The organism is Vibrio aquaticus (genome assembly GCF_003970385.1).
In the GTDB taxonomy this organism is placed as follows: Bacteria; Pseudomonadota; Gammaproteobacteria; order Enterobacterales; family Vibrionaceae; genus Vibrio; species Vibrio aquaticus.
Genome location: NZ_RXZH01000005.1, coordinates 57,672 through 173,014, shown reverse-complemented (window position 1 = coordinate 173,014; position 115,343 = coordinate 57,672). Strand labels below are relative to the sequence as shown.

The window sequence follows — 115,343 nt, the reverse complement described above, 5'->3', positions numbered from 1 at the left end:
TCGCCATCGTCCACAAGCTCTGGAAGTGCGTTAGAGATACCACCCGCGCCCACATCGTGGATGAATGCGATTGGGTTCTCTTCACCAAGCTGCCAACAACGGTCGATCACTTCCTGACAGCGACGCTCCATTTCTGGGTTTTCACGCTGTACAGATGCGAAATCTAGATCTTCTGCTGATTGACCAGACGCCATAGAAGATGCCGCGCCGCCGCCAAGACCGATGTTCATCGCCGGACCACCAAGCACAATTAGGCTTGCACCCACTGGGATCTCTTTCTTCTGAACGTGCTCATCACGGATGTTACCCATACCACCCGCAATCATGATTGGCTTGTGGTAACCACGAACCTCTTCACCAGCGTGAGAATTTACTTTTTCTTCGTAAGTACGGAAGTAACCAAGTAGGTTTGGACGACCGAATTCGTTGTTAAACGCCGCGCCACCTAATGGGCCTTCAAGCATGATATCGAGTGCGTTAACAATGCGACCTGGCTTACCGAAGTCTGTTTCCCATGGCTGTTCAAAACCAGGAATACGTAGGTTAGATGTCGTGAAACCAACCAGACCTGCTTTTGGCTTACCACCAATACCGGTTGCGCCTTCATCACGGATTTCACCACCAGAGCCTGTCGATGCGCCCGGCCAAGGAGAGATAGCTGTTGGGTGGTTGTGCGTTTCCACCTTCATTAGGATGTGCGCTTTCTCTTGGTTGTAACCGTATTGGCGAGTTTCTGGGTTCGGGAAGAAACGACCGACATCTGAACCCACCATGACTGCTGCATTATCTTTGTATGCAGACAGCACATTTTCTGGTGTGGTTTCGAATGTGTTTTTGATCATCTTGAACAGAGACTTCTCTTGCTTCACGCCGTCGATAGTCCAGTCTGCGTTGAAGATCTTGTGGCGACAGTGCTCTGAGTTCGCCTGAGCAAACATCATCAGCTCGATGTCTGTTGGGTTACGATCTAGCTTGTTTACGAACGCATCGTAAAGGTATTCAATTTCGTCATCAGCAAGCGCAAGACCTAGGGTAACGTTTGCGTTTTCAAGCGCAGCACGACCGCCTTTGAGTAGGTCAACGTCAGCTACTGGTGCTGGCTCTGCCACTTGGAAAAGTGCCGCTGCTGATTCGAAATCAGTGAAGATCACTTCCATCATGCGATCGTGCAGGATAGCTTTTAGCTCAACCAGTTGAAGCTCTGAAAGTTCAGCCGATGATTCGATGTAGTAAGCGGTACCGCGCTCAAGACGAGCGACTTTGTCTAGACCACAGTTATTTGCGATGTCTGTAGACTTTGAAGACCATGGCGAGATAGTGCCTGGGCGAGGAGTCGCAAGTAGAAGAAGACCTTTAGGCTTGTGCTTTTCACCATTCTCGTCAAAAGAAAGTGTCGGACCGTAAGTCAGTAGTTTTTCTAGTTTCTCAACTTCAGACGCATCTAGGTCTGTCGTTAGATCTGCAAAGTGTGCAAACTCAGCGTAAATACCTGTTACAGGTAGGCCTAGTTCACGACAAAGCTCTAGAAGCTTGTTAACACGAAATTCAGATAGAGCTGGGGAGCCACGAAAAATTCTCATGTACTTAGGTCTCTTATGCAATTGATTAAGGTGATATTGGAATAAATTCAGTGGGTTAAAATGCAATACAACATTAAATTGTTCTATACATTTCACTGTTTTCTTCGAAGCTATTCCGAAGGTTTTTCAAACCTATGCCGATTCCACCTCTTCGTTGCGAGCGCATTATATAGCAATTATTTTTGTGATGTAACACCAAAAGCAACCGTTTGCGTCATTTTTTTCGTCAATTTTGAATTTCGACAGAAATCGCTCTCGATACGCACTCAACACGAAGAGTTACAGGGATTATCTTGCCTTGTTATGACACTTTGATATAAATGCCCTACTGGATGTATGAGATTGCCTTGAATGAAGAATCATTACCTTACCCATTTTAAATCTTTGTGCTTATTACTGATGGGCGCATTTGCGCTGACCGGCTGTCAGATCGAATCTGAACCGAAAAGTGAACTCGACTTAATCAAAGAGCGTGGCGTGCTCCGTGTTGGCACACTTAACAATCAACTCTCTTACTATATTGGCCCAGATGGCCCAGCCGGTCTCGACTACGAACTGGCAAGAGAATTCGCTAATGAGTTAGGTGTGCAATTAGAGATGAAGCCTGCCTACCGTATTTCAAGCCTTTACCCTGCATTGGATAAGGGAGAGATCGATATCATCGCAGCGGGGCTCAGTCAGTCTCCTGAGCGGTTGAAGCGATTTCGACCTGGCCCTGCTTATTATTACGTTAGCCAGCAAGTGATTTATAAGAAAGGGAATTGGCGTCCAAGGAACCTTGAACAGTTACTTGATAGACAACCCAAGTTGATCGAAGAAAATGACGGTAAAGACGTGTTGAGTATCGTCAGTGACTCTCACTTCAACCAAACACTGATGGCGATCAAAGCAAAGCACCCTGAATTTTCCTACCACATTGACCCTAATGCCGATGTGAATGATCTGCTTAAACAAGTGTCAGAGGGAGACTTACGTTTTACTCTTGCAGATTCCGTTGAACTCTCACTTTCTCAGCGAATTTATCCCGATGTCGCTTTAGCGTTCGAGTTGACCGAGGATCAACCTATCTCATGGTTCTTACGCCGATCTCAAGATGAAAGCCTATACGGGCTCTTAATCGAGTTTTTTGGCAATATCCAACAATCAGGCCACCTCGCCTCTTTGGAAGAGAAATATATTGGTCACATCGACAGCTTTGATTATGTCGACACCCGTGCATTTATTCGAGCGCTCGATTCAAAGCTTCCGAAATGGGCACCGCTATTCAAGAAATATTCCGATGAGTTTGATTGGCGACTCGTTGCTGCATTGGGCTACCAAGAGTCTCACTGGAACCCTAAAGCTAAATCCCCGACTGGGGTACGCGGCATGATGATGTTAACGCTACCGACAGCGAAGAGCGTTGGGGTGACAAACCGTCTTGACCCAGAACAGTCTGTCCGTGGGGGAGTTGAATACTTACGTCGAATGGTGTCACGCATTCCTGATTCGATAGAAGAGCATGAGAAGATCTGGTTTGCCCTTGCCTCTTATAACGTTGGCTATGGCCACATGATGGATGCTCGTCGCCTCACAAAAAGGCAAGGTGGCAACCCTGACGCATGGTCTGACGTTAAAGAGCGTTTACCGCTACTGCGTCAAAAGAAATACTATAGCCAAACACGTTATGGTTTTGCACGAGGTGATGAAGCGAGAAATTACGTCGAGAATATTCGCCGCTACTACCAGAGCATCATCGGCCATGTCGAGCAACAAACACCGGATACGTCAGATATCAACATCGATGACCTAAAAGTCATTGATGTACCTGAAAGTGCTTTGTCAGATTCGACGGCAACCTCTTCAGCGGAGCCTGCCCAACCCACCGAGTAAGACTCACAATTCTAAGTGCACAGGTATCGAACAAAATCTGTGCACTTGAATTTCATCACCGATGCCCAAATATAATACTGTGATCTAGAATACTTGCGAAGTTTCTTAAAAACGTAACAATTGCAGGGTATAAGTCACTTAATGTCGATATATCAACTACCTTAGTGATAATTGGCTCATGACTTTATTTTAACCATAATAGGAGGTTGTTTTATGCTTAGACGTAAAATGCAGTCAAAACGCCTTAATAAAACGGTTACAGCAAACCGCCGTAAGCGTATGCTAAGCAACAACAAAAAGAAGGTGATTGCACGTCACCGCGCCTTTATGCAGCTCATCACTGAGGCATAAACCAGAGAGCAAACATCTTACAACAAGGTGTTTGCTTAAAACCTTTACGACTCCCCTGAATCCAGATTTTCAGCCCCATCAAGACTCATCAGTTGAGCGGCCTTACGTTGTTTCTTTTTCTCTTTGCGTCGACGCTTGAAGAAAGATTGAAGCTGCTCGCGACACTCATCTTCCAGTAAGCCTTGTTCAATGTCAGCATAGTGGTACGCCGCTTGATGCTCGAACAGATTCAATACTGTTCCTGCCGCCCCTGCTTTTAGATCGGGTGCGCCAAATACAATGCGTTTAACCCGGCTATGGAGCAAAGCACCAGCGCACATCGGACACGGCTCTAGCGTGACGTACAGCGTGGTGTCCAACAGACGGTAATTCTCTAATACTTGGCCGGCTTTACGCAATGTCTGCATCTCAGCATGAGCTGTAGCGTCATGTTGACCAATAGATTCATTCCACCCTTCTGCGACAATTTCTCCATCCTTTACCAAGACAGCGCCAACAGGCACTTCACCTTGTGATTCAGCTTGCTCTGCGAGCTCCATTGCACGGCGCATGAAATATTCATCTTGAGGGGAAAATTGAGAATCAGACAAAAGAAATACCTAGGTTTTGCATATAAGCCTAGATCCTAGTGGCTAGTACTAAAAATAGGAAGCAGAAAATAAAAAGCGCCAGTCTTTCGACCAGCGCTTTCAAATTTCAAATACCTAAATAGTTGGTGTAGTAGCTAGGCTGCTACAGCGCCAACTATGCGGTATTTACATTGTGTACGTGTAAGGCGCTTGGATACCTAGAGGAATACCCAATGTCCAGTAAGCCACTAGGAAGATAGACCAACCGATTAGCATTGCAATCGAGAATGGCATCATTAGTGACGCAAGTGTACCGATACCTGTCGACTTCACGTAACGCTGACAGTAAACAACCACTAGAGGGAAGAATACCATTAGAGGTGAAATGATGTTCGACACAGAGTCACCTACACGGTAAGCCGCTTGAGATAGCTCTGGAGAAATACCAACAGCCATTAGCATTGGCACTAGGATTGGACCAATCAGAGCCCACTTCGCAGATGCTGAACCGATCAGAAGGTTTACCGCAGCTGTCAGTAGAATCATACCGATGATGGTTGCTTCACCTGGCAGGTTCATCGCTTTCAGACCTTCAGCACCGTATAGCGCAAGCATAGTACCGATGTTTGACTGAGCGAATGCAGATAGGAACTGAGCACAGAAGAACGACATTACGATGTAAGCACCCATTGTCGACATAGTGTCAGACATTGCTTTGATAATGTCGTTACTTGTTTTGAACGTGCCTGAAACTTTACCGTAAACGTAACCAGGGATAATGAATAGAATGAAGATCAATGGAACGATCGACTTCATTAGCGGTGCAGAGAACGCTGTAATTTCACCATCAGGAGAGCGAAGCGCTGAGTTCTCAGGAATGATTGCAGCAATAAGAACCGCAATACCCGCCATCATTGCCCAACCCGCGTAACGGAACGCTTTTGACTCAAGCTCAGTGAAAGAACCAAGATCTGGTGCTTTTTCTGCGTCTTCGTCAATTGGCGTGTTCGCTAGACGTGGTTCAATGATTTTCTCAGTTACGTACCAACCAATCGCTACGATGATCACTGAAGAAAGACCAGTAAAGAAGATGTTAGCTAGTGGGTTAACCACGTATTCTGGGTCAAGAACCTGAGCTGCTGTCTGTGTAAAGCCAGCTAGTAGAGGGTCGATACCTGAAGGGATGAAGTTTGCAGAGAAACCACCTGATACACCCGCAAATGCAGCTGCGATACCCGCTAGAGGGTGACGGCCTGCCGCGTGGAAGATGATACCACCTAGAGGAATAACCAGTACGTAACCGGCATCGGCTGCTGTGTGAGACACGATAGCAACCAAAATTAGCATCGGCGTTAGTAGCTTCGCTGGAGTGAAGTTAAGCATCTTCTTAAGGCCGGTTGTAATAAAGCCAGAAGAATCAGCCACACCAACACCTAACATCGCTACAAGAACGATACCAAGAGGCGCAAAGCCTGTGAATGTAGTGACCATGTTCGCAAGGAAGCTTGCTAGAGATTCGCCAGTCAAAAGGTTGTTGATTGCAAGCGCTTCACCCGAACGTGGGTTAATAAGATCAAACGAAATGTTTGAAAGTAGAGCAGATGCTGCCCAAGTAATGACCAATGCCCAGAAGAACAAAATTGCAGGATCTGGGATCTTGTTGCCTACTCGTTCAATAAAGTTTAAGAAGCGATCCATCCCACTCGGCTTATCGGATGGTGCTTTGTTTACTGCTTGGTTACTCATGGTAACTCCATAATTGATGTTGTTGCCCTAGACCTTTATGCATTTATTATCTCGGTCTATTTTCCACCAAGTATTCTATTAAATCCGCCCAAGGAAAGCACAAGATTCTAATGGTTTTTCCATAATTGGAGACATATTTTGCAAAAACGCCATCACCGTGCAACAAAAGATCCACACAAAACACACCATCGCAGCAACAATATTTAAACTTATTTACAATATATAGCACGTCATTTTAAAACAAAAAAAGCCATTAGATTACAATTGCACCTAGTTACATATCGAACTCGGCGTAACTTGATACCATTGATTGGAGAGTGACCGAATGTGTTTCCCCAACTCGGTCATTCCACTCGACAGAGACGGAAAGGCTTTTTAAAGAAGATGACAGTGAGGCAGCAGGGGCTGAGACTGCCCAGCGCACTGTATAGGGTGAGTGAGTAGCCGTATCAGTGCCACTTGTGATAGAAGAGAAAGAAGCCACGCTCATTGTCGATTGAGCAGCCGAAGCCCCCCGTGTTCGAAACCATTCTAACTTGTGTTCAGCAATATTGAGTGCTTGGTGGCTATTTACAGCAAAGTCTGAGCGCTGCTCTACATAAGACTGCATTTTCACTAAGCCTAACGAGGCGATGCCAATCAACAAAAAGGCAATTAATACTTCTAGTAAGCTGAATCCTTGTTGTCTAATCAACATACCAACTCCCTGCTATCCAACTCAGTTCTTTCGGTGCGTTATTGAGGCTATTTGAAGATGAGTAGTCCAAATTGTATGAACCATTAAGCACCACTTCGGCACCTTCAGAATCAAAGATCATCCCACCTTTTGGGTGAAAAGCACCGTTATCAAAGTAGACCGTTTTCGAACCAAGAAAAGACTGTATGACCCCTTTGAAAGAGACGTCATTCCAATAATTGGCAATATTGGCCGTTGAAAACGCTGGCAGGGCCATATCGACCATGTGGTACATAGAGCCTTCAAAAACTGTAGAACCATTCACGGCAAAGATGCCATTTTCAACCACCAAGGAGTGAGGGCCATAAACAGTCACCGGCATATCGATAATGCAGTGACCTTCAATCCAGAGCTTTCTATTGGTGGCGGTAAATCGAGTATTGATGATGTCTGAACAATCGTGTCCATCAGTAATGGTAGGAAGAGCAACAACCTCATAATCGGCTTTAATAGCGGCAATGTTGGCGGAAGTTTTCTCTTTATTAAAATAATTTTTGAACGGATCTAAACTCGCGTCTTTTTGATAGTCCTCTTTAAAATTGGTCGGATTATTGGTGGTATCGCTGCTCGTGGCATTACTCGTTTTATGACTCTCTGAACAACTTCCTGAAAATCCAACAAAAGGCCCATCGGCCATAGGGTCGGTCGTTTGAAGTACATCCGAAGCTGTACTGGTCTCAAAGGTCACTAACCCTTTGTATCGCACGGCTACACATTCATACTCGCTACCCGAACTTGGTGTTCTTGGTGCATCGGGCGCAATATCGGCACTGCCTCGGATTCGCAAATCAGCGGTAGTTTGTATAGCACCGAAGCCTGTTTTAGAGGCATAAAGCACCTGTTTACTGAGATCATGGGTAGCGCTTTTTGAACGAATGGTATATCTATCCCCGCTCGCTGCTTGTGTGTAGAGCTCGGTAAGGTTGAGATCATCTTTACACAAAGTATTGAGCACCGTATTAGATGCTGAAGAGAGCGTTGCCATGCGATCAGGGTCAGCAGACACATAGGCATACAAGCATTCAATGCCACCTTCCGTTTCCCAGTGAGCTTGACGATCTCTGAGCTCATTCTGTGAACGTTTAATTTGATAAAAAACCGATTTGTACGAGCTCAAGGTCAACATAAGGGCCGAAGCCAACAACACTGAAACCACCAGCAATGTAATCACGCCTTGTTGCTGCCCTTTCCTCATTGCCAGTTCCTTTGCATAAGATCGATGCTTGTTTGATATTCAACACTGGTGTCAGACACCAATTGTCCTGTCACCGACAATGACACCCACTGACTGACTGCACTAGGGCCTTTAACCCGTTTGCTGTCGAGAGAGAATTGAGAGATAGAGATTTGTTTCGGGTCAAAGAGATTGAAGCAATTTCCTCCTGAGCCCGAGTCGCTTGCTGCAGATATGGTTAGAAGCGTTGAAGAGTGCTTTTCGCAAATCTTTAGTGCGTCACCTAATGTCGACACTGAAGAAGGCTCTCGCTTGTAGACAACACTGCGATAAGTGTGACTGCCCGATGAAGCAGTGCGATAGACATAGGCTAAAAGATCGGGGCCAGTCTGAGTATAAAGCGAGCTACTGGCTCCAGATAACATCAGGGAAGATGAGTCAACACCATCATAGCCGGCGCGCTGGCTGTCTTCCTTAAGTTGCTGCAGCGTACTGGATATATTTTGAGTCAACATCAGCATTTTGGCGCGCTCAAGTGCCGTTTTTTGCCCACTGACATACACGCTTCCAACCACACCTAATGCCATCAACCCAATCAATGAAGAGACAAGAAGTTCTACCAATGAACCACCGCCTTGAAAACGACGTTTAACAGCTTGGATAGCCATACAAAGAGCCTCCTTCACCACAAATCATAATACGGCTAGATGAGTAAGCACTTTTCAGTCGAAGTACGTTGTTGGTTTGGCTATCAATATAGAATCTTAAATGGCCGTCTTTCACTTTTCCGCGGGTACCATCGAATTTGATTTGATCCGATGAATAGTTTGATTCCAGTACAATGTCTTTGTATGCACGGCTTGAAAGCTCTAAGAGCTTGGTTCCTGCATTGTTAACATCAGAAGTCGTTAAGGTGAACGTCCATTCCCCTGCCGGGCTCGGATTGGTAGATAAAGAGATATGAGACCAGAGATTCTGGTTTCTCCACACCGCTTCAGATTTGGATTGAACCAGGTAGTTGTGCAGCTCATCGGCGAACCTGCGCATCTGAGTTTCTTGGTTCATTGAAGAGAAATTAGGAGCCGCAATAGCTAAAACAACGCCAAGTACCACTAAGGTGATCACCAATTCAAAGAATGTAAACCCGCGAGACATTTCCCATTTTCCTATGTAAAGCCATGTGAGGCCCTCTTCGACCTTGAATAGATGCTAACACCTGAGAAAAATAGTCGTAAAATCATAAGGAAGCGTTCGAAATGATTCGAGAAAATAACTGCAATAAACGCAAAGAAAGAGTAAAAGGGATGACACTGATCGAATTAATGATTGTTGTTGCGGTGATTGCGATACTCGCGACTATCGCCTATCCCAGTTATACCTCCCATCTTTTGAAAGCTCACCGAGTTAGTGCAATCGCCGATCTCGCCAAAATACAAATTGAACTGGAGCGCGCTTACCAAGGCAACTATGCCTCTGCGGCTCAAAGTGTCCTCTCTGGAGGTAACTGCAGTTTCTGCGAGGTTGATAGCGCTCAGTTTGCTATTGCCGTCTCTTCCTCCATTTCTAGCTACACCATCAAGGCGACAGCCCAAGGTGCTCAATTGACTGATGAGTGCTCTGGCAATACTTATACAGAGATCACTCTCAATAACATCGGGCAGAGTACGCCTACGGCTTGTTGGTAAAGATAAAAACTGACATTAGCCAAACGAAAAAGGTCTAGCACAATGGCTAGACCTTTCGATAAATTCGCGGTTTTTTCTAAGCAGCTCGATTAGCTGATTTCCACACCTTGCGCTTGTAAATCTGCATGGTACGAAGAGCGAACAAATGGACCACAAGCCGCATGCGTGAAGCCTAGCTCCAATGCGATCTCTTTTAGTTCATCAAACTCTGAAGGTGGTACGTAACGCTCAACAGGTAGGTGGTGACGACTTGGCGCTAGGTATTGGCCTAGAGTAAGCATTGTTACACCATGCTCACGCAGATCCTTAAGTACCTGAACGATCTCTTCTTTCGTTTCACCAAGGCCCATCATAATCCCTGATTTAGTCGGGATATCAGGGTGCTGCTCTTTGAATTTCTTAAGCAGTTGTAGTGACCACTTGTAGTTCGCACCTGGGCGAGCCTTGCGGTACAAGCGAGGAGCAGTTTCTAAGTTGTGGTTGAAAACATCTGGCGGATTGTCTTTCATCAGATCCAAAGCAACGTCCATACGACCACGGAAGTCAGGAACCAGTGTTTCAATCTTAATGTTTGGGTTTAGCGCGCGGATTTCACGGTTACAATCAGCAAAGTGTTGAGCACCGCCATCACGTAGATCATCACGGTCTACTGAAGTGATCACAACATACTTCAGTTTCATATCTTGAATCGTTTTCGCCAGTTTTTGTGGCTCACCAGTTTCTGGCGCAAGTGGACGACCGTGGGCAACATCACAGAACGGACAGCGACGAGTACAGATAGCACCAAGGATCATGAACGTAGCAGTACCGTGGTTAAAACATTCCGCTAAGTTAGGACATGAAGCCTCTTCACAAACAGAGTGCAGGTTGTTTTTGCGCATTGCTGATTTAATATCCTGAATACGCTGGCTATCCGCTGGAAGTTTAATCTTCATCCATTCCGGCTTACGAAGAACTTCTTTCTGCTCTGTTGGCATATTCTTTACAGGAATCAGTGCCATTTTGTCAGCGTCGCGGTATTTAACGCCTTTTTCCATTTGGATTGGTTTACTCATGCTTCTCTTACTTCTCGTTACTGTTTTTCTTATTGGCCTGCTTGTGTCGTCAACTCAACGTGATCATAACCCAGTAGCGAAACCAGTTCTTTAACAAGCTGATCTTCTACTGTAGCAATGTCACTAGGTCCACCAAGTTGACTCACTTGCACCATTTCCATTCCAGCGTAACCACATGGGTTTATACGTAAGAATGGCGAAAGGTCCATATTCACGTTTAGCGCCAAACCATGGAACGAACACCCTTTACGGATGCGCAATCCTAATGAACAGATCTTTTTTCCGTCTACATACACGCCCGGTGCATCAGGTCGCGCAGCAGAATCGATATTGTATGCCTTTAGCGTGCTTATTACGAGGTTCTCAATGTGCGTGACGAGATCTCGTACACCTATTTTTTTACGACGAAGGTTGATCAAAAAGTACGCCACGAGTTGACCAGGACCATGGTATGTCACCTGCCCACCTCGATCACTTTGTACTACGGGAATGTCACCAGTGTTGATCAAATGCTCAGCTTTGCCAGCCTGACCTTGAGTGAAAACAGGATTGTGTTCGACGAGCCAAACTTCATCGGCGGTCTCATCCGTTCGGTTATCTGTGAAGTCGTGCATTGCGCGCCAAATGGGCTCGTAATCTTGTCTTCCTAGATGTTTCACTACAAGCTGGTTTTGCATTCCGCTTTCCATCATCGATTCATAAAGTGGAAGGATTATAAACTGCTTCTGACGATCGAACTATATGCCAGTAACACATTTTTAACCCTAGAGATTTTGCAGGATTTTTATCTATCTGATATCTAAAAAGAAAGCAGCTTACGCTGCTTTCAAAATAATTTGATAGATTCAAATTAAATTACAGAACCATGCGTACGATGTCGATCTCACCCAGTTCTTTATATAGGGTCTCAACCTGCTCGATTGAAGTAGCAGTGATGTTCACTGATACCGAGTGGTAATTACCCTTAGCACTTGGCTTAACTGTTGGGCTGTAATCACCTGGTGCATGGCGTTGGATCACTTCTAGGACCTTCTCTGGCAGCTCAGGCTTTGCATAGCCCATAACCTTGTATGTAAAAGAACAAGGGAACTCAAGCAGGTCTTTCAGTTTAGCGTCTGAGTTAATGTTCAGCATGTTGGAACTCCAAGTTGAAAGTCGTTATTTTCTGCGCGGAATAGTACTGTCTATCGACAAGGATCTCAAGAAGCAGCCATTCACACTCAATTGTTCAAAAAATAAAAAAGCCGCACTAGGCGGCTTTTTTGAAAAGCGTTATGCAGTTATTACAAGAAGCTCTTAAATAGCATCACGATGTAATCCCATAGACGGCTGAATAAGCTGCCTTGTTCTACGTCTTCAAGCGCCAGAAGTGGGTACTCTGCAATATCTTCACCCTCTAGTTGATAGTATAGCTTACCAACTACGTCACCCTTCATAATTGGGGCTTCTAGCTCTTTTTCAAGGATAAAGCTTGCTTTAAGGCTCTTCGCTTGGCCGCGAGGGAGCGTCACGTAAGTATCTTGGTCTAGACCCAGTGCAACCGTATCTTTACTGCCCATCCAGATTTTTTCTTCTACGAACGTTTCACCCGCTTTATGTGGTGCGACTGTTTCAAAGAAACGGAAACCGTAGCTCAGTAGCTTTTTGCTTTCAGACTTACGAGCGTTCGCATTCTTAGTGCCCATCACTACCGCTACTAGGCGCATTTTACCTTCAGTCGCTGAGCTTACTAAGCTGTAACCCGCATTACTTGTATGACCTGTTTTAATGCCATCAACGTTCATGCTCTTATCCCATAACAGACCGTTACGGTTGTACTGCGTGATACCGTTGTAAGTAAATTTCTTCTCAGAGTAGATGCGGTACTCATCAGGCACGTCACGGATCAATGCGCTACCAAGCAGAGCCATATCGTAAGGTGTTGAGTACAGTTCTGAATTATCTAGACCATGCACGTTAGCAAAGTGCGTGTCTTTCATACCAATCGTATCAGCCCATGCATTCATTAGGTCAACGAACGCATCTTCAGAGCCCGCAATGTGCTCAGCCATTGCCACACAAGCATCGTTGCCTGATTGAATGATAATGCCTCGGTTTAGCTCTTCCACTTTCACGGTCGTGCCAACTTCGATAAACATCTTAGAAGAATCTGGGAAGTTCTTCGCCCAAGCGTTTTTGCTGATCGTTACGTCATCTTGAAGTGAGATGTTGCCACGCTCTAGCTCTTGACCGATAACATAGCTGGTCATCATTTTGGTCAAGCTCGCAGGAGAAAGCTTCGTGTTCATCTCTTTCTCTGCTAGAACTTTACCAGAATGGAAGTCCATCAAAACGTAACCTTTTGCGGCGATTTGAGGCGCATCAGGAACAACAATAGGTGAAGCGAAAGCAGACGATGCGAAAGTTGCAGAAAGCGCAATTGATGACGCAAACACTGATTTTATTAGTGATGTTTTTTTCATAGTGACTACAGGTTTATCTTTAACTGTCCATATCTTAACAGAATCAATCACTCAAGCCAGTGCAGCAAGCTAACGACACTGGATTGAGGACTAGTGGGATTTAATAAAAGCGCTGGTGTATCCCAACTCTTTCACTTGTTCTAAGGCTTTTTGGCTCAACATGTAATCGTTGAACGGGCCTAAAAATACACGGTGGATGCTCTCACCCGAGTTAACGTAACTCTTCACCGATAGCTTTTGACTCAAGTCTTGCGCTAAAGTTTCAACGCGATCTTGATGTTTTGAAGAGGCCACTTGCACCACAAACTTGGGCAACGCTTCTTGCTTGTGCGCTTGGGTTGGTCGATCAACGGTGATGACTTCAATGGCCACATTCGCCGTCCCGGTACGAATCACATCCAGCTTTAACGCCGCAGCGTAACTCAAATCGATAATGCGACCTTCATGGAAAGGTCCACGGTCATTAACGCGTACAATCGTTGTTTTGCCATTATCTTTGTTGGTCACTTTGACATAACTCGGAATCGGTAACTCTTTATGTGCTGCCGTCATTGAGTACATGTCGTAGATTTCGCCATTCGACGTCAAATGACCATGAAACTTTTTCCCATACCAAGACGCTTTGCCTTCTTGCTTAAAGCCGTTTGGTTCTTTGATGATGGTATAACTTTCTCCGCGCAGGGTGTAATTGCTGTTACCCCCTAAGCTGTATGGTTCATATTGTGGTGTCGCATCTTCAATATGGTCAACACTGATCGGCGCATCCGGTGCAACATCATCATCAATAGAATAACGCTTCGATGGAGATGAAGAACACCCTGCTAATACCAGACTTGCTAATACCGTTGAGAGCAGTAACTGCTTGTTTATCATTTATATTGCCTTAGAAAATGCTTTTCTATGTGTGTGGATCGACATCAAAATGCCAAAGCCCGCCATCAGGGTGACCATAGACGTACCACCATAACTCACCAAAGGAAGAGGTACACCAACGACCGGTAAGATACCACTCACCATGCCGATATTTACGAATACGTAAACAAAGAAACTTAATACGATACTGCCTGCCATCATTCGTCCAAAGGCCGTTTGTGCTTTGCTCGCTAATACCAGACCGCGACCAATGATGAACAGATAAAGGCTGAGAAGCATAAGAATGCCAATTAAACCCCACTCTTCTGCAATTACCGCAAAAATGAAGTCCGTATGACGCTCAGGAAGAAACTCAAGTTGAGATTGAGTACCTTGCAGCCAACCTTTACCCGACATCCCTCCAGAACCAATGGCGATCTTACTTTGGATAATGTGATAACCGGCGCCAAGTGGATCCGACTCAGGGTTGAATAAGGTTCTTACCCTAACTTTTTGGTACTCTCGCATCAAAAAGAACCACAGAATCGGTAAGAAAGCACCTAAGCCACAAGCGGCAGCAAAGATGATCTTCCAGCTGATACCGGCAAGGAAGATTACAAAAATACCCGATGCTGCGATCAAGATAGATGTACCAAGGTCCGGCTGCTTAGCGATCAAAATGGTTGGTACAAACACCATCACCAAAGACATCACCAAGGTTTGGAAGGTCGGTGGTAGTGGGCGCTTACCAATATAACGTGCAATCATCAAAGGCACGGCCAGTTTCAGTAGCTCAGATGGCTGGAAACGGACAAAACCTAAGTTCAACCAACGCTGGGCACCTTTCGATGCTTCACCGAAAAAGAGAACACCAAGTAAGAGCACGACCCCGCCCACAAACATTAACGGCGCTAACGCTTCATACGTTCGCGGAGGAATTTGCGCCAGTATCAACATAACGCCCAGTGACAACGCCATGCGCATTGCTTGGCGATCCATCATCGCTAAGCTTTGACCACTGGCGCTGTACATGACCACTAAGCCAAATCCCATCAGTACTAAAATACCGAGCAACAAAGGCAAATCGAGGTGAAAACGTTCGAAGAAAGCGCGGTTTTCACCGGTTGCTGGATTCAGATCCATATCATTTCGCCTCTTTCTTATCTAATACAACATGATCAAAGATTCTTCGCACCACAGGGCCGCCTTGTGACGAGCCACCACCCGCATTTTCAAGTACGATCGTGACGATCAACTCTGGGTCATCAATTGGCGCAAAACCGGTAAATAATGCGTGGTCACGTAGGTGTTCTGCAATTTCATCAGCGTTGTATTTTTCATCTTCGCCTAAGCCAAACACCTGCGCCGTTCCCGACTTACCTGCCGTCATGTAATCCATCTTGGTGAAAGATCGGCGTGCGGTGCCTTTCTTACCGTGGTTAACTAAACGCATACCTTCGATCGCCAAATCCCAATAGCGTTCTTTTACGCCTTCAACAGGTGGATAGGTATAAGTTTCTAAACCTGACAGTTCATGTTTTTCAAACTTCTGCCCATTGACGATGGTTGCTCTGAGCAAGTGAGGCGCTACACGCTGTCCTCGATTAACCAATACTGATGTCGCTTTAGCGATCTGCATTGGTGTTGCAGTCCAGTAACCCTGACCAATCCCGACTGGAATCGTATCACCTTGATACCAAGGCACACGATGACGGGCCATTTTCCATTCACGTGTCGGCATGTTCGCCTTGCTCTCTTCATGAATATCAATACCGGTGTAATCACCGAAACCAAACATCATCATCCAGCGAGAGATACGGTCAATGCCCATGTCATAAGCGATTTGATAGTAAAAGGTATCAACGGATTCTTCGATTGACTTCACTACATCGACTTTGCCATGTCCCCACGCTAACCAATCTCGGAAAGGTCGAGTCTTAGAGTTCGGAATCTTCCAATAACCGGGATCATTTCGAGTTGTGTACGGAGTGATCACCCCTTCTTGCAACGCCGCGACCGCCATGAACGGTTTAATCGTTGAAGCAGGAGGATAAATACCTAAGGTGGCACGGTTGACCAGCGGGCGATCTTTATCGTTCAACAGTGCTCGATAGGCTTTACCGGAAATACCATGGACAAACGCATTCGGGTCGTAACTTGGGCTCGACACCATAGCCAATACACCGTTGTCATGAGGATCAAGTACCACGGCACTACCACGACGACCATCAAGCAACTTGTGAATATAGAGTTGAAGATCAATATCGAGGTTAAGAACAATGTCTTTGCCCGGCACTGGCGGCACATACTTCAATGTGCGAATAACACGCCCGCGACTGTTTACTTCTACCTCTTGGTATCCGGCAGTACCATGCAGCATATCTTCATAGTAACGCTCAATACCCAGTTTGCCGATATCTCGAGTAGCTTGGTAGTTGGCATCTTTATCTTCTCGAATCAGGCGCTGTATGTCTTTGTCATTGATGCGCGAAACATAACCAATTACGTGAGTTAGCACCTCACCGTATGGATAGTGGCGCTTTAACGCGGCATTGATAGAAACACCAGGAAAGTTGTGCTGTTGAACCGCAAACTTGGCCGATTGCTCTTGAGTCAGCTGGTTTAAGATCGGTACAGATTTAAAACGGCGAGTCTGACGACGCTCTCGTTTAAAGCGTTCAACTTGCTCTGGGGTGATGGTAAGGATTTGCTGAAGACGTAGGATAGTATCATCCATGTCTTTCACTTTTTCAGGCGTGATTTCCAAGCTGAAAACAGGACGGTTTTCCGCCAGCAACTTGCCATTACGATCGTAGATAAGGCCACGGTTGGGCGCGATCGGAACGACTTTAATTCGGTTATCGTTAGAGCGTGTCTTGTAATCTTGGTATTGATTAACTTGGATGTTGTAGAGGTTGGTGACCAAAAGCCCCATCATAACCACAATACCAAGGAAAGCGACAATCGCACGACTACTAAACAGCCGTGCTTCCTCTTGGTAATCCCTTATCTGGGTACGCTTTCGCAACATCTATCGTTATTCTCGGTGGTATGGGTGGTTAGCTGTAATGCTCCACGCTCGGTATAAACTTTCTGCCATAACAATCCGCACTAATGGGTGTGGTAATGTTAATGCAGATAAAGACCAGCTTTGGTCAGCGGCTGCTTTACACGCAGGCGCAAGACCTTCTGGACCACCGATAAGGATCGACACATCGCGACCATCAAGCTTCCAGCTTTCAAGCTGTTCTGCCAGTTGTGGGGTATCCCACTTCTTACCAGGGATGTCGAGAGTAACAATTCGATTGCCTTTTGGCACTGCAGCAAGCATCGCTTCGCCTTCTTTTTGCAAAATCCTTGCAATATCGGCATTTTTTCCGCGTTTTCCGGCTGCAATTTCAACAAGTTCTAATGGCATGTCATGTGGAAAGCGGCGTTTGTATTCCTGAAACCCCTCTTCAACCCACTTTGGCATTTTTGTCCCAACAGCAATCAATTGAATCTTCATTGCTTAGCCCCAAAGCTTCTCAAGTTGATAAAGCTCGCGGTGTTCTTCTTGCATTACGTGAACAATCGTTGTGCCCATATCGACAACAACCCACTCACCTTCAGCTTCACCATCCATGCCTAATGGCTCTAAACCTGCTAGCTTAGATTCTTTTGCAACGTGTTCCGCGATAGAAACAACATGGCGCTTCGATGTTCCAGTACAAACGATCATGAAATCAGTAATACTTGATTTGCCTTGAACATCGATGGTTTTGATGTCTTGTGCTTTCATATCATCTGCTTTATCAGCAAGAAAATGATTTAACTCTTCAAGTTGCAAGGTGTTGTCCTCGTTGATTGGTGGTATTCCACAGGTTTCATTTTATGCGGCGGCGAAGTATATCACGCTTTTTATAGCTTCACTTCTGGCAAGCAAATCTCGGCACTTAACTGATGCAATAGTGGCCAGCTAGACTGCTCGTATTGAGTTTTCACTAACAATTCCGCTTTGGCGAGTAACTGAAGTAAGTGGATCAGTTTTCTCGGCGATAAGCGATTCATGGCCGAAGAGTAAAGTGGTCGTTTAGATTGCCAAATGCGATAGCTCTCAAACACCTGGCCAATTGGCTTAACCTGAATTTGGTTGGCCATGTTCAGTAACTGTGTCAGCTCTTTCTGGATAGTGCGAATCAAAATAACGCTTTCGACCCCTTCCGCCTCTAACTGGCGGAGGATTCGTTGCGAACGCTTGGCTTTACCTGCCAATAACGCGTCAACCCAGTGAAAAGCCGTAAAGTGATTGTGTCTGCTCAAAGACTCTTCTAGACGAACTAAGTTCAACACACCGTCAGGGTAAAGCAGAGCTAATTTCTCTAAGCTCTGCGTTAACGCAAATAGGTTCCCCTCATGCCATTGGGCAAGCATCTGCACGGCTTCTTGATCAGGCTTGAGACTTAATGCGCGACAGCGGGCCTGAACAAATTGAGGCAAGCGCTGAATATCTGGCGATAAACAATTCACCCAACAGCCAGAAGACGATAAACCTTTAAACCACTTGGCATTCTCTTGCGCTTTAGTCAGCTTGCTACCAATCAATACTAGAATAAGATCGCTGTGCAGCATCTCTGAAACGGCCACCAACTCTTTAGCAATCGCAGCGTTAACGCCCGCCTCTGGCAATTCGAGTTCAATGATTTGTCTGGCAGAGAATAGACTCATCGCTTGGCAGCAGTCATAGACTGAGTTCCAATCAAGCGAGTTGTCGATAGCAAAACGGTGGCGCTCTTCAAAGCCTTGGGCGAAAGCCGCTTTTTGAATGGCTTGGCGAGACTCTTGAATCAGGAGTGGTTCATTGCCAAAGATAAGATAAGTTGGGTGGAGCTGCTTATTGAGCTGCTCCACTAAACGGTCGGCGAAAATTCGCATAATCGTGATTAATTCGTTGCTGCGTCAGTAGAGACTGGTTCTTGAGTTTCTTCGGTGTAGAAGGTTTTTACTCGGTACTGTTCTTCATCCGCTTTTAGCGAGGCTTCTTGCTCAAGTTCTTCTTCTAGCTCCATTGAACCCGCTTCAATATTCGCTTTTAAACGCGCCATCTGACGAATGATTTGAGACGCGGCCAGTTTGCGCATTTCATCTTCGATCATGTCACGTTCAACCGACTTCGCTAGAGCCGTTAACGGGTTATCTAGGTAGCTACGAGTTACGCTGGTTGAGAAGGTTTTTGAGCCAAGTTCAGGAATCGTCACACGGTAAGAAGTGCGGAACGTCAGTTCTTTTTCCGCTGCACGCGTGTTTTGGTACAGAGAAAGAGTACGCTCACCCACACCTTCGCTCACTAGGTGCAAGTTCGGTACATTCGCCGCTGGCGCAACCACATTGATTTCACTTTGACGTAATTGGCCTTTCATCATGCGAGTGAAAGTGCTGTATTGGTCATAACTGGTTAATGACATGGTTTCTAACTCATCAGGGATTGAGTAATCACCACGTAGATGGAAACCACAAGCCGATAGAAGGCTTGCCATTAGAACAACACTAGTAAGCTTGATTGATGATTTGGAAATCAGGCGTGATGCGCTATGAAACATGGGTATAGGGCTCTCGATTATTGGAATACTTATCTTACGATTCTATGGCTCATAGTTTGAGGCTAAAACCTTAAGATAAATAAAGCAGGGCGACTCTTTAGTTCTCTAGACTAGAGCTACCCTGCTTATGACTTATTTATCGGCGATTAGTTCGCACTTTTCGTTACAGCCGTGCTTAGTTAGCAACGATGTTTAGAAGTTTACCCGGTACGTAGATAACTTTACGTACTGTTTTACCTTCTGTGAACTTAGTAACGTTCTCATCGTTTAGACCTAGCGCTTCGATATCATCTTTAGAGATATCTGCAGGTACTGTTAGCTTCGCACGTAGCTTGCCGTTAACCTGAACGATGATGAGCTTCTCGTCTTCAACTAGCGCTTTCTCGTCAAATGTAGGCCATGCTGCGTTGTCGATATCAACTAAGTCTTCAGAACCTTGACCAAGACCCGCCCACATTTCGTAAGAGATGTGCGGAGTGATTGGGTAAAGCATTGCAACGACCGCTTTTAGTGCTTCATCAAGAATTGCACGATCTTGCGCTGATTCTTGAGGCGCTTTCGCTAGCTTGTTCATCAGTTCCATGATCGCAGCGATGGCTGTGTTGAACGTTTGACGACGAGCAACATCATCCGTCACTTTCGCGATAGTCTTGTGAACGTCACGACGTAGTGCTTTTTGGTCGCTAGACAGTGCTGATGTATCAACGGCTTCCGCTGCGCCTTTTGATGCATGCTCGTTAACCAGTTTCCAAACACGTTTCAGGAAGCGGTTAGCCCCTTCTACACCAGATTCTTGCCACTCAAGCGTCATGTCTGCTGGAGATGCAAACATCATGAATAGACGTACTGTGTCAGCACCGTACTTGTCTACCATCTCTTGTGGGTCGATACCGTTGTTCTTCGACTTAGACATCTTGATCATGCCTGAGTGCGATACGTCACGACCTTCGTTATCTTTTGCAGAAGTGATGCGGCCTTTACCGTCACGCTCTACTGCAACGTCAGTAGGTGCAACCCACTCTTTACCGCCCTTGTCGTTCTCGAAGTAGAACGCATCCGCTAGAACCATACCTTGACATAGAAGCTGCTTGAACGGCTCGTCAGAGGTTACGTAACCTGCGTCACGTAGTAGTTTGTGGAAGAAGCGAGAGTACAGAAGGTGCATACAAGCGTGCTCGATACCACCGATGTACTGGTCTACTGGTAGCCAGTAGTTTGCTTTTTCTGGATCTAGGATGTCATCAGCTTGTGGTGAACAGTAACGTGCGTAGTACCAAGAAGATTCCATGAACGTATCGAACGTGTCTGTCTCACGTAGAGCAGGTTCGCCGTTGAACGTTGTCTTCGCCCACTCTTTGTCAGCTTTGATTGGGCTAGTTACGCCGTCCATTACCACGTCTTCAGGAAGAATCACTGGGAGTTGGTCAGCAGGTACTGGGTGAACTTCACCATCTTCAGTGGTTACCATTGGGATTGGAGCACCCCAGTAACGTTGACGAGATACACCCCAGTCACGTAGACGGAAGTTAACTGTCTTAGTACCTTTTCCTTCAGCTTCTAGTTTCGCTGCGATTGCATCGAATGCCGCTTGGAATTCAAGACCGTCGAACTCACCAGAATCGAACAGTACACCTTTCTCAGTGTACGCTTCTTCAGCGATGTTTAGCTCGCTGTCATCAGCAGGCTTGATCACAGGGATGATGTCTAGACCGTACTTAGTCGCGAACTCGTAGTCACGTTGGTCGTGTGCAGGCACTGCCATTACAGCGCCTGTACCGTAGTCCATCAGTACGAAGTTAGCGACGTAAACTGGTACTTCACGACCGTTCAATGGGTGAATAGCAGTAAGGCCAGTCGCCATACCTTTCTTCTCCATTGTCGCAAGTTCCGCTTCCGCTACTTTGTTGTTCTTACACTCGTCGATGAACGCTGCAAGCTCTGGGTTGTTCTCTGCTGCTACTGCTGCAAGAGGGTGACCTGCTGCGATACCCACATAAGTCACACCCATTAGTGTGTCTGGACGTGTTGTGTAAACTTCTAGGTCTTGTTGACCCTTAACTTCAAACTTAAGTTCAACACCTTCAGAGCGACCGATCCAGTTGCGCTGCATGGTCTTAACCATTTCAGGCCAGCCATCTAGGTTGTCTAGATCGTCTAGTAGCTCTTGAGCGTATTCAGTGATCTTAATGAACCACTGTGGAATTTCTTTTTGCTCAACAGGTGTGTCACAACGCCAGCAGCAACCGTCTTCAACCTGCTCGTTAGCCAGTACAGTTTGGTCGTTTGGACACCAGTTAACTGATGAAGTTTTCTTGTAAACTAGGCCTTTGTTGTAAAGCTTAGTGAAGAACTCTTGCTCCCAACGGTAGTACTCAGGGGTACATGTTGCGAACTCACGGTTCCAGTCGTAACCAAAGCCTAGAAGCTTAAGTTGGTTCTTCATGTACTCAATGTTTTCGTAAGTCCATGGTGCAGGTGCCGTGTTGTTTTTCACTGCTGCGTTTTCTGCTGGTAGACCGAACGCATCCCAACCGATTGGTTGCATTACGTTTTTCCCTTGCAGGCGTTGGAAACGAGAGACTACATCACCGATAGTGTAGTTACGCACGTGACCCATGTGCAGTCGGCCACTTGGGTACGGGAACATAGATAAACAGTAGAATTTTTCTTTATTTGGGTCTTCACTTACAACAAAGGTCTTGTTGTTGTCCCAGTGCTGTTGAACTTTCTGTTCAATATCTTGCGGGTTGTATTGTTCTTGCATCGATGATGTCCAGTTATCTTGGAATTTGTGAGTTCGGTTAGAACAGACTTAAATAGATCGTCATAGAATACCTAAAGGAGCGAGGTACAACAATAGCTATCCCCGTCATACTTGTATTTAGGGGAACACATGGATTCGAATCTTGAGGAGGTGCGCTATGCCAAAACGTAAAGCGGGTTATGAAGAGATGCTAGATGACGTGGTAGAGACGCTCAAACATAGCCCTGATGAAGTGAACCACGTCATCGAAACATCAGGGAAAGTGGCTCAAGCCGCCAATGACCTAACCAAAGATGAAATGGCACTGGTTTCTGCGTATGTGAAATCCGATTTAAAAGAGTTCGCAGACAACTATGAAGATTCTAAAGGCGGCCCATTTTATCTGATGGTTGCAGACTCTATTTGGCAAGGCTTACTGGATATTACGGACCGAACGAAAGTCGAATGGGTAGAGCTATTTCAAGACTTGGAGCATCAAGGGCTCTATCAGGCAGGGGAAGTGATTGGCTTAGGTAATTTGGTCTGTGATGACTGCGGGCATAAGACTCAATACAACCACCCAACCGTCATCATTCCGTGTACAAAATGTGGCTGCAAAGGGTTTAGTCGCCAACCACTCAAACCATAAAAAGAAGGGAGGACATGAATATGGCCTCCCTACTGTTTAATTTTGCTTTCTAAGTGGGTTCTTTTTCCCACCTGTGACTGGGTCTGCTGCGCCCGACTCTTTTGCTTGCTCGGCGCGTTTACGGCGAATCTCTTTTGGATCGGCCAGTAGTGGTCGATAAATCTCAATGCGGTCTTTATCTTGTACCGTCGCATTGAGTTTTACATTACGACTGAATACCCCGACCTTATTCTCTTTCAAGTCAATTTCTGGGTAGAGCTCTAGTACACCTGACTGTGCAATGATCTCTTCAACCGTCATTTCTTTATTTACGACCAACGTAAACACACGCTGTTCTTGAGGCAGTGCAAATACCACCTCAACATGAATCATGTCAGACTCAATACTCATAAGCTGGGTACACCTGTTTTGCACGCTGAGTAAATGCATTAACCATATTACTGGTCAACTCATTAAAGACCTTACCAAAAGCCATTTCGATCATTTTGCTGGAAAACTCAAACTCTAACTTGAGCTCGACCTTACACGCTTGTTCATCAAGAGGGGTAAAAAACCAGCCTCCTTTCAAGCTTTTAAATGGCCCATCAACCAAATTCATCAAGATAGCTTCGCCACCGACTAACTCGTTGGATGTGGTAAATGTTTTGCTAATCCCTGCTTTTGCAACGTCAACGGAAGCCACCATCGCATCTGAGCTTGATTCAATCACACGCGAGCCTGAGCACCCCGGTAAGAACTCTGGGTAACTCGCCACGTCATTCACGAGATTGAACATCTGCTCGGCACTAAATGACACCAATGCAGAACGGCTGACTTGCTTCATATTGATTCCTCTTAACCTCTGCTTGAACCTCAAGCATGATGCAATTTTACTTTTATTTGCACTCAGCGCAAATAAAGGGATTTCCTAACTCACATCCTAACCGTATAATGCAGCTATTATGGCAAAGAAAAAATCTAAACAAAAAGCGGGTAGCAATACCATCGCTCTAAATAAGAAAGCTCGCCACGAATATTTTATCGACGATGAAATTGAAGCCGGCATGGAGCTACAAGGCTGGGAAGTTAAGGCACTTCGTGAAGGCAAAGCCAATATCGCAGAAAGCTACGTCTTTATGCGTGACGGTGAAGCTTTTGTCAGTGGCATGACTATTACTCCACTTCAACAAGCATCGACTCACGTTGTCGCTAACCCGACTCGTGTTCGTAAACTACTAATGAGCCGCCGCGAACTGGACAACCTGTTAGGTCGTATCAACCGCGAAGGCATGACACTTGCTGCTCTCTCACTGTACTGGTCTCGCTCTTGGGTGAAGATAAAAATCGGTGTCGCGAAAGGTAAGAAGCTGCACGATAAACGTACTGATCTTAAAGAAAAAGATTGGGCTCGCGAAAAAGCGCGCGTAATGAAGAGTTCATTGCGCTAATATTGAGCACTTAAACGCACAAGGCTAGACAGGTTACACTTTTCTGGTACTATGCGAGTAACACTTCGGGGCTGATTTAGGATTCGACAGGAATTTTGAAGTCTGAGGTGCATGCCGTGGGGCGGTTGGCCACGTAAAAAGCCGCAAAAAAATAGTCGCAAACGACGAAAACTACGCACTAGCAGCTTAATAACCTGCTCAGAGCTCTCTCGCCCTAGCTTCCGCACGTAAGACGGGGACCAACGAGAGATCAAACCCAAACGCGCTAGCCCGGATTCTCCCGCCTGAGAGATGAACGGCGAATTTTAATTCAGGATAGCCATTTACTAGCGTGTCGGTTCGCAGGTGGGTGGTGAAATTAAAGATCGACTAAGCATGTAGTACCAATGATGAATGGTTTTTGGACGCGGGTTCAACTCCCGCCAGCTCCACCAAACGTTTGGAAAGGCGCTAACTCTTTGAGTTAGCGCCTTTTTTTATTTTAACAATCAATATCTGAGCTGTTTGTACTAATAATTGGTACTAAACATGCGATATTTGACCTTATCAACATCAGGTAACTAGTGTTTCCGATATCAGCTTCCTCGCCAACAACGTCCTCTATTTGAAAACAGATCTGAAATAAAAAGATCGCTTAAGACATCTTGTAAGCACGAGGCTAAGCTTTTAGCCCTTGAGTTAGAGCTATCCATTAGAAAGAAAGTGATGGGCTAGCTCTCACGGAATGAACTTTGGTCAGTGTCAAAGCCACCAGCCATAGAAAAGAAAGCGACAAAGCCCGATTTTAGTTGACCACTACAACCAGCTACCAAGCTAAAGTTGCGACTAAATCGAAACGAGATAAGCAAAGTACGTTATCAAAACGTAAAATTGCTTTTAGTGGTACTAGGCTAAAGTCAATTGCGTCAGATAGGGCATGAGGTACAGAGAGCCTATGTTATAAGCTATGGTCAATTTGGGCTAGTTGAATGAAGAACTAAATGACTACTAACGTTGCACCACCATGAAACGCTATATTAGAACACTCAGCAAGAGCTACAGGTCAAAGGCTAGTTTAAAAGAGGCTTATTAATTACTTGATTCCTATACCCTTCTTTATTTACTTAACTGGTGCTAAAACTGCCGCCTTGGACGCTAGCTTACATATTGATAACATATCCACATATCCACATATCCACATATCCACATATCCACATATCCACATATCCACATATCACTAAACCAAGAAAGCTTGTTATCAACAACTTATATTAGGTAGCTGTAATAACCACTTAATCCATTGATTAGAAAACAAAACAAGTAAACAGCCACATACTCCAATGTTCTAAATGCAGATGAAGTTTTGAGTGGTGGGACAACGAAAGAATACCGAATATTCAGTATTCTTACCTCACAATCCCCCCAACAACCATTTGTAGGAAGACTACTTAATGAATGATCTTGTCGACTTAATTAAGTTTTTTTGCGGTACATTCGCAGCTGTAGATGAAGTGGTTATTCCTCAAGTAACTGGTCACTACAAGTTTTTAAGTAATGATGAAGAGGTCTCATCACCATACAGAGTTGCCATTGTCGTAGACATTCAACACATGATGTACCACATGGTAATTGCAGCTCAAGAAATAGATGACAACTTTTATAGTGAGTACCACCAAATCAAACCCATTATCGATACAATTGCAGCAGATTACAGTCGTAGCAGACTACATGACGAGCCACTGGCATTTACCAATATAGTTTTTACTATTGCTGACAAAATTCATGGGGATAGAAATAGACTTGCAGAGTCTTTCTCAAGCGTGCATAACGTAAAGTTCAGAGGCTACCTAAGTGAAACAAAAACACTAAACTTGGTTTCTCCGAAGATAAAGTATGTGCCCGCAGAAACCTATGATGAAAGCTTGGCTAGTGGTGATCGAAAACTTGTTGTTAACTCAGCAAATTATCAGATATATCTCAGCTCAAAAGGCAAGATCTCAACATGTTATCATGCTATGAATTCAAGTATTAATCACAATCTAGATGCACATAAAGACTTAGAGCAGCTACAATCCCTGAGAGATGAGCTTGAAACTTATACCCACTCTGATAAAGAAAGAAATGAATATTCAGACATAGTCGTTAATGCAGTGGTAGATGCCTTTAAAGGAGATGTAGAGCAAGCTAAAGGTAGACTAAAAGGACAAATTGCCCACCAAATTGAAAAGAAAGAATCCCGAAACCTGATCTTGACTATTGTATTGTTTTCAATAGCCATACTCGCTACATTCATCACATCAATCAATCCAAACTCAGAAGATTATCAATTTGTATTGCGTGTGATTTGTAGCTCTACTCTAGGCGGTTTATTCTTTTCTCTCATAGACAAACAACTTGTAAAGCAGTGTGCTCACCTAAAAATTACACATTTTCTATCTGAGGTCTCCGTAAAGCTAATTGTTAGCATTATTTGTGGTTTCATTTTGACAGTGCTGACACAAGCTAACTTGGTGATGGGAAAGTTTGCCGATGATCTATGGATCATGCTTGGACTCAGCTTTGTGGCAGGCTGGAGCCAAACTCTTGTCCCAAATCTACTTAGTCGAGTTGAAAAAAGTACTGAAAAGTAGATACATGACTAAAGAGCTAGCTCAATTACAGATACCGTTTACACTTAGTATTCCCAAAAAAACAAACCAAAGAAAAGGTTTAAAAATCAATAAAATAGACTTTGGATTCAACTTACGCCAGCACGTTTGGAAAGACGCTAACTCTTTGAGTTAGCGTCTTTTTGTTTACAATAGATAATGCGTTGGCTGTTTATACCTATCGAGATGAATAGGTGATCAGCTAGAGCCTCCCCTAGTCTACTAGATTAAGTAACTTGCTCATCTAGTTCTCTTTTTTACGTCTACAGGGGAATTCTGAAGTCATCACTCAACTTGCCCCAGTGTTTCTTTAGCGCGCCTTTTTGCCCTTCCTCCATGGGAAGCTCTTGCAGCAAATCAGGCCAGTTTTTTCGAGCCAGGTTCATCACATCAATCAGATGTGGCTTAATCGCAACCCACGGTGCTCCAGATTTCTCAGCCCACACTTCAAAGTGTTTCATGGTGATTTCAAACCATTGCTTGGTTCCTACCATGTTCAGTGCAAGGCTGTCATTTTCTATATACGGAGAGGTGAACACCACGTCATAAAGAGGCGATAAGCGCGGGGAGTAAGCATCACTATAAATCAACGTCCAGTTTTTAAGGTGTGCATCGCCGTTTCCTAGCAAGATGTTAATCAATAACCTTCTTGCCATCTGCTGAATGTCTTTCAATCGTTCAGAGCTAGATTGATAGAGCACGTTGCCTAGTTGTTCATAGTTAACCCGTTGATATTTGTCCGAAGGGTAAAGGCCAAATACTTGAGCAAAATCTTCAGTATGGATACGCCCTTCGCCACTACGATCGAATCGCTTGATGCCATAGGCATATTTCTCATCCGGTAATTTAATACTGGGTAACCCCTCAAGCTCTTCCAGTTCAATTAGTCGTATTTCAGGTATCTCTGCCCCCGCCGTCTCAGCCAGCTTCATACAGGTATATTCATTGACAGGTACACCTTTGTGAACAGTGGATGGGGTTTTAATAATCCACATATCCTCAGAAATCTCTTGATCGATATGGTATCGGCCATCTAGATGTGACGAGGAAAACTTCATTTGTACGCCTGCCAATGAAAACTTGGTATCAGCATGTTTAACATTGATTTGTTGAGGCTCTGTCGATAATCGCTGCTCTAACGCCCAATCGGGCACATCACCCGCTTTTATCGGCTTAGCGATTAGTGCTCCTGGCAAGTTAGAGCCTAAATAGGCAAGGATTGAAAATTCGTTGTTTACGTGGCATTGGAGCGCTTTGGCTGTCAGCTCTCTCAATGCTCCCTCTGGTAACAGATTGGATAATACAGGTGGGATCTTATCGGTCCGAATCTGAGGTTTACTTAAATAGCCTGGATCGCGCAGTTGCCTCAAGGTAAAAACAGGCCGTTTATCAGCTGGCAGCGCAACAAATTCGGGATTGAAGGTCAGTATGTTTTTCCCACCAGCATAATGCGCAATGACAGCAACATCGCTACCGTGTAGTTGGATGTTTAAGCCTTCAACTTTCTCAAACTGCTTACTCATGAGTTATCCTCTGAGTCAAACCAAAACCCAAGGTCATCAGAGTCATCTTCTAGCCTACCTTTACTTTTGCCAAGTTCACTTTGGCTATCTAGTACCCTCTCGACTAGGGAAGGAGACGCTTTATCTCCCTTTGGAACAATAGAAAGCTCTAAATCCAGCCCTTCCAGCACTCTGAGCAAGGTAGATAGTTTTACGTCATTACCCGCTTCAATACGTTGATACTGTTGCTGCTTCATGCCGATTCGCATGTACATGTCTTTTTGCTCGATACCCTGCTTTTTACGTTGCTCGGTAAGCAGCACTGCAATTTCATCAATATTCTTCACTACACACCTCAAACAACTCTATTGTTGTACCAGTCACCATAAACAACATATTAGTTGTAAATACCCCCTCTAACAACTTTAAAATTGTATTTTGTATCATGAACAACTCAGGAGTTGTTCCGTTGAGATAGATGAGAGATTTAGATTCTGAGGAAGTGCACCCTATTTGGGGGAAAATGGTGGTAACCGGAAAGAATAGGTACACCGAAAGATACACCAGTAAAAATCAAATCAATACAAATTAATGAAAAACAGATAGTTAGAGATCAAGTTCAACTCCCGCCAGCTCCACCAAACGTTTGGAAAGGCGCTAACTCTTTGAGTTAGCGCCTTTTTGTTTTCTATCACCAATGAAATCCACTCGTTGTACTAAACATTAGTACTAACCTAATACGCTTTCACTGTCTTATAAGCACATATCGCTCGCGCTTTCTCAGCACCTTGCGTTTTGTTTTGCTGGTAGCACGCTCGGTATGAGTCGATGTAACGGTTGAACAGTTTCGTCGCTTCTGGCTTAGGTTTGGAGACTAATTGATTGACGAACTTCCTTGAGCCAACTTCGAAATGCTGAGTATCGATAGGTGTGTTCCAATCCCCGCCCCAAATAAGAAATCCGTGATGAGCAAATAGATCGACGACTTCTTCAGCCATACCTGTTCGGCTTAACTCTGAGCGAGCACGAAACTGCGTTCGGTTGATGTACTGAGTTGCAGATTGAGTCGGCTTCACTTTTATAGTGCCATTATCTCCAAACTCTAAGAATGGGTTCTGCACTGGGTTGATATCTACCGCTACGCCATAAGCATGCTTAGACCAACTGCTGCCACCCGTTATCGCCCTAGCATTAAATGCGCTGCTATTGTTGGCGTCCATCGAGGCATTATCGTCCCCTTTAAACTCACGCATTAATCGCGCAGAGTGGAGCGGAAATTTACGCTGATATAACTCGGCAAAAATACGCTCGACTGACGGGGCAACCACATCGAGAACAATCATACTGCCCTGCTCTGTTTTACCTGCGAAGTTAACGTAATCGAAATCAACCTTCATTAATCGGTCGCACCCAACAGGCGCGCCTTGAGCCAAGACACCTGTTTTATACATCATGTCACATTGCCATTCAGACACCTGCGCACTGCCTGCATAACTGCTGGCACTAAAAAGAGCGAGTAATGCACCTAACGTTATAGTCTTCATTATTATTTCCTCTGCCTCATGCAGTAGGTCTTATACTGTATGTAATCAAATTTAATGGGATACCAACGATGACTCGCCAAAGCCCTATCCAAATACTGGCTATCGACCACATCGTGTTAAGAACTTCTAACCTACAGAAAATGCTCGCCTTTTATCAAGACATTCTTGCTTGCCCAATAGAAAGAGAGCTACCCGAATTGGGCCTAACCCAACTCAGAGCAGGTAATGCACTGATCGACATCGTGACAGTAGAGAGTGAGTTGGGAAAACTAGGAGGGAAAGCACCCGAACAAAACGGGCGCAACGTTGATCATTTCTGCCTGCAAACAAGCGAGTTTGATGAGCAACAGCTACGTAACTACCTTGAGTCACACAGTATTACTACCAATGACTTTGTAGAAAGATACGGCGCGCAAGGCTTTGGCCGATCTATCTATATAGAAGATCCTGAAGGGAATGTGGTTGAGCTAAAACCGCAGTTATAGATTTTGCTTGTCTGCAATCTTATCGCAAATATAACCACCGATCGGGATAGCAGAGGTTGCCGCTGGTGAGGGTGCATTACAAACATGCAAAGAGCGCGGGCTTTCAGCAAACAAAAAGTCATGCACTAAGCTGCCATCTTTGAGCACGGCTTGTGCCCTTATACCAGCAGGATACGGCTGCAAGTCTTCAACCTCTATCTGTGGGCAGTATTTATTAACCAGCTTTAGATAGCCCGCTTTCGACCAAGAGTTTTTAAACTCCACCAGCCCGGTTTTAAAATGCTTGGCCGTCACCTTCCAAAATCCGGTAAAGCTCAGCATCTCTAGGGTATCTTTGAAATCAAAGTTAAAACGCCCATACCCTTCTCGCTTGAAGCCTTGCACTGCGTTCGGCCCAACGGTCACACTGCCATCAATCATCCGAGTTAAATGCACACCTAAGAACGGCAAGTCAGGATCTGGAATTGGGTAGATGAGGTGTTTCACCACTTGGTTATGCTTTGCGGGTAATTGGTAATATTCACCGCGATAAGGAATGATTTGAAAGTCGGTTTCGAGCCCCATCATTCTAGTGATTCTATCGGCCATTAACCCAGAACATGACACCAAGAAGCGTCCGCTTAAAATGGAAGATTGAGATTGGCTGTGAACCTTAACCTCGACGCAGTCTGCATATTCACTAATACCAATCACTTCGCTACTTAGCTGTATCTCGCCGCCCGCTTGTTGGAACTCCTGCGCCATGGCTTGGGTCACTTTACGATAGTCGACAATACTGGTTGCAGAGACGGCTATCGCACCGAGTCCAGTGATGTTCGGTTCTCTGCGCTTTAGCTCTTGCTGATCAATCAGTTCAACGTCGATTTGGTTGTCTTGGCAGCGTTTGAATAATGTGTTCATACGCTCGACTTCTTGGGGGGTAGTTGCAACTAATAGCTTGCCGCAATTCTCAACCGCAATAGAATGCTTGCGACAAAACTCGGTGGTCGCCGCGACGCCCGCTTTACAAAACTCGGCTTTTAGACTGCCAGGTGCGTAATACACCCCAGCGTGAATCACACCACTGTTATGCCCTGTTTGGTGAGACGATAAGCGTTGCTCTTTCTCAAGCAGCAAAATCGAGCTATTTGGATGACGTTGCTGTAACTGCCAAGCCGTCGACACGCCAACAATCCCGCCGCCAACAACAATGTAATCGTAAGTTTGCTTCAATTTCTTGTCCCTTTTGGCTCAATTAAGCACATTGGTTAGCAAGCTTTCACACGTAGAGAAACTTTCTTAGCCGCTAAACAGTTGAAAGTAGTCGTTATATAGCGAAATATTATCAATCGATACAATTCATGTTCAATTAAACATCGAAACTTTGTGAAACATGGTTAAAATAGCCGGCTCAGATTTTTATCCATCGGTTCTTTGAGGAAGAGACATTGAAGACGCAACACCTTGCATCAAGCAATAGTAAAGATATTGAACAAGCCAAAGAGATTCTCGCTTCTGGCGAACTTGTTGCGATTCCGACCGAGACCGTTTATGGCCTTGCTGCCGATGCTTCAAACCCTGAAGCAGTGAAAAAAATCTTTGCTGCCAAAGGTCGCCCAGCAAACCACCCACTGATCGTTCACATCGGCAGTGTGGAGCAATTGACTGACTGGGCAACGGACATTCCTCAAGAAGCTTATACTATTGCCAGCGCTTACTGGCCGGGTCCTGTAACGCTACTACTCAACAAAGCAGAGCAAGCGACGCCAGTAGTAACCGGTGGTTTAGACACGATTGGTATTCGCATGCCAGCGCACGATGTTTTTGCTTCACTGCTATCTTCAGGTATGGCAGTGGCGGCTCCATCAGCAAACCCATACAAAAAGCTAAGCCCAACTTCCGCAGAGCATGTGATGAACTCGCTAGGTGGCAAAATTGCTGCGGTACTTGATGGTGGTGATTGTGTTCACGGCCTAGAGTCGACCATTATCGACCTGACTCAAAAGCCATTTCGAGTGCTTCGCACAGGCCCAGTGACCGCGACACAACTAGCAGAGACTTTAGATGAAGAAGTTCTCGCGCCTAAAGCTCACGCGGTTGCAGTACCTGGTAATGTCACTAGCCACTATCAGCCAAATACTAAAGTACGCTTGGTTGATCTTAGCGATATTGAATCAGCAAACGGCAACAACATCGCTTGTTTACACTACTCTGCAATTGAAGCTTCACTAGGCTTTAAATCTAAGCTGATGCCACAAGATGTCGCGCAGTACTCGCATGACCTTTACCGCGCGCTTGATGAAGCTGATAAATGGGGCTGTGATGAGATCTGGGTTGAGCGCCCACCAGTGAGCGAAGAGTGGTTTGCGGTTCATGACCGATTGAATCGAGCTCAATCTAAGCTGTAATCATTCTAAGCCCAGTTCACGCTGGGCTTTTTATTTTTTCATCACTAACAGACTCCCCCTCAGCTAAGACTCAGCGAACAAGTGTTCACCTTTTTTCCTTTTAAAATAATGAGTTAAATAAGATATCTGGCTATTTTTCGATCCCACTTCACACCTTTTCATCGTCTAACTAAACCTCCCACCAAAAATGTTGCAATTTAGTTAACTAGACCTAAAACTCTAAATTCACCGATAGGTTTAATCGAGGAGTGTGTTGTGCTGACTATTATTCGTCTTATCTTGGCTGGGATCTTTGTGGTGTTTACCACCTTATTTGCGTTGCTCTATTGCCTGTTTAGCCCAAGAAATCCCAAGCACGTCTACTTCTTCTGTCGCTGGTTTAACCAACTGCATAAACTGGTCGGAATTGAGCTTATCCAGCGTGGATTGGAGCATGCACCGACGCCAAACAACAGCGTGTATATCTCTAATCACCAAAGCGTTTATGACTTTGTCACCTCACCGGGGATGTTACGACCGCGCACGGTTTCTTTAGGCAAAAAGGAACTGATTTGGGTGCCATTTTTCGGTCAACTGTATTGGATTACAGGCAACATCTTGATTGATCGTCAAGATAAGTCCAAAGCGCGCGACACGATTAAACAGGTCGCCGAAGCGATCCACCAGCGTGATTTGTCTGTTTGGGCTTACCCTGAAGGCACGCGCAGTAAAGGGCGTGGACTATTGCCATTTAAGACGGGCGCTTTTCGTATGGCGATTGAAGCAGGTGTGCCAATTACGCCAATGGTGGTCAGCACCACCCACAATAAGATCAACTTAAATCGCCGTAATAATGGCGTGGTGATTACTGAAATGCTTGAGCCTATTGACGTCACTGGCTATACCATCAATGATGCACGCGCTTTGGCCGATCATTGCCATCAGCTAATGGAACAAAAGATCGCTGAGCTTGATGCGGAGGTCACTCTGCTTGAAACGCAAAAACAGCCAACTCAAGCGCCTCAGTAGACAATTCTGCTCCCAGTAGGTAATTCAGCTCTCACTAGGAAAGCAATAGGGAATCACTCGCAGATAACCTACTGAGAAGTCGATAAATTACTTTAAAAACTGCTAAGCCCTCGCATTTCTCGCCTAGCGACTTGTCGTAAAATAGCTTTGTCGGCACTGTCGTAGCGAAGTTTTGCGAGGGGGTTACATGGAAATCATTCATCATGGTGGCAAGCACACCATCACCGGCTCTTGCCATGAGTTAAGAGATACACATCAAGCGATTCTCATCGATTGTGGATTATTCCAAGGTGCCGATACTCGCCCGCTTGAGGTTGAATTTGACACCTCGCACATCAACGCCTTAGTCATTACCCACGCGCATATTGACCATATTGGTCGCCTGCCTTGGTTACTCGCGACCGGATTTAATCAGCCCATCTACTGCAGTGATGCCACAGCAGAACTTATTCCATTAATGCTCGAAGATAGCTTAAAGCTTCAACTCGGGTTAAAGCCCAAACAGTCGCAACGGGTACTCAATAAGATCCGTAAGTTGCTTAAGCCGCAGCCCTATAATCAGTGGATTGAGCTAGAGCCCGTATTAGCAGATTCAATGGCGATCCGTTTCCAGCCTGCAGGGCACATACTCGGCTCTGCCTACATCGAAGTGCGTTTAGCCAATCAAGAGGTGGTGGTGTTTTCTGGTGATTTAGGCCCGAGTAACACGCCTTTATTACCTGACCCATTACCGCCTGAGCGAGCGGATTACCTGCTGATTGAAACCACCTATGGTGATAAACCGCATGATGACATTGCGACTCGCTCTGAGCGACTTAAGGCAATCATTGATCGCTCACTGGAAGATGGTGGCACTATCTTAATCCCCGCCTTTAGCGTCGGCCGAACTCAAGAACTGCTGTTTGATATTGAACAGCTGATTCATGATCACCAAATCGACATTTCAATTCCGATCATTTTGGACTCGCCGATGGCGCAGCGCGTGACTCGTTCTTATCGACGCTTCAAACAGCTTTGGGGGCAAGAAGCCAAGCAGCGCCTTAAGATGCATCGCCACCCGCTGGCCTTTGAGCAGTGTATTACGGTCGAAGATTACCGCACTCACCAAAGGTTGGTTAATCGACTGCAATCCACAAGGGAAGCGGCGATCGTGGTTGCCGCATCTGGTATGTGCCAAGGTGGCCGAATCATGGATTACCTTAAAGCTCTCTTACCCGATGAGCGCACCGATGTCTTGTTAGCGGGTTATCAAGCCGAAGGAACGCTAGGAAGAGCCATTCAGTCTGGCGCAATGGCGATAGAGATTGATCAACAAGAAGTCGAAGTGAAGGCGCAGATTCATACCATGTCTGGTTACTCTGCCCATGCAGACAAAGACGATTTACTTCGCTTTGTTCAGGGGATTGCTCCCACACCAAAAGAGGTGCATTTGATTCATGGTGAGCCCTCGACAAAAGCAAAGTTTGCGACTCAACTACACAGCCTATCTTGCCAAATTTTCACCTAATGAATATCAACTTCTAAACGTTGTCGACAAGGCAAAAATTATTCGCCAAACATCCGCACATACTGACTATCTTTTGCGCTATGCTTTCGAGGTGTTTATAACTGGACCAATTAATGGACATTTTCATACTGGTGGGGCTTATCACCCTAAACGGCATTTTTGCCATGTCAGAACTTGCGCTTGTCGCAGCAAAATCGAGCCGTCTTAAAAAGCTCGCAGAAACCCAATCTTCCGCAAGGCTTGCTCTTGAGCTAAAAAACAACCCAACACGCTTCTTATCTACTATCCAAATCGGCATCACCGCTATTGGTATCCTTAGCGGTATTTTCGGTGAAGCGACACTGTCCGGCCCATTGGCACAATGGCTAATCCATAACGGCTTAGAACCAGAACTGGCTTCGATTGTCGCGACCGCGAGTGTCGTCGTGATCATCACCTACTTTGCGATTGTAGTCGGTGAGCTTGTACCTAAACGCTTTGCTCAACGAAATGCAGAACGTATTGCCGTCATCGTTGCCTACCCGATTCACTGGCTCGCGATGCTAACGTCACCTTTTGTGATGCTACTCAGTGGCTCTACTGACGCGCTGCTTAAACTGTTTCGTCAACATGGCAACGACAACGAGCAAGTCACCGAAGAAGACATCTTTGCGGTTGTCAATGAAGGTTCAGAGTCCGGTGCTATCGAGCCCCAAGAGCAAGAGATGATTCGCAATATTCTCTATCTCAATGACCGATTGGTGACGTCACTGATGACCCCGCGCTGTGATATTGATTACCTCGATGTGGAATTGCCTATCGAGCAACTGCTGGTACTAATACGCCAAACTCAGCACTCCGTTTGGCCAGTCTGTCATGGCGGATTGGATAACATCATTGGCACAATTTCATCGAAAGTGTTGCTTGATCAATATGAAGAATTGTCGATTGAGAAAGTGGTTCGCTTAGCAAGAAAACCAAAATACTACCCAGAATCGATGAAAGGCTTACCGTTGTTAAATCAAATGCAGCAAAACAATGGTGAGATGGCGTTTATTGTCGATGAATATGGCGATATTCAAGGCATAGTGACCCACTACGATATTCTTGAGTCTGTTGCGGGTGAGTTAGGTCAAGCGCCTCAGCACAAGTGGGCAAGACAACATCAAGATGGCAGTTGGAGGATGGACGCTCTTATTCCACTCAATGAACTGAAAAGGCGTTTAGCGCTCGGTGCGTTGGATGGCGAATCCATCGAAGGTTTCCAAACCCTGAATGGTTACTTGACTTGGAAAGCAGGAAAAGTACCGCAAAAAGGTGAAATCATCGAATGTGAAGAATGGCTATTTGAGATTCTGGCAGCGACATCCAGCCGTATCATTGAGGTCAAAGTTTGGTCAAAACTGGTCTAGCCTATCTGGATAGACCATTTAAGCACTTGGGTTCATGTATACTGCGCGGCAGTTATGGCCACATGAATAAAAGTATGTTTCTTACACCGTATTTTTCACAAGATAATCAGCAGTTCCAGTTCACTCGTCAGCAAGCAAGCCACTTTGCGAAAAAAGTAGCGGGTGACTTTAACCCAATCCACAACGAAGACAATAAGCGCTTCTGTGTACCGGGCGATCTGCTTTTCGCTGTTCTACTGAGCAAAGAAGGCATCAGTCAAAAGATGCGCTTCAATTTCTCTGGCATGGTGAACGATGGCGTCTCGCTGTCGATTGAAAATAAGTGTGAGAAAGAAAGTGCGCTCGTTGATGCAAATGGCAAAGAGTATTTGCACATGACTCGTGAAGGCGAAGTCAGCAGCAACCCAGAGTTCATTGAGCACGTTGTGACAAGCTATGTTCAGTTCTCTGGTATGAACTTCCCACACATCATGGTTCCATTAATGGAAGAGCAGCAGATGATGATCAACTGCCAACGTCCATTGGTTATCTATGAAAGCATGGAAGTGGAATTTGACCACCTAGATTTGACCCACCCAGAAGTTGAATTTGCAGGTGCAACATTCGATGTTGAAGGGAAACGCGGCATTGTAACGCTCAATTTTGACTTCAAAGAGAATGGCGAAATCGTCGGTAAAGGCATCAAGCGTATGGTGGCTAGTGGCCTAAAAGCCTATGACCAAGCCGCAATTGATGATCTCGTTGAACGCTTCAACTCATTAAAAGAAGCGTTCCTCGCCGAATTTGCTAACGCTGCATAAACGATTCAAGGCTATTCAGTGACCACTGAGTAGCCTTTTTCTTTTCTAGACTCACAGATACCGCTACTCAATTCAAAATATCCCACACTCACTCTAGTGCTTTTGACTATTCTTAGTTAGCCTCTGCGTTATTCCGTTTTTACATGATATCCCATCGCAGTGAACTACCTATACGCAGATTCCATCCTTTCTTTTGTTGAAACTGACACCCCGACCCTGTTATCTACTTTCCCAGGCTCTGAACACAAGCACTGGAAGCAGGCGATTGACCTACTTAAAAACCAATTCCATCAGCTGCCACACCTTGCTGGTGATCTTGTTCTCGGCTTAAACAATCAAACGCCTGAACTGCGCATTCCTGTGACCATTTTGTACCGAGGTCTCATCTTTACCATCGACATCGGCTTTAACAATACTGACTACCAAGCTGACACACTCGACACGCTTCATCAACAAGCAAGAACTTTGAAGCATCATCATGTCGCTAGCCAATCGAAATTCATTATTCCTGTTACGTTAGAGACTCAAGCAACGCCTAAAGGTGGTGCGATTGTCGTTTCAGAAGATCTGGTCGCTGACCCCATGTGCGATACGGGAGAGCACCTTGCAGCCTTGATCGAACACTTTGCCAATCAGTACAAAGATGACCAAATTATCCTCGCTGATTGGCTAAGCAGTGACTGCGCCGAACACTGTTAGATAACAACGGCGTCAACGAGTCATCTTCTTCACAAACACGACAACAAAAAGCGCCATAGTAAAGCTGCCTAAGAACGCCTCACAGGCAGCGATGAACCTCGCCACGCCTACCGGTGAGATATCACCATACCCTAAGGTCGTGAACGTCACGACGCTGAAGTAGAGCGAATTAAAGAACTCTAGTGCGTAGAATTTCCAACCCGTCACTCCCTCATAAATAGGGTGAGCGCCCGTGGTATCCAAAAAGAAGTAAGCCAACGCACAGACCAATATCAAGAAGATGGAGAAACCGACCACGCGAATGGGATCTTCGCCATAGCCACAAAAGACATCCACCAGCTTAGAGATCGCCCTCTTAAAACTGAACAGTGGCATCTGATAGCGCCTAAATCGCATTTCTCGCTTAAAAAAATCCCCGGCCATTTCAAATAGCCCCTGTTTCTCACATTGCTTGCGAATATTACGGCACACCTCTTCTGCTTCTTGGCAAAACATCAAGGCTTCTTTCGTTTGCCTGGTCTTAAAGCATTGTTTCGCCGCTTGCTCTTGTTTTAAGTCCCCCCCCCATTTGATGTTCTCTAGCTTGGCGCGTGAAAGAGAAGCCCCAAGAAGGTTGCAATTCTCCAGCTTGGCGCAATGCAAATTCGCCCCAATCAGCTTCGTTTTCATCAACGATGAGCCGCGTAAGTCTAAGCCAAAAAAATGTGCGTCAGTTAAGTTTGCCCGGTAAAAATCGGCATCTCGGCATGAATACCCCTCTTTGCAGCCCCGATTCACTAAATCGATATCTTCTAAATTTGTTTTTGCCAACTGAAATCCGTCTAAAGGTTTACCTGCTGCGGCCCATTGCTCAACCTGATCTTTTATATCGTCTTTACTTTTATCGATCTTTGGATCGTGCCAGTAACAGAGTCCTGACTCGCCACACGGTTGATCGCAGCACCAGCCATCAGGGTTTTGATAGCTGCATCGGCCCTGGTGAGATTCCATAATGCGCTGCCCCTATATTCTTGATTGTTGTCTACCCAATCAAGTTCACTACTAAGTGTAGTGGGTGCATATCAACGCGTCATCGCTATTTACAAATTAATCATTAGTCTTAGCCAGTTTTTAAAGAGTCGCGTATAAGGTGAGTCGGTATTGGTAAGAATGAAATAACCCGCATGAGCAGAGATAGGAGGAAACGGGGCGACTAAACTGCCCTTTTCTAACTCATTGCTGAGTAGCGCTGAACGAGCGAGTGCAATACCAACGCCCGCTTCCGCAGCAGACATAGCCATGTCCGTTCGGTTAAAGAAGTGTCCTTGATTAGTGTTGAACGTTAGACCATGGTGCTCAGCCCAAAAGCGCCACTCATGATCTTTCACCGCACCTTCCCAGGGCATCACATCATGCAATAAGGACACGTTAGCCCAGCTAGCATCGCCTTGATCCACTAAGTGGGCTTGATAATAATCCGGGCTCATTACCGCTATCAGCGACTCTTCCATAAGCAGCTCTGCCGAGGTGTGCTTGTAAGGCAAAGGTCCGTAATCAATCGCGATATCAAAATTTCGTTTGTCACTGTCGACCAATGCACCTTCGGCAAAGGTATGGATTTGCACATCTGGATACTGTTTATGGAACTTTTCAAGCTTAGGGACTAACCACTTAAAGGCAAACGATGGGGTGAGCTTCAAGCGGATTTGCTTACGTTCAGAGACATGAGTGAGCTGAAAAACATTCTCTTCAATTGCACTTAAATGATGGCCGGTCGATTCAACCAACTTCGCGCCTATTTCAGTCAATCGAATTCCACGAGCATGGCGCTCAAAAACGGCAAAACCAAGCTTATCTTCGATCTGTTGTAACTGCTGACTGACTGCGCCAACGGTAAGATTGAGCTCTTTTGCAGCGCTGGTCAAACTGTGATGACGAGCGACGATGCAGACGAGATTCACCCCATGAAGAATGGTTGACTTCATACCTACCCTTTAGAAAATCTAAAACCTAATATCAATTCTTATTGATTGTTAACCGAATGTAAATTAACCATGCTAGGCAAAAATTCATAGTGTGAGATGCAAACGTGAAAGTAGCGGTTTTAGGCAGCGGCGTGATAGGGCTAACCAGTGCTTGGTATCTAAACCAAGCCGGATTCGATGTCACCGTCATCGATAGACAATCAAAAGCAGCAGAAGAGACTAGCTTCGCTAATGCAGGGCAGATCTCTTATGGTTACTCTTCACCGTGGGCAGCGCCGGGTATTCCTTTAAAGGCGATGAAGTGGCTGTTTGAACAACACGCGCCCCTAAAAGTCAGCCCAAACCTGACACCTGAATTGGTCTCTTGGGCTGGAAAGATGTTGGCGAATTGCCAGTTAGACAAGTATCGCATCAATAAATCTCGCATGCTAACTATCGCTAACCGCAGCCGTGAATGTTTAGCTAAATTAAACCAACAATATCGCTTGGAGTACCAAGGGCGCAGTAAAGGGACACTGCAAATCTTCCGTACCCACGCTCAATTAGATGCAGTACAAAAAGACATAACTCTGCTCACGGAGAGTGGGACGCGTTGCCAACTGCTTACTCCGAAACAATGTCTGATTCAGGAACCGGGGCTGGCGAACATGCAAGGCAGTTTAACCGGCGGGCTCTATTTACCAGACGATCAAACTGGGGATTGTTATCTCTTCTGCCAGCAATTACAGGCGATGGCAGAGCAAGCTGGCGTGACTTTTCTATTCAACACCAACATTGAAAGTATACAGGTTGAAAAGAACCAGGTGAGCGCGATTAAAACCTCACAAGGCGAAATTCAAGCGAATTATGTGGTTGTTGCGATGGGCAGTTATTCAAAACAACTGCTAAGCCCTCTGGGTATTAACCTTCCCGTTTATCCCGTGAAAGGCTATTCACTCACCCTACCCGTCCTTAATGATGCAGACGCGCCCACTTCGACCATCATGGATGAGACTTACAAAGTCGCAGTCACTCGCTTTGATAAACGGATTCGAGTCGCCGGCACGGCAGAGCTCGCCGGATTTGATGCGCAGTTACCTGACAAGCGACTAGCGACCCTAAACCATGTCGTCCAGCAGCTGTTCCCAAAAGGTGTCGATTTTGATCAAGCCGATTACTGGACAGGATTTCGACCAATGACACCGGATGGAACGCCAATCATTGGTCAAACACCGATTTCCAACCTCTATACCAATACTGGCCACGGAACATTGGGTTGGACGATGGCATGTGGTTCGGCTGATATTCTAACCGAGAGCATCTCTTCTCAAGGTCAGCATTCAATACAAGAACTGAGTATGGCGAGATACCAAGCCTAGCCACCACACCACAATACATTCATCTAATTTATGGCTTATCTGCAAAGTAATTCTAGGTAAGCCATCTTGCGCATAATCTTTGAAAACGTTTACCAAGCGAACCTAAACAGCCACATCAGCAGACAATTAGCCTTTACTAAATAACCAAAACCTACAATTTAACAATTTATTAGCATTTTGTGTTTCAGATCACGACACAAAAGACCCAAAGATAAATAAATTAACAAACCGGTTACAAAAAGGGTAATATCCTGCTCATAAAACAACCATTAGAAACAACAAACAGGGAAACTAACTATGCAGTCAATTGTTGATTTTTTGAATGGAATCATCTGGAGCCCAATACTGATCTATCTGTGCTTGGGCGCTGGTTTGTTCTATTCAATCATGACTCGATTTGTTCAAATTCGTCATTTCAGTGAAATGTGGCGCTTGCTTCTATCGGGTAAGAGCTCAGACAAAGGGATCTCCTCTTTCCAAGCTCTCGCGGTATCACTTTCTGGCCGTGTAGGTACAGGTAACATTGCGGGTGTTGCAGCGGCGATCGGTTTCGGTGGTCCTGGTGCGGTATTTTGGATGTGGGTCGTGGCGTTCTTTGGCGCAGCAACGGCTTACGCAGAATCAACGCTGGCGCAGATTTACAAAGAGGAAGATAACGGCGAGTTCCGTGGTGGCCCTGCTTACTACATTGAAAAAGCAATGGGTCAGAAGTGGTATGCATGGATCTTTGCTATCGCGACTATCTTTGCTTGTGGTTTCTTACTACCGGGCGTTCAATCAAACAGTATCGGTAACGCAGTAGAAGCGGCATTCGGTTCTGGTGCGATGATTGAAACTGCCATTGGGACGTTCAGCTTCGCGAAAATCCTAACAGGTACTATCATTGCCGTGATTCTTGCGTTCATCATCTTCGGTGGCGTTAAACGTATCGCAAACTTCACGCAGATTGTTGTTCCTTTCATGGCGCTTGCTTACATCGTAACAGCGTTCATCATCATCCTACTTAACATCGGCGAAGTGCCACGCGTATTCGCAATGATCGTTGGCGACGCATTCACTCCGATGGCGGGCGTTGGTGCTGCGATTGGTTGGGGTGTTAAACGTGGTGTTTACTCTAACGAAGCAGGCCAAGGTACAGGTCCTCACGCAGCGGCAGCAGCAAGTGTTGATCACCCTGCTCAGCAAGGTCTGGTTCAGTCGTTCTCTATCTACATTGATACGCTACTCGTCTGTTCAGCAACCGCATTTATGATCATCATTACTGGTGCATACAACGTACACGGTGCTGAAGGCTTCCTAGTTCAGAACGTAGCAGCCGATATTGCCGCAAACGGTCCTGTATTTACTCAGATGGCCATCGAAAGTGCACTACCAGGTATCGGTAAACCGTTCATCGCGATTGCACTGTTCTTCTTTGCATTCACAACCATTCTTGCGTACTACTACATCGCAGAGACAAATATTGCGTATATCCGCCGTACCTTCAAAGTTAACGGCTTAATGTTCCTACTAAAAGTCGCATTAATCGCCGTTGTGTTCTACGGTACAGTTAAGACCGCAAACCTTGCATGGGCAATGGGTGATGTAGGTGTAGGCCTAATGGCATGGCTAAACATCGTCGGTATTCTGATTATCTTCTTCATGTCTAAGCCAGCACTAAAAGCGCTGCATGACTATGAAGAACAGCAAAGACAAGGTGTCACTGAGTACACATTTAACCCAGTGAAACTTGGCATTAAAGGCGCAGACTACTGGGAAGACAAGTACCGCCGTAAGACGGGCAAAGAACCTTCATCAGAGGTGGAGTCTAAACCGGTAGAGCAGCCTTCTACCTAATAGCGAAAGCTATACATTAAGAAAAGCAGTGGTAAAAAAAGGGGTTAGCATCAGCTAACCCCTTTCGTATTAGGTTCCCAACGTTTGACTGCTCGTGATTCAGGCGTCACGGCAATCAAATCTTTTATATTTATGCAGCGACTTGTTGCAGCTCTACTTCCGCCGCTTTCTTTTCGCCGATAGGCAGAATAGTGCGACCATATTCGTTGTTCAGTACTTGCGCCATAGCGAAGTAAATTGCACTTGCACCACAGAAGATACCTTCAAAACCAGCGATTGTGCCGATCAGCTCGCTACCTGTGAAGTCACGTGCAGCAAGTAGGAAGAATAGGATCGTTAGTGAACCAAAGACTACTTGCTTCGCGACTGGGTAGCACAGTGAACCAATAAACATGAAGCCTGTGAACACGCCCCATAGAAGTAAGTACCAACCCATGAAGCTTGCAGGGCTAGCTGGTAAGCCCATGTAAGGCATTACGATCAAACCAACCAGTGTCAGCCAGAACAGACCGTATGAGGTAAACGCCGTTGTACCGAAAGTATCACCACGCTTGAAGCACATCATGCCAACAAGAACTTGGCTAAGACCACCATAGAAAATACCCATTGCTAGGATCATAGAATCAATAGGGAAGAAACCTGCGTTATGGATGTTAAGCAGGATGGTTGTCATACCGAAACCCATCAGGCCTAGTGGAGCTGGGTTTGCCAGTTTTGTTGACATTATGCGCACCTTTAAAAAAAGTTAATAAAAATTACGCGCGAAGTTTAATCCTGTTCAACAAAAAAGATAAACATTGAATTTGCAATCTAAGATTACTCAAATCCTTTCATAGCGTATTTCTAAAACGGCACCTTGTGTAACACGTTAAATTTGTGGCGCATTTTACTGGCGACAAACAAAAAAAGAGCCTCAAGGAAAAACCTGAGGCTCTATGTCTAGAAGCTATACCGCTAGGTTAAAGACTTACTGGCAAGAGATCTCATCCCAGAACCAGTTAGATTGAGTTGGGCTTTCCCATACGCCTGGGCCATTTTTCGCAATAAAGCACTTACCGAGATAAGTCACTTTTTCACCATTGGCCACTTGCGTCACTCCTGGCTCCCATTGAATGAACGTATCCGGAACTGGCGTTGGTTCAGGTGTCGGCTCTGGGTCTGGCGTCGGTGTTGGCTCTGGAGTCGGCTCAGGATCTGGTGTTGGTGTCGGATCTGGCGTAGGAGTCGGTTCGGTCACCGTACCAGCAATCTGCTCCCATGGTCCACCAAGCGTCGGGTCATCACCTTGTGTCCACCATTTCGCTTTATAAGTCACGCCTTTATACGTTACCTCTTCTCCGCCGGTGTAGACCTTATTTGAATCCCAGTCAGTGCCCGTTACCGGACCTGTCCCTGGATCAACCGGATCGAGTTTCTCGACAACACGGACCTCAGGCCAGCTTGAATGTGAACCATAAGAGTTGGTGACACACTTTTCGTAGTCACCCGGAACTAACGCTGAGTAAGCCGTTTGGAAACCAACTAGCTCACACTCAAATGAGTAACCACCAGGACGATCTGCATAGTATTTCCAGTTACCATCCCAGTTGGTGTAAAGCACATCCGTTGCGCCGTTTAGATTCAAGCTACCGTAAGGCGTTTGCTGCCAACAGGTATTCTTTTCGTTCGCTTCGATTGGAATTTGGTAATGTGCTGATAAACCTTCCCAGTAACGAATACGGTTAACTGGCTGGCCTTTGTTTTTGTTTTGCTCGCCACACTCGATACCACCGTTGATGATATTGATTGTGGTACCAAAGCCGTAGCCAATACCGGCATCTATTTCGCGCAGTGACGGTGTCCAAGTTTTGTCAATCACATGCAACATCGCTGGTTTAGGTGCTTGTGGCGTTAAGAAGAACCAGATTGCCGAAGCCAAGTTTAGCCATGAATCTGCAACTAACCCTGGGTTATTCAGTAGAACCGAAGCATCACCATCGAACATCACTTCAGAAAAGGCACCATAGTTAAAGTGGTAAGAAAGTTGTTTAGCGCCTCGCCCGAAATACCCCTGCCCTGCTGCACAAGGCCACTTTTTGTTCTGCCAATCGTTTTGACCACAACCAGTGGTGTATCCTTCTTGGCCTTCAGACCAGCCCATTTCACGCACGTGAACTAAGGCTTGCTGCCACTCTTCTAAAGCCAATGGGTTATCAGAGGTATTATCAATGGCGATATGACCACCCGTTTCTTGAGCGAAATGAGCAAAAGCCGTCACAATGGAACGTTTACAAATTGCATCAGAGTCACGACCGTCTGTGTATTCCGCACAGAACGCAGGAAACTTACCGATAGCGCGTAAGAATCGAGTATAGGTGTACTCAGGAGCCGCCATTCCTGTAAGAAAGTCCCACTCATTACGAGGGAATACTCGCTCCACTCGTTTTACGTTTTCTGGGTTAGACGCCAAGCCTGAATCAATCGCTTCAACAACGCTGTTTGGTGCTGTGCGCAAAGCTTGCGACCAAATCTGATACATTGGATCAGCCGTCTTTTGGCTTTCAACCGCTTGGATATCAGCACGCGAAACGACATAACCTGTCGGATTTTGAGGATCGGGCTGAATATTCATGGTCGCCCAACTGGATGAGACTACGGCAAGTGAAAGTGCTGCCGTCAAATAGCTTACCTTGTTCATGGTACATTTCCTTGTGTTTAAAGCTGCTCAAAAGATTAGGAAATGACGAAAAAATAAGCACCATGAATAAGTGTTTGCTCAGTCAAGTTGCGAGTCAACAAAGGCTTACAACAAAAGAGGTAACAATCTCGTAACCAGAGTTGTGCGGTAGATCATAGCGGCAGGCAGAAAAAAGCCAGCTCGAAAGCTGGCTCTAAAGACTTAATCAACAGTGAGGATTATTCCCACTCGATAGTTGCAGGTGGCTTACCTGAAATATCGTAAACAACACGTGAAATGCCGTTAACTTCGTTGATAATACGGTTAGAAACCTTACCTAGGAAGTCGTATGGTAGATGTGCCCAGTGAGCAGTCATGAAGTCGATCGTTTCTACAGCACGTAGAGAGACAACCCAATCGTACTTGCGGCCATCGCCCATTACGCCAACTGAACGTACTGGTAGGAATACCGTGAATGCTTGAGATACCTTGTGGTAAAGGTCAGCAGCGTGAAGTTCTTCAATGAAGATAGCATCTGCGCGACGTAGCAAGTCACAGTACTCTTTCTTGATTTCGCCAAGAACACGAACGCCTAGACCAGGACCTGGGAATGGGTGGCGGTAAAGCATGTTGTATGGAAGACCAAGCTCTAGACCGATCTTACGTACTTCATCTTTAAACAGCTCACGTAGAGGCTCAACAAGGCCCATTTCCATATCATCAGGAAGACCACCAACATTATGGTGAGATTTGATGACGTGTGCTTTACCCGTCTTAGATGCCGCTGACTCAATTACGTCTGGGTAGATTGTACCCTGAGCTAGCCATTTAGCATTAGACAGTTTCTTAGACTCTTCATCGAAGATATCTACGAATACGTGACCGATGATCTTACGCTTAGCTTCAGGTTCAGCTTCGCCTTCAAGCGCTTTAAGGAAACGATCTTCAGCATCAACCTTGATGATGTTTAGGCCGAACTTGTTGCCAAACATCTCCATAACTTGCTCAGCTTCGTTGAGACGAAGAAGGCCGTTATCTACAAATACACATGTTAGTTTGTCGCCAATTGCACGGTGTGCAAGCATCGCAACAACTGATGAATCCACACCACCAGAAAGACCAAGGATAACTTCGTCGTCACCTACTTGCTCTTTAATACGAGCAACCGCGTCTTCAATGATAGAAGCAGAAGTCCATAGACCTTCACAACCACACACGTTCAGTACGAAGTTTTCTAGCATTTTCATGCCGTTCTTAGTGTGCGTTACTTCTGGGTGGAATTGAACACCGAAGTATTTCTTCTCTTCGTTTGCCATTGCTGCGTATGGGCAAGTGTCTGTTTCAGCGATCTTGGTGAAATCAGCAGGGATCTCAACCACTTTGTCACCGTGGCTCATCCAAACATCTTGAGTAGACTCAAGGTCAGCGAAAAGTGCTGATTCGCCAGTCACTTGAACAGCAGCGTAGCCGAACTCACGCTCAGTAGACGTTGCTACTTTACCGCCAAGTTGCTCAGCCATTGTTTGCATGCCGTAACAGATACCAAATACTGGTACACCTGAATCGAACACGTACTGAGGTGCACGTGGAGAGTTTTCTTCTGTTACGCTTTCAGGGCCACCAGACAGGATGATACCGTCAGGGTTGAATTCACGAATATCCGCTTCTTCTACATCCCAGCTCCATAGCTCACAGTAAACACCGATTTCACGAATACGGCGTGCTACTAGCTGAGTGTACTGAGAACCGAAGTCCAAGATCAGAATACGTTGGTCATGAATATTTTTAGTCATTTTGAGCAGTCTTATAAGCTAAGTGATTAAAACGGAGGCGAGTGTACTCGCCTCTTCTTAATGCTTCAAGGAAAAAAGCAAACGTTTACGTCATATTTAAGGTAATCAAATTTCTTGATTGGTATTTTGCTCAGTAACGCCTCAACATAAGACCATTTACTCAGCACTCACCGAAGAAATTAACCTAGACGGTAGTTTGGCGCTTCCTTAGTAATTTGAACGTCATGAACATGAGACTCTTTCATGCCAGCGCCAGAAATACGAACGAATTCAGCTTTCGTACGCATATCTTCAATTGTTGCGCTGCCTGTTAGACCCATGCTTGAGCGAAGACCACCCATTTGCTGGTGAACGATCTCTTTTAGGCGACCTTTGTATGCGATACGACCTTCAATACCTTCTGGTACCAGCTTGTCTGCCGCGTTGTCAGATTGGAAGTAACGGTCAGAAGAACCTTGAGACATCGCGCCAAGAGAACCCATACCACGGTAAGACTTGTAAGAACGACCGTTGTAAAGAATCACTTCACCCGGTGCTTCTTCAGTACCCGCGAACATTGAACCAACCATCACACAAGATGCGCCAGCAACGATCGCTTTACAGATATCACCAGAGAAACGGATACCGCCATCTGCGATAACTGGAATGCCGTATTCGTTTGCAACTTCTGCTGCGTCTGCGATTGCTGTTACTTGAGGTACACCAACGCCCGTTACGATACGAGTTGTACAGATAGAACCAGGGCCGATACCTACTTTCACTGCGCTTACGCCCGCTTCGATAAGTGCACGAGCACCTGCACCCGTTGCAACGTTACCACCAATGATCTCTAGATCTGGGTATGCAGCGCGAGTTTCACGAATACGGTTGAGTACACCTTCAGAGTGACCGTGAGAAGAGTCGATAAGTAGAACGTCGACACCCGCTTCAACAAGAGCAGCAACACGTTCTTCGTTGCCAGCGCCAGCACCAACTGCCGCACCGACACGAAGACTACCGCGCTCATCTTTACAAGCGTTTGGTTTACGTTCTGCTTTGTGGAAATCTTTTGCTGTGATCATACCGGTTAGTTGGAACTCATCGTTCACTACCAATACTTTCTCAACGCGAGCTTCGTGCATTTTCTCTTGAACTTCTTCGCGAGTTGCACCTTCTTTAACTGAAGCTAGACGCGTTTTCGGCGTCATTACTACGTCTACTTTCTTAGACAGGTCTGTGACAAAGCGAACATCACGGCCAGTGATGATACCAACCAGTTCGTTTGTTTCAGTTACAACAGGGAAGCCAGCAAAGCCGTGCTTCTCAGTCAATGCGACAACGTCAGCAATCGTCGCGTCAGGGCTTACAGTTACAGGGTGAGAAACGACACCTGCTTCGTAAATTTTAACCTGACGAACCATTTCAGCTTGTTGCTCGATAGACATATTCTTGTGGATAAAGCCAATGCCACCTTCTTGCGCGAGTGCGATAGCCAGACGAGCTTCCGTCACGGTATCCATCGACGCAGAAATCATAGGGATGTTCAGTGAAATGTTTTTAGTCAACTGAGTGCGAAGATCAGCTGTGTTTGGGAGAACAGTGGAGTGAGCTGGCACGAGTAGTACGTCATCGAATGTCAGCGCTTCTTTGGCAATTCTTAGCATTTGCAATATCTCACAATTGAGGAGTAGAAAGAAAAATCCGACTTCATCGTTTCGCATAATGAAGTGCTTTGGATTAGATATTGCGGAGGGATTATACGCACGGGGAAATCGCTTGGCTACACATTTTTGTGTTTTTAATTTGCATTTACCCCCTTGATATGTATTATATTGCCGCTATCTTCCATACTCACGCCCTGTGAGATTCGCACGAAAGACCTCCTTTAAGATAGCGCCTCTATGACCAATCCAAACATCTTTACTGTTTCTCGCCTCAATTCAGAGGTTCGACTGCTTCTTGAAAATGAAATGGGTATTGTTTGGCTTGTCGGTGAAATCTCCAACTTTTCTGCACCCGTATCCGGTCACTGGTATCTCACGCTTAAAGATTCTCGCGCTCAAGTTAAGTGTGCCATGTTCCGTGGCAACAACCGCCGAGTCACCTTTAAGCCTCAGAACGGCAATCAAGTCTTAGTTAAAGCTCGCCTCTCTTTATACGAACCTCGCGGTGACTATCAGCTGATCATTGAAAGTATGCAACCAGAAGGCGATGGTCGACTGCAGCAGCAATTTGACGAACTCAAAATGAAGCTGGCAGGTGAAGGGTTGTTTGCTCAAACCAACAAGAAGTCATTACCAGAGCACCCTAAATGTGTCGGTGTCATTACTTCTAAGACTGGCGCTGCGCTTTACGACATTTTAGACGTATTGAAACGCCGTGATCCTTCTTTACCTGTCGTGGTTTACCCTACTATGGTTCAGGGTGAAGAGGCTGCAATCCAAATTGCTCAAGCGATTGGGTGTGCGAACAGTCGCAATGAATGTGATGTATTAATCGTTGGCCGTGGCGGTGGTTCATTAGAAGATTTATGGTGTTTTAATAACGAGATTTTAGCCCGCACGATCGCCGCTAGCCAAATTCCAATCATCAGCGCCGTCGGCCATGAAGTGGATGTGACTATTGCTGATTTTGTCGCGGATATGCGTGCCCCAACGCCATCGGCTGCCGCGGAGTTAGTAAGCCGAGACAATAGCCATAAAGATCAAGCGCTTGCGAGCCGACAGAACAAACTACTCAGTGCGATGCGTTTCTACATGAGCGAGCAAAAACGTAGTAATGCTCTATTGCTGCATCGTTTAGAACGTCAACACCCTAGCTATCAGTTACAACGCCAGACTCAGCAGCTTGATGAGTTAGAACTGCGTTTGCAACGATCTATGGAACGCTACTTATCTTCACGAGTACAAAAAGTCGAGCGTCAACAATATCGCTTAGAGCTTAACTCGCCTGTCAAACGTCTTTCAGAGCAAAAGTCTCAGCTACAACGCCTAGAGCAAAAGCTGTTAGATGCCATGGATCGTAAGTTGCTCAATACGCGTCATAAACTGGCGCTTGCCGCAGAGAAACTCGATACCGTTAGTCCGCTTGCCACTCTAAAGCGCGGCTATTCGATCTCTCAGACCGAGCAAGGCCAAGTCCTGACCAAAGCGACAGATGTAAAAACGGGCGACACATTGGTCACCCGTTTAGCCGATGGTGAAATTCGTTCTACTGTTAACTAGGTTGAAATTCAAAACGCACTTTGGACTTTGATTTCAACTCATTGCAAGCATTACAAAAATAATTCGCTGCCCCACATGCCTGGAGTTTCTCTAGTTCCGCTTCGCATTCAGGGCAGAAACCGACCTTCTTAAAGCTTTCATCACAGCTGTCGCAGTGATATTCACCTTTCCAGCTCAACTCATCTTCACAGATTGGACAGTTGTTCTCGTTCATAATATTGTCTTTGTGTTATACCTTTGCTTTCACTTTAGCTCGCTGTGCTAAAGTTACTATGATCTTTATCAAGCGATAGAGTCTGTCGCCATTAACCTAAAGCTTTGCGTACTTCCTATTCATTGGCGCCCTTGCGAAAAGATCAAACTCTGATCATCGGCAAAATACCAAGTGATCAGCGATCACCCCCTAAAAGAACATTTATATAACCACACACCGAAAGCATAAGTTACATATTCTGTATTTGGAATTTAAACAACACAAAACTCCACTAAAACAATAAAAACCCACACTTGCGATATATTATAAAAAAGATCTTATCTATTGAGCTGCTTTTACATCGGTGTGCATTTCAATGTTGTTTGCATCAATTTGAACCAATCTCACCTCAATCGATTGGTAATCAGATAGCGATGTTGCATGCGTACCTCCACATGGAAGCACCACTTTCTGCCCCTCATTAAGGTCACATGACCAGTATCTAGAGTCCGTTAGCTTTTCTCCATGGCAATCAACTTCTATCGGTGAATCAATAGACAGCCACGCCACCAATTGTTGATTGGTTAACTGTTCAATGGCAGGCAGCTGTTCCAGCATGTCACCACTGTTTAAACCACGTTTACGCAGAGTTTTCCCTAGTCGATACGTATCTAAGCACTTATCTGGCGTCACAAAGCTAGTGACTTGCGCATAGCTGTTAAAGTCATAATTGCCATGGGGATCTTTACGGTCAGCATCTTTGCGCCAGTAGCCTTCTTTCGTCAGGACTTTATTCAGTGCTAAATAAGCCAGGTGTCCGGCACTGTGTCCACGACTCAAAGACAGCTGATAAGCTTTATCAACATTCAGGGTCACTTGCTCACCGACAGTCAGTGAAGAAGCTTCCTTGTTTAAGCAGTGAACCACGACAAAACTCCACCCTTCCTCATCTCTTTTTACAGGGATTGCTTGTCCGACATATAGCTCACCTGTAGCGTTCTCCACTGCGCCAACTTGGCAATCTAAGACAACGTGGTCGTTTAGTGTGCCTTTGTCCGCTGGATGATCAGGCCAAATGTGGCTTACCGGGTGAAATGGTGTGACTTCCGTTACTACGTGGAGATGTTCACTGCCTTGTTGAACCAGTTGAATGGTAGATTCGAGCTGCCATACGTTGTGGCAAAATTGAGTGATGGTTGGTGTCACTTGCATTACTTATTTCCTATAAAAAAAGCGCCATAGTCAAACTAGGCGCTTCTTATCAATTAACTCTACTTGTCAGTGTACCCTAACAATTAGTCTTTACGATTTTTCATCATGCTCATCAAACGCTTACGTTTACGCTCTTGAGACAATGTCATCTTGTTTGATTTACCTTCGAACGGGTTATCGCTGTTCTGGAAGATAATTCGAATTGGCGTACCCATGATTTCTAATGATTTACGGTAATAGTTCATTAGGTAGCGCTTGTATGAATCTGGTAGGTCGTTCACCTGGTTACCGTGGATAACAACGATTGGTGGGTTGTAACCACCAGCGTGAGCATATTTAAGCTTCACTCGGCGGCCACGAACCATTGGCGGTTGGTGATCGTCTGTTGCCATCTTCATGATGCGAGTCAGAACAGAAGTACCAACACGAGTCGTTGCTGACTTGTAAGCCTCTTGTACTGATTCGAATAGGTGACCAACACCTGTACCGTGCAGTGCAGAGATGAAGTGAATACGTGCAAAGTCAACGAAGCCTAAACGGCGATCAAGTTCTTTCTTCACGTGCTCTTTCACATCTGTGTCCAGGCCATCCCACTTGTTCACTGCGATAACAATCGAGCGACCCGCATTCAGGGCAAAACCAAGCAAACTTAAGTCTTGATCTGAAATGTTCTCACGCGCATCAATCACCAATAGAACCACGTTCGCGTCTTCTACGGCTTTTAGCGTTTTAACTACTGAGAACTTTTCAACTGTTTCGTTGATACGTGTACGGCGACGAACACCTGCGGTATCAATCAATACATACTCACGACCATCACGTTCCATTGGAATGTAGATAGAGTCACGAGTCGTTCCTGGCATATCGTAAACAACCACACGTTCTTCACCAAGAATACGGTTTGTTAGCGTCGATTTACCTACGTTTGGACGACCGATAATCGCCAGTTTAATTGGCTGGTCTTGAAGACGTGTGAACTCTTGTTCAGCTTCTTCTTCGGTGTAATCAAGCTTCTCTTCTTCTGCATCTTCGATGCCAGTCAGATCGTTGAGTTCACCTTTGCTCTCTTCAATCAGCTTTTCCGCAAATGGGTTAAGCGCTAGATCGATAAGTGCAGTAACGCCACGGCCGTGTGCAGCCGCGATTTGGTACATATCCTCAACGCCAAGCTGCCAGAAATCAGCACTTGCTGCGTCAGCATCGATACCATCAACTTTGTTTACAACAAGCATTGATGGTTTCTCAAGTTTACGTAAGTGTTGAGCAATCGCTTCATCAGATGGCGTTAGACCCGCACGGCCATCAACCATAAATAGCACAACATCAGCTTCATCAATCGCCGCTAGCGACTGTTCAGCCATTTTCGTTTCTACGCCTTCTTCTGTACCATCAATACCGCCGGTATCGATCACAATGAATTCGTGTTCACCAAGCTTCGCTTGGCCATACTTACGGTCACGAGTTAATCCAGGGAAGTCCGCAACCAATGCGTCGCGTGTACGAGTCAATCGGTTAAATAACGTTGATTTACCAACGTTAGGACGCCCGACTAGAGCAACAACAGGTACCATAATAACCTCTACAATATTCTTTTCTTTATGTAGTTATAGGTAACAACTCAGCAGAGTCCACTTTATGAGCGCTTTACCTATAACCACATGTAACTTTGGGGGTTCTAAAACAAACAAACGGCTCCCAACTGTTACCAGCGAGGAGCCGAATGTGAATTGTATCACGAAACTATTCGCTGATCGTCAGTTTCTTTACATCGCCATTGCGTGTCGTCAATACGTAACCACCAGGTACAACAATTGGTGAAACCGCAAAACCGCTGCTGTTCACTTCTTGTTGTGCAACGAATTCACCGCTACTGCGATCGATCCAGTGCAGGTAACCTTCGCTATCACCAACCACTAAGTATTGCTCAATGACCGTAGGTGCCGTCAGCAATCGATATTCCAATTGGTCATTGCTCCATAGCTCAGTACCGCTACGAGCATCGAAAGCAACCAAATGATCTTGCTCTGTCACGATAAAGATTCGGCTGCCGTCGCTAGCGAGATCGGTTGCTGAAGAGAACGCGCGTTTCCAAATTGGTTTACCCGAACGCAAATCAATCGCGGTCAACTGGCCGTTATAACCAATGATGTAAAGGTTGCCACCTAAAATCAGAGGAGAGGCGTCAACATCAACAAGACGGTCAATTTCAGTCGCACCTTGAGGCATACCAATTGGCTGCTGCCAAATAAGCTGACCACGCTCTACGATTGCCGCAGCAAGACGACCATTTGCTGTACCCCAGAAAACACCGCCAGAAGCCGGAGCAGGCGTACTATTGCCACGCAACGTTAGGTTTGGTACTTCAGTGCTGATCGTCCATTTGCTTTCACCCGTGCTTTGGTCAAGCGCAATCAGCATGCCGCTGTTAGTATGAACAATCACTAAGTTGCTATCTGTCGCTGGAGAAGTGAGAACTTCGCCATCAACTTCGGCCATCCAGTTTTCTTCACCCGTCTCTTCATTGAACGCAAAAACACGACCATTTTCGCTACCGATAAAGAGCTGACCGTAAGCGGCAACAATACCACCAGACAAGCGAGCAGAAACATCAGATTCAATCTCTGCTTCCCATAAGGTTTTACCCGTTTCAGGATCCAGAGCTTTGATCTCACCATCACGGCTAGCGACAAATACCTTGCCGTATGCGTATTCAGGCGTCAGCTTTGAATAGTATTGAGAAACACCGTTACCCACCGATGTGCTCCACTGTGTGCTTGGCGTAAACTCGCTTTGCACAACAGGTACCGGTGCCATGATGATGGTGTCTTCTTCGCTAGCACAACCTGCAAGAATACCGGCCAACGCCGCCGCAGTGAGCGCTTTTTTCAGCATATTCTTCATGCTATGCCCTTACTTGGCTAGATCGTCCAATTTCATTTGTAGCGTCTGGCTTGCATCACCAGATTGCTGCGCTTCAGTGTACGCTGCGTAAGCCGCTTGTTCGTCACCTTTGCGTAGTAGGATGTCACCTTTCAGTTCTGCAACACGGCCTGCCCAGCTTTCATCTGTAATGTTTGCTAGCTCAGATACTGCTGCATCAAACTCACCTTGTTCCGCTTTTAAGCGTGCTAGGCGGTAGTTCACAACCGAAGAAACTGCCGCATCTTTAGTTGATGATTTCGCCCACTCAAGTTGTGCGAGTGCTTCATCAAAATTGCCAGCTTCTACCTGTGCTTTCGCTAACTGAAGTGCCGCTAGTACTGCGTATTCTGTTTCTTTATTGCCATCAATGAAGGCTTGGATGTCACCTTCAGCTGAAGCGCCTTGTTCAGCTAATGCTTGAACCGCTTTTGTGTAGCTTTCTGACGCCGCTTCTTGAGCTGCTGTCACTGAATCTTGGTAGTAACGCCAGCCAAATAGGCCGCCTAAACCAACAACCGCACCCAAAATGACTGCTTTGCCGTTCTCTTTCCACCAATCTTTGATTGCTTCTACTTGTTGTTCTTCAGAATCGTAGAGTTCCACTTCCTGTCCTCTTACATCAAAAATGGCAGCCGAAACTGCCACTCAAAAATCAAAAAATTAAACCAATTCAGCCAGTTTAGCGATAGCGTCTGCTTGGCTCAATGTCTCTTGAGTCCCGCCAATCAGATCTTTCAGTACAACGGTGTTGTCTGCCACTTCGTTCTCACCAAGAACAAGTGCGACTGCTGCACCTACTTTATCAGCACGCTTGAACTGCTTCTTGAAGTTACCGCCGCCAAAGTGGCTCATCACACGTAGACCAGGTACTTGTGCACGTAGAGATTCAGCTAACTTCATGCCAGCCATCATCGTGCCTTCGCCTGCCGTTACCATGTAAACATCAACGCTGCGGCGTACATCTGTCAGCTCGAGAGTTTCTAGCATTAGAACTAGACGCTCTAGACCCATTGCAAAACCCACTGCTGGTGTCGCTTGGCCACCTAGCTGCTCTACAAGACCGTCGTAACGACCACCGCCACATACTGTGCCTTGTGCACCTAGGCTTTCCGTGATCCACTCAAATACCGTGCGGTTGTAGTAATCTAGGCCACGAACTAAACGCTCGTTAACTGTGTATTCGATACCTGCAGCGTCTAAAAGTTCACATAGACCTGCGAAGTGTGCTTTAGATTCTTCACCTAGGTAGTCAGAAAGACGAGGTGCATCACCTAAAATAGCCTGAACATCAGGGTTCTTCGTATCTAGAACACGCAGAGGGTTAGTGTGCATACGACGCTTACAGTCCTCGTCTAGCACGTCGATGTGTTGCTCAAGGAATGCAACCAATGCAGTACGGTAGTCTGCGCGATCTTCTTGAGAACCGATAGAGTTAAGCTCAAGACGAACATGTTCATTGATGCCTAGCTCACGCCATAGACGCGCTGTCATCATAATCAGTTCAGCATCAACGTCAGGGCCATTTAGACCAAACACCTCAACACCACATTGGTGGAATTGACGGTAACGACCTTTTTGAGGGCGTTCGTGGCGGAACATTGGACCCATGTACCATAGACGCTGTTCGTCACGGTTGATCAGACTATTTTGAATACACGCACGTACACAACCCGCTGTACCTTCAGGACGCAGCGTTAGGCTATCGCCATTACGGTCGTCAAAGGTGTACATTTCTTTTGAAACGACGTCAGTTTCTTCACCAACAGCACGGCTGAATAGGTTTGTCTCTTCAACGATTGGCATGCGCACTTCGTTGTAGCCGTATGCACTCACGGTACTTTTCACTGCGTTTTCTAGTTTTTGCCACAATGGAGATTGAGTTGGAAGGCAGTCGTTCATACCTCGGATTGCTTGAATTTTCTTTGCCACAGTTTTCTACCGTAAAATGGTTAACGTAATTGGGTTACGTTGAGATTAATCTTGTACTTTCACTTCGATTCGGTTGGCTTCATCTAAGGTTGAAGCTTTTGCGCGGATCTTCGCTTCAAGCTGATCCACTAAATCGTTGTTATCGAAACGCTCTTTCTGACGTTTACCGTCTTCATAAAAAGCGCTCTTCTTGTTACTGCCTGCTAGACCTAAATGAGAGACTTCTGCTTCACCTGGGCCATTCACTACACAACCGATGATCGAGACATCCATTGGCGTGATAACATCTTCAAGGCGTTGTTCTAATGCGTTAACAGTACCAATCACATCAAACTCTTGACGTGAACAACTTGGGCACGCAATAAAGTTAATACCGCGTGAGCGAATACGCAGTGATTTCAGGATATCGAAACCGACTTTGATCTCTTCAACCGGATCTGCAGCAAGAGAGATACGCAGCGTATCGCCAATACCTTCCGCAAGAAGCATCCCCAAGCCAACCGATGACTTGACCGCACCTGCGCGAGCACCACCAGCCTCAGTGATACCAAGGTGTAACGGTTGGTCGATTTTTTTCGCAAGCAAGCGGTATGAGTCAACCGCTAGGAATACATCAGACGCTTTCACACTCACTTTGAACTGGTCAAAGTTAAGACGGTCTAGGATATCGACATGGCGCATCGCGGATTCAACTAACGCTGCTGGTGTTGGCTCGCCATATTTCATCTGGATGTCTTTCTCCAGAGAGCCGCCATTCACACCGATACGAATTGGGATGTTTTTGTCGCGCGCGCAGTCAACAACAGAACGAATACGCTCTTCGTTACCAATGTTACCTGGGTTAATACGCAAACAATCCACACCGTATTCTGCTACTTTCAACGCAATACGATAGTCAAAGTGAATGTCCGCTACGAGAGGGATATTCACTTGCTGCTTAATCTGTTTGAACGCTTCTGCCGCATCCATGGTTGGAACCGACACTCGAACGATGTCTGCACCGACATTTTCCAGCGCTTTAATCTGTGCAACAGTCGCGGCTACGTCTGTTGTTCTCGTGTTTGTCATTGACTGAACGGTAATTGGTGCGCCATCACCAATAGGCACATCGCCCACGTAGATACGAGTCGATGGACGACGTTTAATAGGGGATTCGTATTGCATTGGTAATCTCTAAGGTAAGTTAAATCTAGCTACTTTGCCTGAAGTATACCCAGAAAGGTCCACAGGTTCACTCGCTAATGTCATGGAAACGTTTTCAGGCGCGCCTAAAATAACGCTATAAGGCATATTTCCACTCAACTCTAGGCTTTGGCCTGCTTTTTTAACGCCAGTCGACAGCGTTTTTCCAGATGAGTCTTTGACTTGAATCCAGCAGTCATCACTAAATGACATGGTTAATAGGTTTTTAACCACTTCTACCGGTTTATCTTGCTCTTGAGGTTCGGTAATTTCAGCAACAGGTTCTGGTTGAGATACTTCGATAGCCGCAGTTTCTTTGGCTTGAGCTTCAACCGATTCTGCAATGATCTCTGTGCTGATCGAAGGCTCTGTGGTTTGCGCCGCTTCTGCTTCGATGATTTCTTCAATGTTGCTATCTGTCGCCGTCACTGGGGACTCAGGCGCTTCTAACGTAGTGAAGTCGAGTTCAGGCTCGCTGGCTTGGAGCTGTTCGATTTGACGCTCTTGTTCAGTTTCACTGATCAAATCGACCATACTGGTTTCTTGGTTTTGCCACCACCACACCGATGAGATACCCGCAATCACCGCAAAAATACCCCAAGTGAGCGTCATAATGCGGCTATCATGCTTCTCGCGATTTGTTTTGCGAGAAAAACTTTTCATCTCTTGCTCTTCTGGCTTTGTCTCTTCACAGCCGTCAAGCGCACACAACACAACTGACTCTTCAAGGCCAACTGCGCGAGCGTAAGAACGAAGGTAGCCGCGAGTGAATGTTGCCACTTGATCAGAGGCAAAATTATTCTCTTCGATGTTCTCGATAATGGAAGGTCGTAAACGTAAGCGATCAGCAATTTGTTTTTGACTCAACCCAAGCTCTTCACGCTTACGTTTTAATAATGTTCCTGCTTGAAGTTGTTCCGTTTCTTGCTCGTTGGTTGATACTTGCTGTTCGTCGGTCATGGTTCAATAATTCTCTGGTTGCTTAAGCTTGATGATTCAGCATCTTAATTATTAGTTCTTCGTTGTTTGCTAATAAACCAAACTTAAAAATTGGTTGGGTTGTACCCTTTCGATGATTAACACGCTTCACTCAATAGACAGGGATAATTTCCCTAAAGCGTTAACCGATCATTCTAATAGATATCATAGATGAAACAACATAGAGAAAGCGCATAATTTACAAGCAGCTCAAGGTTTTTCATAGTTTTGACAATGATATCGCTACAGGATGTAACGAAAAAGCCAGAGCTAGGCTCTGGCTTTAAGATTTGTGAGGGTCTGAATTAGACCGCTTTTACATCGATTGTTTCGCCTTTCGCGGCACGATTCATGGCCGTTCGCTTAGTTCGGTCAATTACGTCGCCCACTAGCTGACCACAAGCTGCATCAATGTCATCGCCACGCGTTTTACGAACGGTCACAGTGTGATCGTATTGCATCAATGTCTTCTGGAAACGGTCAATACGTGAGTTACTTGGCTTCTTGTATGGTGAACCCGGGTATGGGTTAAATGGAATCAAGTTGATCTTACAAGGCGTATCTTTCATTAACTCCGCAAGTTCACGAGCGTGGTCCATGTCATCGTTAACATGATCCAGTAACACGTACTCTACGGTTACTTTGCCGCGGTTTGCGTTTGAAGATTCAATGTAGCGGCGAACCGACGCCAAAAAGTCTTGGATATCCCAACGGTCGTTAATCGGCATGATTTGGCTACGCAACTCATCGTTTGGCGCGTGTAGAGAAATCGCCAGTGCAACATCGATTTTACCCGTCATCTGATCAAGACCAGAGACCACACCCGATGTTGATACCGTTACACGACGTTTAGACAGGCCGAAAGCCAGATCATCAAGCATAAGCTCGAGTGCAGGGATCAAGTTCTTCATATTTAGAAGTGGCTCACCCATACCCATCATTACGATGTTAGTAATAGGACGACGACCTGTCTCTTTCTCTAGACCAACTTCACGTGCAGCGCGCCACACCTGACCAATGATTTCAGACACTTTCAGATTGCGGTTGAAGCCTTGTTGCGCCGTTGAGCAGAACTTACATTCTAGAGCACAACCAACTTGCGAAGAGACACACAGCGTTGCACGGTCATCTTCTGGGATGTAAACCGTTTCAACGTCTTGATCACCGACCTTCATGGCCCACTTAATCGTGCCATCTGAAGAGTGCTGCGCTTCTGCAACCGTCGGTGCTTTAATCTCACAACGATGCAGCAGTTTTTCACGTAGCTTCTTGTTAATGTTCGTCATATTGTCGAAGTTATCGACACCGAAATGGTAGATCCACTTCATAACTTGATCTGCACGGAATGCTTTTTCACCAAGCTCTTCGGCAAAAAACTTACGCATACCTTGACGATCAAAGTCGAGTAGATTGATTTTTTCAGTAGTCATGTGACCTCTCAAACAACGGAACAGTAATTAAGGGCGCGAATTGTACAGCCTTTGTGCAGTAACAACAAGGGCTGGCACCGTTTTGTTAATTTTAGTTGTTACCGGAAAATACGCGGTTAAGCAAAAGCTTTTTTTTGCGCCTGCACGACTAAATAATTGTTTCTTCCTGACCTTTTTACTTGATAAAGCACTTCATCAACACGGTGGATCATTTCACTGTCGCTAGGTTGAGCATCGCTAAAGAGTACCGCGCCAACAGACAGCGTAACGCAACCAAACGGTGATTCCTGATTCTCAATCTCAACCTGTGCTAAACGCTCTTTGAGTTGAGCCAGTTTCTGAGCTAACCATCGTTGTTCAGTGTGGTTAACTAAGATAAGCACTTCATCGCCACCATACCGAATGACCTTGCATTCTGGTTCGGTAAATAGCTCTTGAAACAGTTCAGCCAAACGGGTCAGCAGCTTATCGCCCGGAATATGACCATAGGAATCGTTGTATTGTTTGAAGTAATCTATATCAATCAAAACCATGCCAAGAGACTGCTCTGCGCAGATTTGTTTGCGACTTTCCATCATCAATTGCGACAAGCTCTGACGATTGTAGAGCTGAGTCAGTGGATCGGTCGTCGCCAATTTATGTAATTCTTGCTTCTGTTTATTGAGCTGCTCGCGCTGCTGCAGATTCTTCAAGCCCACAGCTAGGTAACTGGCGAGCTGCTTAAACAAGGAGAAGTGAAATTCTTTGTACTCTTCCCCTTCTTGAGATTGGCAGGTTACCACTCCAAGTAACTCACCATTAAGTTCAATGGGAGCATAAATAACAGAGATCGAGCCTCGGTTATGAGTACCAATGATTTTTACCTGTTCTTTGGGTTTGCCAAGCTTATTTGCTAGCGCCTGCTGAGATAGGCTGTTCTCAAAAAATGCTTGCTTGTCTTTCACACACAGCGCAGTGAGCGAATTGATGTCATTACAATCAACCGAGAATGGGGGTACTTGCTCATCTGCGGTAATGAACTGGTGGTAATGAACGTGATTTGTCTCTTTATCAAACAAGCCAATGGCAAACGCATCACACTGAATGACATCCTGCATATCTCGGAAAATATCCATCGCAGGTTTATCCATCGAGTCACTGGTACTCAGCCTTTCACCGATGGCATTGATAAGATCTAAATTTTGATGCAGCGAATGAGCATGCTTGAGTTCGTTTCGCTGAGCCTGCAAACCAATCAAATCATAGATAAAGACTTTTTCTTTCGACTTTTGCATTTGCTTGCTATTCATCGCTCGAAGAAACGGTGTATAGATTGCAATACCCACACAAACCAATACAAATTGAAGCAGCACCGGTGCAAATGCCCCTTCAGTCGCCAAGTAGCCACTCAAAAAGACTGGGGTCATCCAGTTGATGGTTTCAGAAACGACAGGAACTAACCCAATGGTGATCGCTGAGAAGGCAATCACAAGCGAGATCACGGGCGTTAGTAAGAATGGAATGATCAAGATCGGGTTAAACATGATAGGCAAGCCATAGATGATCGGCTCATTAATATTGAAAATCCCCAGAGGGAGAACCGCTAGTGCCAGTTTACGATGCGTCCCCTTTTTGCTGAAAAGAAGCATGCTAAGCGCTAGACAGAGTGTATTGCCTGCCCCACCGATACCCGCATAAATATCATAAAAGCTACTGCTTAAGATCGGCATAGCCTCCCCATAAAGGCGATAACTTTCAATTGCCTGGTTGGAGAGTTGAAATAACTCTTGCTTATAGGCAGCAAGAACCAGGTGACCATTTAGGCCAAACACCCATAAAAGATTTCTGACCACCTCGTAGATGACGCCATCCACGATGGAATGAGGATCAAGAGTTGGCAACTGGATATTCACATCAGGCCCTTTTGCCAATACCACACTGGTAGCACTACATACGACGATAAACGCCGCGATAACGAACAAGCACACCCACACCGTATGAAGTGACTCTTCTAATAAATTGCGAGTGGTGTTTTTGTACTTGGGCAAGCCGCGATAGAAAGCATTGATCATCAAGCAACTAAAGATAGGGAAAATGATGGCCAATAAATAGTTGCTTGGTAACGAAAGTAACTCTGACGACATTCCCCAGTTTTCACTGACGGTAAAGTAAAGGAACACGGTAGGAATGATCACCATCACTCTCTGGAGTTGGTGTTTCGACGCTAAAAATTGCGAGTAATACACCACCAAAAGAACAGGGAATAGCTCCAACATCGCCGAGCCACTGCGGCTCAACCAATAAGATAAAGTTGGGTAACCTAAATGATTAGCACCTTGCCCGAGCAAAGTTGAAAAAGCGGAAACCAGAGAAACCGGCAATAGCGTAATAAATACATTACTGATCCCAGCAATATAGTCATTATCTACAATTTTGTTGAATGTCTTCATCATCTCTACTGCTCATCTTACTCTCTAACACGCGCAGAATGACATACTATATAAATGTGAGCAAAGTTTTTTATGCTGTATAAATGAAATTTATTAGGAAGACGTTTAAGAAAATAGCCGAATTGAAACAGCCCGAATTAAAACGGGCTGCATATAAATAAGTTTACTTTGAAGGAGGCTCTGGAGTGGTAATCGCTTGAATTTGCTCCACTATCGCTTTTAACCCATTTCCACGTGAAGGGCTAAGATGGGCAATCAAACCAAGTTTTTCAAAATAAGCCTCAACGTCAAACGTTTGAATCTCTTCACTCGTCTTACCATCAAAAGCGGCCATCACTAAGGCAATCAACCCGCGTACAATGCGTGCATCAGAGTCTGCACAGAAGAACCACTTATCCCCAACTTGCTCGCTCACTAACCACACTAAGCTTTCGCAACCCGATACCGTGACTTGCTCAGATTTCAGATCATCTGACATTTTAGGCAGCTTTTTACCCCATTGGATCACTTGGCGATAGCGATCTTCCCAGCCTTTGAAGTTCTGCATGGTCGCAACGATATCTTCAGCGGTAATATCAATACCAAATGGAGATTGAGGAAACGGTGACATACTCTTCTTAACCTCTGTTAGTTACTGTATTTCTGAATCAGCTTTTCAACAATGCGCGAGACAGCCACAAAACCGAATGTCGCAGTAACTACGGTTGCAGCACCAAAACCACTCGCACAGTCCATACGCTTTGGACCTTCCGCCGTTGATTTGACCCCACAAACACTGCCATCTGGCTGAGGGTATTTCAGCTGCTCCGTTGAAAAGACACAATCGATACCAAACTTACGCGCTGGGTTAGTTGGGAAGTTATGATGACGACGCAACGTATCTTTGATTTTCTTCGCTAATGGATCTTGGATTGTCTTGGTGAGATCCGCCACTTTAATTTGGGTAGGATCAATTTGACCACCTGCGCCACCGGTCGTAATCACTTTAATTTTGTTACTGCGGCAGTAAGCCAATAAAGAGGCTTTGGCTTTCACACTGTCGATGGCATCTAGCACGTAATCGTACTCTTTGCTTAGGTACTCATGCTGATTGTCAGGCGTGATAAAATCATCAATTAAATTAACCTTACATTCCGGATTAATCAGCTTAACGCGTTCTGCCATCACTTCGATTTTGCTCTGACCAACCGTGCCTGACATTGCATGGATTTGACGGTTAATGTTAGTCACACACACATCGTCCATATCAATCAAAGTAAGCTCACCCACGCCGGTACGAGCCAGTGCTTCAACCGCCCAAGAGCCAACACCACCAATACCGATCACACACACGTGTGCTGCACGAAGGATCTCTACTTCGCTATTCCCATACAGGCGGCGAGTACCACCAAAACGCTGGTTGTAGTTATCAGAAGCTGGAGTGTCGAGTTCACGCATATTGATTTTCCGCTTGGTACAAAAACAAAGAGTGCGATTTATACGCACTCTTTATTCAAATGTCTAGATTAGAAGGTCTATTGTAGCTTCTCAGGAGGCAATGCCCAAGGCGCTTGTGTTGCCGAGCCATCAAGCCCTAACTTCCACACTCGACCAAAGTGTTTGTAATGGCCAGCTTCCGTACCTGCTCTTGGCCCCATACCATGGTAAAGGTCTAGGTGGTTTTGCTTCACTGCTCCACCAGTATCTAACACGATCAACAAACGAAGTTGGTGTGCACCACTCCATGTGCCGTCTGGGTTAAGCAGAGGAACTTCGGCTAGAATCGGCGTTCCCATTGGAAAGATAGAGCGATCGCCCGCCACTGACGCCATTGGCAATAATGGAATACCTGCAGACCCTGTTACTGGTGCATCTGCACGTGGAGCAAAGAAGACAAACGATGGGTTTTGCTCTAGAAGTTCTCGCACTGTTGCTTCATCGTTGGCAAGCACCCACTCTTTAATGGCTTTCATCGACATCTTTTCACGCGAGACAAGCTCTCGTTCAATCAGCACTCGGCCAATACTCACATAAGCTTTGTTGTTCTTACCGCCGTAAGCGAAATACTCTAACGTGTCATCATCTTCAAAATGAACAAAGCCACTGCCCTGCACTTCCATCAAGAATGGATCAATCATGTTAGCCGCATAGCCAAGCTCTAACCCAAGCCCATCTAATGCACCATCATAGATCTGCGCACGTGTTGGGCAATCGCCCTCACAATCAGGCTTTGCATACACTGGATATTTGAATTTTTCATTTGGCTCGTGACGCAGTTCCATCACCGGAGAAAAATAGCCAGTAAATAGGACATTACCTTTTTTGTCGCCACCGCCAAGCTGAGCCGCTTGAATATCAAAATTTGCCAACTCGCTAGGGTCACCACTTTGCAGTACCCACTCATTAAGCTTTTCATAAAGCGGTTGATAGAGGTTAGCCATTGACGGCGAGTTTTCGACAACTTGCTCTGCCTGACGATGAAATTCGGTGAAATCTCGAGGCTTATCGGACGCGACCGTCACCGATTTATTAAGGATATTAGTAAACTCTTCGCCGTTGTATTGCTGGGCGCGGTCCGTTGGTTGTGCACAGCCAAAAAGAAGTGATGCGGCTGCAATAGGAAGATATTTTTTGAACACTGGTTTGTTCCCTTTCAAGCGATGCTATGAGCATGACAAACTTAGCAATATTTCGCAATCAACCAGTGGTTAATGACTGTTATTTTTGGATTTCTCTGACACGATAAACCGGCTGGTAATTCAGTTCAGAGATCTGCTTCATCTCAGTAAACGCTTCATTCAGTGCTTGAAAGCGATGCTCTTTACCCCCTACGTTAAATTTAAGGTAGGTGCCATCCCAATGAAATTGAGTGGCGACGACACCGCCATCCACAGAAACACCTGCGCCATTAAGGACAAATTCATTGGCTGCATAAAAGGCAACGTCTTGCTCAACCCATCGACCATAAAGTTCTGATTTAGGGTAAGTCTTTTCAAGATAGTAGTCGTACAATTGACCGCCTAACATCACCGCTGTGATAGCTGCAATGATCGAGCCTATCAAAAAGGTGCGTTCGATCAGTTTGTTGTTTCCGTTTGATTTCGTACTCACGTTCGCTGTACCAGTGTACTCTAGAGTGCCATTAGAGATATTAAGTGTGTGCCAAAAAAGGGAAAATTGCGACAAATGCACCAACAAACAGAATGATAACCCGTTTATTTCAGAGTGGACTTTACACTTCATCGACTCAGTTTTCCATGGGCAAATAAAAAACACTTGCCGCATGTAGAATAAAATCGCACTATAAGTGTATATAAATTCACTAAATGGAAGTAAGTGTGAAGATTCGTAGTACCGCTCTTGTTAAAGGATTTAGACAATCCGCTCCTTACGTCAACGCCCATAGAGATAAAACCATGGTCGTGATGCTAGGCGGTGAAGCCGTTGCCGATGGAAACTTTTCCAATATTATCAGTGACCTTGCTTTGCTGCATAGTTTAGGTGTGAAAATTGTCTTAGTTCATGGAGCGCGTCCACAAATTAATCGTCTGTTTGAACAGAATCAACACAGTACGCCTTATCACAAAGGGATTCGAGTCACTGACGAAACCTCTCTCAATTATGTAATGCAAGCCGCCGGGCAACTGCAACTGTCTATTACTGCCCAGCTTTCCATGAGCCTGAGCAATACGCCGATGGCTGGAACACAACTGAATGTCGTCAGCGGTAACTTTGTTATCTCTCAGCCTTTAGGCATCGATGATGGCATCGACTATTGTCACAGTGGCCGCATTCGCCGTATCGATACCGATGGCATCAACCGCATGCTTAACCAAGGTTCGATTGTCTTGCTTGGTCCTATTGCGAGCTCTGTTACCGGTGAGTCATTTAATCTGCTTTCCGAGGAAGTGGCGACACAAGTGGCGATCAAACTTAAAGCTGACAAGCTGATTGGTTTTTGTTCTGAGCAAGGAATCATTGATGAGAATGGCAACGCAGTCGCCGAGTTGTTCCCTAAAGACGCAGAGAAGATTTTATCAAGATTGGAAAGCCAAGCCGAAGACGACATAGCAAACTCTTCTGGAACACTTCGATTCTTACGAGCCGCGACGGCTGCATGTCGTGCGGGCGTGCCACGTAGTCACTTGATCAGCTACAAAGTCGATGGCGCCTTGGTTCAAGAACTCTTCTCACTCGATGGTATCGGTACGCAAATTGTCGAAGCCAGTGCTGAGCAGGTCAGGGTCGCAGGGATAGACGATATTGGCGGGATCTTAGACTTGATTCACCCTCTTGAAGAGCAAGGTGTGTTGGTCCGCCGCTCTCGTGAACAACTAGAGCAAGAGATTCATCAATTCACCATCATTGAAAAAGATGGTCTGATCATCGGTTGTGCGGCGCTTTATCCTTATCCAGAAGAACGTATGGCGGAAATGGCTTGTGTGGCGATCCATCCAGAGTATCGAGATGGTAACAGAGGTTTGCTTCTGCTTAATCACATGCGACTGCAATCAAAAGCACAAGGTATTGAATACATCTTTGTCCTCACAACTCACAGCTTACATTGGTTTAGAGAGCAAGGCTTCCATGAGATGGACGTGAACTCTCTTCCCTCGCATAAACAGAACTTATACAACTATCAGCGTAAATCGAAGATTTTGACACTCAAGCTCTGATTTTGTGCATTTTTTCGCTTTCATGATAAAAAATTAACGAACTCGAGAAAATGCTGACTTTCCTTTCTGCTCTCGATTGGTTAATATTTAGGCTTTCAATGATAAGCACTATGTTTCTCATTGGAAGCTGATAGGATCATTTCTCTACTAGGCACGTTCGAACACTCGAACGGCTCAGTCGCAAGGATTGCTTGAGGTTACAGACAACGTCACTAAGAGCAAACTATCGATGAAGAAAATCATCTGTAATTCAGTACAGAGTTTTTGGGACATGGCAGACAATGAATTACTAGAAGATCTAGATGTCCACTGTGTGTTCCCTGTTACTGAAGGCTTAAAAGCATTTATTCTTAACTACAAAGAGAAATACCGCATTCGCAGTATCTCATTCTCTGCTGCACTGTGTTAAGAACCCGATAACCAGGGATGGTTATCGACTACTCACTTTCAATCGCTCCACCAGCCCACTCGCTCGTTCTGTTTGAACTTTAATTCCTCGCTTCATTACTCGATCATCGGCAAATAAGCTTAGACGTTTTTTCGCACGTGTAATCCCGGTATAAATCAGTTCTCGAGTTAGAATTGGCGTAAAATCAGGCGGTAAGATCATCAGTGTATGTTCGAACTCGCTGCCCTGAGATTTGTGAATAGTCATCGCATAAGCGGTTTCATGTTCTGGCACTCGACTAGGTAGTACAGCTTTGACACTGCCATCCGGTAACTCAAAGTACACTTTCAAGCGTGGTTCGCCTTCTGAGTGATCTCGCATACAAATGCCGATATCACCATTATACAGCCCCAAAGCATAGTCGTTACGCGAGACCATTACAGGACGGCCGTGATACCAAAGCTCATCTTGCGTTTGAATCAGCTTACGAGCTGCTAAGGCTCTTTCAATACGATGATTCAAACCTTTAACGCCAAAGTCACCTTCACGAATCGCACATAACAAACGGCAACGAGCAAACTCATCAAGTACCGCTTTTGCTTTTTGCTGCTGCGTTTCTTCTTCGTTGGTGTTTGGATTGCTCTGCACGTGGTCAATACGTTTCAAGTAGTGGCTGTACTCTGATACCAAGGTTTGAATAAGCTGATTGTAATGATGGCTATCAATAGGAAAGCGAGCGATATCTTCTAGTGGCCGATTAAAAACGCCATCCACCGCTTGAGCCGAGCCATTATTGACGGCTTTTGACAACTGCCCAATCCCTGAGCGAGCATCAAAACGATAACTCTTTTTCAGCATACATAAGCTATCAGCAATCGTCGCTTGGCTATTCGTGCTGTATGCCAGTGACTCATAGCCCGTCAGTTTCGCTACCTGAGCAGCTTGTCCGTGACTGAACCCAACATGATTGAACGAGCAAATATCCCCAAGCACTGCGCCAGCCTCTACCGAAGCCAGTTGGTCTTTATCACCCAATAAAATCAATCTTGCGTGCTTGGGCATCGCATCAACCAATTTGTACATCATAGGCAAATCGACCATGGAGGCTTCGTCGACCACCAAAATATCAAGGTGGAGAGGGTTTTCACGGTTATGTCTAAATTCAGCACTGTTCGGAATTGCGCCTAGTAATCGGTGCAAGGTACTCGCATCGGTTGGAATAGATGCTTTAAGCTCATCGGAAACCGCAAGCTCAGAAACCGCTTTACCAATCGACTCTGTTAAACGCGCTGCTGCCTTACCCGTTGGAGCCACCAACTTGATAGTCGGCTGCTCACCGTGAGCTGTCGCTTGTTCAATTAACGCCGCCAGTAATTTGGTTACCGTGGTTGTTTTACCCGTACCCGGCCCACCAGAAATAACGGCAAACTTACGAGTCAGAGCAACCGCCGCTGCCACCTTCTGCCAGTTAACACAGGCCGAAAGTGGGACTAGTTCATCAAGCACCTTAAACTGCTCGATGGTTTTCGCATCTAATAGCTTTTGGCCTATGGTAGGCCAATCGAGTTTATCTTCGGCCACAACATCCAAATGGTCACATACCGTACGTTGGCAAAGCCCCATATCTAACTGACCTTGCTGGCGGGCTTTATTAATCCCTTCATAAAGGTAGCGATAGTTTCGAGCAAAGAGGTGATCCAAATGCTGTGATAGATTTTGCACTTCATCAGGCTTTAGGATCATGGGTGACCCAAAGCTATTTAAACGCTCTGCCAACGTCACTTCATAGTGCCAATAACGGTGCAAATACAGACGCTGACCATCAAAAATAAGTGGTAAGGATTCACCGCCACCGCCAACTAAATCAGCTTGATTGAGCTTCTCTACCCAATTCACTTTGAGTAATGATTCATTCAGCGCTAACGCAGACTCACCGAACAAGCCGAGTTTGGCGGCTAAATCACAGGGCTGACCTTGGCGATCAAACAGAGGTAAACAGATATGCCCTTTGCCTAGTTCGCTGCTGACCACACCAGCAATAAAGCCCAATTGCTCATCACTGGACTGCGAAGTGATAAAACGGGCGAACTGGTAATCGAGCTGTCGGATAGCGCCTTTAATCGCTAATTGCTTAAGCGTCGTGAGTAACATCTCTGAAGTAGGGTTCGCTAACATTAAAGTAACTCCATCTGGCCTGCGCTATTGTGTTTTGTCTCTATCGAGTGACCATCGATTAATTTGTCCATGTCTTCTAAGAACTCAAGACTTGGTTTGGCAGAGAAGATGCCATGCTCACTTTCTCCATCCATGCCTCTCAAGAACAGATAGTAAACTCCACCAAAATGTTGCTCATAGTCGTAATCGGCCATTCGGCTGCGTAAGAATCGGTGCAGAGCGAGCGCATAAATTTGATATTGCAGATCGTAACGGTGATCCGCCATCGCATTCTTCAGTGCTTGGCCGTGATAGTACTCAACTTCGTCACCCAGATGGTTCGATTTCCAGTCCAGCACGTAGTATTTACCTTGATGCTCAAACACCAAGTCGATGAAGCCTTTCAGCATCCCTTGCACAGGATAAAAACCAAGATCGCCCGCTTGCGCAGACAAAGTGTCGTGCCTTTGAATAACACGGTTTAATGCAGGCGCTGCTAACACTTCAATCGGCAGTAAAAACTCCATCTCGACTAGACGCTGACTTGGCCCTTTGTCATTCAAGCGAAGCTGTTTGCCATCTAACGGCGTTGCAAGTACGGTGTCCACCAGCTGCTGTAAGACTGGCAGCCAAAGTTCATCCAGCTGCTCACTTTCTAGCAAGGAGGCAATGATCGCGGTGTTCTCTTCACTGGTTGCCGGCTGCGTGAACTCAACTTCTTCAAATAGGGTGTGCAAGAACGTACCCGGGCGAGCCCCTCGTGGGAAGGTAAAGATTGATGGTTCAGGCTCTGACAACTCCTCTTCACTGCTCTCTTCAGAAGAGTCGATATCCAAATGCATCAGGTCATTAAACGCATCATCATTGTGATGAGAGCCTTGCTTAATCAAGCCTGAATAACTGGTAATACGCCAGTTGCGGTCAATTTCATTGCTCAACTCTCTTGCCGATAAGGTAGGCTGATCTTCTGACAGTACCGCAAACAGATCGCTTTGTTCTTCTGGCAGCGAAGCCAAAGCAACACTCGAACAGCCATCGACATGCTTTTGGATCGCCATGGTCAAATCGCTAATTCCGCCTTGCTGGCCATCTTGGAGTAAGTAACCCATCGCACTGTGATGTACACCGGTTGGCTCTTTAGTCGAACGGCCATTTCGCAGAGGCGCAGCGCCAATAAAACAACCGTAAACCGCACGAGTTAATGCCACATAAATCAGACGCAAGTCTTCTGCTAGGCGCTCTTTATCCGCCTGAGCCAACGACGCATCTTGAGCGGTAATGTCTAAGATGGTTTTATCTTGATTGGCGTCGTAATACTTAGCTTCACTCGCTTCTCGGTAACTGAGTACAAACGGCAAGAACACCAAATCGTATTCCAAGCCTTTGGATTTATGAATAGTTACGATCTGCACAAGGTTACGCTCTGACTCCAAACGCTGAATCTGATCTTCGCTCCCACCAAAACCGTTTTCAGCATCGCTGATCGCTTGAGCTAACCAACGAAGTAAACCGTGGTCACTGTCTAATTCTTGGCTCGCTTGCTGTAACAGTTCGCCAATGTGCATCAAGTCCGTCAGCGCTCGTTCACCACCTTCTTCTTCTAAAAGACGTTCTGCAATGTGTCGTTTACTCATCACTGAGCGCAGCATTGGCAGAACGCCTCTCTGAGTCCAAAGTTTACGGTAATCCTTAAACTCATTAATGGCAGTTTCCCACTCATTTTCATCATTGTTGAGCTTGTCGAGTGTTCCCGCATTCAAAGCGAACATTTCTGAGGCTAAACTTGCTCTCAAGGCGCGATCATTTTCTGGGGTAAGCACCGCTTGTAATAGACGCTGAATGTCTTTGGCAACTAGCGAGGTAAAGACACTATCTCGGTTCGATAAGTAAACGCTGGCAATGCCTTGTTTGGCCAACGCTTCTTTGATCATGCGACCTTCACTACCCGTTCGCACCAAGACCGCAATATCACCGGCTTGGATAGCGTGCTCTTTTTTACCATCATTAAAATGAGCTTGCTCGTTTTGCGCTGATTCAAGAATCTGCTGGATTTGATCAGCGGTAGCCTTGGTCATTGCTTTCTGATATTCCCCTTTCGGCAACGGCTTATCATCAGCATCTTGCAGCCAGTAAGTCAGGGCTGGTTGTTTTTGGCCTGCCATAGTCCAAATGCGTTTTTCAGCATTCGGGCTGTGAGCAACCGGCAAAAATGGGATGTCCTGATCATAGATGAATGGGCTTTGTGGCAACTCAAACACTTGGTTAACCGCGGCCACCATATCTGCACTGGAACGCCAGTTAGTGCCTAGCGTGAAATGCGAAGAAACCTGATTTCTCGCTTTGATGTAAGTAAAGATATCGGCGCCACGGAAACCATAAATCGCCTGTTTTGGATCGCCGATCATGAACAAACCACATTCAGGATTATTTAGGTAGATACGGCTAAAAATGCTGTATTGCAGAGGGTCGGTATCTTGGAATTCATCGATCATAGCCACCGGATAAAGGTGTCGGATCCGTTCAGTTAGCAGTTCACTTTCATCTTGGTCAATCGCCGCAGATAGGTTGGTTAGTAGGTCATCAAAAGAGAGCCACTGCTTTTGCTGTTTCGCTTTAGCCAGCATATCTCGACAATGCTCGATAGCATGAGCCAAGATTGGCGCTTTTAGGCTAATCGGCGCTGCTAAGAAATCTTCTATCGCACTAAAAACAGCATGCTGAGGCGCGGTGCCTTTCGGCGTTTTTTCTATCAATACGTTCTGAGCGAATTTTTCCAGCTTATCAGGGTAATCATAACCTGTGGTTTCTGTCGCAGCCCATAGCGACACCGCCTCTAACCACGTCGGCAGTGACTTTTTGGTGTAGCTGCGTTTATTCACATCTGATTCACTGATCAACGCTAAGAAATCGTCTTGATGCTCACGCCACAGGGCTTTCAATTGATCGATTTTGCCAAGATTCTCCTGATGCAAGTCGCTCAGGCTACCACTCATTGCCGCTACTGAAAGCGTTAGCGGAGAGCCCGTCAGGTAATTTGAAATATCCGCCAACAGATTCGCTGGTGCATTCCAAAGTCGGCGCACTTCGCCAGCCAAATTTAACGGTAACGTATAGAAGTTGCGTCGCCAGTAATCCGCAACAATTTGCGCTTTTAAGTGGCTTTCATCGGTGACAAATTCGTTGTTGAAACGGCTGCCTGATTCAAAGGCATTTTGCGTAAGCATGCGCTGACAGAAACCATGAATGGTATACACTGCCGCTTCGTCCATCTGCCTTTCCGCTTGCAGTAGGATGTCTGCCGCTTGCTTATGATCACTGATTTCTTCCAGCAAAGGCTTAATGACAGGGTCGCTGCTTTTTCCACGAGCAAACGCTAATCGAGCATCATGAATACGTGCACGAATACGATCTCTAAGTTCTGCGGTTGCAGCTTCCGTAAAGGTCACCACCAGAATCTGATCCACCGTCAATGGCACTTGGTGCTGAGTTTCAGGACTACCGTGACCCAAAAGCAATCTTAGGTATAAGCCTGCGATGGTAAATGTCTTACCCGTACCCGCAGACGCCTCGATCAATCGTGCACCATGCAAAGGAAAAGTCATGGTATTTAGCGGAGTTACCATTGACGATGCTGTCATAGAAATAATGTCCTTAGAGTGTAAAGCGGTCAATCAAATGTGATCACCGCTTAAAAATGAGACTTATAAATAAAATTGCTTTAAAACTGAGGGCTTTATGAGATCCCTCTCACAGCAGAATATTATTCTAACCGTTAGTATGCGCCCCACGTGTTGAGCAGTACTCACTGCAACAAACCAACCTAATCATGGTCCCTCTGACCTGTGGCCGTACAGCGAACGCCCTACACTATAATGATTTACTGGCGGCCACCTACTTTCTCCAAACTCGCTCCAACTCTCTATTGAAGATCTTCACTCAGCTTGGCTTCTAATCGTGGTGTTTGTAACACCAGTGCTGTCATAGTACGAAGCTGAGCGGCCAGCTCATCATTCCAATTTGGCCAGATTCGCGCGATGTAATCATTGTTGCCCTCACCTGCGGCCATAAAGCTGTCATTAAACGTGTCCGCCATTTTCTTCAGTGACTTCTCTTCATCATCAACCCAGTTGCCTCGGTTAAAGCCCGCTTCCACACTCGCTAATGCGGTTTTAGGGAAATAAGCAAGCGGCTCTGTCATGCCTTGATAGAAAAGACGTACAAGCTCTGAGAGCAATGAGTGCGCGTAATTGGCGTCGGCTATTGGTGGATACACTAGGTGAACCACGCCTTCTTTTCGATCATAACCAATCATGTGGGTACGCTTACTTACGCCCATCGCCGACATGGCAAGGTGATCAATCCAAGCCGATAAATAGTCTTGAGAACGAATTTTTCCACTGCGGTAACGAACTAGCCCCGATTGGTAGTTCTGAGTCAGCCAACCCGTTAGGTAGATTTTTTTATCTTCACCGAGCACGTCGAGGGTGAGCTTAATCTCGAGATCCTCGTCACCTTTACCACATAAGAAGGTCAGCTTTTCAACCAACTCTTCGGCTTGCACTCGATTGGTTTCAAATTCGATATCACCAAAAGCTCCCACCGGCAGTTTACCCTGAGCGCGTTGCTCTGCGACAAACGCTTGAACTGCAGCTTTAGGATCATGATGTTGCAAAAGCTTCTGCTTGAGTAAGGTATCAAGCAGTCCGTCTCGCATCTGATAGCTTTCTAAACCATTCAAAACAAATGGCTCATCGTCTTCCATTACGGGTAATGGCGGCTCAAACATCACCTTTAGGCGGCGGTTGAAGAAATACTGCACTGGTAGTCGCCAAAAACGTTGTAGTTCAACCAAATCGAGATCCAATGGGTAGGTCGCATCCAACAAGTAATCTGGCAGGCGTTGATTGAACTCTCCACTCACCTGCCCTTGTCGGTTCACCGCTGGTAACCACTCTTTGGCATAGCTTGGGTTGTTGCCAATAAAAGCACTGCTACTGAATGGCACCATCGAATGGTGAGTCACGAGTTCAGACAGAAGCTTATCTCCCGACTCGTCTGCCGAAAGCGCTTCATCCCCTTCAAGACAGTAGTTCTGATGGCAATACTCCATCAGCTCTGAAACCAACACCGACGGCACTCGCTCAGTGTTATCTTGAATAGAGCGGCCTACGTAGCTGATGTACAAGGAATGCTGCGCTGACAGCATCGCTTCTAAGAATAGGTATCGATCGTCATCTCGGCGTGAACGGTCACCCGGCTTAGTGCGGCCATTCATCAAGTCGAACCCTTCTGGTGGTACCGAGCGAGGATAAACGCCATCATTCATACCTAACAAGCAAACCGCTCTAAATGGAATCGAGCGCATCGGCATCAAGGTACAGAAGTTCACTTGTCCAGCAAGGAAGCGTTGGCTCACTCGCGTGCCGGAAAGCTTGTTTTGTAGATATTGGGTCATGATGGCAGGCGCAAGGTCTTGCTCGAATGCCGCATCGACCAGTTGTTCTTTGAGGTTGGCTAAAGTGTCTCGAATCGATTTCAACGCCGCTTCACCTTCTAGCTCCACAGTGAAGAAATCATCCAACAAAAACGTCAGGGTTTCGCGCCAAGAATCGATTGATTGAGTTTGTATAAGCTTTTGGCGGTAATCGCTGATGGTTTCAATAAAGTGCGCAAGCTTACCGGCTAATTCCGCTCCTAAACCTTGCACTTCATTATATGGCGCAAGTGCTCCTGATGCAGATTCAAACAATCCTGCCGATTCCGGCATCGCATAGCCCAGCAGCATACGTTCAATACCAAACTGCCAAGTGTTTTGCTCAGTTTCAGGTAGATCAAACTCTTCACCGGTTGCCGGATTTAGTCCCCAACGAATACCTGATTCCTCGACCCACTGTTTAGCCAAAATGAACTCGTCTTCGCTCAAGCCAAAACGAGCTAATATCGCTGGCGTTTCCAATAGCTCAAGCAGTTCAGAGGCTAGGCAACGAGTATTCGGCAGGTTCGCCAATTGCATGAAGGCATTGAGGATTGGGCTTTCTTGATCGGCGGTGCGGTCAGAAATGGAATATGGGATGAAACGTTCGCCCGGTGCGTTACCAAACACGGCTTGAATCGCTGGGCTATAGGCGTTGATATCCGCCACCATGACAATGATATCGCGAGGTTTTAAGCTCGGGTCGGCATCAAACATCGCAAGCAACTGATCGTGCAGCACTTCTACTTCACGCATTGGGCTATGACAGGCATGCAAGCTTAATGAGTTATCGCCCAAGGTTACGACTTGTTTGTGGTGACTGCTATCGAGTACATGATCATCCTGATGCTCTTCAAGGTTCAAGATATCCGCTTGAAGCTGGTGTAGAACCGTATCACGCTCAACATCGACAAAGGCTTCAATTTCGTGGGATTCAAGCTGCGATAAGAGATACATATTATCTCGACCCAGCTTACCCATGGATGCCAGCAGACTGTTACCCACCGCGTCAGTATGAAGTTCATCCAGTAAGTTCTCTTCTAGCGAGCCTTTTAACTGTTCACTCTCGCCATGTTGTTCTGAATGGTCCTGATTCCAAACCACATGCTTGCGGTGTTTTGCCGCTAAACGAGCGAGGAATTTTCTGTCACGCACTTCCCCCCAGTAATAACGACAAGGGTTAGTAAACATCAGGTGGACATCAATATGCTCACCAATCGCTTTTAGCGCATCCATGTAACGTGGTGGCAGAGACGTAATACCAAACACAAATAGTCGTTTAGGCAGGTGGTCGAAATTGCCTTGGTAACTTTCAAGGGTATCAATGAAGTGTTCGTACAAGTTAGCACGGTGATATGGCGATTGACCTAAAGCGATCGTGTGGTCGTAAAGCGCTTGCCACAAGATCGGCTGCCAAGGGTGCTCTTGTTCTAATTCAGCTACTGTTTGGCCTGCTTCCCAAGCGGCTATCCACTCAGGGCGATACACCAAGTAACCATCAAAAATATCGGCGATTTTTTCAGACAGCTGGAAAAGTTTGGAGCTGTCATCATCTTGCTCCAAATAACGTTTGAGCGGTTCGAATTCAGGTGCGGAAAGCATACTTGGAAGAATGTGCATCAGCTTCCAAGTCATTGATTCTTTATTGAAAGCACTGCGTTTAGGCACATCTGGCAGCACCTCTGTAAACATATTCCAGATGAAAGTCGCCGGTAGAGGAAAGTCAATATTGGCAGCGACACCAAACTCTTTGGCTAACTCCATTTTTAACCACTGAGACATACCTGGGCTTTGTACCAAGATTTGTTCTTTCTCGAATGGATTCGCCAGTGGATTGAGTCGAACAAGCTCAACAAGCAGGGACTTTAAAACATCCACTTGATTGGAATGGTAAACAGTAAACAAAATGCACTCACACTATTTCTCGCCGCAATTAGGGTTGAGATTAGCATAAGTGCACGGTTTTCTTGATAAATATACGCTTAGAAAAAGGCCAAAAGGTTACCCATTACTCACTAACGCACGATGAGGCTGATAGAAGTGGAAATAACGCACTGCTACGTAGCTCACCACCAATGTTGCGACCACCAGTTCCAGCAGGGCAAGAACATGGACTTGGGCAATGTACTGACTAGCAACATCAACACTTTCCATCCAATGAGCCAGTTTAAATAGTGCTGTAGAACCAATCACCATTGGGAAGGTAAACGCCGCATAACCTGGACTAAATGGCAGTCTTAACAATTTAAAAAATGCGAGGTAGATAATCGCCGTCATTAATACCGCAATCCCAAACAGTAGACCTATGACTACAGGCGATGGCTCTGCAGTTACTGTTAGGTAGCCAGCCAAAGAGAGACTTGCAGGAGCCGCCATGATCGCCATAGTTGGTTTCGCAGCGTCAGGGATCTCATGAGTAAACATAAAGCGGTAAATCATCATTGGTAACATCACTGCATAAGCCAACATACCAAAGATCAATGCACCATGAGCCACACCGGATAACGCTGGGTTACCTGAAAACGACACGTCCGCAACAATAATGCCTACCGGTGGTACAAACCAGCTTGGCACCATGTGGTGTAATTCAAACGCTTGTACTCGGTGATATAGAAAGCTCACCAAGAAGACAATGTGAAGTGCCACCGCGACCAACCATAAAGCATCACCAAGCATAGGGAAGAAATGATGCACAGAAGCCGAAACTACCATTGTTGCCATTGCGAATGTCGGAACAACACTGCCGACAACAGGGTGCGCAAGATCTTCACGCAACAGGTGGTTATGAAAGAGAAACTTCACCGCTAATACTGTCAGTAGTAGCGATGCGATAGCTGCACTACTCCACTGCGCATAGCCGTGAAACGGGGCGGCATTTTCCCAGCACCAGCCTAAACTCGCAATCCCTAACGCTAAACCCGCCATTGGGGTTGGTGCTCCCATTACTTTTTGTTTTGCTGCGTTAATCATTGTTGCCTCACAAGCTCGTTGGTATAGATGCAGTTTACGCTTGCTATATGTTTGGTTATATCTAATTATTTAAAACAGTTGTTCAGATTAACTAAACAGAAGATATGGCGACCAATATTTCCCTAAAACAGCTCAAGGTATTCACTACCATTACCCAACACAAAACGCTGACATCGGCCTCGGAAGCGTTGTTCCTTTCTAAAGCGGCGGTCAGTATGGCGCTGTCTGAATTAGAGAAGCAGATTGGTCACTCGCTGTTTGATCGCGTTAACAATCGACTGATCCTCAATCAAGAAGGACAAAAGTTACTCCCTTTAGCCGATGAGCTTATTGAGCGTTCTCAAGATATCGAGCAATTGTTTAGTCATGAACAGGGATTATCGGGAGAACTTAAGATTGGCGCGAGCGACACCATAGGCAATCAAGTCGCCCCTTATCTTCTGCGTGACTTTAGAGATGAAACAAATCACACCTCACAGAGTTTGTTTATCTCTAACTCTGCGTTAATTTGCGAGAAACTGGTCGACTATGAGCTCGATCTGGCCCTTATCGAAGGGAAAACTATTCACCCTCAACTGGTTTCTCATCAGTTCAGCCAAGATGAAATGTGCATCGTCTGTGATCCGCACTCTCCTCTAATTCGGCTATCGCCTCTGACCATTGGTGATTTGGAAAACAGCGCTTGGGTATTACGCGAAGCAGGTTCCGGTTCACGAGAGTTTTTCCTTAGAGCGATCGCACCGAGAATCGAACATTGGCATGAGTCATTTCAGCTCAACACCACCGAAGCGTTAATCAACAGTGTTTCAGCAGGATTAGGTTTGGCTTGCCTTTCTAAACTGGCTGCTGAACCTGCGATTAAAGATGGCAGACTGGTTGAACTTACTTTACCACTCGACATGAAGCGTCGCTTTTGGTTACTGGTGCATAAAGAAAAATATCAGAGCCCGCTACTCAAAGCCTTTATAGAATACTGTCACCAATGGCGCAAAGAGTCGCCACTTGGATCCCAGAACCGCTCGCTCACCTAGACTTAACTGGTCAAAAACTGTATAAAAAGCCAGTGATATTTTTTGGTGAATTTTGACTAGGGGACCAACCATGGCTGTAATCGTTAAGTACGTGGTAGAACGCAACGGAGAAGAGAAAATGACTTTTACCTCTAAAGCGGAAGCTGACGCATACGACAAAATGCTCGATATGGCTGATGAGCTATTTGCATTACTAGGTAAAAGTGAATTACTAGAAGACGAAGGCAAGCAAGAAGACTTGGCGATGTACCTAGCACAAAATAAAGAAGAAGTGCTTTACGCTCTGGGTGCAAAACGTAAACCAGCACCTAAGAAAGCAAAGAAAATTGAAGCGGTTGAAGACGCTGAAGAAGCGCAAGAAGACGCTGCATAATTTTCGCTCGACTCTAGAATTGAAACCTCAGCCAAGTGCTGAGGTTTTTTGTATTAGGGAAAACAAATCATCAATGTTTACCCTAATCTTCCTTTTCTGGGCTGCTACTATAATCCTAATTCCCAACCTGTGAGCCTTACCCATGAACTATCACATTGAAGTCTGTATTGATAACCTCGAGTCTTTACACCAAGCAATTAAAGGTGGCGCAACTCGTATAGAACTTTGCTCTTCCCTCGCTTTAGGCGGACTTACTCCAAGTTTCGGCTTCATGAAAAAAGCAGCCCAAATATCTATCATCCCTGTTTATGCCATGATCAGGCCAAGACAGGGGGATTTCCTTTACGATCATGATGATGTTGAAGCCATGCTGCTTGATATTGAAGCGGCAGCAGAAGCCGGATTGCAGGGTGTCGTATTAGGTGTGTTAACCGCTGAAGGCCAAGTCGATATGACCGTTGCTCAAGCCCTAGCAGACCGAGCTAAACTTTACGGGTTAGGCATCACCTTCCACCGCGCGATTGATCAAAGCAGCGATTGGCAGCAAGCTCTTGAAGATGCGATTTCCCTTGGTGCAGAGCGCATTTTAACCTCAGGTTTAGCGGCTAACGTTGAACTAGGCACAGAGATTCTAAAAGAGATGGTTAAGCGTGCCGATGGACGCATCTCTATTATGGCAGGCGCAGGGTTAACCGCTGATAACGTGCAGAACATTGTTCATGCAACTGGGGTTAGAGAAGTTCACTTATCAGGAAAAAGCACTCGCCCAAGCCACATGCTCAATATCAGTGAAGATGCCAAAATGGGTAATCCAAATATTGATGATTTCATTGTTCCTGTCACAAGCAGCTCAGCGATTGAAAAGGTCGTCAAAGCGCTGAGTTAATGTTAAAAAGGAATAAATACAGAGGGTAACGAGCCCTCTGTGGATTAACAAAGAGTAGAGTGGAATATGGCAAAGGATTTGTTTTACAGCCTTGATTTGAATTTACTGCGAACGTTTCTGGTTCTCTCCCAAGAGCTCAATATGCGTAAAGCCTCTCAACGTCTGTTTGTCTCACAGCCCGCGATCAGTCAAGCTCTGCAGAAGCTTCGTCATCATTTTGATGACGAGCTGTTTGTCAAAGTCCCATCAGGCTTAGAGGCCACACATTTTGCTGACGAACTTGCTGAGCGCATCACCCCGCACTTAGACGGCTTAGCCAGCGCACTCAATACTTCACAAGCATTTGACCCTAGCCAGTATGACTCGAAAATCAAAATCGCCCTTTCGCCAATGGTGTTAGGCTGTTTATCGGGCACCCTATTCCATCAATTAAGAGAACAAGCGCCTTTAGCTGAAATCGAGCTGGTCGGTTGGACACAAACAACATTGGAAGACATTCACAAAGGCGAGGTACTACTAGGAATAAACTATGATTTGGGCGCATCAAAAGGTATCTCCCTCAACCATCTCATAGATTTAAAAGGAAGAATATTCGTCCGCCAAGGCCATCCAATAACCAAAAAAGTCGCCACTCCAAAAGACTTTGATGGTTTTGATATTGCTTCTTTTATCGTCCCAGGTTGGAACGACAAATACAGTGTTGCAGAACAAATAATGAAAAGCTCAGGGCTGAAAAGTCGTGTAGGTTTTCGTTCAGAGATGATAATCGCTATTATCGACGTGGTTCAGCACACCGACATGTTTATGCCTCACTCTAATTTGTTCCCTATCGATCAATACCCCAACTTAAGAGCAATTGATGTTGATATTGACGAAGGTGTACGCACCATGAGCGTTTTTAGTCAGTACCACTTAAAAAATCGTAACAACCCTCTCATTCATTGGCTCAATAGCGAAATTCAAGCCGCCCTCGAATTTCAGGCCAATAAAGTCGACTCCATCCTTGCAACATAGGCTGATAATAAGCCTTTCTTATCACCGAGATAAGTAACCACCATTAGAGCAGCAATTACTTATTAACAATAATACCCGCAGCAAATGGTTCAGCAGGGGAAATCGCTGAATAGGGTACGGTTGTTTTTAGGTATTGTCTTACTCTCTCGACAGTTCTAAATCCGCTCTTCCCTAGCCAAAGGAATGGCCTTCTTTATTCACTGGCCTTGAAGCAAACAAGCATTCAGCCAGTCAATCTTGTAAGACTTTTAGGTAGCGGATTATGAAAAAATCTCTTATTGCTTTAGTAGTGGCTGGCTCATTCGTGCTTGCTGGTTGTTCGTCTTCAGGCGGTTCAGGTACCAGTGATCGTGACGTCGATCCTGAGTGGGGCGTAGATACCACCCCTGATTGGGGACAACCACCAGTTCAACCTCCAGTTGATGACACTCCTGATTGGGGAGGCGTAACTCCACCACCTGTTCAGCCACCAGTTGATAATACGCCAGATCGACCTCAACCCGACTTTGGAGAGACACCAGACTGGGGCGTAGATACCACTCCAGACTGGGGCGTTGTTCCACCACCAGTGCAGCCACCTGTAGATGACAATACACCAGATCGCCCTCAACCTGACTTCGGCGACACTCCTGACTGGGGTGGTGTGATTGGTGATATACAAATTGACGGCGATGGGGTTATTCGATTTGAAGGTAATCAATATCAGTTAATCGGTTATGATGAGATGGATCGAGAATATATTATTCGTGACGCTGAAGGTGAACTTGCATACGCTCGTATCACAGATGATGGCCGAATTGCAGTTATCTACAAACAACAAGTTTTCTTCTTCAATAGCACTCGATTCGCCTTTACCCCTGACTACGATTTCGATGTTGATACTGGATTGGATTATGTCGCAAAAGATGACATTACCAGCATTCTAAACCTACAAAAAGAAGCGATTAAGCAACTTAACCAAGACGAACTAATTGGTGAGTATCTTAAATACGCTTCGGGTATCCATTACGACAAAGAGAAAATGGAAAAAGCAGCATATGATGTAGCGGCTCACTACCTTCTAAGCGATGACGAACTTGATACCCAACATAAACTGGGCGTTCTAGCGTTCTCTTTCAATGGAAACGTATCAATCGCTCACTCAATTGTTGTCGATGCTCTGAAACATATCGAAAACACAGCAACAGATTCAGAGAAAGAACAAGTTCTACGTCATATTAATGACCACTTAGGTTCTGAGCATGAAAGCATCCAGCAAGTCTACCAAGCCGTATATAAGCATGGACAAGATATGCTCGACCGATTAGGCGTATCTGGCAACGAAGGCAACCGCTATGCGATTGCATTAGTTCGTAATGTGCAGCTACATGGGTGGGATCATGTCAAGAAAAAGCTAGAAGAACTAAGACCAAGCACTCCTCTACCAACACAAATGTCGACCCCGCAGCGCAACATCGATCAAAACCGAGTTCGTGGCGATATCCGCAGTCGAGTATCTAAGTAAGTCTAAGGAAAGGCTCAGTTATTCTGAGCCTTTTTATTTCCTATGAAAAAAACACTGTTCTTTATATTAAGCTCACTGCCTGGTGTAGCTCTAGCAGGCTTCAACTTTAGCTATGCTGATGAAATCGTAGAGTTGGGATACTCGGTAGATATTAAGGACAATTCCTACCTGTACGTAGGAGCCGATACTTCCAACTGGTTTGCGGTAGGCTATGGGCACTCTTACCTGTTTGAAACACTAACTAGAGTCTCTGGCTATTACGAATACTCCCAGTGGGACAACGTGTTACTCGGTGACTTTGGCGTAAGAACCAAAAGCAACTTGCTAGACCTCTCTGTCACCCAGTTCTTTAAAAACTCGAGCGTCAAGCTTGGAGCAAAGTACGAGCTCATCGATGACAGCGGCTGGGAGTTTGAAGCGGGTGATAAACAGTCAGTGTATACCGGATACAGCTATTACTTTGAGAATTGGTATGTTTCCTCAACTTACACTCACTCACTTAGACACTATGACGATGAGTTATGGGGAGATAGCGATAGCGACTTTCGATCCAATGAGCTCGAACTCACTTTGGGGCTAAATCGAATTTGGAAAGTTTCACCTTACATCAAAACAACCGCTTTTAGAGCTCATTCTAGTGACATTTACTACAGCTGGAGTGTCGGTGGATCACTCACTTGGTAATCCCATTGATAACCAAAGCTTATGACCCATATAAGACCTAGAAATTAGAGCTTATAAGTATAGATATTTACTATACACACATCGGAACAAAGTCATTTCTAGGAAGGAAAGCACATAAACTTTAAGAGAAATTCAAAATGAAATTAGCTTTCACAACACTTTTAACTGCTTCACTTCTATCAACAACTGCATTAGCAAATACATTTGAAAGCCAACATCGTGTCGGGCTTGGTTTTAGCAGTACTGATATGACAGATGATTTCTTTGGCAGCTCATACACATCAGATTGGGGAAACGGCATCAAGCTTGAGTATGGCTATGAGTTCAATCAAATCGTTGGCCTCAACGTCTCTTACGCTAAGAACAAAGACAGCGTATCGCTTCAAGGCGCCTCAGCAGAACTCGATGGTACCACTTTCCAAATCGACGCTGATATTGGTTACAAGTTTATGTTGGATGGTTTCGCAATTAAGCCTTACGGCGTGATTGGCCTAGCACGATACAACGAAGAAATTAGCACCAATTTCATGGGTACGGACTCTTGGAATGACACGAGCTTTGTCCTCGGCGCAGGTGTTCGAGCAGATATTGGCCAACACTTTTACAGTGATATCCGTATCGACCTTACAAGCTATGACGACGGTTTTGACACAATGGATTACGACCAGTTCTCATTCACCGTCGGCTACAAATTCTAATCACTGTATCGCTTTGATTTAAACTCATACGCCATGGATGGCTGTATTCAATCCACTGAGTATCCATGATGAAAAAACACCTTCTTGCACTTGCACTGTTAGCTCCCTTTACTGCGTCAGCTTCAGGCTTGCACCTTTCACCAGAAATTAAAATGGGCCCTTATCTCGGAGCTGGTATTTCAGGCGGGGGGATGCAGTTAGGCGTGACCGACGTTTTAGGGCTAGACGCACTTTATGTCAGTTATTCTCACACGTCGGCAGAAATTCTACTCGATAAAGACAGACTCAAAACCTATCGCGTTGGTGGACAGTACCAGTTTATAGATCATCCAATGAAAATGGCACTTCAGCTAGAAGCTGGGGTAGTTGAATACGAAGGGAAACGTGACTATGTGTTCTCTAGTGCAACTCGCCATGAAGAAGGTAATGGTGCGAGTATTTCTGCATCATGGGTGGTATTCGTAAACGACAATGTCGGCTTTAGACTAGGTACCGACTTCAACTATATCGATAAGAGCGACACCCTGTTCGAAACGAACTGGTCTGCCACTATTTCTTCAGGCGTTGTTTTTCACTTTTAACGAAGTGCGTCATCTATGCTCTGTTCGCCCAAGTGGCGAACATCTTTTCCTTTCACAAAGTAGATGATGTACTCACAAATGTTCTGACAGCGATCCCCGACTCGTTCAATGGCTCGTGCTGACCACATCACTTGCAAAATGTTAGGAATGTTCTTCGGGTCTTCCATCATATACGTCATTAACTGGCGAATGACGGCTTCGTATTCCGCGTCAATCTTATCATCCAGTTTATACACCGCTGCAGCGGCATCAACGTCCATACGCGCAAACGCATCCAATACTTGGTGAAGCATACTGATGGCTTGGCGACACAGAGGCTCAAGGGAGACTTGGAATTGACGCTCTTTTGAAGATGGGCTTTCAATCGCCACTTCCGCTATTTTTGTCGCAACATCACCAATGCGCTCTAAATCGGTAATGGTTTTGATGATCGCCATAATAAGACGCAGATCTTTTGCCGTTGGCTGACGTTTGGCAATGATTCGAGTACACGCTTCATCAATAGAAACTTCCATCGAATTCACTTTGTGATCGTCACGAATTACCTTTCTCGCCAATTCGATGTCTTCTTTGTGCAGCGCCTGCATAGCAAAAGAAAGTTGCTGCTCGACCAATCCACCCATAGTTAACACGTGGGTACGAATCGACTCTAACTCGACATTAAACTGACCTGAAATATGACGACCAAAATTCATAAATAAAGTTATTCTCTCTTTGGGGATAAATAGGAAAAATCACATACTGGATAAGCACCCAACTGCCCTTGTTCTAGATAGCTAAACTGTAGCAAGGCAGTAAAAGATTTCAGCCCTATGAGCATAGCTCGTCTATGTGATTAGGGTGAAATGTCGCAGTTAACACCACTACCGTTTCAAATATGACCAACAAGCCTAACCATATCTACCTGTAATGTAGTCTTCAGTCTGCTTTTTCAACGGCGACGTGAAAATAGAATCCGTATCTGAGTATTCGATCAACTTACCCATGTGTATAAAGGCAGTGTGGTCGCTCACTCGAGCCGCTTGTTGCATGTTATGGGTAACAATCACAACGGTATATTTGGTTTTCAGCTCGTTGATCAGTTCTTCAATGGTCAGGGTTGAGATTGGGTCGAGCGCCGACGTTGGCTCATCAAGCAGCAGGACTTCTGGTTCGATTGCAATCGCACGGGCGATGACCAAACGCTGTTGCTGACCACCGGAAAGACCAAACGCATTTTCATGCAGCCGATCTTTTACCTCTTCCCATAATGCTGATGCTCTTAAAGAACGTTCAACGGCATCATCGAGCTCACGGCTATTGTTGACGCCCTGCAAACGCAATCCATACACCACGTTTTCATAAATCGATTTAGGGAATGGATTAGGTCTTTGAAACACCATGCCAACTCGGCGACGCAGCGTTGCTACATCCACATCGGGATCGTAGACATTCTTACCGTGTAGCTTAACCTTGCCTTTGACTCGGCAGCCTTCAACAAGATCATTCATGCGATTAATACAGCGAAGCAATGTCGACTTACCGCAACCCGATGGACCGATAAATGCCGTCACCTGTCCTTTAGGAATACGCATTGAAATATCACTTAAAGCCTTAGCACTTTGGTAGTGAAGATTCAGCCCTTCGATCGAAATCGCCGTCAGATCATCACTAAGATTATTTACATCTAACGGAGTTGGGTAGCCAAGTGTTTGATTGACAGAAAACATGCTTAATCTTGTCCTAAAGTTCGGTATTTCTCGCGAAGATTGTTACGAATGCTGATGGCCGTTAAATTCAAGCCAATGATCACCGTAACCAACAATAACGACGTCGCATAAACCAGTGGGCGAGCACTCTCAATATTGGTCGTTTGGAAGCCTACATCATAAATATGAAAGCCTAAATGCATGAACTTGCGCTCTAAATGCAAGAATGGGAACTGACTGTCGACTGGCAAGCTGGATGCAAGCTTTACCGCCCCGACTAACATCAATGGTGCCACTTCACCGGCTGCTCGCGCAATCGCCAGAATCAACCCTGTGATCATCGCAGGGCTTGCCATAGGAAGAACGATACGCCACATGGTTTCAAACTGAGTTGCGCCTAATGCCAAAGAACCATGACGCACAGAGCTCGGGATGCGGCTTAAGCCCTCTTCTGTAGCAACAATCACGACCGGTAAGGTCAAAACAGCCAGAGTGAGTGCCGACCATAGTAGACCCGGTGTGCCAAAGGTTGGCGCAGGTAATCGTTCTTGATAAAACAACGAGTCAATGGAGCCGCCCAAGGTATAAACAAAAAAGCCTAAACCAAACACACCATAAACAATCGACGGTACACCCGCTAGGTTAATCACAGCGACCCTGATGAGGCGAGTAAAGGCGTTGTTCTTGGCATATTCATGCAAATAAACCGCCGCAATGACGCCCAGTGGCATCACCACAATCGACATGATCAACACCATCAAAACCGTGCCGAACATGGCCGGGAATACGCCACCTTCAGAGTTGGACTCACGAGGGTCATCGGATAAGAACTTCCACGCTTGTTTACTCCAACGAATCAGCTTATCAACCGGTGACATCTGATTCGGGTACCACAAGTCCAAAATCTGGCTCAGAGGGATCTTAACCTGCTGCCCTGTCATATCTTGTACAAGTAAGCCTTGGCTTTCAAGTTGGCTACGCAAGTTATCAAGCATGCTTTCGGCATTCGCTAGCTGGGCAAGATACTGACCATTTTCGCTCTTATAACGCTCAAGAAAAGCCTCATCCAGCTCATCATTAAGTTTACGTTTGCGCTTTTCTAGACGCAGACGCTCCGCCTGAGCACTCACCACTCGGATTTCTTGGGTAATCAAACGATCAATTTCATCTCTAAGCACTTTAGAAAAAGCTAACCCGGAGGCGATTTCTTTGTCTAAATCTTGACTAATACGTCCATCTTCAAGCTGGTAACCCACTGGCTTACCGAAAAAATCACCGCCCAAAGTACGCTCAATCACCGCCCACTCTTTAGGCTTAACCGGAGAGTTAAGATCAAGTTCCAACAAAGAGACAAAATCTGAGTCATAGAGATCTCGGTTCGCCACTTTAATATCAACGCGTTTAGCCAGCCCACGCTGCACAGTCTCTTCCGGGAGGACAATGTCCATATCGGTCAGGTGGGTGATCGGCACATACTCTTGGCTGTAGATTTGCCCAATAAGAAGATCACCTTGTTTGGTTTCCCATTGATAAAGAGGCGCGGGCCAAAAATAGGAAAGCCCTTTCCAACCAATAAGCAGCAGTAGCCCCAATACGGACAACAAGCTGATGCTGACTGCACCGCCCGTTAACCATATCCAAGGAGAGCCGGATTTTAACCACTTAAACACGTTGAAAGATTCCTAAATAATTGACGATTAAAGCGAGCGATATTTTTCGCGTAAGCGCTGACGAACCCATTCCGCCACCGAGTTCACCGCAAAGGTAAAGATAAGCAGCAGCAACGCCGCTAAGAAAAGAATGCGATAGTGCGAGCTGCCTACTTCTGATTCTGGCATTTCGACCGCAATGGTTGCTGACAGCGTTCGCATCCCTTCAAGAATATTCCAGTCCATGATTGGCGTATTACCCGTGGCCATAAGCACAATCATAGTCTCCCCGACAGCGCGGCCTAAGCCCATCATAATCGCAGAGAAAATACCAGGGCTAGCAGTGAGCAGCACCACATGGATCAGCGTTTGCCATTGTGTGGCACCTAACGCCAGTGAACCATCGGATAAGTGCTTAGGCACAGAAAAGATCGCATCTTCGGCAATGGTAAAGATGGTCGGAATAACGGCAAATCCCATTGCAAAACCAACCACTAAGGCATTGCGCTGATCGTAATCTATCCCCTGTTCAGCAAGGAATACTCTGACGTCACCATTGAAGAACCACGATTCAATATTGCCACTTTGAGCTAAGACAATCACACTGATGATCACAAGAGCAGGCATCAAGATTGCCGCATGTAACCCATTAGAAAACCGGCCTGTCCAATGCGCAGGAAGTGCATGCCAAATTCCGCCAATCATTACCGTCGATATAGGTAAAAACAGCATTAGCGCTACAATCGCGGCTAAATGCGTTTCAACCATTGGCGCAAACCACAAACCAGCAAGGAAGCCAATGATCACCGTCGGCAGCGCTTCCATCAATTCAATCGACGGTTTGACGACTCGGCGCATTTTCGGGGTCATGAAGTAAGCGGTATAAATTGCGCCAAATACCGCAATCGGCACAGCAAACAGCATTGCGAACGCCGCGGCTTTCAACGTACCAAACGCAATCGGCACTAAAGAAAACTTTGCTTCAAACTCATCACTGGCCGATGTTGTTTGCCATACAAACTCCGGCTCTGGGTAGCCCTCGTACCACACTTTGTTCCACAGTGACGATGGCGAGATTTCTGGATAAGGATTATCAACCGCTGCAATACTTAACTTGTTCTCTTGCACCGCAAGCACATAAAGCTCGTTGTGCGACATCGCTGCTAACTTCGGCGCTTTTTGATAGGCACGATTAAACAGCACTAACTTTTCACTCGTGGTGTAATGGCTTTGCACTGTGCCATTAATGTAGAAACTGTAGAAGCCTTTACGGTAAGTATCAGGCAAAAGGAATTGAAGCTCAGAAGCCAATTGGAACTGACGAATATCAGTTAAGCTGCGTTGTCCATCTTTGAGAACATCGAACCATTGAGAGACTAAGCCATCATGATGAGTCACGAGCAGCGAATATGCGCCTGAAAGTAAATCGATATCCGTTACCGAGTGCTCTGGTTTGCCTTGGCTCAAATCAACGACTTCTCTCACGACAAAACGTTGTCGCACTTTCTTTGCCACAACTAACTCCGAACCACTACGAAGGTAAATGGTTTGGCCGTCTGGCGTCACAAGAATTTGGTCTAGCTTTTCGATCGGCTGTGGAAAGGCATACGTAATGACTTGACCACTTTCATCGCTCCACCTCGCTCTGACTCGACCGTCTTGATACCAACCGACTAGAGTGACGTTAGGTTCAGTGGAAAAAGCGAATTGCTTCAGTGAAACGTCTGGAACAGCCAAATCAAAAGGCAAAGATCGGTCTAATAAGTTTGGGGAAAATTTGCGATGTTCTTCACTTAGAACAAAGTCCATACGTGGTTTCACAATACGAACTTGCCCTGCTGGTTCAGCAAAAGCAAACCAGCCTAATGCACTAACTGATTGAGCAAAAAGCGCATTTGGCTCAGACAACTTTTCAGTGAGCACAGGAGTGTCACTTGGTTCGATCAGCGACCAAAAATCGATCATCCCTGATTGGGAGATCACATAGGCATTTTCACCGTATTCATCAACACCGGCTGCGATAGGCTGAGCTATAGTCACAGGAAGAGTGCGAACATTAGGGGTAATTTTGGCGTCACTGAACAATGGCAAAACCATGATGGCAAGATAAACGAAGATAAGCACAAGAGCAGCGAGCACGCCTACGCCACCAGCAGATACCGCAAATCGAACCAATCTATCTTTGATTAGTCGCTTTCGATCCCGCTCTCGCAATGAGAATTGTGCCTGTGCCATGCCTATCTCTTACCTATTTTCGTCCGAGGGTATAATATTTCCATTAGGTGACAATTATATTACAGTTCACAATAAACAACTGAAAACAATGCAATAAAATTTCGCAATAAAAGTGTCATATAAAGACCTTAACTTGCTAACGCATCCACGTTACAACGGTCAGAGGTAAGATGATGAGTACAGAAAAGCTGTATATTGAAAAAGAGTTAAGTTGGCTCTCTTTTAACGAACGCGTCTTACAAGAGGCTGCAGATAAAGACGTTCCTCTGATTGAAAGAATCCGATTTCTTGGCATATTTTCCAATAACTTAGATGAATTTTACAAAGTCAGATTCTCTGATGTAAAACGCAGGATCCTCATCAGCCAAGAACGTGGCCAAAACGACAACTCCAAACACCTACTGACCAAAATGCAGACCAAAGCTCTCAAATTGAATGAGCGTTTTGATGAACTCTACACCGAACTAATTCGTGATATGGCCCGTCATGGGATCTTCCTCGTCAATGAACATCAACTGAGCGCTTCCCAGCAACAGTGGATCAGGCAGTACTTTCACAAAGAGTTACTTCCGCACATTACCCCTATATTGTTACGGGATGATATTGATGTTCTTCAGTTCCTAAAAGATGAATACGCCTATATTGCGGTCGACCTACAAAAGCAGTCCGTCAGTCAGTATGCCTTGATAGAGATCCCAACCGATCATCTGCCTCGGTTCATCATGGTTCCAGAGCAAGAAGACCCGCAGCGAAAGACCATCATTTTGCTCGATAATATTATTCGTTACTGCCTTGATGATTTGTTCCGCGGCTTCTTCGACTACGATGAGCTCAATGGCTACGCAATGAAGATGACTCGCGATGCCGAATATGATCTCAATTACGAAGTCGAACACAGCCTTATCGAACAAATGTCAGAAGGTGTAAATCAACGTTTGACGGCGATGCCAGTGCGTTTTGTCTATGAGCGAGACATGCCACCAACGATGCTGGAGTATTTGTGTAATAAACTTAGGGTATCGAACTATGATAGTCTGATACCCGGCGGGCGATACCACAATTTCAAAGACTTTATCGGCTTTCCAAATGTTGGCGATGCCTTTTTAGAGAATGAGCCATTGCCGCCAATGCTGTGTGCTGATTTCGATGGCTATGCCAATAGCTTTGATGCGATAAAAGCACAAGACATCTTACTCCACTACCCTTACCACACCTTCGAGCACATCAGTGAGTGGGTGCGCCAAGCCTCTTTTGATCCCAAAGTCACAGCCATCAAAATTAATATTTATCGCGTGGCGAAAGACTCTCGTCTGATGAACTCTCTTATTGATGCGGTGCACAACGGCAAACAAGTCACCGTTGTGGTTGAACTGCAAGCGAGATTTGACGAAGAAGCCAACATTGGCTGGTCGAAGATACTCACCGAAGCTGGTGTGCATGTGGTCTTTGGTGTTCCAGGCTTAAAGATTCACTCTAAGCTGCTTTTGGTAAGCCGAAAAGAAGGCGAAGATATTGTCCGTTATGCCCATATTGGCACCGGTAATTTTCACGAGAAAAATGCGCGTATCTATACCGACTTCTCGTTACTTACCGCAGACCCCGATTTGACCAATGAGGTTCGCGGTGTGTTCAACTATATCGAGAACCCTTATCGACCAAGCAAGTTCCACCACCTCATCGTGTCGCCGAGAAACTCTCGCAAGCAGCTCTATCGATTAATCGACAAAGAGATTCGTAATGCAGAGCAAGGGTTGCCTGCCGCACTCACACTGAAAGCCAATAACTTGGTAGATAAAGGACTGATCAATAAGCTTTACGAAGCCAGTGGGGTCGGAGTTAAGATAAAAATGATCATCCGCGGGATGTGTTCATTGGTTGCCGGTGTTGAAGGCATCAGTGACAACATTGAGATCATCAGCATCGTGGACCGCTTTTTAGAGCACCCTCGCGTCATCATTACCCACAACAACGGTGACCCTCAGGTTTATATTTCGTCAGCGGATTGGATGACCCGCAACATCGATCACCGCATTGAAGTCGCGGCCCCGATCCGTGACCAACGTCTTAAACAGCGCATTATTGATATCATCGAGCTCCACTTTACCGATACAGTAAAAGCTCGATGGATCGATAAAGAGATGAGCAACCGCTACGTAGAGTCTGGAAATCAAAAGAAAATACGCTCGCAGATTGCCATTTACGACTATCTTAAACATGTAGAACAACAAACCCAAACACGTAACAAGATGCGTAACGAAACACGCAAAGAACAGTCGGAATGTTATGACCCAACTTCAACCTCAGGAAGTGCGTGATGTCGCTGCTATCGACCTTGGCTCTAACAGCTTTCACATGGTCGTGGCTCGCGTAGTTGAACAAAATCTCCAATTAGTCAGTCGCCACAAACAACGTGTTCATCTTGCTTCAGGGCTGGATGCACAAAAGAATTTAGATCACGCCGCCATAGAACGCGGATTAGAGTGTCTCGCGATGTTTGCTGAGCGGCTACAAGGGTTTAGCCCAAGTAACGTGCGCATTGCCGCCACTCATACTCTGCGCCAAGCCAATAATGCTCATATTTTCCTCCAGCGAGCTCGCGAAGTACTTCCTTTCCCTATTGAAATTATTCCTGGGGTAGAAGAAGCCCGATTGATCTATCTAGGTGTCGCTCATACTCAACCAGAATCCAATTCGAAACTGGTGGTCGACATTGGTGGCGGCAGTACCGAAATGATCATCGGCCAAGCTTTCAAACCCGAGTTAATTAACAGTAAGCAAATGGGCTGTGTGAGTTACACCAATCAGTTCTTTGCGAACGGTAAGCTTTCCAACAAAAACTTTGCCAAAGCAACCCTTGCCGCAGAGCAAAAGCTAGAATCCATCTCTGGGCATTATCGAAAGCTCGGTTGGGAAATCGCCTTTGGTTCATCAGGCACCATTAAGGCGATTAGAGAAGTCCTGATTGGACTAGGTTATGACGATGGCATCATCACACTCAAACGATTAGACAAGCTGAGTGAGAAACTGTGTGAATGGCAGACAATTGAAGAGATCGAACTGACTGGCTTGACGCCTGAGCGTAAACCGGTTTTCGCTGCGGGTGTTGCCATCTTATCTGCCATTTTCAAAGCGCTGAAGATTTCTAACATGCACTTCTCACAAGGCGCATTACGTGAAGGCTTATTGTTTGAAATGGAAGATGGATTTAAGCGTAGCGACATTCGAATGCGCACCACCGAAGCGTTGGCAAGTAAACACCTTGTCGACCTTGAACATGCTGCCCGCATCAAAGGCCAAGCAAAAGAGTTTCTGCAACAATTGCATGGTGAATTAGGGATTAAAGCAAACTCAGAACTGTTCGATTTATTAGAGTGGAGTGCGTTGCTGCATGAAGTTGGACTGAGCATAAGCCTACAAGCTTTCCATCGTCATTCCGCTTACATCTTGCGCCATACTTACATGCCAGGCTTCAACCAAGAACAGCAGCGTGTACTCGCCATGCTGGTGCGCTTTCAACGCAAAGCCCTCAAGCTTCATGAACTGGAAGAGATGTCCCTATTTAAAAAGCGTCACATTGTAGATCTGATTCGGATTCTGCGTTTGTCTATCTTGGTTAATGTTCAGCGCAATGATGATCCGCTACCGCCACTTTCGGTATCCATTAATGGCGATCAGTGGACACTCACAAGCAGTGACAGTGAATGGCTAGATCACAACAAACTTTTGCATGCCGATTTAGTCACTGAGCAAGAATATTGGCGTAATGCTGGGTGGTCTCTGAATTTCTAGGCCATTGGCTTATGCCACCAGATAACGTGGCATAACCGTTTATGAATCATTGAGGCTGAAGAGCAACTTTCGCTAGTTCACGCATCGCGATGTCGGGTGAAATGGGTACGTAACCATCTTTAGAAACGAGCGCTTGGCCTTGAGCTGAATAGATAAAACGGATGAACTCTTGCTCAATGGGACTGAGCGGTTTGAATGGGTGCTTGTTTACATAAACATAGAGGTAGCGTGATAGTGGGTACTTACCAGACAAGATATTTTCTTGGCTTGCCTCGACATAATCGCTGCCTTGTTTGGCAATCGGCAGTAACTTAGCGCCAGAGACTTGATAACCAATTCCGGAGTATCCAATGGTGTTAATCGCCGAGCTTACAGATTGAACCACAGAAGCCGAACCGGGCTGCTCATTGACGCTACTTTTGAAATCACCACCACATAAGGCATTCTTTTTAAAATAACCGTAAGTGCCCGACACTGAATTGCGCCCAAACAGCTGCATCCCTCGTTTCGCCCACGGGTAATCCATTCCTAGATCCGCCCAAGTTTGCAAAGGCTCGGTCGCACCGCAGCGCAGCGTAACTGAGAAGATCTGATCAAGCTGAGTAAAATTCAGCCCCTGAATAGGGTTATCACGGTGAACAAAAATACCAATCGCATCGATAGCAACTCTCAGCTCAGTCGGCTTGTAGCCATGCTCTCGCTCAAAGGCTTCAACTTCACGATTTCGCATTGGGCGACTCATCGGCCCTAATTGAGCCGTACGCTCGGTTAATGCTGGTGGCGCCGTTGAAGAGCCCGATGCTTGGACTTGACCATTCACACTTGGGTAAACACGTTTAAACTCTTCAAACCATAATGTCGTCATGCCGGCCAAGGTATCTGAACCGACACTGGAAATACTGCCGGTGATCCCTGCGACCTTTTTATATTTAGGTAAAGCGACATCTTTCGATATGGCCGGTAATGAACACGTAAGGCCAATGAGTAAAGTAGCGATGAGGCGTATTTTCATTAGCTCACCACCAAACGGCTAGGGAGTATGAAAGAGAATTTACTGCCAACGCCCACTTCACTACCAATCTCCAGATGTGAGTCATGGTGAGTCAGCGCGTGCTTCACAATCGCAAGGCCTAATCCGCTTCCCCCCGTATCACGAGATCGTGCTTTATCCACTCGATAAAAGCGCTCAGTTAGGCGATGTAAGTGTTGCGGCTCAATGCCATCGCCACTGTCTTCCACTTCCAGATGTGCACCTTGAGAGGTGTGATACCAACGCACATTGATACTCGCACCGGCCGGTGTATATTTGACTGCGTTATAGACAAGGTTTGATATGGCACTGCGCAGTTGGTCTTCATCCGCAAACACTCGCAAACTGCTATCGACATCAAATGTCAGCTTGTGGTTATTGTCACCACTTAAGCTTGCGGCTTCTTTTTCAAGCACTTCAAGCATCGCTGGCACGTTAACCACTTCTTCTAGCTCATGCATCGGCGCCGCTTCAATCTTGGACAGCGTCAGCAACTGATTCACCAGGCTGTTCATCCGGTTGAGCTGCTCGGTCATCACACCATGGGCTTTCGGCCACATTGGGCCAACCACCATATCTGGGTCTTCGGTCATCTCAAGATAACCTTGCAGTACCGTCATTGGCGTACGAAGCTCGTGAGAAACGTTAGCAAAGAAGTTGCGGCGCATACCTTCAAGCTGCTTAAGCTGAGTGACATCACGCACCACCATCAAGTGTTCACCTTCCGTGTATGGCACGATACGCAGTTCTAGCATACGCTCCACATTCAATGGCGAGCACATTTCTAGCGGCTCAGAGAAGTCTTGCTTATTGAGGTACTTGATAAAGTCAGGAGTACGAATCAAGTTAGAGATAGGCTGACCAGTATCATCCGGCCATTTGAAGCCCAGTAAGTGTTGAGCCAGTTTATTACACCAAACAATATTACCTTCGCCACGAAAGACCACCACGGCATCGGGCAGCGATTCTGCACCATTACGGAAACGACGAATCAGATTGGTGAGTTCTTTGCGCTTTTTGCGCTGGCGCTGCTGCAGGCGATAAATGCCATTAAACAGAGATTCCCAATTACCGGAACCAGAAGGCGGCGTCAGGCGTTTTTCATCCCACAACCAAGAAGATAAGCGCATTTGATTATGCAAATGCCACACAAGCTGCAAAACCGTGGCCGCCAAAAGCAACCACGGCATATAACCGAATATCCAGCCTACAATCACCCAAGGGGTGTAAAAAAAAGCCAGCTCCCAGGCCAGCTTTTTCCAAGTTAACCGTTCGACCACTTACCTCTCCAAATGGTAACGTCTAATTCTACGCTTTCGTTGAGAAACGATAGCCCGCACCGCGAACTGTCTGAATCAACTTATCGTGCCCTGCTGCTTCTAATGCTTTACGTAGGCGACGAATGTGCACATCAACCGTACGGTCTTCAACATATACGTTAGTGCCCCATACGTTGTTTAAAAGCTGTTCACGGCTGTAAACACGCTCTTGGTGCGTCATAAAGAAGTGCAGCATCTTGAACTCTGTTGGGCCCATATCAAGCGCTTCATCGTTTGCCGTAACGCGGTGTGAAACCGGATCCAGCTTCAAGCCTTGCACGTCAATTACGTCTTCTAATGCGGTTGGCGTTACACGGCGAATCACCGCTTTAAGACGAGCCACCAGCTCTTTCGGTGAAAATGGCTTAGTGATGTAATCATCCGCACCCACTTCTAGGCCGCGCACTTTATCTTCTTCTTCACCACGTGCCGTTAGCATCACAACTGGAATGTTGCGCGTTAGCTCTTCACGCTTCATGTGTTTAATGAAGTTAATCCCGCTACCGCCTGGCAACATCCAATCTAGTAGAACTAGATCAGGGAAGGGTTCAGCCAATTTAGTTACCGCACTGTCGTAATCTTCCGCTTCTACTGCTTGGTAACCTTTCTGTTCAAGAACAAAGCATAGCATTTCGCGAATTGGCGCTTCGTCTTCAACAACCAGAATCCTTCTAGACATAATTGAATAACCTTATGTTAGTTAAGTTATTTGAGTTTGTTCAGCTCTTTGCAACGCTAAGCATTATCACTAGCAATTATGACACTTTTGTGACCTTTGAAAACAAATTTTCATATAACTTTCATCCCACTATTGTGTGTTTGCAGTAAGACAAGACGCTCAAAAGCCTTTATTATTGGCAGCAACTTTACAGGTACAGAGAAAAAATATGTGGTTTAAAAACTGTCTGGTTTATCGCTTCAACCGCGAAATCGAATTCAACGCTGACCAACTAGAAAAACAACTGGCTGAGTTTCGTTTTACGCCATGTGGTAGCCAAGATAAGCAAAAATTTGGCTGGGTTACGGCGATGGGTAAACATGGCGACATGATGACTCATGTGTCTGAAAACCGCATTCTAGTTTGTGCCAAGAAAGAAGAAAAAATGCTTCCTGCATCAGTGATTAAAGACTCATTGAATGCCAAGATCGAAGCAATGGAAGTACAGGAAGGTCGCCCTCTTAAAAAGAAAGAGAAAGACAATCTGAAAGACGACATCGTCATGGATCTTCTGCCACGTGCATTTAGTCGCAGTAGCCATACTTACGTACTGATCCTACCAAAAGAAGGCTTCATTTTAGTCGATGCAAGCAGCTCGAAAAAAGCTGAAGATGTCTTGGCTCTACTGCGTAAAACGATGGGTAGCCTACCCGTTGTACCAGCGATTCCTGAAAAGCCAATTGAAACAACATTAACTGAATGGGTTAAAACGGGTGAAACGCCTGTTGGTATCCAGATGCTGGATGAAGCTGAGCTTAAATCGGTACTTGAAGAAGGCGGCGTGATCCGTTGTAAGAAGCAAGAACTGACAGCCGATGAAATTCGTAGCCACATCGAAGCCGACAAGATGGTAACGAAGCTGGCGATTTGGTGGCAAGAGCGCATTGAATGTATTCTGGCTGAAGATGGCAGCATCAAACGCCTGAAGTTCTCTGATGAACTGAAAGATCAAAACGATGATATCCCACGTGAAGATCAAGCTGCTCGCTTTGATGCAGACTTCTCTCTAATGTGTGGTGAGTTCAGCGCATTCTTACCAAATATTTACGAATGCTTAGGCGGTCTGCCGCATCCGAACGCATAAATAAGCTGTGCCGCGGGACATTTTAGAATGACCTGTGTAGCTATTGTGACAAGTATGCGCAGACATTACTCTGCGCATCATTTCAACTATATAATTCCCCTCTAGCGACTTGGAAAGCAATAGCTATTCTGGTCATTCATGCCTTAAACAAATTTCGTGTACATTCTGTTCTGGTCACAAGTCACGTTTTGACGTAAAATTTGCGCCCCCGATCCCATGTGGTGGAATCGGCCTGACTTGAGATCAGATTAAGAGAATTACACATGACTGAGAAAGCATTCGTACCAGAGCTACTGTCACCTGCAGGTAGCCTTAAAAACATGCGTTACGCATTTGCCTACGGCGCAGACGCGGTATACGCTGGCCAACCTCGTTACAGCCTTCGCGTACGTAACAACGAGTTCAACCACGAGAACCTACAAATTGGTATCGACGAAGCACATGCCCAAGGCAAAAAGCTTTACGTGGTATGTAACATCCAACCGCACAACTCTAAGCTAAAAACCTTCATCCGCGACCTTAAGCCGGTTATAGAAATGGGCCCAGACGCACTAATCATGTCTGACCCAGGTCTAATCATGATGGTTCGTGAAGCGTTCCCAGAGATGCCTATTCACCTGTCAGTTCAAGCGAACGCAGTAAACTGGGCAACCGTTAAGTTCTGGGCTGCTAACGGCGTTGAGCGTGTAATTGTATCTCGTGAGCTTTCTCTAGAAGAGATCGAAGAGATTCGTGAACACTGCCCTGAGACTGAACTAGAAGTGTTCGTTCACGGCGCTCTATGTATGGCTTACTCAGGCCGCTGCCTACTTTCTGGTTACATCAACAAACGTGACCCTAACCAAGGTACATGTACTAACGCATGTCGTTGGGAATACAAAGTTGAAGAAGGCAAAGAAAATGACACTGGCGACATCGTAGAGAAGTTTGACCCGGCAGAAGCGCAAGCGGTTGAAGTTCAGGATGAGCGCCCTGAAACGACTATCGGTCGTGGCAAACCAACGGATGAAGTGGTTCTGCTTTCTGAAGCGCACCGTCCAGAAGAGAAGATGGCGGCTTACGAAGATGAGCACGGCACTTACATCATGAACTCGAAAGACCTACGCGCTATCCAGCACGTTGAGCGTCTGACGAAGATGGGTGTTCACTCACTGAAGATCGAAGGTCGTACTAAATCTTTCTACTACTGTGCTCGTACTGCTCAGGTTTACCGTAAAGCGATTGATGACGCTGTTGCTGGCAAACCATTTGATGAAAGCCTAATGGGTACACTAGAGAGCCTAGCGCACCGTGGTTACACGGAAGGCTTCCTACGTCGCCACACGCACGATGCTTACCAAAACTACGACTACGGTTACTCTGTATCTGACGCTCAGCAATTTGTTGGTGAGTTCACTGGCAAACGCCGTGGTGACCTTGCAGAAGTTGAAGTGAAGAACAAATTCATTGTTGGTGATAGCCTTGAGCTGATGACGCCAAAAGGCAACGTAGTCTTCACACTTGAAGCAATGGAAAACCGCAAGTCAGAAGTTATTGATGACGCAAAAGGAAATGGCCACTTCGTATTCATTCCTGTTCCACAAGATATGGACCTAGAATACGGCCTATTAATGCGTAACTTAAACGATGGTCAGGATACCCGTAACCCAACAGGTAAATAAGCATGGCTTTACTGATCACTGACAAGTGCATTAACTGCGATATGTGTGACCCTGAGTGCCCAAATGGTGCGATTACCATGGGTGACACTATCTTTGAGATCGACCCTGATCTCTGCACTGAGTGTAAAGGCCACTATGAAAAGCCAACGTGTCAGTCTGTGTGTCCGATTACGAAATGTATCATCACTGACCCAGACCACGTCGAAACGGATGAAGAGCTACTAGAAAAGTTCGTCATCATTCAGGGCTTAGCATAATACGACCCATAACTAAAACGCCGCTCACTGAGCGGCGTTTTTGTCTCTTAAATGTCATCAAGCAATTGCTGGCATTGATGCGGCAATATTTTAGGCTGTTTCTTCTTCGGCTTTGCTGAGGCCACTTTCGGCGCTGCAGGTTTAGGTTGAGGTTTCCAACTCGCTAGCTCAGCACCACACCCATCACCTTTTGGCGGCTTGGCTTGAGATTTACAATTCTGGCTCCCTTCCGGGCAATTCAAACGCACGTGCATGTGATAATGATGTCCCCACCACGGGCGAACTTTACGTAACCATTCTCTATCTGAATCTTGCTCCGTCACACACAGTTTTTCTTTTATCACCGGATGAACAAAAATCCGCGCAACTTGCTCATCATTGGCGGCCATCTTCACTAACTCAAAATGACGCTGATCCCATTGGCTTTTCAGTAATCGGTACTCTTTCAAGTTCACTACACTGTGTGGTGCTGGCTCAGCGAGTTGAGAATCAGACAGTGGCGTATCGGCAAGCTTCAACCAAATGTCGATATCCAATCCGGTTTGATGACTCGAATGTCCAGAGGAAAATCGCCCGCCTTGCGGCAACGAAATATCCCCAATCAGGATGTTGGTAGCCAGACTCTGTTGAGATAAAGTGCCGAGACGCTCGATGAAGCTGATGGCCTCAGGATGTCCATAGTAACGAGCACGCTGGCTACGAATCACTTGATACCCATCTCCATTTAACGGTAGTGAAGCGCCACCAGCCAAACAGCCATTTGCATAACTGCCGATAGCTTGAGGTGGCTCTTGAGAAGGCGCACCAATCAGCTCCCAAGGCGTAGCATGTACAGGTAATGTGAATAATGGGATAGAGAGAGCCCAAAGGCGTTTAAGAGAGACTAATGTTATGTTCATTCCCTTGAGCTCCTTAAGTATGGAGAGGCTTAGTAGTGCTCACCATTATCGTAATAACCTTTGGCATCTAGAGCAGTGAAAATCACCGCAACATCGACGTCTTCACCAATGATCCCACGCACTTGTTTCGTGATAATTTCAGCAATAGCATCTTGTTTGTCTTGGCCACGATCAAACCAAAGTACTTCAACAAACGGATAAGCGGCACTCACCTCTCCTTCATGAAAAAATGTCGAGTAGATGTATTCAAACGTAAAATCTTCACGTGGACAATCCATGTATGGTTGAAGCTCGTCAATCAATGGTTTTGAGAGAGCCTGAACGGTTTGCGGCTCTACCGCTCGAAAACGTAAATGTGGCATTGCTTGCTTCCTATTTATTATTTGTACCTATCATAGCAAGTTATTGTTCAATTACTTAATCCACCACTAAAACGTGCGAGGACAAATATGGTTTCAATTATTTATCGAGGATAAAAAGCGAGCCTAATCACCTCTCCATCACTGTCTAATTTAGCTATCCAATTGTCTGACTACCACTCTTTTTTTAAATCCTGCTAATGGATATAGAAGAGGTCTATCACAAGCTGAGCAAGTCGATTTTGGCCTCAAGGACTCCCAAGTACTCATTTGGCCAGTACAACATAGAAGCATATCGACGATGAATTTCGACTCTCTGAAGAGATGGGTAACATAAACCATCTTATGCAAGTAAGAGAAAAACGTCCATTTTCAATTAATTAGGTTCTAGCTACTCTGCGATAAAGAAGCGGTTTTTTCCTAGTTGTTTCGCTTTATAAAGCGCTGCATCAGCCTTCAGTATTGCTTTCTTATGTTCTTGGGGTTGATGGAGCGCCGCACCTATACTGATTGTCACTTGGCGCTCTATGCCTAAATCCGCTTTTGATACGAGGGTAACCAATTGCGCCAAACGCGACTCAATGTTGCTGCGGTCATGTTCAGAAAATAAAATTACAAATTCTTCCCCTCCCCAGCGCCCCACAACATCTTTTTCAATTAGTACTCGCTCAAATACACGAGCAAGCTCAAACAAAACTTGATCTCCGCTGTCATGACCATATGTATCATTAATCTGTTTGAAGTCATCAACATCAATGAGCGCTACCCAGCTTTCCTCTTTACTGTGAAGGCAGTCATCAAGATAGCGGCGATTGGGTAACTGAGTTAATAAGTCTATGGTTGCTAAATTCCTAAGCTTTGTATTCGATTCTTCTAAAGCGAGCAGAGTCTTACGCCTAGTCGAATCATAAAAATAAGCGACCAAGAATAAAAACAGATAGACTATAACCATATGAATAAAACTAATCGAGTCGAAGGGTACATCACCCCAAGAGTCCATATTCTGCAAGCAAAAATAAACTATAACCGCGAGGTTAGTAATACTAAACACACTTCCAATTCGATACCCCAAAATGAACATCGAAAGGGCAGGTGTTAGATATATAAATGCCAAGGAGAACTCACTATTACCCTCTTCAAATATTAGCAACAATGAAGCTAGAGTCATGACAGACTGAGTGATCAGCGCAGCTAAGAAAGGCGAACGGGCTCGGTGCAATAGTAGTAGCCCAACGACTGTAAGTATCGTTGATACAACCATTACATTACGCATATACGCGAAAGGAACGACCGCAATGTTGTAGTAAAGGAAAAACAAGTTGCACACCAGCAATACCAAAAGAGCAATGGCAAGAAAGTAATAGTCTCGAAACTTATGATCTGTCTGCGGCGTATCCAGCCACTTCTCTACTAAAGCTGTTAGCAACACTTCCCCCTCTCCATAACAACATACGATATTGATAGAGTATAATATACATTAAAAACCTTCCCGCCAAAATTATCGAACAAATCCATACTTAGAAAATGGTGTATCGGCGAGCTTTAACCAAGTGTCGATATCCAATCCAGTTTGATGGCTCGAATAACCCGATGAAAAACGGCCACCTTGCAGCAAAATAACTGCCTCGAGAATAAGCGAGCTTATCGTCACACCACGTCAACCCATCACACTCTTGCCATGAGCTCTCGATAGTCTTAACCAAGCTCATTGGTTGTTCGGTAAGTACAAGTGTATTAGCCGAAAGGTTGAAAGCCAGTAAAGATAAAAGCACACAAGACCAACGCATTATCAATTCCCATATACAACAAAGCCGCTGACTGGCAGCGGCTTTGATTAGAAGTAATGACTTAATGAGCCTTATGGCATTTCGTCAAACTCTGCACCTTCTTTTTCTACTTGAGGTGGCATTAGGTGTTCTTTAGTAATACCCAGTTTCAATGCTAGTGCTGATGCAACGTAGATTGATGAGTAAGTACCAACCGTAATACCGAGTAGAAGCGCGGTGGCGAAACCGTGAATCATAGCGCCACCTTGAGTAAACAGGGCAATAACTACAAATAACGTAGTACCAGAAGTGATCAAGGTACGACTCAATGTTTGAGTGATTGAGTTGTTCATGATCTCTGCTGGTTCACCTTTACGCATCTTACGGAAGTTTTCACGGATCCGGTCAAAGACAACAATGGTATCGTTGAGCGAGTAACCGACAACCGTTAATAGTGCCGCGACGATGGTTAAGTCTACTTCGATTTGCATCAAAGAGAATACGCCAAGTGTGATGATGATATCGTGAGCCAGTGCTAATACCGCACCTGCTGCTAAACGCCATTCAAATCGCACCGAAACGTAGATTAGGATACAGATAAGAGAAACAAGGATCGCAAGACCACCCGCTTCTGTTAGCTCGTCACCCACGTTAGGGCCAACGAACTCGATACGACGCATTTCAACGCTTTCACCGGTACCGTCCTTGATAGCATTTAAGATCTGGTTACCCAGAGTCTCACCCGCCATATCTTCACGAGGACGTAGACGTACCATAACGTCACGTGCACTACCAAAGTTCTGAACCGTTGCGTCACCGAAACCTTCGGCTTCTAGTGCACTACGAATATCTTCAAGGTTTGCTGGCTGTTCAAAACCGACTTCGATTAGCGTACCGCCTGTAAAATCAAGACCCCAGTTCAACCACTTGGTTGATAGAGTAAAGATTGACGCACCAATCATTAGGATTGAGAACACAAATGCCAGCTTCGACCAACGCATAAAGTCGATCGTATTTTCTGCTTTTAGAATCTGAAACATACTAATTCCTAGCCTTAGATCGACAGTTTATCAATGCGCTTACCACCGTAAGCCAGGTTCACGATACAACGTGTACCTACAATAGCGGTAAACATAGACGTTAAGATACCGATAGACAGCGTAACCGCGAAGCCTTTGATCGCACCTGTACCCACTGCAAATAGAATGATTGCTGTGATTAGAGTTGTGATATTGGCATCAGCGATAGTGCTGAATGCGTTCGCATAACCTTGGTGAATCGCTTGTTGAGGGCTGCGGCCATCACGAAGCTCTTCTCGAATACGCTCAAAGATCAGTACGTTGGCATCGACTGCCATACCGACCGTCAATACGATACCGGCAATACCCGGTAGCGTCATGGTTGCGCCTGGAATCATCGACATCACACCAATGATTAACACTAGGTTTGCCATGAGCGCCACGTTCGCAATTAAACCAAACTTACGGTAGTACATTAGGGTAAACAGCATTACCGCAACCATACCCCAGATCATCGCTTGGATACCCATATCAATGTTCTGCTGCCCCATAGAAGGACCAATGGTACGTTCTTCAACAATCGAGATAGGGGCAATTAGAGCACCTGCACGAAGTAGCAGTGCTAGGTTGTGCGCTTCAGCCGCTGAGTCGATACCGGTAATACGGAAGTTACGGCCAAGCGCTGATTGAATCGTAGCTTGGTTGATGACTTCTTCATGCTTGTTCAGAATCACACGGCCTTCAGGAGTGCGGCGACCGCTGTCTTTATATTCAGCGAAAACCGTTGCCATCAGCTTACCGATGTTCTGGCGAGAGAACGCAGCCATCTTGTTACCACCTTCGCTGTCTAGCGAGATATTAACCTGAGGACGACCATATTCATCAACACTTGAACTTGCGTCAGTAATGCTTTGACCACCTAGAATCACACGCTTCTTAAGCACAACTGGGCGACCATCACGATCTTGCTTGATTTCACTACCCGCTGGCGCACGGCCATTAGCAGCGGCAGCAAGGTCTGCTTTAGAATCCACTTCACGGAACTCAAGCGTTGCCGTTGCACCAAGAATTTCTTTTGCACGTGCAGTGTCTTGAACACCAGGCAGCTCAACAACAATACGGCTTGCACCTTGACGCTGAACAAGAGGCTCAGCAACACCCAGTTCGTTTACACGGTTACGCAGGATCGTAATGTTCTGCTCTACCGCATAGTTGCGAATTTCAGTGAGACGTTGCTCAGTAAAGGTTGCGGTCAATGCAAAGCGACCATTCGACTCAGAATCAACAAAGATCATGTCCGGATGGTTTTTCTTTAGTAGTGTTTCGGCTTCAGCAAGCTGCTCTGCGTTACGTAGCAGAACTTCAACACCATCTTTACCTGATGGGCGAATTGCGCGGTAACGAATTTTTTCTTCACGTAGTTCACTACGGAATGCTTCTTCCTGTTGTCCAACCAGTTTTTCCATTGCAGCGTCCATATCCACTTCCATTAAGAAGTGAACACCACCACGTAGGTCAAGACCTAGCTTCATTGGTGCAGCACCAATAGACTCAAGCCAATCAGGGGTTGCAGGAGCAAGGTTCAGAGCAACAATTTTGTCTTTGCCAAGCGATTCGTTGATGATGTCGCGAGCACTGATTTGAGTGTCAGTGTCATTGAAACGAACAAGAATAGATCCATTTTCTAGAGCAATGGATTTATGAGATAAGCCCTGGTCATCAAGAGCTTTAGTGACAGAATCCAGCGTTGACATATCTACAGAGGCGCCACGCGCCCCTGTAACTTGAATAGCCGGATCTTCACCGTAGAGATTTGGAAGTGCATACAATGCTGCGATAGCGATAGTAAACACCACCATCAGATACTTCCATATTGGATAGCGGTTTAGCACAGCGGAGATCCTTTAGCTGTTTATAGAGACTTTAGCGTACCTTTTGGTAGCACTGCAGTAATGAAGTCTTTCTTGATTACAACTTCGTTACTTGTGTTCAGCTCGATAGAGATGTAGTCATTGTCTTCTGCGATTTTCGTGATTTTACCCACTAGACCACCGCTTGTAAGAACTTCATCACCTTTACCCATTGAGCTCATTAGGTTCTTGTGCTCTTTTACACGCTTAGCTTGTGGACGGTAGATCATGAAGTAGAAGATCACCGCGAACATACCTAGCATGATTAGCATTTCAAAACCGCCGCCTGCTGGTGCGCCTTCTGCTGCTGCGTGAGCTTGAGAAATAAACATTAAAATATCCTCTATTATTTTTTATTAGTGTCCAAGTTGGGCATTCGCCAATTAGTTTCAAGTCTGAGAGTGACCAATAGAGATCACTCTCTCAAAAATAGCCTGCGTTTGCCTACTTTATTAGCAAAAGCCTTTGGCAAACGACCAAAGGCTTTGAATCTTAGCAGTCTGTCAATTACTGCTCTTTTGATAGTGGTGGCACTTCACGGCCACGACGCTCATAGAACTCTGTTACGAACTCATCAAAACGATCTTCATCAATCGCCGTACGGATGCTTTCCATCAGGCGTTGGTAGTAACGTAGGTTGTGAATCGTATTTAGACGTGCACCTAGAATTTCATTACAACGCTCTAGGTGGTGAAGGTACGACTTAGAGTAGTTTTGACAAGTGTAACAGTCACAGTGCGGATCTAGCGCAGTCGTATCTGTTTTGTGTTTCGCATTACGGATCTTGATCACACCGCCAGTCACAAACAGGTGGCCGTTACGTGCGTTACGCGTTGGCATTACACAGTCAAACATATCGATCCCGCGACGAACACCTTCAACGAGATCTTCTGGCTTGCCTACACCCATTAGGTAACGAGGCTTGTCTTCTGGAAGTTGAGGACATGTGTGCTCAAGGATGCGGTGCATGTCTTCTTTTGGCTCACCTACTGCTAGGCCGCCGACTGCGTAACCGTCAAAGCCAATTTCCGTTAGGCCTTTCACTGATACATCGCGTAGGTCTTCGTAAACACCACCTTGAACGATACCAAATAGGTTGTTCGGGTTTTCTAGTGTATCGAAGTGGTCACGAGAGCGCTGAGCCCAACGTAGTGACATTTCCATCGACTTCTTCGCTTCGTCGTGCGTCGCTGGGTATGGCGTACACTCGTCAAAGATCATTACGATGTCTGAACCTAGGTCTTTCTGGATTTCCATCGACTTTTCAGCGTCCATGAAGATCTTGTCACCATTCACGGGGTTACGGAAATGAACACCTTCTTCAGTGATAGTACGCATTTTGCCTAGGCTGAATACTTGGAAACCGCCTGAATCAGTAAGAATAGGACCGTGCCAGTTCATGAAATCGTGCAGGTCGCCGTGCATTTTCATGATTTCTTGGCCAGGACGTAGCCATAGGTGGAAAGTGTTACCGAGAAGAATTTCAGCACCCGTGCCTTTTACTTCTTCTGGGGTCATACCTTTAACCGTACCGTAAGTACCGACTGGCATGAATGCTGGCGTTTGAACTGTGCCACGTTCGAAGGTCAGTTGACCACGACGTGCAACACCGTCTTTTTTCTTAAGATCGAATTTTAACTTCACGAAGCCTCCGGTTGTCAGAGAAACAGTCTGACATTAAGTTCAGAGCTTTAAGCTCTATGAGGAGCGGTCGCCTTCCGTGCGAGATGCAAAATAACCGATTATTCTGCTTCCTAGCGTACTGCTAGCACTCGTAAATTGTTTGCGTTCAGATTATTTTCTGAACATTAGAGATTCCCTACTCGCTCGTTCCTCACTCTATGGAATGACGGGTTTGAGTGCCTCACTCATCGAATGACATAGTAGGCTCTCAAAGCCAACGTTTGTCATTCCTGAATCGAGGTACGAGATGTCAGGAATCTCTCAAAGTAATCTATACCGTTTTCTTTTTAATGAACATCGAATCCCCATATGAGAAAAAGCGGTACTTGTTCTCTACAGCGTGTTTGTATGCGTTCATCGTATTTTCATAACCTGCAAAAGCACTCACTAACATGATCAGCGTTGACTCTGGCAGGTGGAAGTTAGTGATTAGACAATCCACTAACTGATATTCATAACCTGGGAAGATGAAGATCTCGGTATCACCGAAGAACGGAACTAGCTCAGTACCCTTTTTGATTGCATCTTGCGCTGCACTTTCAAGAGAACGTACAGACGTTGTGCCTACAGCGATAATACGACCACCACGAGCTTTAGTTGCATTGATTGCATCGACCACTTCTTGCGGTACTTCAACGTACTCGGCATGCATGTGGTGTTCATCAATGTTATCCACTTTCACTGGCTGGAAGGTACCTGCACCTACATGCAACGTAACATACGCAAACTCAGCGCCTTTTGCTTTGATCTTCTCAAGCAAAGGTTCATCAAAATGAAGACCCGCTGTTGGCGCGGCTACGGCACCCGGTTTTTCATTATAAACCGTTTGGTAGCGCTCTTTGTCTGAATCTTCATCCGGGCGGTCAATGTAAGGAGGAAGCGGCATGTGGCCGATCTCTTCCAGTACCGCCAGCACGTTTTGCTCTGCGTTAAACTTCAGCTCAAACAGTGCATCATGACGTGCCACCATTTCAGCTGAATATTCATCGTTCTCGCCGATGAAAATTGTTGAACCTGGCTTTGGAGATTTAGAGCAGCGAACGTGCGCGAGAATACTTTTCTCATCAAGTACTCGCTCTACAAGCACTTCAAGCTTACCGCCTGATTCTTTACGACCAAACATGCGAGCAGGAATCACTCGAGTATTGTTGAATACCACTAAGTCACCCGGTTGTACTTGATCGAGTACATCGGTAAACGTGCCATCGGTTAGCTCGCCGCTATTGCCATCCATTTGCAGTAAACGGCTTGCTGTGCGCTCTGGCTGAGGGTAACGAGCAATAAGCTCATCGGGTAAATCAAAGTGAAAATCTGATACTTGCATGTTACTAAATCTTCTGTCGTAGTTTCTGGTTGTCGTGGCTGAGTCGAACTGATTCTGTCACAAACAGGCGACGAGTTTTTCGCAGCCGACTAGTATATTGTGCGTGCGAGCAATATCAAGGAAAGAGATGTGAATTATTGTAATCATGTGAGTAAAACTTACCCGATTTACCACATCTATAAGGCAGCCTTCTTCACCAGTTGATTAAACGCAAGAAAGTCACCGATAGAGAGATAAAAACTCGCTTAGCTCTCAGACTCAAGTGGAGAAAATCACTATATTTAAAAGGTAAAGAATAATAACTCAGGAGGCAGCCATGATTAAGGTAGAAGATATGATGACACGTAACCCACATACGCTTCTTCGGTCCCACAATCTCGCTGATGCAAAAAGCATGATGGAAGCATTAGATATTCGCCACGTGCCTATTGTAGACGCCAACAAACATCTACTCGGCGTTGTTTCTCAGCGTGATGTTCTCGCAGCTCAAGAATCTAGCTTACAGCAAATCCCAGAAAACCAATCTTTCACCTTTAGCACCCCGCTCTACGAAGTGATGAAAACCGGCATCATGACGGTATCACCTCAAGCAGGACTAAAAGAAAGCGCGATTTATATGCAAAAACACAAAGTCGGTTGCTTGCCTGTGGTCGAGAAAGGACATTTAGTTGGCATTATTACCGATAGTGATTTTGTCGCGATTGCGATTAATTTGCTTGAGCTTCAAGAAGAGGTAGAACCAGAAGAGGTCGATTAACTCCTTTTACCCTCTATTCAAGTGCTTATCGCGCTGTCGATAGGCACTCCTCCCTCACAAATAGTCCACATCCTCTACGAAAGCCAAACATTTATTTTACAAATCATCATTCTGATTATATTGTACCCAGTAACAACATCTCATTCTGTTAGTGGAGTTTGGTATGAGGTTTAAGGACATTCGTTTAAATCGGACAAAAGTGGCTGCGCTAACCGTGCTAAGCATTGCAAGCCAAGTTGTGTATGCTGCCCCTGTTGCAATAAAGGGATACACCCCGCCTGCAAACGGGTACTACAGTCAAGGTGACGTAATTGAATTTGAGGTGCGTTACACTGAAAACGTCTACGTAGGTGGCGGCAGGGAGAATATATTCGTTCCTATCACGATCGGAAATAAGCAGGAAAAAGCAAAACTATCCTCTATCGGTGGTGAAGATCATTTAACATTTAGCTATACAGTAAAGGCAGGTGATAGCGACTTCGATGGTATTTATCATCAAGGTCAAGTCATGTTATGGGGAGACGCATATATTGTCGCGTACCCTAGTAACACAGCCCCTACCAGTCAAAAATTCTCAGGGCCAGAGACATTAAGCGATATTGTTATCGATACTACGGCTGCTGAATTAAGCCTGCTTTCTGGTGTACCTGAGCATACTTCAGAGACTGAACCGACATTGCGTGTTAATGCCTCAAAGCAGGGTTCGGTTAACACTCTAGGTAACTGTGCTATCAAACACAGCCCTATCGTTTCTCAAGGTGTCAACGAGTTAACTCTAACTGCCTCTAATGGCGCGCCTTACTCAGATGGCTCCTACAATGACTGTAAACTGCAATTAGAAGATGTGTATGGTAATACCAGTAGGTTTGTTACGGTACCAACATTTAATATTGATAGCCAAGTTCCAATCTTCAGCACATTTTCCGGCACTGTAGATGAGAATGCGATAACGCTTGATATTGAGACATCGAAAAATGCTAATGTCAGTATTGTGGTTCTGCCTAAACATGTGGCTGCTCCAAGCGTTGAACAAGTTTTACAAGGGTTGGATGGAAACGATCAACCAGCAGTGGCCTTTGAGTACATCACGACCATTGCTAACACATCGCTACAGCACACTATTGGTGGATTGAATTACCATACGGATTATTCCGTTTATAGTGTACTTGTTGATCAATTCGACTTAAAAAGTTTAGAGCCTAGCTCGATTGATGTTTCTATTGGTCTCAACACAGATAACACTCTAACCTCCGGCCACTATGTTACAGAGCCTGTTCGCTTACCACTGTCAGCTAAAACTGAATCTGACGCAGTTGCTCTGTTTGACTTTACTGTTTCTGACAACGACGGTGTCGATGGCATACAACTGAGCACTTCTGATGTTCGTATTTACAGCACCGCTAGCGAGGAAGAGTTAAACAAACTAAGTTTTAGCTTAGTTAGCCCTGATGACAATTCCTATAACGTTAAAGGGGTCGTCTCTGTTCGTCCTGATTCATCTAGAAGGCCTTACCCTGAACAGCAGCGCTTTATCCAGTTCGAAAAAGAATCAGTCCCAATCCCTGATGGTGAGAATATGACCTTTATACTTAAAGCTCATATTTTAGACCCTGATACAGTTTCTCCAAATACAGTCTATAATTTCGCTCTTCATGGTGGGTGGGATATTACCCTATCAGCAGGACAAACTATGCAGGGTTATGTCACCAACGGCGCAGGAACGACGATTCAGTTCCCAGAAGTGACCGAGAAAACCGCTGTTCCTGTGTATTCCAAAAATCAGACACCGAATGTCTCACTTTACACATCCGCTTCAGGTACGATCGAGTTTGGTGGTGACTGTTCACATACGACTAACAGCAGTAGTGAAGGTGTGGCAAGTTACGGATTAACTGCCGCAGGTAACTCCTTGGCAGATGGTATTTATTCTTGTACCGCCAAGTTTACTGAGTCTAGTGGTACTGAGGCTCAAGTTATCTCATTAACGCCTTTTGTTATCGACAACAAAGCGCCAGAAATTGTTGATGACCCACATAGCACTGTACCAAACATCGAACCTGGTACATCCTCTATCATTGCATACAGTGCTATTGATGATTACACGCCATCATCAGACGTTATGTACACCTTAATTGCAGCACCTGATGGAGGAAGCATCACGGTTGATTCATCTCCAATATCAAGCGGTGCTTCATGGAGCCAGGAAGATATCACTAACCAACGTGTTATCTATCAACATAACGGTGGTCCAGAGTTATCGGATTCATTTACTTTCACAATCAGTGATGGGTTAGGTAACCAAACATCAACTCAAACCTACTCTATCCATTTAAACCAGGATAGTGATGGCGATGGGATGCGTGATAAGTGGGAAGACGACTATGGGTTTGATCCAGCCGATCCCTCGGATGCGAATGCCGACCCGGATCAAGATGGCTGTGACAACCTATGTGAATACAACGGCGGCACGAATCCACGTACAGATGAGTTCCCGCCTATCTTTGATGATATGAAGAACGACTACCATATCCAAATCAATGCCGACTCGATGTACACCAAAGTGATCGCGAAAAGATTGGTGGCTTACGACGAAGGTGGCTCAGATGTGACGGTAGAAGGCGCTACGGAAAATGTTCCAGCTACGGGCTCAATATTGCATCTGCGCCCAGGTCGACATGTTTACTCTTACGTTGCAAAAGACCCAGCGGGAAATGAAGCGTACGCTACGCAAATTATTGATATTTACCCGGCGATCGAACTTGCTGAAAACGTTGTAACGGCTGAAGGTAATCAGTTAGCTGTCGAGGTAACACTCAATGGTCAACTTCCATGTCATAACGACGCATGTGAGGTTCCTCTATCCATTGAAAATGCACCAAGTAAAGACAGCGCAGAATTCGGCAGTGACTATGCGATTGATAGTTGTAGTGCAACTACGTCAGACTCGTTGACAGCCGATGTAACGCTATCTCCGAAAAAAAATGTATTCACGCTTACGCTTGATGTTTGTGAGGATGGCATTGCTGAAGCGGCAGAGCATTTCACCCTGCAGTTAGCCGCAGACCAAAATCCGTTAAGTAGTGAAGGGCTATCTATTAACCTAGGTGGCATGAGCAAACAAAAGTTCACGATTACAGAGCAAAACTTACCACCGGTTGTAACCGTGAACGCTTCAGATAATGATGGAAAAATGAAACAAAGCTTTGAAGCGAGCGAGCAAGTCACTATTGAAGCTTTATATTCTGACCCAAACAAAGACACAACCTACACTGAGTGGTTACTGCCAGACGAGCTGTTCGGGCTATCTCCTTCTTCTACTCAATCGAACAGTACCGTCACGTTTGCGGCATCGACTCTTGAAGCTGGCGATTACCTATTTACCGTTAAAGTGGGTGATGGCGAATACCTAACTGAAACGTCGTTCATGATTAACATCATGGCTGAAAATATCTCTATGGATCCAGCTAAAGATAGCGACGGTGACGGTATCACGGATGATCAAGAAGGCATGCTTGATGCCGACCAAGATGGTATTCCAGATTACCTTGATCACAGTGAAGCGGCTAAAAACCAAATGGCTCAAGACGTCGAAGATGACACCAAGTACAACATGGAGTCAATGACGGGCACACAGCTAAAACTGGGTAACTCAGCGAAGTCTCAGAGTAATTCGGGTCCATTACTCAGTGATGAAGACATGGATAACTTGGGAATACCTCAACCAGATGGTGTCAATGTTGGTGGTGTGTTCGACTTTGAGATTCACCAATTGAATACAGAAGGTCAATCGACAAGCCTAGTAATCCCTCTACGTGAGACAATGATTGAAGGTGGTCAGTACACCAAGTTCAAGCCAGATACTGGTTGGGTAGTGTTTGTTGAAGATCAACACAACTACATCTCTGGCGCTGCTGGTTATGAGGGTTACTGCCCACCACCGTCTAGCCCTGAGTTCTTTGAAAGTGATGGTATAACGCCACGTCCATTGCAAGAAGGTGATTGGTGTTTGAAGATTACTATTCAAGATGGCGGTCCAAATGATGACGATGGCATCGCTAACAAGAGCATCGTTGATCCAGGTGGTATCGTGGTCCACAACTATGTTCCACCATCGAATCCAAACAATGGCTCGCTAACAACGTCCGGCGGTGGCTCTGGCGGTAGCATTCCGCTCAGCGTTTTATTGGGGCTGTCTGGACTCGCTCTTCTAAGACGCAAAATGCACTAAAAGTAAAAAGCCTTGGCAAACGCCAAGGCTTTTTTTTTGTGG

The 115,343-nt window shown here is 45.7% G+C and carries 97 protein-coding genes, 1 other RNA gene and 2 pseudogenes (1 of these 100 only partly in view); 35 read left to right on the top strand and 65 right to left on the bottom strand.

The genetic code is table 11. The features are described from left to right. On the bottom strand, positions 1-1,580 hold the 5' portion of the coding sequence (gene purL, locus EJ063_RS12875) for a phosphoribosylformylglycinamidine synthase (RefSeq protein ID WP_126574687.1). It extends 2,353 nt beyond the left edge of the window; 1,580 of the gene's 3,933 nt are visible here — the first part of the coding sequence; its start codon is at positions 1,578-1,580; its stop codon lies off the left edge, out of view. Positions 1,581-1,931: 351 nt separating this feature from the next. Here purL and mltF point away from each other — a divergent pair, with 351 nt between their 5' ends. Then, positions 1,932-3,452: a membrane-bound lytic murein transglycosylase MltF gene (gene mltF, locus EJ063_RS12870; RefSeq protein ID WP_126574686.1), complete on the top strand. Its 1,521-nt coding sequence runs from the start codon at positions 1,932-1,934 to the stop codon at positions 3,450-3,452. A 213-nt stretch (positions 3,453-3,665) separates the two neighbouring features. After that, on the top strand, positions 3,666-3,803 hold the full coding sequence (locus tag EJ063_RS21025; RefSeq protein WP_167469905.1) for a hypothetical protein: 138 nt from the start codon (positions 3,666-3,668) through the stop codon (positions 3,801-3,803). A gap of 44 nt (positions 3,804-3,847) precedes the next feature. On the opposite strand, the gene tadA is transcribed toward EJ063_RS21025, so the two are convergent. The 6 genes from tadA to EJ063_RS12840 form a co-directional block, all read right to left on the bottom strand. After that, a complete protein-coding gene (tadA, locus tag EJ063_RS12865) occupies positions 3,848-4,393 on the bottom strand; it encodes a tRNA adenosine(34) deaminase TadA (RefSeq protein ID WP_126574685.1) in 546 nt (181 codons plus the stop codon). A 165-nt stretch (positions 4,394-4,558) separates the two neighbouring features. Then, positions 4,559-6,118: an AbgT family transporter gene (locus EJ063_RS12860; RefSeq protein WP_126574684.1), complete on the bottom strand. Its 1,560-nt coding sequence runs from the start codon at positions 6,116-6,118 to the stop codon at positions 4,559-4,561. Between the two features lie 274 nt (positions 6,119-6,392). Next, complete coding sequence (locus EJ063_RS12855) at positions 6,393-6,815, bottom strand: type IV pilus modification PilV family protein (protein WP_126574683.1); 423 nt, start codon at positions 6,813-6,815, stop codon at positions 6,393-6,395. Next, entirely contained in the window at positions 6,805-8,049 is a 1,245-nt protein-coding gene (locus tag EJ063_RS12850) for a hypothetical protein (RefSeq protein WP_126574682.1), read from the bottom strand. The genes EJ063_RS12855 and EJ063_RS12850 overlap by 11 nt, the downstream gene beginning before the upstream one ends. Continuing rightward, the gene (locus EJ063_RS12845; protein WP_126574681.1) at positions 8,046-8,696 is read right to left on the bottom strand and encodes a PilW family protein; all 651 of its coding nucleotides are present in this window, start codon (positions 8,694-8,696) and stop codon (positions 8,046-8,048) included. Before EJ063_RS12845 ends, EJ063_RS12850 begins: the two co-directional genes overlap by 4 nt. Beyond that, positions 8,677-9,183, bottom strand: coding sequence for a GspH/FimT family pseudopilin (locus tag EJ063_RS12840; protein ID WP_126574680.1), 507 nt, complete (start codon positions 9,181-9,183; stop codon positions 8,677-8,679). The genes EJ063_RS12845 and EJ063_RS12840 overlap by 20 nt, the downstream gene beginning before the upstream one ends. Positions 9,184-9,284: 101 nt before the next feature. On the opposite strand from EJ063_RS12840, the gene EJ063_RS12835 reads away from it, so the two are divergent. Further along, positions 9,285-9,713 carry a type IV pilin protein gene (locus tag EJ063_RS12835; RefSeq protein WP_126574679.1) on the top strand — a complete coding sequence of 143 codons (429 nt, stop codon included), beginning with the start codon at positions 9,285-9,287 and terminating at the stop codon, positions 9,711-9,713. Between the two features lie 89 nt (positions 9,714-9,802). Here EJ063_RS12835 and lipA read toward each other — a convergent pair whose 3' ends face one another. The 12 genes from lipA to leuS form a co-directional block, all read right to left on the bottom strand. Continuing rightward, positions 9,803-10,768, bottom strand: a complete 966-nt coding sequence (lipA, locus tag EJ063_RS12830; protein ID WP_126574678.1) for a lipoyl synthase — start codon at positions 10,766-10,768, stop codon at positions 9,803-9,805. A gap of 29 nt (positions 10,769-10,797) precedes the next feature. Further along, complete coding sequence (gene lipB / locus EJ063_RS12825) at positions 10,798-11,445, bottom strand: lipoyl(octanoyl) transferase LipB (RefSeq protein ID WP_126574677.1); 648 nt, start codon at positions 11,443-11,445, stop codon at positions 10,798-10,800. A gap of 178 nt (positions 11,446-11,623) precedes the next feature. Beyond that, positions 11,624-11,902 (bottom strand): DUF493 family protein YbeD, encoded by a 279-nt coding sequence (ybeD, locus tag EJ063_RS12820; RefSeq protein WP_004415161.1) that lies wholly within the window; start codon positions 11,900-11,902, stop codon positions 11,624-11,626. Positions 11,903-12,051: 149 nt separating this feature from the next. Beyond that, the gene (locus EJ063_RS12815) at positions 12,052-13,230 is read right to left on the bottom strand and encodes a serine hydrolase (RefSeq protein ID WP_126574676.1); all 1,179 of its coding nucleotides are present in this window, start codon (positions 13,228-13,230) and stop codon (positions 12,052-12,054) included. A 90-nt stretch (positions 13,231-13,320) separates the two neighbouring features. Then, the gene (locus tag EJ063_RS12810) at positions 13,321-14,103 is read right to left on the bottom strand and encodes a septal ring lytic transglycosylase RlpA family protein (RefSeq protein ID WP_126574675.1); all 783 of its coding nucleotides are present in this window, start codon (positions 14,101-14,103) and stop codon (positions 13,321-13,323) included. Further along, entirely contained in the window at positions 14,104-15,225 is a 1,122-nt protein-coding gene (gene rodA / locus EJ063_RS12805; RefSeq protein WP_126574674.1) for a rod shape-determining protein RodA, read from the bottom strand. A 1-nt stretch (position 15,226) separates the two neighbouring features. Further along, positions 15,227-17,113: a penicillin-binding protein 2 gene (gene mrdA / locus EJ063_RS12800; RefSeq protein ID WP_126574673.1), complete on the bottom strand. Its 1,887-nt coding sequence runs from the start codon at positions 17,111-17,113 to the stop codon at positions 15,227-15,229. Positions 17,114-17,119: 6 nt separating this feature from the next. Continuing rightward, positions 17,120-17,590 carry a 23S rRNA (pseudouridine(1915)-N(3))-methyltransferase RlmH gene (gene rlmH, locus EJ063_RS12795; RefSeq protein WP_126574672.1) on the bottom strand — a complete coding sequence of 157 codons (471 nt, stop codon included), beginning with the start codon at positions 17,588-17,590 and terminating at the stop codon, positions 17,120-17,122. Positions 17,591-17,593: 3 nt separating this feature from the next. Then, positions 17,594-17,911, bottom strand: a complete 318-nt coding sequence (rsfS, locus tag EJ063_RS12790; RefSeq protein ID WP_126574671.1) for a ribosome silencing factor — start codon at positions 17,909-17,911, stop codon at positions 17,594-17,596. Positions 17,912-17,982: 71 nt separating this feature from the next. Next, positions 17,983-18,996: a DNA polymerase III subunit delta gene (holA, locus tag EJ063_RS12785; RefSeq protein WP_126574670.1), complete on the bottom strand. Its 1,014-nt coding sequence runs from the start codon at positions 18,994-18,996 to the stop codon at positions 17,983-17,985. Positions 18,997-19,004: 8 nt separating this feature from the next. Then, a complete protein-coding gene (locus EJ063_RS12780) occupies positions 19,005-19,661 on the bottom strand; it encodes an LPS-assembly lipoprotein LptE (protein ID WP_126574669.1) in 657 nt (218 codons plus the stop codon). 175 nt (positions 19,662-19,836) lie between these two features. Then, positions 19,837-22,425: a leucine--tRNA ligase gene (gene leuS, locus EJ063_RS12775; protein ID WP_126574668.1), complete on the bottom strand. Its 2,589-nt coding sequence runs from the start codon at positions 22,423-22,425 to the stop codon at positions 19,837-19,839. Positions 22,426-22,582: 157 nt separating this feature from the next. On the opposite strand from leuS, the gene EJ063_RS12770 reads away from it, so the two are divergent. Beyond that, entirely contained in the window at positions 22,583-23,053 is a 471-nt protein-coding gene (locus EJ063_RS12770; RefSeq protein ID WP_126574667.1) for a zinc ribbon-containing protein, read from the top strand. A 36-nt stretch (positions 23,054-23,089) separates the two neighbouring features. On the opposite strand, the gene EJ063_RS12765 is transcribed toward EJ063_RS12770, so the two are convergent. Together EJ063_RS12765 and EJ063_RS12760 are read right to left on the bottom strand one after the other, a co-directional pair. Further along, positions 23,090-23,443: an RnfH family protein gene (locus tag EJ063_RS12765; RefSeq protein ID WP_126574666.1), complete on the bottom strand. Its 354-nt coding sequence runs from the start codon at positions 23,441-23,443 to the stop codon at positions 23,090-23,092. After that, positions 23,433-23,876 carry an SRPBCC family protein gene (locus EJ063_RS12760; protein ID WP_126574665.1) on the bottom strand — a complete coding sequence of 148 codons (444 nt, stop codon included), beginning with the start codon at positions 23,874-23,876 and terminating at the stop codon, positions 23,433-23,435. The genes EJ063_RS12765 and EJ063_RS12760 overlap by 11 nt, the downstream gene beginning before the upstream one ends. A gap of 118 nt (positions 23,877-23,994) precedes the next feature. Here EJ063_RS12760 and smpB point away from each other — a divergent pair, with 118 nt between their 5' ends. The 4 genes and pseudogenes from smpB (at position 23,995) to EJ063_RS12745 (ending at position 27,089) form a co-directional block, all read left to right on the top strand. Beyond that, positions 23,995-24,480: an SsrA-binding protein SmpB gene (gene smpB, locus EJ063_RS12755; protein WP_126574664.1), complete on the top strand. Its 486-nt coding sequence runs from the start codon at positions 23,995-23,997 to the stop codon at positions 24,478-24,480. A 67-nt stretch (positions 24,481-24,547) separates the two neighbouring features. Continuing rightward, positions 24,548-24,914: a transfer-messenger RNA gene (gene ssrA, locus EJ063_RS12750) on the top strand. A 142-nt stretch (positions 24,915-25,056) separates the two neighbouring features. Next, positions 25,057-25,194, top strand: a pseudogene (locus tag EJ063_RS21335) (DUF6538 domain-containing protein); the annotation flags it as partial. 716 nt (positions 25,195-25,910) lie between these two features. Further along, positions 25,911-27,089 carry a hypothetical protein gene (locus tag EJ063_RS12745; RefSeq protein WP_126574663.1) on the top strand — a complete coding sequence of 393 codons (1,179 nt, stop codon included), beginning with the start codon at positions 25,911-25,913 and terminating at the stop codon, positions 27,087-27,089. Positions 27,090-27,370: 281 nt separating this feature from the next. Here EJ063_RS12745 and EJ063_RS12740 read toward each other — a convergent pair whose 3' ends face one another. From EJ063_RS12740 to EJ063_RS12730, 3 genes are all read right to left on the bottom strand, one after another. Continuing rightward, positions 27,371-28,630 (bottom strand): type II toxin-antitoxin system HipA family toxin, encoded by a 1,260-nt coding sequence (locus tag EJ063_RS12740; protein WP_126574662.1) that lies wholly within the window; start codon positions 28,628-28,630, stop codon positions 27,371-27,373. Further along, positions 28,627-28,956 carry a helix-turn-helix domain-containing protein gene (locus EJ063_RS12735; protein ID WP_126574661.1) on the bottom strand — a complete coding sequence of 110 codons (330 nt, stop codon included), beginning with the start codon at positions 28,954-28,956 and terminating at the stop codon, positions 28,627-28,629. The genes EJ063_RS12740 and EJ063_RS12735 overlap by 4 nt, the downstream gene beginning before the upstream one ends. A gap of 387 nt (positions 28,957-29,343) precedes the next feature. Beyond that, entirely contained in the window at positions 29,344-30,153 is an 810-nt protein-coding gene (locus EJ063_RS12730; RefSeq protein ID WP_126574660.1) for a M15 family metallopeptidase, read from the bottom strand. A 68-nt stretch (positions 30,154-30,221) separates the two neighbouring features. On the opposite strand from EJ063_RS12730, the gene EJ063_RS12725 reads away from it, so the two are divergent. Further along, positions 30,222-30,638, top strand: a complete 417-nt coding sequence (locus tag EJ063_RS12725; RefSeq protein ID WP_126574659.1) for a VOC family protein — start codon at positions 30,222-30,224, stop codon at positions 30,636-30,638. Here the strand turns inward: EJ063_RS12725 and lhgD are convergent. After that, on the bottom strand, positions 30,633-31,850 hold the full coding sequence (gene lhgD, locus EJ063_RS12720) for an L-2-hydroxyglutarate dehydrogenase (RefSeq protein WP_126574658.1): 1,218 nt from the start codon (positions 31,848-31,850) through the stop codon (positions 30,633-30,635). The two genes, EJ063_RS12725 and lhgD, sit on opposite strands and share 6 nt — an antisense overlap. A gap of 215 nt (positions 31,851-32,065) precedes the next feature. On the opposite strand from lhgD, the gene EJ063_RS12715 reads away from it, so the two are divergent. The 6 genes from EJ063_RS12715 (at position 32,066) to EJ063_RS12690 (ending at position 38,430) form a co-directional block, all read left to right on the top strand. After that, positions 32,066-33,025, top strand: a complete 960-nt coding sequence (locus tag EJ063_RS12715) for an L-threonylcarbamoyladenylate synthase (RefSeq protein ID WP_126574657.1) — start codon at positions 32,066-32,068, stop codon at positions 33,023-33,025. Positions 33,026-33,280: 255 nt separating this feature from the next. Then, complete coding sequence (locus EJ063_RS12710) at positions 33,281-34,033, top strand: 1-acylglycerol-3-phosphate O-acyltransferase (protein WP_126574656.1); 753 nt, start codon at positions 33,281-33,283, stop codon at positions 34,031-34,033. 187 nt (positions 34,034-34,220) lie between these two features. Next, a complete protein-coding gene (locus EJ063_RS12705; RefSeq protein WP_126574655.1) occupies positions 34,221-35,540 on the top strand; it encodes an MBL fold metallo-hydrolase in 1,320 nt (439 codons plus the stop codon). Positions 35,541-35,653: 113 nt separating this feature from the next. Then, entirely contained in the window at positions 35,654-36,931 is a 1,278-nt protein-coding gene (locus EJ063_RS12700; protein ID WP_126574654.1) for a hemolysin family protein, read from the top strand. A 74-nt stretch (positions 36,932-37,005) separates the two neighbouring features. Beyond that, positions 37,006-37,731, top strand: coding sequence for a DUF3581 domain-containing protein (locus tag EJ063_RS12695; protein WP_126574653.1), 726 nt, complete (start codon positions 37,006-37,008; stop codon positions 37,729-37,731). Between the two features lie 159 nt (positions 37,732-37,890). Next, the gene (locus tag EJ063_RS12690; protein ID WP_244225187.1) at positions 37,891-38,430 is read left to right on the top strand and encodes a hypothetical protein; all 540 of its coding nucleotides are present in this window, start codon (positions 37,891-37,893) and stop codon (positions 38,428-38,430) included. Positions 38,431-38,442: 12 nt separating this feature from the next. Here the strand turns inward: EJ063_RS12690 and EJ063_RS12685 are convergent, their stop codons facing one another. Continuing rightward, positions 38,443-39,420: an ion channel gene (locus tag EJ063_RS12685; RefSeq protein ID WP_126574651.1), complete on the bottom strand. Its 978-nt coding sequence runs from the start codon at positions 39,418-39,420 to the stop codon at positions 38,443-38,445. An 89-nt stretch (positions 39,421-39,509) separates the two neighbouring features. Further along, positions 39,510-40,394 carry a LysR substrate-binding domain-containing protein gene (locus tag EJ063_RS12680; protein ID WP_126574650.1) on the bottom strand — a complete coding sequence of 295 codons (885 nt, stop codon included), beginning with the start codon at positions 40,392-40,394 and terminating at the stop codon, positions 39,510-39,512. A 104-nt stretch (positions 40,395-40,498) separates the two neighbouring features. Here EJ063_RS12680 and EJ063_RS12675 point away from each other — a divergent pair, with 104 nt between their 5' ends. Both EJ063_RS12675 and EJ063_RS12670 read left to right on the top strand, forming a co-directional pair. Beyond that, positions 40,499-41,752: a D-amino acid dehydrogenase gene (locus tag EJ063_RS12675; protein ID WP_126574649.1), complete on the top strand. Its 1,254-nt coding sequence runs from the start codon at positions 40,499-40,501 to the stop codon at positions 41,750-41,752. Positions 41,753-42,049: 297 nt separating this feature from the next. Next, positions 42,050-43,588, top strand: coding sequence for an alanine/glycine:cation symporter family protein (locus EJ063_RS12670; protein ID WP_126574648.1), 1,539 nt, complete (start codon positions 42,050-42,052; stop codon positions 43,586-43,588). A 130-nt stretch (positions 43,589-43,718) separates the two neighbouring features. Here EJ063_RS12670 and EJ063_RS12665 read toward each other — a convergent pair whose 3' ends face one another. The 4 genes from EJ063_RS12665 to guaB form a co-directional block, all read right to left on the bottom strand. Then, positions 43,719-44,312, bottom strand: coding sequence for an acetate uptake transporter (locus EJ063_RS12665; RefSeq protein ID WP_126574647.1), 594 nt, complete (start codon positions 44,310-44,312; stop codon positions 43,719-43,721). 243 nt (positions 44,313-44,555) lie between these two features. Continuing rightward, positions 44,556-46,265, bottom strand: coding sequence for a chitinase (locus EJ063_RS12660; RefSeq protein ID WP_126574646.1), 1,710 nt, complete (start codon positions 46,263-46,265; stop codon positions 44,556-44,558). Positions 46,266-46,483: 218 nt separating this feature from the next. Continuing rightward, positions 46,484-48,037, bottom strand: coding sequence for a glutamine-hydrolyzing GMP synthase (guaA, locus tag EJ063_RS12655; protein WP_126574645.1), 1,554 nt, complete (start codon positions 48,035-48,037; stop codon positions 46,484-46,486). Between the two features lie 179 nt (positions 48,038-48,216). Beyond that, the gene (gene guaB / locus EJ063_RS12650; RefSeq protein WP_126574644.1) at positions 48,217-49,680 is read right to left on the bottom strand and encodes an IMP dehydrogenase; all 1,464 of its coding nucleotides are present in this window, start codon (positions 49,678-49,680) and stop codon (positions 48,217-48,219) included. Positions 49,681-49,917: 237 nt separating this feature from the next. On the opposite strand from guaB, the gene xseA reads away from it, so the two are divergent. Next, positions 49,918-51,240 (top strand): exodeoxyribonuclease VII large subunit, encoded by a 1,323-nt coding sequence (xseA, locus tag EJ063_RS12645; RefSeq protein WP_126574643.1) that lies wholly within the window; start codon positions 49,918-49,920, stop codon positions 51,238-51,240. On the opposite strand, the gene EJ063_RS12640 is transcribed toward xseA, so the two are convergent. The 14 genes from EJ063_RS12640 to EJ063_RS12575 form a co-directional block, all read right to left on the bottom strand. Next, the gene (locus tag EJ063_RS12640; protein ID WP_126574642.1) at positions 51,233-51,454 is read right to left on the bottom strand and encodes a zinc ribbon domain-containing protein; all 222 of its coding nucleotides are present in this window, start codon (positions 51,452-51,454) and stop codon (positions 51,233-51,235) included. The two genes, xseA and EJ063_RS12640, sit on opposite strands and share 8 nt — an antisense overlap. A gap of 321 nt (positions 51,455-51,775) precedes the next feature. After that, on the bottom strand, positions 51,776-52,645 hold the full coding sequence (locus EJ063_RS12635; RefSeq protein WP_126574641.1) for an alanyl-tRNA editing protein: 870 nt from the start codon (positions 52,643-52,645) through the stop codon (positions 51,776-51,778). A gap of 83 nt (positions 52,646-52,728) precedes the next feature. Then, positions 52,729-54,216 carry a ribosome biogenesis GTPase Der gene (gene der / locus EJ063_RS12630; RefSeq protein ID WP_126574640.1) on the bottom strand — a complete coding sequence of 496 codons (1,488 nt, stop codon included), beginning with the start codon at positions 54,214-54,216 and terminating at the stop codon, positions 52,729-52,731. 169 nt (positions 54,217-54,385) lie between these two features. Continuing rightward, positions 54,386-55,546: an outer membrane protein assembly factor BamB gene (bamB, locus tag EJ063_RS12625; RefSeq protein WP_126574639.1), complete on the bottom strand. Its 1,161-nt coding sequence runs from the start codon at positions 55,544-55,546 to the stop codon at positions 54,386-54,388. A gap of 9 nt (positions 55,547-55,555) precedes the next feature. Beyond that, on the bottom strand, positions 55,556-56,170 hold the full coding sequence (locus EJ063_RS12620) for a YfgM family protein (RefSeq protein ID WP_126574638.1): 615 nt from the start codon (positions 56,168-56,170) through the stop codon (positions 55,556-55,558). Between the two features lie 57 nt (positions 56,171-56,227). After that, positions 56,228-57,496, bottom strand: a complete 1,269-nt coding sequence (hisS, locus tag EJ063_RS12615) for a histidine--tRNA ligase (RefSeq protein ID WP_126574637.1) — start codon at positions 57,494-57,496, stop codon at positions 56,228-56,230. Between the two features lie 45 nt (positions 57,497-57,541). After that, entirely contained in the window at positions 57,542-58,660 is a 1,119-nt protein-coding gene (ispG, locus tag EJ063_RS12610) for a flavodoxin-dependent (E)-4-hydroxy-3-methylbut-2-enyl-diphosphate synthase (protein ID WP_126574636.1), read from the bottom strand. Positions 58,661-58,669: 9 nt separating this feature from the next. After that, positions 58,670-59,638 (bottom strand): cytoskeleton protein RodZ, encoded by a 969-nt coding sequence (gene rodZ / locus EJ063_RS12605; protein ID WP_126574635.1) that lies wholly within the window; start codon positions 59,636-59,638, stop codon positions 58,670-58,672. Between the two features lie 323 nt (positions 59,639-59,961). Then, complete coding sequence (rlmN, locus tag EJ063_RS12600; protein ID WP_126574634.1) at positions 59,962-61,086, bottom strand: dual-specificity RNA methyltransferase RlmN; 1,125 nt, start codon at positions 61,084-61,086, stop codon at positions 59,962-59,964. Between the two features lie 116 nt (positions 61,087-61,202). After that, positions 61,203-63,518 (bottom strand): diguanylate cyclase, encoded by a 2,316-nt coding sequence (locus tag EJ063_RS12595; RefSeq protein ID WP_126574633.1) that lies wholly within the window; start codon positions 63,516-63,518, stop codon positions 61,203-61,205. A gap of 160 nt (positions 63,519-63,678) precedes the next feature. Further along, entirely contained in the window at positions 63,679-64,125 is a 447-nt protein-coding gene (gene csdE, locus EJ063_RS12590) for a cysteine desulfurase sulfur acceptor subunit CsdE (protein ID WP_126574632.1), read from the bottom strand. A 17-nt stretch (positions 64,126-64,142) separates the two neighbouring features. Next, entirely contained in the window at positions 64,143-64,952 is an 810-nt protein-coding gene (tcdA, locus tag EJ063_RS12585; RefSeq protein ID WP_126574631.1) for a tRNA cyclic N6-threonylcarbamoyladenosine(37) synthase TcdA, read from the bottom strand. Positions 64,953-65,029: 77 nt separating this feature from the next. Continuing rightward, positions 65,030-66,133 carry a murein transglycosylase A gene (gene mltA / locus EJ063_RS12580; protein ID WP_126574630.1) on the bottom strand — a complete coding sequence of 368 codons (1,104 nt, stop codon included), beginning with the start codon at positions 66,131-66,133 and terminating at the stop codon, positions 65,030-65,032. Positions 66,134-66,212: 79 nt separating this feature from the next. Further along, entirely contained in the window at positions 66,213-66,737 is a 525-nt protein-coding gene (locus EJ063_RS12575) for a DUF2850 domain-containing protein (RefSeq protein ID WP_126574629.1), read from the bottom strand. 95 nt (positions 66,738-66,832) lie between these two features. Between EJ063_RS12575 and argA the strand changes: the two genes are divergently transcribed. Both argA and EJ063_RS12565 read left to right on the top strand, forming a co-directional pair. Then, positions 66,833-68,170 carry an amino-acid N-acetyltransferase gene (argA, locus tag EJ063_RS12570; protein WP_126574628.1) on the top strand — a complete coding sequence of 446 codons (1,338 nt, stop codon included), beginning with the start codon at positions 66,833-66,835 and terminating at the stop codon, positions 68,168-68,170. Positions 68,171-68,399: 229 nt separating this feature from the next. Further along, a complete protein-coding gene (locus EJ063_RS12565; RefSeq protein WP_126574627.1) occupies positions 68,400-68,579 on the top strand; it encodes a hypothetical protein in 180 nt (59 codons plus the stop codon). 21 nt (positions 68,580-68,600) lie between these two features. Here EJ063_RS12565 and recD read toward each other — a convergent pair whose 3' ends face one another. From recD to EJ063_RS12545, 4 genes are all read right to left on the bottom strand, one after another. Beyond that, a complete protein-coding gene (recD, locus tag EJ063_RS12560; protein ID WP_126574626.1) occupies positions 68,601-70,733 on the bottom strand; it encodes an exodeoxyribonuclease V subunit alpha in 2,133 nt (710 codons plus the stop codon). Then, complete coding sequence (gene recB / locus EJ063_RS12555; protein WP_126574625.1) at positions 70,733-74,350, bottom strand: exodeoxyribonuclease V subunit beta; 3,618 nt, start codon at positions 74,348-74,350, stop codon at positions 70,733-70,735. Before recB ends, recD begins: the two co-directional genes overlap by 1 nt. A gap of 281 nt (positions 74,351-74,631) precedes the next feature. Then, positions 74,632-78,090 (bottom strand): exodeoxyribonuclease V subunit gamma, encoded by a 3,459-nt coding sequence (gene recC / locus EJ063_RS12550; protein WP_126574624.1) that lies wholly within the window; start codon positions 78,088-78,090, stop codon positions 74,632-74,634. 96 nt (positions 78,091-78,186) lie between these two features. Further along, positions 78,187-79,155: a TDT family transporter gene (locus EJ063_RS12545; RefSeq protein ID WP_126574623.1), complete on the bottom strand. Its 969-nt coding sequence runs from the start codon at positions 79,153-79,155 to the stop codon at positions 78,187-78,189. A 104-nt stretch (positions 79,156-79,259) separates the two neighbouring features. Between EJ063_RS12545 and EJ063_RS12540 the strand changes: the two genes are divergently transcribed. From EJ063_RS12540 to EJ063_RS12505, 8 genes are all read left to right on the top strand, one after another. Further along, positions 79,260-80,186, top strand: a complete 927-nt coding sequence (locus tag EJ063_RS12540) for a LysR substrate-binding domain-containing protein (protein ID WP_126574622.1) — start codon at positions 79,260-79,262, stop codon at positions 80,184-80,186. 70 nt (positions 80,187-80,256) lie between these two features. Next, a complete protein-coding gene (locus EJ063_RS12535) occupies positions 80,257-80,559 on the top strand; it encodes a YebG family protein (RefSeq protein ID WP_126574621.1) in 303 nt (100 codons plus the stop codon). Positions 80,560-80,701: 142 nt separating this feature from the next. After that, the gene (locus EJ063_RS12530) at positions 80,702-81,445 is read left to right on the top strand and encodes a copper homeostasis protein CutC (protein WP_126574620.1); all 744 of its coding nucleotides are present in this window, start codon (positions 80,702-80,704) and stop codon (positions 81,443-81,445) included. Positions 81,446-81,511: 66 nt separating this feature from the next. Beyond that, positions 81,512-82,459, top strand: a complete 948-nt coding sequence (locus tag EJ063_RS12525; protein ID WP_126574619.1) for a LysR family transcriptional regulator — start codon at positions 81,512-81,514, stop codon at positions 82,457-82,459. A gap of 262 nt (positions 82,460-82,721) precedes the next feature. Beyond that, a complete protein-coding gene (locus EJ063_RS12520) occupies positions 82,722-83,963 on the top strand; it encodes a hypothetical protein (protein ID WP_126574618.1) in 1,242 nt (413 codons plus the stop codon). Between the two features lie 42 nt (positions 83,964-84,005). After that, positions 84,006-84,647, top strand: coding sequence for a hypothetical protein (locus EJ063_RS12515; protein WP_126574617.1), 642 nt, complete (start codon positions 84,006-84,008; stop codon positions 84,645-84,647). A 137-nt stretch (positions 84,648-84,784) separates the two neighbouring features. Further along, complete coding sequence (locus EJ063_RS12510; RefSeq protein WP_126574616.1) at positions 84,785-85,345, top strand: porin family protein; 561 nt, start codon at positions 84,785-84,787, stop codon at positions 85,343-85,345. 65 nt (positions 85,346-85,410) lie between these two features. Then, positions 85,411-85,926, top strand: coding sequence for a hypothetical protein (locus EJ063_RS12505; RefSeq protein ID WP_341866952.1), 516 nt, complete (start codon positions 85,411-85,413; stop codon positions 85,924-85,926). Here EJ063_RS12505 and phoU read toward each other — a convergent pair. The 4 genes from phoU to EJ063_RS12485 form a co-directional block, all read right to left on the bottom strand. Continuing rightward, the gene (gene phoU / locus EJ063_RS12500) at positions 85,923-86,621 is read right to left on the bottom strand and encodes a phosphate signaling complex protein PhoU (RefSeq protein WP_126574615.1); all 699 of its coding nucleotides are present in this window, start codon (positions 86,619-86,621) and stop codon (positions 85,923-85,925) included. The two genes, EJ063_RS12505 and phoU, sit on opposite strands and share 4 nt — an antisense overlap. A 195-nt stretch (positions 86,622-86,816) precedes the next feature. After that, complete coding sequence (gene pstB, locus EJ063_RS12495) at positions 86,817-87,635, bottom strand: phosphate ABC transporter ATP-binding protein PstB (protein WP_126574614.1); 819 nt, start codon at positions 87,633-87,635, stop codon at positions 86,817-86,819. Between the two features lie 2 nt (positions 87,636-87,637). Then, complete coding sequence (gene pstA / locus EJ063_RS12490; RefSeq protein ID WP_126574613.1) at positions 87,638-89,284, bottom strand: phosphate ABC transporter permease PstA; 1,647 nt, start codon at positions 89,282-89,284, stop codon at positions 87,638-87,640. 27 nt (positions 89,285-89,311) lie between these two features. Further along, positions 89,312-91,498, bottom strand: coding sequence for an ABC transporter permease subunit (locus tag EJ063_RS12485; RefSeq protein ID WP_126574612.1), 2,187 nt, complete (start codon positions 91,496-91,498; stop codon positions 89,312-89,314). Positions 91,499-91,671: 173 nt separating this feature from the next. Here EJ063_RS12485 and ppk1 point away from each other — a divergent pair, with 173 nt between their 5' ends. Beyond that, positions 91,672-93,813, top strand: coding sequence for a polyphosphate kinase 1 (gene ppk1, locus EJ063_RS12480; protein ID WP_126574803.1), 2,142 nt, complete (start codon positions 91,672-91,674; stop codon positions 93,811-93,813). After that, positions 93,782-95,287: an exopolyphosphatase gene (gene ppx / locus EJ063_RS12475; RefSeq protein WP_126574611.1), complete on the top strand. Its 1,506-nt coding sequence runs from the start codon at positions 93,782-93,784 to the stop codon at positions 95,285-95,287. The genes ppk1 and ppx overlap by 32 nt, the downstream gene beginning before the upstream one ends. A 46-nt stretch (positions 95,288-95,333) precedes the next feature. Here ppx and EJ063_RS12470 read toward each other — a convergent pair whose 3' ends face one another. From EJ063_RS12470 to phoB, 3 genes are read right to left on the bottom strand one after another with little or no spacing between them, the layout of a single operon-like run. Then, on the bottom strand, positions 95,334-96,299 hold the full coding sequence (locus EJ063_RS12470) for a PstS family phosphate ABC transporter substrate-binding protein (protein ID WP_126574610.1): 966 nt from the start codon (positions 96,297-96,299) through the stop codon (positions 95,334-95,336). Continuing rightward, the gene (phoR, locus tag EJ063_RS12465; protein WP_126574609.1) at positions 96,299-97,597 is read right to left on the bottom strand and encodes a phosphate regulon sensor histidine kinase PhoR; all 1,299 of its coding nucleotides are present in this window, start codon (positions 97,595-97,597) and stop codon (positions 96,299-96,301) included. Before phoR ends, EJ063_RS12470 begins: the two co-directional genes overlap by 1 nt. 28 nt (positions 97,598-97,625) lie before the next feature. After that, positions 97,626-98,315, bottom strand: coding sequence for a phosphate regulon transcriptional regulator PhoB (gene phoB / locus EJ063_RS12460; protein WP_004747931.1), 690 nt, complete (start codon positions 98,313-98,315; stop codon positions 97,626-97,628). A gap of 208 nt (positions 98,316-98,523) precedes the next feature. On the opposite strand from phoB, the gene rdgC reads away from it, so the two are divergent. The 3 genes from rdgC (at position 98,524) to EJ063_RS12445 (ending at position 101,356) form a co-directional block, all read left to right on the top strand. Then, a complete protein-coding gene (gene rdgC / locus EJ063_RS12455; protein WP_126574608.1) occupies positions 98,524-99,438 on the top strand; it encodes a recombination-associated protein RdgC in 915 nt (304 codons plus the stop codon). 263 nt (positions 99,439-99,701) lie between these two features. Beyond that, positions 99,702-101,099, top strand: a complete 1,398-nt coding sequence (gene trhP, locus EJ063_RS12450) for a prephenate-dependent tRNA uridine(34) hydroxylase TrhP (RefSeq protein WP_126574607.1) — start codon at positions 99,702-99,704, stop codon at positions 101,097-101,099. A gap of 2 nt (positions 101,100-101,101) precedes the next feature. Beyond that, positions 101,102-101,356 carry a YfhL family 4Fe-4S dicluster ferredoxin gene (locus tag EJ063_RS12445; protein ID WP_126574606.1) on the top strand — a complete coding sequence of 85 codons (255 nt, stop codon included), beginning with the start codon at positions 101,102-101,104 and terminating at the stop codon, positions 101,354-101,356. Positions 101,357-101,403: 47 nt separating this feature from the next. On the opposite strand, the gene mepA is transcribed toward EJ063_RS12445, so the two are convergent. The 9 genes and pseudogenes from mepA to queA form a co-directional block, all read right to left on the bottom strand. Then, positions 101,404-102,255, bottom strand: a complete 852-nt coding sequence (gene mepA / locus EJ063_RS12440) for a penicillin-insensitive murein endopeptidase (RefSeq protein WP_126574605.1) — start codon at positions 102,253-102,255, stop codon at positions 101,404-101,406. A gap of 29 nt (positions 102,256-102,284) precedes the next feature. Continuing rightward, positions 102,285-102,617 carry a DUF1904 domain-containing protein gene (locus EJ063_RS12435; protein WP_126574604.1) on the bottom strand — a complete coding sequence of 111 codons (333 nt, stop codon included), beginning with the start codon at positions 102,615-102,617 and terminating at the stop codon, positions 102,285-102,287. Between the two features lie 388 nt (positions 102,618-103,005). Continuing rightward, positions 103,006-104,043: a GGDEF domain-containing protein gene (locus tag EJ063_RS12430; RefSeq protein ID WP_126574603.1), complete on the bottom strand. Its 1,038-nt coding sequence runs from the start codon at positions 104,041-104,043 to the stop codon at positions 103,006-103,008. Positions 104,044-104,133: 90 nt separating this feature from the next. Then, positions 104,134-104,229: pseudogene (locus EJ063_RS12425) on the bottom strand (penicillin-insensitive murein endopeptidase); the annotation flags it as partial. 243 nt (positions 104,230-104,472) lie between these two features. Beyond that, positions 104,473-105,420: a protein translocase subunit SecF gene (gene secF / locus EJ063_RS12420; protein WP_126574601.1), complete on the bottom strand. Its 948-nt coding sequence runs from the start codon at positions 105,418-105,420 to the stop codon at positions 104,473-104,475. Between the two features lie 14 nt (positions 105,421-105,434). Then, positions 105,435-107,291 (bottom strand): protein translocase subunit SecD, encoded by a 1,857-nt coding sequence (gene secD / locus EJ063_RS12415; protein ID WP_126574600.1) that lies wholly within the window; start codon positions 107,289-107,291, stop codon positions 105,435-105,437. A 20-nt stretch (positions 107,292-107,311) separates the two neighbouring features. Continuing rightward, on the bottom strand, positions 107,312-107,641 hold the full coding sequence (yajC, locus tag EJ063_RS12410; protein WP_126574599.1) for a preprotein translocase subunit YajC: 330 nt from the start codon (positions 107,639-107,641) through the stop codon (positions 107,312-107,314). Between the two features lie 175 nt (positions 107,642-107,816). Continuing rightward, positions 107,817-108,953, bottom strand: a complete 1,137-nt coding sequence (gene tgt, locus EJ063_RS12405) for a tRNA guanosine(34) transglycosylase Tgt (protein ID WP_126574598.1) — start codon at positions 108,951-108,953, stop codon at positions 107,817-107,819. 310 nt (positions 108,954-109,263) lie between these two features. Continuing rightward, positions 109,264-110,316: a tRNA preQ1(34) S-adenosylmethionine ribosyltransferase-isomerase QueA gene (gene queA / locus EJ063_RS12400; RefSeq protein ID WP_126574597.1), complete on the bottom strand. Its 1,053-nt coding sequence runs from the start codon at positions 110,314-110,316 to the stop codon at positions 109,264-109,266. Positions 110,317-110,632: 316 nt separating this feature from the next. Here queA and EJ063_RS12395 point away from each other — a divergent pair, with 316 nt between their 5' ends. Together EJ063_RS12395 and EJ063_RS12390 are read left to right on the top strand one after the other, a co-directional pair. Beyond that, entirely contained in the window at positions 110,633-111,073 is a 441-nt protein-coding gene (locus tag EJ063_RS12395; RefSeq protein WP_126574596.1) for a CBS domain-containing protein, read from the top strand. 163 nt (positions 111,074-111,236) lie between these two features. After that, positions 111,237-115,301: a cadherin-like domain-containing protein gene (locus EJ063_RS12390; protein WP_126574595.1), complete on the top strand. Its 4,065-nt coding sequence runs from the start codon at positions 111,237-111,239 to the stop codon at positions 115,299-115,301. Positions 115,302-115,343: the final 42 nt, after the last annotated feature.

What these genes read in the sequence shown, in the direction of transcription:
- mltF (WP_126574686.1), top strand. Translation starts at nt 1,932, where the DNA reads ATGAAGAATCATTACCTTACCCATTTTAAATCTTTGTGCTTATTACTG.
- EJ063_RS21025 (WP_167469905.1), top strand. Translation starts at nt 3,666, where the DNA reads ATGCTTAGACGTAAAATGCAGTCAAAACGCCTTAATAAAACGGTTACA.
- EJ063_RS12860 (WP_126574684.1), bottom strand. Translation starts at nt 6,118, where the DNA reads ATGAGTAACCAAGCAGTAAACAAAGCACCATCCGATAAGCCGAGTGGG.
- EJ063_RS12855 (WP_126574683.1), bottom strand. Translation starts at nt 6,815, where the DNA reads ATGTTGATTAGACAACAAGGATTCAGCTTACTAGAAGTATTAATTGCC.
- EJ063_RS12850 (WP_126574682.1), bottom strand. Translation starts at nt 8,049, where the DNA reads ATGAGGAAAGGGCAGCAACAAGGCGTGATTACATTGCTGGTGGTTTCA.
- EJ063_RS12845 (WP_126574681.1), bottom strand. Translation starts at nt 8,696, where the DNA reads ATGGCTATCCAAGCTGTTAAACGTCGTTTTCAAGGCGGTGGTTCATTG.
- EJ063_RS12840 (WP_126574680.1), bottom strand. Translation starts at nt 9,183, where the DNA reads ATGTCTCGCGGGTTTACATTCTTTGAATTGGTGATCACCTTAGTGGTA.
- EJ063_RS12835 (WP_126574679.1), top strand. Translation starts at nt 9,285, where the DNA reads ATGATTCGAGAAAATAACTGCAATAAACGCAAAGAAAGAGTAAAAGGG.
- lipA (WP_126574678.1), bottom strand. Translation starts at nt 10,768, where the DNA reads ATGAGTAAACCAATCCAAATGGAAAAAGGCGTTAAATACCGCGACGCT.
- lipB (WP_126574677.1), bottom strand. Translation starts at nt 11,445, where the DNA reads ATGCAAAACCAGCTTGTAGTGAAACATCTAGGAAGACAAGATTACGAG.
- ybeD (WP_004415161.1), bottom strand. Translation starts at nt 11,902, where the DNA reads ATGCTGAACATTAACTCAGACGCTAAACTGAAAGACCTGCTTGAGTTC.
- EJ063_RS12815 (WP_126574676.1), bottom strand. Translation starts at nt 13,230, where the DNA reads ATGAAAAAAACATCACTAATAAAATCAGTGTTTGCGTCATCAATTGCG.
- EJ063_RS12810 (WP_126574675.1), bottom strand. Translation starts at nt 14,103, where the DNA reads ATGATAAACAAGCAGTTACTGCTCTCAACGGTATTAGCAAGTCTGGTA.
- rodA (WP_126574674.1), bottom strand. Translation starts at nt 15,225, where the DNA reads ATGGATCTGAATCCAGCAACCGGTGAAAACCGCGCTTTCTTCGAACGT.
- mrdA (WP_126574673.1), bottom strand. Translation starts at nt 17,113, where the DNA reads ATGTTGCGAAAGCGTACCCAGATAAGGGATTACCAAGAGGAAGCACGG.
- rlmH (WP_126574672.1), bottom strand. Translation starts at nt 17,590, where the DNA reads ATGAAGATTCAATTGATTGCTGTTGGGACAAAAATGCCAAAGTGGGTT.
- holA (WP_126574670.1), bottom strand. Translation starts at nt 18,996, where the DNA reads ATGCGAATTTTCGCCGACCGTTTAGTGGAGCAGCTCAATAAGCAGCTC.
- EJ063_RS12780 (WP_126574669.1), bottom strand. Translation starts at nt 19,661, where the DNA reads ATGTTTCATAGCGCATCACGCCTGATTTCCAAATCATCAATCAAGCTT.
- leuS (WP_126574668.1), bottom strand. Translation starts at nt 22,425, where the DNA reads ATGCAAGAACAATACAACCCGCAAGATATTGAACAGAAAGTTCAACAG.
- EJ063_RS12770 (WP_126574667.1), top strand. Translation starts at nt 22,583, where the DNA reads ATGCCAAAACGTAAAGCGGGTTATGAAGAGATGCTAGATGACGTGGTA.
- EJ063_RS12765 (WP_126574666.1), bottom strand. Translation starts at nt 23,443, where the DNA reads ATGAGTATTGAGTCTGACATGATTCATGTTGAGGTGGTATTTGCACTG.
- EJ063_RS12760 (WP_126574665.1), bottom strand. Translation starts at nt 23,876, where the DNA reads ATGAAGCAAGTCAGCCGTTCTGCATTGGTGTCATTTAGTGCCGAGCAG.
- smpB (WP_126574664.1), top strand. Translation starts at nt 23,995, where the DNA reads ATGGCAAAGAAAAAATCTAAACAAAAAGCGGGTAGCAATACCATCGCT.
- EJ063_RS12745 (WP_126574663.1), top strand. Translation starts at nt 25,911, where the DNA reads ATGAATGATCTTGTCGACTTAATTAAGTTTTTTTGCGGTACATTCGCA.
- EJ063_RS12740 (WP_126574662.1), bottom strand. Translation starts at nt 28,630, where the DNA reads ATGAGTAAGCAGTTTGAGAAAGTTGAAGGCTTAAACATCCAACTACAC.
- EJ063_RS12730 (WP_126574660.1), bottom strand. Translation starts at nt 30,153, where the DNA reads ATGAAGACTATAACGTTAGGTGCATTACTCGCTCTTTTTAGTGCCAGC.
- EJ063_RS12725 (WP_126574659.1), top strand. Translation starts at nt 30,222, where the DNA reads ATGACTCGCCAAAGCCCTATCCAAATACTGGCTATCGACCACATCGTG.
- EJ063_RS12705 (WP_126574655.1), top strand. Translation starts at nt 34,221, where the DNA reads ATGGAAATCATTCATCATGGTGGCAAGCACACCATCACCGGCTCTTGC.
- EJ063_RS12700 (WP_126574654.1), top strand. Translation starts at nt 35,654, where the DNA reads ATGGACATTTTCATACTGGTGGGGCTTATCACCCTAAACGGCATTTTT.
- EJ063_RS12695 (WP_126574653.1), top strand. Translation starts at nt 37,006, where the DNA reads ATGTTTCTTACACCGTATTTTTCACAAGATAATCAGCAGTTCCAGTTC.
- EJ063_RS12685 (WP_126574651.1), bottom strand. Translation starts at nt 39,420, where the DNA reads ATGGAATCTCACCAGGGCCGATGCAGCTATCAAAACCCTGATGGCTGG.
- EJ063_RS12680 (WP_126574650.1), bottom strand. Translation starts at nt 40,394, where the DNA reads ATGAAGTCAACCATTCTTCATGGGGTGAATCTCGTCTGCATCGTCGCT.
- EJ063_RS12670 (WP_126574648.1), top strand. Translation starts at nt 42,050, where the DNA reads ATGCAGTCAATTGTTGATTTTTTGAATGGAATCATCTGGAGCCCAATA.
- EJ063_RS12665 (WP_126574647.1), bottom strand. Translation starts at nt 44,312, where the DNA reads ATGTCAACAAAACTGGCAAACCCAGCTCCACTAGGCCTGATGGGTTTC.
- EJ063_RS12660 (WP_126574646.1), bottom strand. Translation starts at nt 46,265, where the DNA reads ATGAACAAGGTAAGCTATTTGACGGCAGCACTTTCACTTGCCGTAGTC.
- guaA (WP_126574645.1), bottom strand. Translation starts at nt 48,037, where the DNA reads ATGACTAAAAATATTCATGACCAACGTATTCTGATCTTGGACTTCGGT.
- guaB (WP_126574644.1), bottom strand. Translation starts at nt 49,680, where the DNA reads ATGCTAAGAATTGCCAAAGAAGCGCTGACATTCGATGACGTACTACTC.
- xseA (WP_126574643.1), top strand. Translation starts at nt 49,918, where the DNA reads ATGACCAATCCAAACATCTTTACTGTTTCTCGCCTCAATTCAGAGGTT.
- EJ063_RS12640 (WP_126574642.1), bottom strand. Translation starts at nt 51,454, where the DNA reads ATGAACGAGAACAACTGTCCAATCTGTGAAGATGAGTTGAGCTGGAAA.
- EJ063_RS12635 (WP_126574641.1), bottom strand. Translation starts at nt 52,645, where the DNA reads ATGCAAGTGACACCAACCATCACTCAATTTTGCCACAACGTATGGCAG.
- der (WP_126574640.1), bottom strand. Translation starts at nt 54,216, where the DNA reads ATGGTACCTGTTGTTGCTCTAGTCGGGCGTCCTAACGTTGGTAAATCA.
- bamB (WP_126574639.1), bottom strand. Translation starts at nt 55,546, where the DNA reads ATGAAGAATATGCTGAAAAAAGCGCTCACTGCGGCGGCGTTGGCCGGT.
- ispG (WP_126574636.1), bottom strand. Translation starts at nt 58,660, where the DNA reads ATGCAATACGAATCCCCTATTAAACGTCGTCCATCGACTCGTATCTAC.
- rodZ (WP_126574635.1), bottom strand. Translation starts at nt 59,638, where the DNA reads ATGACCGACGAACAGCAAGTATCAACCAACGAGCAAGAAACGGAACAA.
- rlmN (WP_126574634.1), bottom strand. Translation starts at nt 61,086, where the DNA reads ATGACTACTGAAAAAATCAATCTACTCGACTTTGATCGTCAAGGTATG.
- EJ063_RS12595 (WP_126574633.1), bottom strand. Translation starts at nt 63,518, where the DNA reads ATGATGAAGACATTCAACAAAATTGTAGATAATGACTATATTGCTGGG.
- csdE (WP_126574632.1), bottom strand. Translation starts at nt 64,125, where the DNA reads ATGTCACCGTTTCCTCAATCTCCATTTGGTATTGATATTACCGCTGAA.
- tcdA (WP_126574631.1), bottom strand. Translation starts at nt 64,952, where the DNA reads ATGCGTGAACTCGACACTCCAGCTTCTGATAACTACAACCAGCGTTTT.
- EJ063_RS12575 (WP_126574629.1), bottom strand. Translation starts at nt 66,737, where the DNA reads ATGAAGTGTAAAGTCCACTCTGAAATAAACGGGTTATCATTCTGTTTG.
- EJ063_RS12565 (WP_126574627.1), top strand. Translation starts at nt 68,400, where the DNA reads ATGAAGAAAATCATCTGTAATTCAGTACAGAGTTTTTGGGACATGGCA.
- recD (WP_126574626.1), bottom strand. Translation starts at nt 70,733, where the DNA reads ATGTTAGCGAACCCTACTTCAGAGATGTTACTCACGACGCTTAAGCAA.
- recB (WP_126574625.1), bottom strand. Translation starts at nt 74,350, where the DNA reads ATGACAGCATCGTCAATGGTAACTCCGCTAAATACCATGACTTTTCCT.
- EJ063_RS12545 (WP_126574623.1), bottom strand. Translation starts at nt 79,155, where the DNA reads ATGATTAACGCAGCAAAACAAAAAGTAATGGGAGCACCAACCCCAATG.
- EJ063_RS12540 (WP_126574622.1), top strand. Translation starts at nt 79,260, where the DNA reads ATGGCGACCAATATTTCCCTAAAACAGCTCAAGGTATTCACTACCATT.
- EJ063_RS12535 (WP_126574621.1), top strand. Translation starts at nt 80,257, where the DNA reads ATGGCTGTAATCGTTAAGTACGTGGTAGAACGCAACGGAGAAGAGAAA.
- EJ063_RS12530 (WP_126574620.1), top strand. Translation starts at nt 80,702, where the DNA reads ATGAACTATCACATTGAAGTCTGTATTGATAACCTCGAGTCTTTACAC.
- EJ063_RS12525 (WP_126574619.1), top strand. Translation starts at nt 81,512, where the DNA reads ATGGCAAAGGATTTGTTTTACAGCCTTGATTTGAATTTACTGCGAACG.
- EJ063_RS12520 (WP_126574618.1), top strand. Translation starts at nt 82,722, where the DNA reads ATGAAAAAATCTCTTATTGCTTTAGTAGTGGCTGGCTCATTCGTGCTT.
- EJ063_RS12515 (WP_126574617.1), top strand. Translation starts at nt 84,006, where the DNA reads ATGAAAAAAACACTGTTCTTTATATTAAGCTCACTGCCTGGTGTAGCT.
- EJ063_RS12510 (WP_126574616.1), top strand. Translation starts at nt 84,785, where the DNA reads ATGAAATTAGCTTTCACAACACTTTTAACTGCTTCACTTCTATCAACA.
- EJ063_RS12505 (WP_341866952.1), top strand. Translation starts at nt 85,411, where the DNA reads ATGATGAAAAAACACCTTCTTGCACTTGCACTGTTAGCTCCCTTTACT.
- phoU (WP_126574615.1), bottom strand. Translation starts at nt 86,621, where the DNA reads ATGAATTTTGGTCGTCATATTTCAGGTCAGTTTAATGTCGAGTTAGAG.
- pstB (WP_126574614.1), bottom strand. Translation starts at nt 87,635, where the DNA reads ATGTTTTCTGTCAATCAAACACTTGGCTACCCAACTCCGTTAGATGTA.
- EJ063_RS12485 (WP_126574612.1), bottom strand. Translation starts at nt 91,498, where the DNA reads ATGGCACAGGCACAATTCTCATTGCGAGAGCGGGATCGAAAGCGACTA.
- ppk1 (WP_126574803.1), top strand. Translation starts at nt 91,672, where the DNA reads ATGAGTACAGAAAAGCTGTATATTGAAAAAGAGTTAAGTTGGCTCTCT.
- ppx (WP_126574611.1), top strand. Translation starts at nt 93,782, where the DNA reads ATGACCCAACTTCAACCTCAGGAAGTGCGTGATGTCGCTGCTATCGAC.
- EJ063_RS12470 (WP_126574610.1), bottom strand. Translation starts at nt 96,299, where the DNA reads ATGAAAATACGCCTCATCGCTACTTTACTCATTGGCCTTACGTGTTCA.
- phoB (WP_004747931.1), bottom strand. Translation starts at nt 98,315, where the DNA reads ATGTCTAGAAGGATTCTGGTTGTTGAAGACGAAGCGCCAATTCGCGAA.
- rdgC (WP_126574608.1), top strand. Translation starts at nt 98,524, where the DNA reads ATGTGGTTTAAAAACTGTCTGGTTTATCGCTTCAACCGCGAAATCGAA.
- trhP (WP_126574607.1), top strand. Translation starts at nt 99,702, where the DNA reads ATGACTGAGAAAGCATTCGTACCAGAGCTACTGTCACCTGCAGGTAGC.
- EJ063_RS12445 (WP_126574606.1), top strand. Translation starts at nt 101,102, where the DNA reads ATGGCTTTACTGATCACTGACAAGTGCATTAACTGCGATATGTGTGAC.
- mepA (WP_126574605.1), bottom strand. Translation starts at nt 102,255, where the DNA reads ATGAACATAACATTAGTCTCTCTTAAACGCCTTTGGGCTCTCTCTATC.
- EJ063_RS12435 (WP_126574604.1), bottom strand. Translation starts at nt 102,617, where the DNA reads ATGCCACATTTACGTTTTCGAGCGGTAGAGCCGCAAACCGTTCAGGCT.
- secF (WP_126574601.1), bottom strand. Translation starts at nt 105,420, where the DNA reads ATGTTTCAGATTCTAAAAGCAGAAAATACGATCGACTTTATGCGTTGG.
- yajC (WP_126574599.1), bottom strand. Translation starts at nt 107,641, where the DNA reads ATGTTTATTTCTCAAGCTCACGCAGCAGCAGAAGGCGCACCAGCAGGC.
- queA (WP_126574597.1), bottom strand. Translation starts at nt 110,316, where the DNA reads ATGCAAGTATCAGATTTTCACTTTGATTTACCCGATGAGCTTATTGCT.
- EJ063_RS12395 (WP_126574596.1), top strand. Translation starts at nt 110,633, where the DNA reads ATGATTAAGGTAGAAGATATGATGACACGTAACCCACATACGCTTCTT.
- EJ063_RS12390 (WP_126574595.1), top strand. Translation starts at nt 111,237, where the DNA reads ATGAGGTTTAAGGACATTCGTTTAAATCGGACAAAAGTGGCTGCGCTA.